The organism is Nonomuraea monospora (assembly GCF_039531895.1).
Taxonomy (GTDB): domain Bacteria; phylum Actinomycetota; class Actinomycetes; order Streptosporangiales; family Streptosporangiaceae; genus Nonomuraea; species Nonomuraea monospora.
In genome coordinates, this window is sequence record NZ_BAAAQX010000001.1 from 410,237 (window position 1) to 525,579 (window position 115,343).

Consider the following 115,343-nt stretch of genomic DNA (forward strand, 5'->3'; position numbering starts at 1 on the left):
GCACGTCGTCACCCGGCATGAGGGGGGCGTCCTGTTCGAGCTGTTTCAGCACGCGGTCCAGGTACTCCAGGGTCGTCGCCCTCCGCAGGGCCCGGGCGAACTTCTCGACGTTCGGAGAGTCGCTCAGCAGGACCGCCAGGAGGTTCGCGACGGGGCTCTCCGGATGGGCGGCCAAGTTCGCGTCGATCTCTGTCACATAGGGATAGAGGTTCGCGAAGAGATGCCCGAGCGTGGTGTCGTCACGAAAGGAGATCTCCCGCATCCAACTCATGCCGGGCGCCCGGAATCTGGCAGGGTTCGTGGCAGGCGCGGGCCAGGTGAAGAAGACCAGGTCGTGGGACTCGAAGACCGGCCTGCGGTCGAAGGCGACCCGGAACACCCTGGTGTCGTCGTCGCGCAGGAAGTGCCGGACGTGCAACGTGTGGATGAGCGCGTCCCACTCGGCCCTGCTGAGCTGGGAGTGCCAGAGGCGGGCGATCCTGCGCCACCGCTCGTTGGCGTGCTCCGGCTGCTCGGTGCGGAACAGCTCCGTGCCCGCCAGCGGCTCGTCCGCCGACAGCACGGCGAGCAGCAGCAGGTTGGCGCTGTGGACGGCGCACTGGGCGGTCAGCTCCGCCCGTACCGGCTGATAGGCGTCATAAGCCGAGCCGGGCCTGGACAGGAGCGAGTCGGAGAACAGCTCGCACAGGTACCTCGTCAGCAGCGGGCGCTCGCCGGGCGGGACGGTGCGGTGCAGGCCGTGCCTGAGGAAGTCCACGGTGGGGGCGCGGACGGTGAGCGCCGCGAACGACAGCAGCGCGCGCAGGTAGGCGTCGTCCGGCCGGGTGGGGCGGCGGCGGGACTCGGCGGACGCCAGCTCCTGCGCCATGTCCGCCAGCTCCCTGACGACCAGGCGGGCGACCAGGTACTCGCCGAACGTGGCGTGCAGGAACTCGTAGGTCTTGAGCCGCTCGTCGTCGCGCAGCGCCCGCGAGGTGTGGACGAAGAAGAAGCCGCCGATGACCCCTTCCGCGCGGCTCACCGGGCGGCGCAGCCCCTGGTGCCGCCGGGTCTCCTGGCCCAGCAGCGTCCGCAGGTCGGCGTCGAGGTCGGGCTCGGCGATCCACTGCAGGCCCCGGTTGAACATCGCGAACGCGGTGATCGACAGGTGCAGCAGCTCGTCCTCCACGGCCCGCTCCAGGTCGGCGTCCGTGAGCCCGGGGCGGGTCTTGCCCACCTCGCGGACGGCGAAGTCGTGCAGCAGCCGCTCGTACAGCTCCGCCTCGTGGGCGTTGTCGGGCAGTTTGCCCAGGGCGTTCGCGTCGGCGTCGTACAGGGCCAGCATGAGCAGGAGCAGGGGTTGCCCGGCGAGCTTCCGCACGGCCAGCACCTTGTCCATGGGCAGTGGCCGCAGGCCGCGTTCCCGGAAATATCCGTCGTTGTCGTGGTTCCAGGTGGTCACCCACTGGCTGATCTGGTCGTCGTCGAAGGGCTCCAGCCGGATCACGAACGTGCCCGCGGGCAGCCGCGCCCGGTCCGCGACCGCCGTCCTGGACGTGACCACGACCGCCAGCGCCCGCCCCTTGTCCGCCTGGTCGCGCTGGAACCGGGCGACCCGCTCCAGGTAGTCGGTCTGGTTGACACCGGTCGCCTGGAGCAGCTCGTCGAAGCCGTCCAGCATGACGACAGGGAGCGCGCCGCCGCCCGCGTGCACGAACTCGGGCCAGGACATCGGCTCGTCCAGCGCCGCCCTGATGCCGTGCTCGATCTGCGCGAGCACGTCGCTGTCGGCGGGCACGTCGCGCAGCTCCACCCTGAGGGGCAGGAACTCGGCGGCGGGCAGCCGGGCCGCCAGCACGCGCGTCAGCACCGACTTGCCCGCGCCCGGCTGGCCGAGCACCAGGAGAGGGTCGGCCGTGGCCTGCGGAAGCGTGAGATGACCGGCCAGGAAGGCGTCCAGGTCGTTGCGGCGGGGCAGCCCGGCCCAGGTCTCCTCCGCCTGGTGCACGCGATACGCGGGATTCACGTAGCCCTGCTCCAGCGTGGGGATGGTCATCCCCCTCGGCGTGCGTGCGGCGCTGACGATCGGACTCCCGAGCGCTGCCCTGTTCGACCGGATCAGCACCGCCAGCCGGTCGGACGGGCTCCTCGTCGGCGGGACCCTGGCCAGGTGTTCCTGGATCCCGGCCAGCCCGCGGCCGAGCTGCCTGATCTCGGCGCGGGTCGCCTGGTGGTCGATGCGGTCGGACCAGCACGCCACCTCGGGGAAGTCGGCGACCAGGCGGCGGAACAACTCCTCGTAGCGGCGGAGCGCACGCGCGGGGATGTCCGTGCTCAGCCGGTCGCGCGTGGTCTCGTCCCAGGTGTCCCAGCGGCGCAGCCCTTTGAGGAACGAGACCAGTTCGGAAGTGTGCATCTGATAGACAGCTTCAAGATCGCTCAGCACCTCCTCGAACGGGTGGGCGGGGCTCGGCAACCAGATGTGGTTCTCTGCCAAGTCGCTCGAATCGGTGATCCTGCGCTGATCCTCGGGAGTGAGGTCGCGCAGCACGTCCACCTCGCGCAGAACGTCCAGAAACGCGGCCACCACGATGACGGAATGCGCCGCCGCCAGCCGCTGCGTCGAGTCGTACCGGCTCAGGCCCTTGACCTTGTCGCGCAGCCCGCGCAGGAACGCGTCCCCCAGTCGCACCGCCTCGGCCCGCGCGTCGAACAGGTCGATCGCGCCCGTTCCGAACAACGCCAGGCACGTCACCTTGTCCAGGACGTCCGTGATCGCGGTGGGCCCGCCGAGCAGCGCCACGGCGTCCCGGTAGCTGATGATCTGCCGCACGCCCCAAGTCTGCCGAAAACCAGTGGGAGCGCGCCGCTCAAACCTGGGACTCGGCGCCGAGTGCGATCGTCTCCGTCACCTCGGCGTGCCGCGACGCCTCCTCGGCCGCGAAGCGCTCCGCGTCGATCCGGTCGGCGATCTCCTCGTCCTGCCGCATCAGCGCGTCCAGCGACTGCCCCGCCATCTCCAGCACCCCCATGTCCGCGTACGCCTGCCGCAGCCGCGGGCTCCACAGCCCGATGTCCTTCACGCACGGCACGATCCGGCTGAACAGCAGCGAGCGGAACGCCCGCAGGTAGTCGGAGCGGTCGGTGGCCTCCATGGCCTCCTCCACCTCGGCCTTCGACAGCCCCAGGTACTCCCACGTCTCCCTGCCGCGCAGCCGGTCGCGCATCAGGTAGCAGCCCTCGATGACGAAGTCCTCGCGCTCGCGCAGCTCGGTCTCCGACAGGCCGCGGTAGTGGTCGCGCAGCGCCATCCGGCCGAAGGCGACGTGCCTGGCCTCGTCCTGCATCACGTACGAGAGGATCTGCTTGGGCAGCGGCTTGGTGGTGATGTCGCGCATCACACCGAACGCCGCCAGCGCCAGCCCCTCAATGAGCACCTGCATCCCGAGGTAGGGCATGTCCCAGCGGGAGTCGCTGAGCGTGCTGTCGAGCAGCGACTTGAGGTGCTCGTTGATCGGGTAGGCCAGGCCCACCTTCTCCTGGAGGAAACGGGCGTAGGTCTCGGCGTGGCGGGCCTCGTCCATGGTCTGGGTGGCGGCGTAGAACTTGGAGTCCAGGTCGGGCACCGACTCCACGATCTTGGCCGAGCAGATCATCGCGCCCTGCTCGCCGTGCAGGAACTGGGAGAACTGCCAGGCCGCGCCGTGCAGCCGCACGTCCTTGCGCATCGCGGGGCTCATCCGCTCCCACAGCGGGGTGCCGTAGATGGCGATCGTCTGGTCGGGGACGCCGAGCACGTCGTACGGGTCCACCTCCAGGTCCCAGTCGATGCGCTTGACCGAGTCCCACTGCTTGTCCTTGCCCTTCTGGTAGAGGGCGAGCATGCGATCCCGGCCGTCGTCGTACTCCCAGGTGAAGCGGCTCGCGCCGGACATCTCGACGTTCCACGTGGAGAGCCCGGCGGGGATGGTGTAGAGCTCGTGGGTCGACATGGGACCTCCGATGGGGGGTCTGCGGGGGGTCCACGTACACCGTACGTGCGTGCTCCGAGCCTGCGCCCGCGCCGCACGCCCGTCAATAGAATGAGCTATGAGCTCCGAGCCCCTCTCCCGGGCACGCATCGTCGCCGCGGCCATCGACCTCATCGAGCGGGAGGGCGCCGACGCGATCTCCATGCGCCGCATCGCGGCCGAGCTGGGTGTGGGCGTCATGTCGCTCTACAACCACGTGCCCGGCAAGGACGCCCTGCTCGACGGGGTGGCCGAGTCGGTGCTGAGCCAGATCGAGTTCACCGACGACCCCGACGCCCACTGGACCGACCGGGTCCGCATGCAGGCCAGGGCGTTCCGGCAGATCGCCCACCACTATCCGCGCTCCACCATGCTCGTGGTCAGCCGGCAGCTGCACTCCGCCGCCGGGCTGCTGCCCGTCGAGCGGGCGCTGGCCACGCTGCGCAGCGCCGGGTTCGACGGGGCCGACGCGGTGCGGATGTTGCGGATGTTCATCGCCTACATCGTCGGCTCGCTGCTGCGCGAGGTCGGGGTGACGCCGACGTTCGCGCCCGTGCAGACCAGGACGATCAGGGCCGACGGGGTGGATCCAGCGCTGTTCCCTGAGGTCAGCTCGCTGTCGGCGCTGCTCGACGAGTGCGATCACGAGGCGGAGTTCGAGTTCGGGCTCGAACTGCTGATCAAGGCGATCGAGGCGTACGCGGGGCGTAGGGAGGGCACCCGGTGAGCCGCCGGGGGTGCCCTCCCGAGCCGGCTAGTACCAGTTGTGCGATTTCCAGTGCCCCCAGGCGCCGCAAGGCCTGCCGTACCTCCCCTTGATGTAGGCCAGACCCCAGCGGATCTGGGTCTCCGGGTTGACCTTCCAGTCACGGCCCGCGCCGCTCATCTTGCCCGCGGGCAGGGCCTGCGGGATGCCGTAGGCGCCGGACGAGTGGTTGAGCGCCCGGTGGTTCCAGTTGCTCTCCCTGGTCCACAGGTTGTCCAGGCAGCGGAACTCGCGGAAGTTCCAGGCCCGCTGCACGACGTGGTCCAGGGCGATCTTCTTGTTCCTGCTGGCGGGCCTGACGGCCGCCATCTTCGGTTGCGCCGACGTGGTCCAGATCCCGGTCCTGATCGGCTGTCTCGAGTCGGGCGTGGCCGCCCATGCGCTGTCGGTGGTGCTGAGTGCGGCGGTCAGTGCGGTGAACGCGGTGACGGAAACGAGCGTGCCGCTGAAAACGCGTTTGCTGTCCAAGGCGATCCTTGCTGTCGGGTCGCGTGCGGACAGGCGCCCTCAACGGGCGCCCCGCCGTCCGCGTCCGTGGCTCGGACGCGGAGAGTCCGCGCGGCCCTCCGGGACGCATCTTGCCTCCGCCCGGTCGTGCTGGGCGGCCCGGAGGGCACCGCGACGTGTCCTCTAGCACGATTCCTATTACGCGCTGTCACGCCGGGTCATACACCAAGACACGCGAAGGACAGGTGTTTGTGTGACCGTTGCGGATAAAGGGGCTGCTCGCAGGGCCGGTTTTGCCCGGTCCGCCGCCTGATTGGGCGGCCCTTGCCGGAAATAGCGAGCAAGCCTGGGGTTTGGCTCAGTACCAACCGTGGGATTGGAAGTGCCCCCAGGCGCGACACGGCGAACCGTAGCGCTGCTTGATGTAGCCGAGGCCCCACTTGATCTGGGTGCGCGGGTTGGTCCGCCAGTCACGTCCTGAGGAGGCCATCTTGTGGCCGGGGAGCGCCTGCGGGATGCCGTAGGCGCCGGAGCCGTTGCCGGCGCGGTGGTTCCATCCGCTCTCTCGGTGCCAGAGTTTCACCAGGCACCTGAACTGGGAGCTGTCCCAGCCACGCGCGGCCACCATGACCTTGGCGATGGCCTTGTTCCTGCCGCTGGTCTGGGAGCTCTGCGCCTGTGCGGCCGAGGCGCCGCCCGCCGCCACCAAGGTGGCGGTCAGGACCAGGACGCCGGTACGGCGGAGCATGGGCATGCGGGATCCCTTTCGAGGGGGTTCGTGGACCGCGCCACCCTGCCCGATCGGTCACCTTTACAGCCACTTGACCAAGGAAACGAAGATCGTCAGTAAAGATCTCGATATATACCTTTTCTTGCGTGTTTGTCTGAAAAATGAGGACTGCGTCACATTTCTGGCCTGACTCGTTCTGTAGGGTCAGAATCATGAGCCTCAGCGACATCCCGCTTCGCACCCTGACGAACGACCCGACCACGCTCGCCGACCTGACGGCGGGCAAGCCCGCCCTCATCGTCAACGTGGCCTCCAGATGCGGGCTCACCCCGCAATACACCGGCCTGGTCAAGCTCCAGGAGGAGTACGGCCCGCGCGGCTTCACCGTCATCGGCATGCCGTGCAACCAGTTCGCCGGACAGGAGCCCGGCACCGCCGCCGAGATCCAGCACTTCTGCGCCACCACCTACGGCGTGGACTTCCCGCTGCTGGAGAAGTCCGAGGTCAACGGGCCCGGACGGCATCCGCTGTACGCCGAGCTGGTGCGGACGGCCGATGAGCAGGGAGAGGCGGGGGACGTGCAGTGGAACTTCGAGAAGTTCCTGGTCGACGGGGAAGGGCGGGTCGTCGCCCGCTTCCGGCCCCGCACCGCTCCTGACGACCCGGCGATCACCTCGGCGATCGAGCAGCTCCTCTAGCGATCCGGCGTCGTCGTCGGTGAGGTGTGGGTGAGGACGGCCTCCGCCAGCTCCTCGTGCACCTCCGGCGGCAGCGTGTGCCCCATGCCCTCGATCATCAGCAGCCGCGCACCCGGAATCAGCTCCGCGATGATCGCCCCGTGCCCGGGCTTGGCCGGCTCGTGCGTGCCCTCGACCACCAGAGTCGGCGCCTTGACCAGGTGCAACACCCCAACCGGCTCGAAGTCGGGACGCGCCGCCGCGGCCAGCCGGTGGTTGGCCACGGCGTCCAGGTCGCGGGCCCGGTCGTAGACGCGCTCCTGAAGGCGGCGGGCGGCGTCCTCGTCGAACGGCAGCGCCGTCCCGTGCAGCACCCGCTGCTCGGCGATCATCACCTCGATCCGCTCCCGCCTCGTCGCCGGCGGCGGGGACGCGATCAGCTCGCGGAAGAACGCCACGAACTCCGGCGCCGGCTCCGGCAGGCTGCCCTCCGGCTGCGGCTGACCCATCAGCGCTCGCATGATCACCGCGCCCTCGCCTCCGCCGAGCGGCGAGGAGCCGATGACGGTGAGCGTCCGCACCCGCTCCGGCTGCTCCACCGCGATGAGCTGGCCCAGCAGGCCGCCCGCCGAATGGGCGACCAGATGAGCGCTCTCCAGCCCGTGCGCGTCCATCACCCGCAGCACGTCGTCCTTGATGTCCTCCCAGGTGTACGGCTCCTTCTCGAAGTCCACGGTGCGGGAGCGGCCCGTGTCGCGGTGGTCGTACCGGATCACCCGGCGGCCCCCGGCGGTCAGCCTGCCCACGAACTCGTCCGGCCACAGGACACCCTGCGACATCGAACCCATGATCAGCAGAATCGGCTCGTCGGTGATGGCGCCGAACTCTTCGCTCCAGATGTCGTCATGCATGTGTCACAGCATGTCCTGTCCGGTTACGGGTGCCTTCCGTAGAACTACCAGTCGCGCGAGTTCAGTACGGGTGCCGATGCCGAGCTTCGGGTAGATCTTGTAGAGGTGGTACTCGACGGTGCGGGGGCTGAGGAAGAGCTGGGCGGCGATCTCCTTGCTGGACAGGCCGTCGGCGACCAGCCCGGCGATGCGCAGCTCCTGCGGCGTCAGCACCTCCAGCGCCGCCCCCTCCACGACCTCACCTCCCGTGCTCGCGACTGCGCCCGTGTCTGGCCCTGCGCCGGTGGTCGTGCCCGCCGCCCGGAGCTCGCCCTGCGCACGCCGCGCCCACGGCCGCGCTCCCGAGCGCTGGAACGTCTCCAACGCCAGCCGCAGGTGTGCACGCGCGTCCCCAGGCCGGTGCGCCCTGCGCAGCCGCTCACCCAGCAGCAGCGCGGTCCTGGCCGCCTCGTACGGGTTCGTGTGCAGCCCCAGCGCCTCCTCGAAGCCCGACAGGCCACCCGCCACCTGAGCCCGGCACCTCGCCAGCAAGGCACGAGCCTCAGGCGTGGCCGCGTTCGCCGACCACCGCTCGTACGCCTCCAGCGCCGCCCCGGCCGCCTCCAGATCGCCCGCCCCGACGGCGGCCTCGATCCGGTCCGGCGTCGAGCGCCACACGATCGTCGGATGCCCGGCGCCAGGCCCGGCCACCGCGATCGCCATGAACCGGTCGTGCGCCGCGGCGAACCGGCCCATCCCCAGGTCCAGCATGGCCAGCGCGTACGCGGCCACGCCCGCGCGCATGCCCACCCGGTGGGGGAGCGCGATGGCCAGCGCCTCCTGGGCCAGGCGGCGGCACTCGTCCTCGTCGCCGCGCAGCGCGGCCAGGACGGCGAGGTTGGCCAGGTGGGCGGCCACCGTGTTGGTGTAGCCGGCCTCCCGTGCCAGCTCCAGGCCCTCCTCCGAGACGGCCTGGCTCTCCGCCAGGCGGCCGGCGATCCGGTCGGCGGTGGCCACGAACTCCAGCACCACGGGGAGCTGGCCCACCATGCCCGACACCCGCGCCACCCGGCCCGCCCGCGCCGCCAGCTCGGCCGACAGGTCGGCCTCGCCCAGGTAACTGGCCGCCGCCGTCGCCCACAGGAACCCGGCCGCGTCGGTCAGCTCCCCGGTTCTGGACAGGGCACGCCTGAGGAGGGTGTGGGCGGTTTCGTGGGGGTGTGCGGGCCCCTGAGTGTCGTGCGCACTGCCGGAGAGGTGTGCGGGCCCTTGAGTGTCGTGCGCACTGCCGGAGAGGTGTGCGGGCACCTGAGGGGCGTGCGCAGTGTCGGGGTGATGTGCTGCAGTGGGGGTGGCGCCTGAGAGGGTCAGGCCGATGCCGGTCAGCACGTCACGCAGGAAGCCCTCCGGGTGGCGAGCCGCACGACGGCCGACCTCGACGATGGCGGCGGTGTCACCCACGTACGAGGCCGCCTCGGCGGCGTCCGCCAGCATGCCCAGGCTGTCGCCCGCGCCCAGGATCCGCACGGCCTCCGCCGCGTTGCCGGAGTTCAGCTCGAACCGGCCGCGCAACTGGGCCAGCTCCATCCCCAGCCCCGCATCCCCGCCCGCGTACTCCCGCGCCTCGGCCAGCAGGGACTCCGCCTGCCCCGGACGGCCGCCCAGCCACGCGGCCACCGCGGCGTCCTTGAGCCGGACGGCCCGCGCCGCCGGGCCGGGGGTCAGCTCGGCGGACCTGACCAGGGCGGTGGCGGCGTCGCCGTAACCGCCTCGGTCGCGGGCCCGCGCGGCGGTGCCGGCGAGGGCGGCGGCGACCGTCTCGTCCTGGCCCAGCGTCGCCGCCGCCAGGTGCCAGGCGCGGCGATCCCCTTCCGCCTCCGCCGCCAGCACGCGGTGGGCCTCGCGGCGGTCCGCCGGGGTGGCGGCCTCGTGCACGGCTGAGCGGATGAGCGGGTGGCGGAAACGTACGGACGTGCCCTCGATGCGGGCCAGGCCGATCGTCTCCAGCTCGTGCAGCGCGTCCCGGCCCGCGCCGACCCGTTCGGCGGCGCGCAGCAGCACGTCGAGGTCGCTCTCGACGGACGCCAGCAGGGCCACCTGCCGGGTGCTCCAGGGCAGGGCCGCCACCTGCTCCCCGAACAGGCGTGTCCCGCCCGGCAGGGGGTCGGGCAGGGGCTCGCGGCCGGTGAGCTGGCCGGGGCTCAGCCTGCGTACGGTCTCGCGCAGGGCCAGGGGGTTGCCGCCGGTCAGCGACACCAGCGCCCGCTTGACGGCAGGCGCGATCGCACCGCCCCGCGCACCGTCCAGGAGTTCGGCCGCCGCTGTTTCACCCAGCCCTCCGACCGCCAGCGACGGCACCCCCTTGACCGCCGGCGCGTCCCCCCGCACCGCCAGCAGCATCGCGATCCGCTCCGTCCGCACCCTCCTGGCCGCGAACAGCAGCGCGTCCGCCGACGCCCGGTCCACCCACTGGAAGTCGTCCACCACGCACACGAGCCCGTCCACCGCCGCAGCCTCGGCCAGCAGTGACAGCACCCCCGCCGCCAGCAGGAACCGATCCCCGCCGGCGCCCCCGCCCAGCCCGAGCGCCCCGCTCACGGCCGCCCGCTGCGGCGCGGGCAGCGCGTCCAGCAGCGCGGTCGCGGGCCGCAGGAGCTGGTGCAGGGCGGCGAAGGCGAGGTCGGACTCGGGCTCGACGCCGGTCGTGCGCAGCACCCGCATGCCGCCGCCCCGGGTCGCGGCCGCGTCCAGCAGGGCCGTCTTGCCCACGCCGGCCTCGCCGCGCAGCACGAGCGCCGCGCCCGCGCCGTCGCGGGCGCGGGAGATCACGTCATCGATGGCGGCGAGCTCCGCCGCTCTTCCGAACAGCACAAACGCCCACTGTAGGGCCGGGACGAATGTCGTACGAAAGGTACACGTCCGGTCACTCTGGGTATCGACTGCCCGTAGAGAGGAGCTGAGGAATGACGATCAATCCGTACGCGGCATCGCCCTTCAGCTATGTCGCCGAGCCGGCCGTGTCCCCGTACTCGATCGTCGAGCTGATGCCCGGCGTGCACAATCTGTGCGAGTACGTCCGGCTCGCGGCGGGCGATCGGGTGCTGCTGATGATGGAGCACACCGTCGACCCGGTCGTGGTGCAGGCGATCGCCGCGGCGGCGGCGTTGCGCGACGCCGACGTGCGGATCCTGTCGGTGCCGTCGTTCAGCGCGGGCGGATGGGACAGGGAGGCGCCGCTGCCGATCGAGACGGCCGCCTTCCACGAGGCGGACGTGGTGATCAGCGGGACGTGGTGGGGCGAGGTGCACACGGCCCCGCTGTTCTTCGACCAGATCAGGGCCCGTTCGGTCCGTTTCCTGTCGCTGCACATGGCGGCCACGGCGGGCGCGCTGCTGACGGGCGCGCGGCTGCCCGCCGAGGTCTTCCACGCGCTGGTGGCCAGGGCGTTGCGGCAGCTCAACGCGGCCTCCTCGATCAGGGTGACGTCGGCGCGCGGCACGGACCTGACGTTCGCGGGACTGACCTTCGAGGATCCCGGTCCTGGCGGGCTGCGTCCGGGCGACTGGCGGCCGTTCCCGTACGGGGGCGTGAACTTCTGGCCGGCGGAGACGGAGGGCGTGCTGGTCGTGGAGGACAGCACGGTCACGGGCGTGCCTGAGGAGCCGCTGCGCGTCACGCTGGAGGGCAACCTGGTCCGCAAGATCGAGGGCGGGGCCGCCGCCGGGCAGTTGCGCCGCTACGCGCCCGGCGGCTTCTACATGCGGCACGCCCTGTTCGGGCTGAACCCGAAGGTGCGCGTCGCGGGCGGCACGCAGTTCGAGCGGGAGAAGCACGCGGGGGCGTTCTACTGCGGCCTGGACGGGCTGACCGACGGCGCGCCGGTCACCTCGGGGCCGGGCTTCGCGCACTGCGACTGCCAGGTGGACCGGCCGACCGTGGTCGTGGACGGCGAGACGTTCGTGGAGCGGGGGCGGCTGCTGCTGCTCGACGAGCCGGAGATCAGGGAGGTGGCGGCGCGGTTCGGGCCGCCGGAGGTGATCCTCGACGACAACCCGGTGATGATCCTGCCGCGCCGCTACACGGGGCTCAGCGGTGGGGGCCGCAGCTTCCCCTGACGATCAGCTCGGTGGGCAGGACGACGGAGCGGGCCCTGCGCCCGCCGGAGCGCAGCACCAGCTCGGCGGCGCGGTAGCCCATGTCGCGGCCCGGCTGCGCGATCACCGTGAGGGGCGGGGAGCACAGCTCGGCCCAGGGCACGTCGTCGTACATCACCAGTGACACGTCGCGCGGCACCCGCAGGTCCAGCTCCCTGGCGGCCAGCACGGCGGCCTCGCCGAGCACGTTCCCGCCGGCGACCACGGCCGACAGGTCGGGGCGGCTCTGGAACAGGCCGGAGGCGGCGGCGTAGGCGGAGTCGCGGCTGCCGGTGCCGAACACGACCAGCTCCTCGTCCACCGGCGAGCCCACCGCCTCCCTGAACGCCGAGGCCCGCCGGTCGTGGCCGGGGCCGCCGAGGAAGGCGATGCGCCGGTGGCCGAGGCCGCGCAGGTAGCGGACCGCGGTGCGGATGCCCGCCCGGTCGTCGGCCAGCACGGCGGGCACCTCGGGCGGGCGGCTGAAGGCGGGCTGGGGGGCGGCGAGTCCGTCCAGGAGCATGAGGTCGCCGACGGCCGCGCCGGCCGGGTCCTCCACCTCGGGGGACGGCGGGGCGGGCAGGCGGTCGGCGAAGACCACCGTCATCCCCGCGCGGACGGCAGGGGCCCAGGTGTCCTCCTCGCCGGAGGGGACGGCGATGAGCCGGTCGACGCTCTGCTCCAGCAGCATGCCGATCAGCTCGGCCTCCTGCTCGGGGTCGCCGGCGGTGGAGCCGAGCACGACGGGCTCGCCGGCCGAGCGGGCACAGGCGAGCACGCCCTCGGCGAGCTGCGCGTAGAAGGTGTCGGTCAGGTCGGGGACGAGCAGGCCCATGCCGCCGGTGCGGCGCTGGCGCAGGTTGCGCCCCAGCGCGCTGGGGCGGTAGTCGAGCTGAGCGGCGACGGCCAGGACGCGCTCCCTGGTCTGCGGGCTGGCCGAGCCGCCCGACAGCACCCGGGAGACGGTGGCGACGCCCACGCCGGCCGCCTCGGCCACATCCTTGATCGTCGCCCGCTTCTCCATGGAAACGATTCCATCATGGTTCCCGGAAAACTGGAAGCCACCTGTGAGTACAACGGCTGGTCACGCCGTAACCCTTGACACCGATGTCCGTTTCGGGTGAGATGCTTGAAAACGTATCCACGCTGAGTGGGGAGATTCACTCCGTGCGAGTGGATCTGACGGGACCATCCGGGCCATCCGCCCTGGAGCGCGAAGGAATGTCATGGCATCCATCGTTCTGACGAACGTCGACAAGATCTACGCCGGTGGCGTGAAGGCCGTGAACGGGCTCAACCTTGAGATCAAGGATGGCGAGTTCATGGTGCTGGTCGGCCCGTCCGGTTGCGGCAAGTCGACCGCGCTCCGGATGATCGCGGGTCTGGAGGACATCAGCGGTGGCGAGATCGCCATCGGCGACAAGGTGGTCAACCACCTGCCGCCGAAGGACCGCGACATCGCGATGGTCTTCCAGAACTACGCGCTGTACCCGCACATGACGGTCGAGGAGAACCTCGCCTTCGGCCTCAAGCTCCGCAAGATGCCCAAGGCGGAGATCCAGAAGCGCGTCAACGAGGCCGCCAAGATGCTCGGCCTCGAGACCTACCTCAAGCGCAAGCCGGCCGCCCTGTCCGGCGGTCAGCGCCAGCGTGTCGCCATGGGCCGCGCCATCGTCCGTGAGCCGCAGGCCTTCCTCATGGACGAGCCGCTGTCCAACCTGGACGCCAAGCTCCGCGTCTCCATGCGCGCCTCGCTCAACCAGATGCACGAGCGCCTCGGCGTCACCACCGTCTATGTCACGCACGACCAGGTCGAGGCCATGACCCTCGGCGACCGCGTCTGCGTCCTGCGCGACGGCCTGCTCCAGCAGGTCGACACCCCGCAGAACCTGTTCGACAAGCCGGTCAACCTGTTCGTCGCCGGCTTCATGGGCTCCCCCTCGATGAACTTCGTCACCGCCGAGCTGGTGCGCGGCGACGGCGGCGCCGCCGTGACCTTCGCCGACATCAGGCTGTCGATCCCCGAGACGACCTTCTCCGAGAAGCCGGGCCTCGACCAGTACATCGGCAAGAAGATCATCCTCGGCATCCGCCCGTCCGACTTCGAGGACTCCGCCTCCGCCGGCAGCCACGCCAACGGCTGGGCCACGCTGCCCGTCAAGGCGGAGGTCACCGAGGAGCTGGGCTCCGAGATCAACGTGCTGTTCCTGATCGACGCCCCGCCGGTCGAGCACAAGGACACCGTCGCCGCCGCCGACGCGGGTGACGAGGAGGACGCCACGCTGCCGCTGTCGGGCGACAAGTCCCTGTGGACCGCCCGCGTCAACGCCCGCAGCCACGTGCGTCCCGGCCAGAGCATCGAGCTGGTCGTCGACACGCACAACCTGCACTTCTTCGACCCGACCTCCGGCCTGTCGATCGGCCACGAGGCCAACCGCTGACATCCGGTTCCCGGTCGCGGGCGTGAGCCCGCGACCGCCTGGGCCCCCACCGCGACCCCCTCCCGCGGCGGGGGCCCGCTTTTTCTCTGGTACGGCGTCAGCGCCCGATGCGTCGCGACACCGTGGCCTGCAAGCCGCGCGGCACCAGCCGCCCGATCGCCACGATGAGCTTGTAACGCAGGTCGGGGACCGACACCCGCTTGCCCAGCGCCAGATCGCGCAGCCCCGCCCGCACCACGTCCTCGGCCTTCAGCCACAGGAACCACGGGATGCCCGAGCTGTCCATCGAGGCCCGCTGGTGGAACTCGGTGCGCACGAAACCGGGGCACAACGCCATGACCCGGATGCCCGAGCCGGCCACCGTGGCGGCGGCCGACTCGCTGAAGTTCACCACCCACGCCTTGGACGCGCTGTAGGTGCTGCGGCTGCCGAAGAACGCCGCCACGGAGGCCACGTTCACGATCGCGCCCCGGCCGCGCTCCCGCATCCCGGGCAGCGCCGCCAGCGTCAGCCGCAGCACGGCCTCGCAGTGCACCTTGAGCATCCGCAGCTCGTTCTCGACCGGCACGTACGGGAAGTGCCCCGCGTTGCCGAAGCCGGCGTTGTTGACCAGCAGGTCGACGCCGTCGCGCAGCCTCGACTCGACCTTGGCCAGGCCCTCCTCGGTCGCCAGGTCGGCGGGCAGCACCTCGACGCGCACGCCGTACCTGAGCTTGAGCTGGTCGGCGGCCTTGGCGAGGCGGAGCTCGTCGCGCGCCACGAGGACGAGCGAGTAGGCGTCGGCGGCCAGGTGGCGCGCGAAGGCGGCGCCGATGCCGGCGGTCGCGCCAGTGATCAGTGCGGTTGGCATGCCTGCACCATAACGGGCGCGGATCGGCGCGGTCGGCCCGCCTGGTCCATGACGGCGGTGGATCGGCGCGGTCGGCCCGCCTCGACCGTGACGGGCGTGGCAGGATGGGTGACGTGCGCATCGTCGTGGCCGGGCTCTTCCTGCTGGCCCTCACCGCCTGCACGCCCGAGCAGCCCGCCGGGTCGGCCACCCGTGCCTCCAGCAGCGCCGCGCCCTCGCCCCGCAGCAGCCCGCCGGAGCCGCAGACCGGCACACCCACGCCCGCGCCCGAGGAGCGCGGCGAGCTGCGTTTCACGCGGATCGCCGAGCTGGAGCAGCCGGTGGCGTTCGCCGTGCGCAAGGGCGACGACCGGCTCTACGTGGCCGAGCAGACGGGCCGGCTGCGCACCACCGACGGCAGGGTCGTGATCGACCTGTCCGGCGAGGTGAGCACGGGCAACGAGCAGGGGCTGCTCGGCGTCGCGTTCCACCCCACCGGCCGCTGGGTCTACCTCGACTGGACCGACGCGCAGGGCCACACCCACGTCACCGAGTGGGCCTACGACGGCGAGCGCGCGACCGGCAGGCGCGACGTGCTCAGGCAGAACCAGCCGTACGCCAACCACAACGGCGGCCAGCTCGCCTTCGGCCCCGACGGCTACCTCTACATCGCCTTCGGCGACGGCGGCAGCGCGGGCGACCCCCAGGGCAACGGCCAGAACCTGAACACGCTGCTCGGCAAGCTGGTGCGCATCGACCCGCGCGGCGACCCGTACAAGATCCCGGACGACAACCCGTTCGCCGGCAGGAGGGGCGCGCGCGGCGAGATCTGGGCCTACGGCCTGCGCAACCCCTGGCGGTTCAGCTTCGACCGCGGCACCGGCGACCTGTGGATCGGCGACGTCGGGCAGAACGCCTGGGAGGAGGTCGACCACCAGCCCGCGAGCAGCAGGGGCGGCGAGAACTACGGCTGGAACCTGCGCGAGGGCAGGGCGCGCTTCCGCGACGGCCAGGCCCGCGGCCTCGTCGAGCCGGTGATCGTCTACCCGCTGGGCGAGGGCGGCAACTGCTCGGTGATCGCCGGGTACGTCTACCGCGGGGAGAAGATCCCCTGGCTGAAGGGGCAGTTCCTGTACGGCGACTTCTGCGCCGGATGGGTCAGGGCCGCGCCCGCGGCCGACGTGAGCGACTCGGCCGAGGTCGGCAGGGTGGACCAGCTCTCGTCGTTCGGGGAGGGCCCCGACGGCGAGCTGTATGCGCTCAGCCTGCAGGGTCCGATCTATCGGATCGAGGCCGCCTGACCCGCTCGATCAGCGACTCCACCTGGTCGTTCAGCTTGGCGCCCCTGGCCCAGCCCGCGTAGTGCGTCAGGAAGACCGCCACCTCCCGCAGCTCGGCCTCGCTCAGCTCGCCGGCGCGCAGCGCGACGTCGAGCTGCGCGTCGGTCATCTCGTGCAGCCCCTGGCCGACGAGCAGCCCCAGCAGGAGCAGCCTGCGCTCCTTGACCGTCAGGACCGACCGGGACCAGAGGTCGGCGAACTGGCGCTCGGCTGTCATGCCGAAGGAGTCGACCGTCTCCATCGCGGGTTCTGTCATTGTCCGCTCCAGGGGTTGTCGATAGGGATCCTCATATCTTTCGCTACTTCCCGGGATGAACCAATGGGGGTTGCATGAACGTTGTAGCGGAGCGCCGCAACCCCTGCACGGAGGGCTTTTGGGTCTGTAACAAGTAAAGCCAAGGCTTGGGCAAGATTTGGTCAAGATTTCTCACCGTGCAGCGAGCTGATTTCCCTCCAAAGCGGGCACAACAACTCCGTTGGTCCGTCATGCGGAGGTAAGCCCTGGTGAAAAAAACACGGGCTTTGATCGCGCTCATGGTCGCGGTCCTGATGCTGTCCGCGTGCGGGCAGCCGGAGTTCACCTACGTCAGCGACAAGAGCGGCACCACGTACTTCAAGGTGCCGGCCTCGTTCACGCAGCTCGACGCCTATCCCATCGAGTTGTACCTGTCCGGCGACCATCCCAACTCGCAAGCTGCGCTGCTGCGGGCGCAGCGGGTCTGGTCGACGGCCTTCGACCAGTCAGCGGATCCGTCGGTCAACCACCTGCTCGGCTCGACGGAGCCGTTCGTCTACGCCACCGTGCACCAGCTCACCGAAGAGCAACGCGACTCGATCTCCCTCAACAGGCTGCGCGACTTCGTCCTCCCGGTGACCGAGGAGATGCGCACGGCCTACCTGCAGCAGGCCATGGCCATGAGCCAGCCGCCGATGTTCAGCCGCTTCGAGCCCATCAGCGACGAGGTGCTGAGCCTCGACAGCGGGGCCAGGGGAGTGCGCGTCCGCTTCAACTACCAGATCGGCAACGACGTCCAGACCTTCGACCACACCGCCATTCTCGACGAGAAGGGCGCCACGGTCTCCGTCATGCTCATCGGCTGCCAGTCCCTCTGTTACGCGAAGCGCGCCGCCGAGTTCGACAAGATCGCGAGTTCTTTCAAGCTGCTCCGGCTGCCCGGATGAGGGAGCTTCATTGACCACGACGATTCACCATGAAGGGCTGCGCGCCCCCGGCAGCGGGCCCAACGATCCCGAATCCGTGACCAGGAAGAAAATGCAGTTCTGGGACCGGAGCAAGTTCCTGATCGCCCTCGTGCTCGCCTACCTCGTCCTGACGTGGAAGGTGATGGCGGACTTCGAGGGCATCATCTCCTTCCCCGAAGCCGCGCGGCGCATCGCGATGGAGTACCAGTGGATCTTCTGGTTGCTCGGCGCGGAGATCGTCAGGCAACTGCACTTCCTCATCAGCGAGCACTGGTCGGGCTACCACCGCTTCTGGAGCCAGAAGGTCTTCGGCGGGTTCGAGCGCTGGACGCACCGCCGCTTCGACGACTGGACCCGTTTCCGGCTCGCCCGCGCTCTGAAGATCGTCTTCTTCATCACGCTGATCGCCCTGGTGCTGGGGGCGGTGCTGGACGTCAGCCCGTTCACCGCGCTGCTGCAGGCGCCGGCGCTGCTCTGGCAGGCGCTGCCGTTCTTCCTGCAGATCGTCTTCCTGTTCTTCTTCGTCATCATCCAGTTCGTCGGCCTGTTCTGGTTCCTGTCCAGGGGCGGAGTCGAGACGTACTTCCCGGACGACATCAAGACCCGCTTCGACGACGTGTGGGGCCAGGACCACGTGGTCGAGCGCGTCCAGGAGAACATCGTCTTCCTGGAGCGGCCCGACGAGATCGAGAAGCGCGGCGGGTACGTCCCCAGCGGCCTGCTGCTGTGGGGCCCTCCGGGCACCGGCAAGACCCTGATGGCCGAGGCCGTGGCCGGTGAGACCGGCAAGCCGTATGTGTTCGTGGATCCGGGCGCGTTCACGAACATGTTCATGGGCATCGGCATCCTCAAGGTCAAGTCGCTGTTCAGGAAGCTGCGCAAGCTGGCGCTGCGGTACGGCGGCGTGATCGTCTTCTTCGACGAGGCCGACTCGCTCGGCAAGCGCGGCCGGCTCGCCCAGCAGGGCCCGCCCGGACAGGGCGGCGGCTTCGCCGGGCACTCGTCCGGCTTCGACGGCTGCCACGGCATGAACTACATGTCCGAGGCCACCCGCCAGATGCTCACCTTCCGCCCCGGCAAGCAGGACGAGCCAGGCGGGCGCAACCGCTTCATGATGGGCGGCGGCATGATGAACAGCGGCGACCCGGGAACCCTCCAGGCGCTGCTCACCGAGCTGTCCGGGCTCAAGAAGCCGCGCGGCTTCTTCAACCGGCTGGTCCGCAGGCTCCTCGGCATGCGGCCCAAGCCGCCGCCCAAGTACCGCATCCTCGTCATGATGGCCACCAACCGGCCCGACGCGCTGGACGAGGCGCTGCTGCGGCCGGGCCGCATCGACCGCATCTACAAGGTCGGCTACCCGTCGAAGGCCGGGCGGGTGCGCACCTACCAGGGCTACTTCGACAAGGTCGAGCACGAGCTGACCCCCGAACAGGTCGACAAGCTCGCCACCATCACCCCGTACGCCACCGGCGCCACCATCAAGGACCTGGTCAACGAGTCGCTCATCACCGCCATCAGGGACGGGCGCGAGATCATCACCTGGTCGGACGTGCTGCGCGCCAAGCGGCTCAAGCAGCTCGGCCCGCCCGAGGACGTCGAGTACATCGAGCGCGAGCGGCACGCCGTGGCCGTGCACGAGGCCTGCCACGCCGTCGTCGCGTACGTGACCCGCTTCCACCTGGAAATCGACATCGCCACCATCGAGAAGGGCGCCGACTACCTGGGCATGGTCGCCTCGATCAAGCCCGAGGACCAGTTCACCCGGTGGAAGTCCGAGCACGAGGCCGACATCATGGTCTCCCTGGCCTCGCTGGCCGGAGAGCGCATGTTCTTCGGCGAGGACAACTCCTCCGGCGTCTCAGGAGACCTGTACTCCGCCACCTACCTCACCGCGATGATGGAGTCGTACTGGGGCATGGGCTCGGGCGTCACCTCGCTGCCCGCGCTCCAGGAGCTGGAGATCATGGGCGGCAAGGCCGTGCGCAAGCCGGGCGGCCCCGGCGGCGCCATCGGCATCACCGACAGGGAGCCGAGCAGACGCCAGCAGGACCTGACGCCCGACGTGCTGGGCGAGCGCATCGAGTTCAACCTGGTGCGGCTGCTGGAGAAGACCGAGGAGCTGCTGCAGGAGCACCGCAGGGAGGTGCTCTGCCTGGCGCACGCGCTGGAGACGCACAAGACGCTCAACGGTGACGACGTGGTCGCCATCATCCGCGGGGAGACCGGGCCGCTGCTGGACGGCAGCATCTACACCTCCGACGAGCTGTACCAGGAGCTGGAGGAGTACCACCGGGACGCGGTCAGGGCGCACAAGGAGCACAGCCGGATCGAGCGGGACCTGCCGGGGCACCAGGAGCCGGTGGAGGTCGTGCCGGGGGCCTTCGGCGGGGTCGCCGGGGTGATGGGCGTGCATCCGGCGCCGCCCGGGACCGCCGCGATGATCCAGTCGCCCGGCTCGCCACCCGTGATGCAGGCGCCTGGTTCACCGCCCGTGATGCAGGCGCCTGGCTCGCCGCCGGTGATCCAGGCGCAGCCCGTGATCCAGGTGGCGCCGCCGCCACCGCCGGGCACGCCGCTTCCCGCGGGCTCGTCCACGGCCCCGTCTCCGGCACCGCCCGTGGGGCCGCCTGTTCCGGGGCCCGCTGTCACCGAGGGGTCGGTTGCCGAGCCGTCCGACAGGCCGGAGTTCGTGCCCTGGGCCGGCACCGCCCAGCCGCCCGCACCGGTGGGCACGCCGGTGCCCGTCGTGGTGAGCACCCCGGCCGCCCCGCCGCCCCCGCAGAAGCGGCCGGTGAGCCGGGTGTGGCTGGTCATCGCCAGCCTGCTCGGCCTCGTGGTGCTGTCCATCATCGCGGCGCTCGCGGTGACGGGCACGCTGGGCGGCGGCGCTGGCACCAGCTCCACGGTGGCCGGGGTGGCCTCGCCCGGGCTGCTGCTCCTGCTGTTCGTCGTGGTCGTCGCGGGGATCGTGGGCGCGGGGCTGGCGTTCGTCGCGATCAAGGGCATCCGTACGGCGCAGGCCAAGGCGGAGCAGGAGCGTGACCAGGCCCACGCCAGGGCCCAGCTCCTGGCCGCGGCGATGGACCCGGACACGGCCATGCGGCTGCTCGGTTACGACGGCAACGGCACCGACCGCCGTACCTGAGCGCGGGACCGCGCGCGGGCCGGGGCGTTCCAGCGAGCGCCTCGGCCCGCTCGTGTCCTCTCTGCGAGCGGCTCGGCCCGCGCGTGTCCTTTCTACGAGCGGTCGTGCTCCTCGTGGACGCGCCGCAGCAGCTCCTTCAGCTCGGCCTCCTGCCGGACGAGCTTCCTGTGCTTGTCCGGCAGCCCCCTGAGCTGCTCCTCCCCGGCCACCAGTTTGCCGTACAGCTCGGTGCGCAGCCCGGGATCGTGCTCCACGTCCAGGTACTCCTGCGCGTGCCTGCGCATCATCGACGCCGTGTTCTGCACCCGTCCCTTCGCGCTGAACAGCGACGCCAGCACTGTGATCACCAGCACCCCGATGATCACCGACAGGGACAGCCCGGTGCTGATCTCCACCACCGGCACCGGCTCGCCGTCGTTGATGAACGGCACGTTGTTCTCGTGCAGCGCGTGCAGGATCAGCTTCACCCCGATGAAGGCGAGGATCACGGCCAGCCCGTACGCGAGATAGATCAGCCGGTCCAGCAGCCCGTCGATGAGGAAGTAGAGCTGCCGCAGCCCCAGCAGGGAGAACGCGGTGGCGGTGAAGACCAGGTAGACGTTCTGGGTGAGGCCGAAGATGGCCGGGATCGAGTCCAGCGCGAACAGGATGTCGGTGCCGCCGATGGCGATCATGACGAGCAGCATCGGCGTCATGACGCGCCTGCCGTCCTGGACGGTGAACAGCTTGTCGCCGTCGTAGGTGTCGCTGGTGTGCAGCAGCCGCCGCGCGACCCGCACCATGAGGTTGTCGGGGGAGTGGCTCTCCTCGCCCTCCGGCTTGAGCAGGTTGCCCGCAGTGAGCAGCAGGATGAGCCCGAACAGGTAGAACACCCAGGCGAACATGTTGATCAGGGCCGCCCCGACCAGGATGAACCCGGACCTGGCGAGCAGCGAGAAGACGATCCCGAACAGCAGCGCCTTCTGCTGGTCGGCGCGCGGCACCTTGAAGCTCGACATGATCACGAGGAAGACGAAGAGGTTGTCGACCGACAGCGCCTTCTCCGTCACGTAACCGGCGAAGTACTCCGCCCCCGGCTCCGAGCCGCCGAACATCCAGACGCCGACGCCGAACAGCAGGGCGATGCCGACGTACAGGGCCGACCAGACCGACGCCTCGCGCAGCGTGGGCACGTGCGACTTGCGGACGTGGAAGAAGAAGTCGAACAGCAGCAGCCCGACGATCCCCAGGATCGTCAGCCACCACACCGTGGCGGAAACGTGCACTCCAAAGCTCCATGTGTGCCGGCCGTCGTGGGGGGAGCGACTTGCGGAAGCGTGTCGTCGCAGGTGCTACCCGGTAGGCGGGAGCCCAAGCCCCGTACGGTAGGAAAGGGATCATGCATGTGATCGTCATCGGCAGCGGGATCGCCGGCGCGAGCGCCGCGTTCGCGCTGGCCCGCAGGGGCGCGCGCGTCACCGTCGTGGACTCGGGGGAGGCGGGGCAGGCCACGGCGGCCAGCGCCGGCATCATCGCGCCGTGGGCCTCCGCCGTGGAGGGCCCCTTCTACGACCTGTACGCGGCCGGCGCCGCCTACTACCCCGAGGTCATCGGGCTGCTGGCCGAGGCGGGCGTGGAGCGTACCGACTATCGCCGCAACGGCGAGCTGATCGTGCACGAGGACCCGGCGCGGCTGGCGGAGGCGCAGGCCCGCGTCGAGGCGCGCGCCCGCGACGCGGGCACGGCGGTCGGTTCAGTGGGCGGCTCGGCGGTCGGCTCGGTGGTCGGTGAGGTGCGGCGCATCGGCAACGACGAGGTGCGCGCCCTCTTCCCGGTGCTGTCGGAGACTCTGGAGGGCGTGTTCGTCTCCGGCGGCGGCCGGGTGGACGGGCGCACCATGCGCGACGCGCTGCTCCAGGGCGCCGCCCACCATGGCGCCCGGCTGGTGCACGGCCGGGCCAGGCTGCGCCCGCAGGGCCCGCCCTGCGTCGAGGTGGGCTCCGGCCTGCTGGAGGGCGACGCCGTGCTGGTGGCCTCCGGAGCGTGGGCCAACGAGCTGCTGGAGCCGCGCGGCCTGCGGCTGGCGGTCGAGCCGCAGCGCGGCCAGATCTCCCACCTGCGCCTCGAAGGGGTGGACACCAGCCGCTGGCCGTCGGTGCACCCGCTGTCGCACCACTACCTGGTGGCCTTCGACGACTCGCGGGTGGCAGTGGGCGCGACCAGGGAGACGGGCAGCGGGTTCGACGCGCGGGTGACGGCGCGCGGGCAGTGGCAGGGGCTGTCGGACGCGTTGCGCATCGCGCCAGGGCTGGCCGACGCGACGCTCATCGAGACGCGGGTCGGGCTGCGTCCGCTGCCGTCGGAGCAGGTGCCGATCGCCGGGCCGCTGCCCGGTGAGGACGGGCTGCACGTGGTGACGGGGTTCGGCGCGGCGGGGCTGACGATGGCGCCGTTCACGGGCGACGCGCTGGCCCGATCGATCCTGGGCGGGGCGACGGTGCCGGAGCTGACCCCGTTCGCGCCCTGAACCTGAGCCGGGCACGCGGTGTCTCAGGAGTGTGCTGGGACGGAAATAAAGCCTCCCGATTAACACGGCGTTCACATTCGGGCAAAAACCGGGAAACGGCCGTCCGTAAGACTCGGCGTGGCTGAGAGAAACCCCGAAAGGACCGCCGTGAGCTACAAGGCTGAGTACATCTGGATCGACGGCACCGAGCCCACGGCTCTGCTCCGCTCGAAGACGAAGATCCTTGCCGACGGAGCCGAGCCTCCGGTCTGGGGCTTCGACGGCTCCAGCACCAACCAGGCCGAGGGCCACTCGTCGGACCGCGTGCTCCGCCCCGTGTTCGTCTGCCCCGACCCGATCCGCGGCGGCGACAACAAGCTCGTCCTGTGCGAGGTCGAGGAGATCAACGGCGACGCGCACGTCAGCAACACGCGCGCGCTGCTCCGCCCGATCGCCGAGCAGTACGCCGCGCAGGAGTCCTGGTTCGGCATCGAGCAGGAGTACACCTTCTTCAAGGGCAGCCGCCCGCTCGGCTTCCCCGAGGGTGGTTTCCCCGCCCCGCAGGGCCACTACTACTGCGGTGTCGGCGCCGAGGCCGTGTTCGGCCGCGAGATCGTCGAGCTGCACCTCGACCGCTGCCTCGCCGCCGGTCTGGCGATCTCCGGCATCAACGCCGAGGTCATGCCCGGCCAGTGGGAGTTCCAGGTCGGCCCGGCGGGCCCCCTTGAGGTCGCCGACCACCTGTGGGTCGCCCGCTACCTGCTCTACCGGACCGCCGAGGAGTACGGCGTCGAGGCCACCCTCGACGCCAAGCCCGCCCGCGGCGACTGGAACGGCGCCGGCGCGCACACCAACTTCTCGACCAAGGCCATGCGCGAGGGCTACGAGGCCATCATCACCGCCTGCGAGGCGCTCGGTGAGGGCGACAAGCCGATGGAGCACGTCCGCCAGTACGGCGCCGACATCGAGAGCCGCCTGACCGGCGCCCACGAGACCGCGCCGTGGAACAAGTACAGCTACGGCGTGTCCGACCGCGGCGCCTCCGTGCGCATCCCGTGGCAGGTCGAGGTGGACAAGAAGGGCTACATCGAGGACCGTCGCCCGAACGCCAACGTCGACCCGTACGTGGTCGCCCGCCTGCTGGTGAACACCTGCTGCGCGGCCCTGGAGAAGGCCGGCCAGGTCTGATCTTCCTGAGAGCGGGGCCCCTTCGCGTGAAGGGGCCCCGCTCTTGTCATGCCAGGCGGAAGTCCAGGTCGGGGACGATCTCCGCGACGTCCATCTGCGCCTTCTGCAGGCGGCCCGAGTGGTCCCAGTTCATCGCCTGCCAGCGGGTGAACTGGTCGAGCACCCACACGCCGGACTGGCGGCTGCCGTTGCCCGACTTGCCGTTGCCGCCGAACGGCAGGTGCGCCTCCGCGCCCGAGGTGGAGTTGTTGACGCTGACCATGCCGGCCGAGATGCCCTCGCGGAAGCGGAAGGCGTGCTGCGGGTCGGTGGTGTAGATGGAGCTGGACAGGCCGTAACCGGGCAGGTTGGCCAGGTCGAGCGCCTCCTGCAGGGTGGCGAACGACGTCACGCCCACGATCGGGCCGAACGTCTCCTCCATGAACAGCCGGTCGCCCGGCCGCACGCCGTCCACCACGACCGGGTGGTAGTAGAGGCCGTCGCCGCCGTCGAAGCCGCCGCGCGGGTTATCCGCGGTGATCCGGCCGGTCGCGCCGGTGACCACCTGGTGGTGCGGCTCGATCCAGGTCAGGTACTCCTCGTACCGGTCGGCGAACTTCGAGTCCAGCAGCGGGCCCGCCAGCACGTCGCCCGCCGGGTCGCCGATGGCGGCGGCGCCGACCGCCCGCGCGAACCGCTCCACGAACGCTTCGTGCACGCTCTCGTGCACGATCACCGTGCCCAGGCTGGTGCAGCGCTGGCCGGCGGTGCCGAAGCCGGAGAACAGCGCGCCCTCGACGGCCAGGTCGAGATCCGCGTCCGGCATGATCACCATCGGGTTCTTGCCGCCCAGCTCCAGGCAGGCCGACTGCAGGTGGCGGCCGGTCAGCTCGCCGATCTTCCTGCCGACCTCGCTGGAGCCCGTGAACCCCACCTTCTGCACGGTGCCCTCGCCGAGAGCCAGCTCCAGGCCCGCGAAGGTGTCGGCGCCGCCGGCGAAGACGATGTTCAGCACGCCGTCGGGCAGGCCCGCCGCCGCGAACAGCTTGAACAGGGCGTGCGCGGAGGCGGCGGCGTACTCGGCGGGCTTCCACACCACGGCGTTGCCGCACAGCAGAGCCGGCACCAGATACCACGACGGGACCGCCACCGGGAAGTTGCCCGCCGTCACGACCGCCGCCACGCCGATCGGGTTGCGGAAGGTGAACAGGTTCTTGTCCGGCATCTCCGACGGGACCGTCTGCCCGTACAGCCTGCGGCCCTCGCCCAGGAAGAAGTCGCAGGTGTCCACGATCTCCCTGACCTCGCCCAGCGCCTCGCCGTACGGCTTGCCGATCTCCTCCGTCACCAGCGCGGCCAGCCGCTCGGTGTTGGCCTCCACCAGCCGCCCGATCGACGCGATCACCCGGCCGCGCACCGGCGCGGGCACCTTCGCCCACTCACGCTGCGCCTCCTTGGCCGTGCGGCAGGCCGCCGCGAACGCCTCCGCGTCGGCCAGGCCGACCCGCGCGACCACCTCGCCCGTGCGGGCGGGATTGATCGACTCGTACGTGCTCGCCGCCTCCCCGTCCTTGCCGCCCACGATGGAAACGATTTGTCGGCTCACCGGTGCCCTCCTCGTAAGTTCTTGCGTAGACGCTAGCTCTCCCGGGCCAGTTTGCGCAGCTCCGGGCCGTGCACCGGATCGGCCAGCGCGGCGGCGAACTGCGCCCGCAAGTAGTTGAGCGGCGAGCCGGTGTCGTACCAGGTGCCGTCGATGACCTGGCCGTACACCGGATTGGCCGTGGCGTGACGGTGCAGGGCGTCGGTGAGGTAGATCTCGCCTTCGGGGTTCTCCTGCCAGCGGCGCGTGGCGGCCTCCAGCTCGGTGACCACGCCCGGGGTGACGACGTAACCGCCGATCGCGGCGTACCGGGAGGGCGCCTCCTCCGGGCGCGGCTTCTCCACCAGGCCCGAGATGCGCAGCCGTCCGCCGCCGAGGTCCTCCTCGACGATCGGCACGCCGTAGCGGGAGGCGTCCTCGACCGCCATCGGCATGAGGGCCAGCACCGGGGCGCCCGTCGCCTCGTAGGCCGACTTGAGCTGCCTGGCGCGCGGCACCTCGGCCACGAACACGTCGTCGGCCCACAGCACCATGAACGGCTCGTCGCCGATGACCCGCGCGGCGTTCAGCACCGGCGTGCCGTTGCCGTACGGGCCGCGCTGGTACAGGTACGTGATGTGGGCCAGCGACGACAGCTCGGCCACCGCGTTGGCCAGGTCGTCCTTACCGGCCACGCGCAGCTCGCGCTCCAGGTCCGCGTCAGGGGCGAAGTGCCGCTGGACGAGGTCCTTGCGGGCCGAGGTGACGATGGTGATGTCGTCGATGCCGGACTCGACCAGCTCGCGAATGGTGTGCTCGATGACCGGCTTGTCGCCGATCGGCAGCATCTCCTTCGGCAACGCCTTCGTCAGGGGCAGCAGCCGGGTGCCCAGCCCGGCCACCGGGATCACGGCCTTGCGGATCATGGGGTCTCTCCTCGTGGGGACGGCGTGACGGATCGTGGGGATGGCGCGACGGACAGGACGCTACCCCAGCCAGTGATCTTCTCTCCTGCCGAGGGTGGGCTCACCAGGAGCGCGTCGGCGCGGGCGATTCCGCGTCAGACTCCGAAATATCGTGACTCGTGATGACGGCCAGGCGCTGCGCCAGATCCGCCAGCGCCCGGGAGGCGGCCAGCTCGTCCCCGATCCGCGGCTGCGACGGGTCGGCCGGGTTGCGCCGGGCCCGGCCGGTCCCGGTGACGCTCTCGCCGTCCCCTGTGGTCAGCGTCGCCCGCGCCGAGGTGTCGTCGCCGTCCTCGGCGAGTGAGATGCGCACGGTCCATTCCTTCGTCTCCATGCCCCGCCCCTTCACTGCCCTGCCGCCTGTAAACCCCCCTCTTCGGAGTCAGCCGCGGCTGCGGACGCCTTCCAGGATGACCGTCAGCAGGTGCCGGGCGCGGCCGTCCCACTCGCCGTCCTCCAGGCGGGTCAGGTAGCCGAGCAGGAGGATGACGTCGCGCGCGTCCACGTCCTGACGGACCGTCCCGTCGGCCTTGCCCGCGTCGAGGAGCGTCGCCAGCGCGTCACCGATGGGCCCCTGGCTGTGGGCGGACAGATCCCGCCGGACGCCCGCCTCTACGGCGGCCAGCACCCCCCGCTTGACCTGCGCGTAGTCGGCCACCCTGGCGAGCCAGCGGGTCAGGGCGGTGAGCGGGTCGTGCTCGGCGAGCAGCTTCGGCGCGGCGGTCACCAGCTCGTCCACGTCCTGCCGGTAGACCTCGGCGAGCAGGTGCTCCCTGGTGGGGAAGTGGCGGTAGAGGGTGCCCTGGCCGACGCCCGCGCGCTTGGCGATCTCGTTCAGCCGCACCTCGTCCGCGCCGGCGACCACCGCCCGGGCGGCCTCGATGATGCGTTCACGATTCTCGGCGGCGTCGGCGCGGCGGCGGGGAGCGGTCATGAGAGTCCTCGGCAGATTAGCTAAACGGACACGTGTCCGCTATGGTTGGTCGTGTCATAAGCGGACACGTGTCCATTCTAGTCAGGAGCCCTTGCGCCATGTCTGTGCCCAGTGACCTCAGTTATAAGGTCGTCGTCATCACCGGGGCGAGCAGCGGGATCGGCGAGGCCACCGCGCGCCTGCTCGCCTCGCGCGGCGCGGCCGTCGTCCTCGGCGCCCGCCGCACGGAACGCCTCGATGCCATCGCCGCCGACATCCGCGCGGCCGGCGGGCGCGCCGTCACCCGCGCCACCGACGTCGCCCGCCGCGAGGACCTCGAACTCCTCGTCGGCCTGGCCGTCGAGCAGTTCGGGCGGCTGGACGTGCTCGTCGGCAACGCCGGCATCGCCAGGACAGGGCCCGTCGCCGACCTCGACGTGGGCGGCTGGTCGGCGATGATCGACGTCAACCTGCGCGGGGTGCTGCACGGCATCGCCGCCGCCCTCCCCGTCTTCCGCCGCCAGGGGCGCGGCCATCTCGTGACCACGGTGTCCACGTCCGGGCTCAAGATCGTGCCCACGCAGGCCGTCTATGCCGCCACCAAGAACGCCGTACGGACCCTCCTGGAGGGGTTGCGGCAGGAGTCGACCGACGGGGTGCTGCGGACGACGGCGGTGTCGCCGGGGTACGTACGGACGGGGCTGGCCGACTGGATCGACAACGCCGAGGTGCGGGAACAGGTCCGCCGTGACATGGAGCGGCTCGCCATCGCCCCGGAGGCCGTCGCCCGGACCATCGCCTTCGCCATCGAGCAGCCGGAGGACGTGGAGATCGGCGAGATCGTCATCCGCCCGACCATCCAGGGCTGACCTCGTGCCCGTACCCAGGCCAGGTGCCGTGATCGATCCAGATGCCGCTCACAAAACGCCCGCGCCCACCCCGCGAACGCCGCATCCACACCAAGCAGCGCCAGCCGCGTCACGGACCGGGACTCTAAGCAGAAAAGTCAGCGAAGTCGAAGCCCGGCGAGACCAGGCAGCTCACCAGCACCTCCACGTCCCCCGCCGGACGCGCCGACTGCCACACCCCACCCGGCACAACCGCCTGCGGCACCTGCCCCCGCTCCACGTCCGGACCCAGCACGACCGTCTCGTCCCCGATCGTCAGATCGAGCGGCCCGCCCCGATGCCACAGCCAGATCTCCGCCGACCTGACCACATGCGGCACGGACTCCTCACCGGGCCGCAGCAGAAAGTAGATGGCGGTCACGCTGGCCCGGGGGCCTGGGTAGCCGTCCGGCGAGAAGGTGACGGGCGAGCGGTAGGTCTCCTTGAACCAGCCGCCCTCGGGATGGGGGAGCAGGTCCAGGGCTTTGGCGATGGGCGGGCGTTCGACGAAGGCGACGGGGGCGCCGGTGACGTCCCTGCGCAGGAAACGGTGGCCGTCGAGGACGAGCTGCCCGTCGAGAGCGCTCTTCAGCGCCTCCTCCTCGTCGGACACCTCGATGGACGGGCCGTCGGGGTAGATCCGCAACTCCACATGCCGAGTTTATGACGACATTCCAGACATCCCCCACCTCCACCCCTACTCACGGCCATCACCCTGACCATGCACCACCACCCGCGACCACCCAGACCCCGCACGGCCCGCGACCACCCTGACCCCGCACGGCCCGCGACCGCCCTCAACCCGCGCCTTCCACGACCCGCCCCGCACCCGAGTGGCCCGCGACCCGCCCCTTTCCCGCGCTGCCCGCGACCGGCCCCGTACCCGTGCCGCCCGCGACCGCCTCTACCTCCGCGCGGCCCGCGACCGCCCCCACCCCCACAACCGGCTCGCGATCACGTTCTCCGCGACTGTCCGGGATCATCCGGACCCCGCGCGGAATGTCGGTCCCCCTGAGTAATCTGCGGCAGGTGACTGAACGGTGGAGCCGCGATCAGGTGCTCGCCCTCGCCCCCGACGCGTCGTCCCAGAAGGCGGCGCAGGGGGTGGCAGCGGCCGGCAAGTGGTCGCTGCGCGGCACGACGGGCACCGTCCTGTTCGGCGAGTGCAAGGGCAGCGGCGCCAAGCCGTACCTCGCCGCCGTCGACCTGAGCGAGCCTGCTTATCGGTGCAGCTGCCCGAGCAGGAAGTTCCCGTGCAAGCACGCGCTCGGCCTACTGCTCCTGTGGTCCGCCGACGGCGTGCCGGTCGTAGGTGAGGCCTTGCCGCAGTGGGTCGCGGAGTGGCTGGACGGCCGCGCCGACCGCGCCGCCAAGTCAGCAGCCCGCCTCGAGGCCGCCCGCGCCAAGGCCGCCGGGGGAGCGGGCGTCGGCGGCGGTGCGGCCGGTGGAGCGGATGCCGATCCGCAGGCGGGCATTGATGTCGGTGCGGGAGGTGGCTCCGGCGCACGCTTGAACGCCTCGGACAGCCCTCCCACAACGGACGCGGACGGCCCGCAGCACGGCACTGAGAGCGCCCCCGAGAGGGCCACGCTCGTGGACGGCGCCGAGATCGGCCCGGAGGGCGCCACGCTCATGGGCGGCCCCGGAAGCAACCCCGAGAGCGCCATGCTTGTGAGCGGCACCGGAAGCGGCCCCGATGGCGGCATGCCGGTGGACGGTGGCGGGGCCGAAACGGGTGTGTCGTCCGGTGGCGCTCCCTCAGGGGCCGTTCAATCGGTGGCCGCTGGTAGCGCACCTGGTCGGGGCGAGTCCGTACGTCATCAGCGGGTCGCCGCCGGGCTGGCCGAGCTGGAGCGATGGCTGGCCGACCAGGTGCGGCAGGGCCTCGCGGGAGCCCAGGAACACGACTGGGACGGCCTCGCCAAGCGCCTCATCGACGCCCAGGCGCCCGGCGTGGCAGGCGTCGTGTCCCGCCTGGCAAGGGTCCGCGCCGAGGAGAACTGGCCGGGGCGGCTCCTGGAGGAGTACGCCCTCATCAACCTGCTCGCCATCGCCTACCGCCGCCGGGCCCACCTGCCGGAACGCCTGGCGCAGACCGTCCTGATCCGCACCGGCTTTCCCGTCACGAGGGAAGAGGTCCTGGCGGGGCCGCCGGTGCGCGATCACTGGGACGTGCTGGGGCGGCGTGACGAGGTCCAGGACCGGCTGACGGCCCGCCGCGTCTGGCTGCGTGGCCGCCACACCGGCCGGCCCGCCCTCATCCTGTCGTTCGCCCCGCAGGGCCAGGCGCTGGACGCCTCCCTGGTCACGGGCACGACCATCGACGCCGACCTCACGTACTACCCGGGCGCCGCACCCCTCCGCGCCCTCGTAGCCACCCGCCACGGCACCGTCTCGCCGACCACCCGACAGGGCTCGCCGACCACGCCACCGGGCTCACCGACCACCTGGCCGGGCTCACCGACCACCTGGCCGGGCTCACCGACCACCTGGCCGGGCTCACCGACCACCCGACCGGGCTCACCGACCACCCGACCGGGCTCGCCGACAACGGCCGCTCCACCGCCGTCCGCAGGCGCGCTGTCGGAGGCCGCTCCCGTTGCGCCCGCACCACCCAACGCACGAGAAACCGGCGCACAGCCGCAGGCACCGCAAGCCGCGCCGCCGCACCCCCCATCGGGGCCGCCGCCGCACGTCGCGTCATCGGACGACACACCGTCGCATGCTGCGCCTTCACGCGTCGCACACCCAGAGCCTTCGGCCGCTGTGCCGCCGTCCGCCACACCAGCCGCAGCACCGCCCACCACACCCCCGGCCGCCACCACGCGGGCGCAGGGCATCCCGCCCGGGATGTCGCCTGACGAGGCGCTGGACGAGGTGGCTCGGGCGCTGGCCGAGGACCCGTGGACCGAATCCTGGCCGCTGGTCCTCACCGACGTGACCCCCGACCGCACCACCATCTCCGGCCTCCCCCTCCACCCCCGCGCCCACGACCCCTGGCGCCTGATGGCCGTCTCAGGCGGTCACCCCCTGACGGTGGCGGCCGAGTGGACCCCGCAGGGCCTGCGCCCCCTGACGGCCTGGGACGAGGACGGAACGGCGGTGATCCTGTGACCGGCCGGCACAACGACACAGACAGAGGGGTGGCGATCCCATGACCGGCTGGGACGACTTGGCTTCGACGGCATTGGTGGGCACCGACCGCAGGCCGTACCCAGGCGACCTGCTGGAGGCGGCGGCCATCGAGGTGGCGCGCCGGCGTGCGGGGAGAAGCGTGGCGGTGGCGGCCACACGGGAAGCGGCGCCCACGGAGGAGTGGGAGGCGGCGCCGACGCAGGAGCGACAGGCGGCGCCAAAAGAGGAGCGGGAGGCGGTGGGCAGGAGGGCGGCCGAGCGGCTGGGCAGGCTGCTCGGCGGCGAGAACGAGCGCCTGATCCCCGAATGGCTGGCCGCCGCCGCGGCGACCGGCCGCAGGGTGCCCGCGTACGTGCTGCCCGAGCTGCTGGAGCGGGGCAGGCGCGACCGTTCGATCAGGGTGCATCTGGGTGTGCTGGCCGGGCAGCGCGGCCGTTGGCTGGCCGGGCTCAACCCCGCCTGGGCGTACCTGCTGGAGGAGCCCACGGGCGAGACGTGGGAGCTGGGCGGCGCCGCCGACCGGCGCGCCCACCTGTGCGCGCTCAGGGCGGCCGACCCCGCGCAGGCCAGGCGGCTGCTGGAGAGCACGTGGGAGCGGGAGACGCCGGACGACCGGGCCGGGTTCGTGGAGGTGCTGGCCGAGGGGTTGAGCATGGCCGACGAGCCGTTCCTGGAGCAGGCGCTGGACGACCGCCGCAGGGAGGTGCGCCAGGCCGCCGCGAACCTGCTGACCCGCCTGCCCGGCTCGCGCCTGGCGCGGCGGATGGCCGAGCGGGTGCGCGCCTGCGTGACGATCACCGGTGACGTGATCGCCGTGGAGGCGCCCACGGCCTGCGACAGGGCGATGGAACGCGACGGCGTGCGTCCGAAGCCGCCGCGCGGCATCGGCGAGCGCGCCTGGTGGCTGCAGCAGATCATCGCGCGGGCCCCTCTGTCCTGCTGGGGACGGCCGAACGAGCTGCTGGCGATGCGCATCCCCGACTGGGACGCCGAGGTCAAGGCGGCCTGGGTACGCGCGGCGGTGCTGCAGCGCGACCCCGAGTGGGCGCGGGCGATGTTCGCCTGGGACCCGATCGCCGACCTGCTCGAATCGCTGCCGCCGGAGGAACAGCAGGAGCTGGCCGCCAGGTTCGTGCGCGCCCACGACCTGGACAGCCAATTGATCATGGTGCTGGGCGGCGTGTCGTCCCACTGGCGCGAGGGCCTGGCCACGGCCGTCCTCAACAAGATCGTGAAGGTGAACACCACGCAGCCGTGGAACCTCGGCGAGCTGGTCAAACTGGCGGGCGAGCACATCGACCCGGCCCTGTTCGAGCTGGCCGAGGACCACTCGCCCGCCGAACCCGTCCAGCAGGTCGCCGCCCTGCTGCGTTTCCGCGCTGACATGTACAAGGAGCTCTCCCGATGACCGTTCTGCGCCCGCACGCGGAAGACCAGTACGCCGAGGAGCTGGCCCTCCTCGCCAAGGACGACGACCGGCCCAGGCCGCCGGGCTGGAAGCTGTCGCCGTGGGCCGTGACCACGTACATCCTGGGCGACGGCGAGCACATCACCCCCAAGTACGTCGGCGCGCGCCGCATCGTCGAGGTGGCCGTGGCGACGCTGGCCACCGACCGCGCGCTGCTGCTGCTCGGCGTGCCGGGCACCGCCAAGACGTGGCTGTCGGAACACCTGGCCGCCGCCATCAGCGGCGACTCGACGCTGCTCGTCCAGGGCACCGCAGGCACCGCGGAAGAAGCCATCCGGTACGGCTGGAACTACGCCAGGCTCCTCGCCGAGGGCCCCTCGTTCGAGGCGCTGACCCCGTCGCCCGTCATGCGCGCCATGGCCGAGGGCAGGGTGGCCAGGGTCGAGGAGCTGACCCGCATGCCGTCCGACGTTCAGGACGCCCTGATCACCGTCCTGTCGGAGAAGACGCTGCCGATCCCCGAGCTGAACCGCGAGGTGCAGGCGCAGCGCGGCTTCAACGTGATCGCCACCGCCAACGACCGCGACCGGGGCGTCAACGAGCTGTCCAGCGCGCTGCGCCGCCGCTTCAACACCGTCGTGCTGCCCGTCCCCGCCACCGCCGAGGAGGAGGTGGACATCGTCGCCCGCCGCGTCGCCCAGCTCGGCCGCAGCCTGGAGCTGCCGGAGACGACGACGGGGCCGGCGGAGATCCGGCGGGTGGTGACCGTGTTCAGGGAGCTGCGCACGGGGGTCACCGAGGACGGCCGCACCAAGGTCAAGTCGCCCAGCGGCACCCTGTCCACGGCGGAGGCCATCTCCGTCCTGACCAGCGGGATCGCTCTGGCGGCGCACTTCGGCGACGGGGTGCTGCGGCCGTCCGACGTGGCCGCCGGGATCGTGGGGGCGGTGGTGCAGGAGCCGGTTTCTGATCGGGTGGTGTGGCGGGAGTACCTGGAGACGGTGGTTCGTGAGCGGGCCGAGTGGCGCGACTTCTACCGTGCCTGTCGCGAGGTTTCATGAGCGGCGTCCTGACGGCTGGCAGGGATCGTGTGAGTGGGGTTCCGTCGGCTGACGATGGTCGTGCGAGCGGCGCTCCGACGACGTGCGGTGGTCGTGTGGGCGGCGTCCCGGTTCGGGTGGAGGTGCGATGAGCGGGGTGTCGGTTCTGGGGGTGCGGCACCACGGTCCCGGTTCCGCGCGGGCCGTGCGGCGGGAGCTCGAACGGCTGCGTCCCGACGCGATCCTCATCGAGGGCCCGCCCGAGGCGGACGCGCTGGTCGCGCTGGCACCCGGCATGGAGCCGCCGGTGGCGCTGCTCGCGCACGTGCCGGGCGCGCCCGCGCGGGCCGCGTTCTGGCCGTTCGCGGTGTTCTCGCCGGAGTGGCAGGCGATCCTGTACGGCACCGCGGCGGGCATCCCGGTGCGCTTCTGCGACCTGCCCGCCGCCCACTCCCTGGCCGACGATCCGCCCGACGACCCGTCCGACGATCCGCCCGACGACCCGTCCAACGACCCGCCCGATGAACCGGCCGTCCTGACCGACCCCATCGGCGCGCTGGCCGCCGCCGCCGGTTACGACGATCCGGAACGCTGGTGGGAGGACGTCGTCGAACACCGCGAAGGCGACACCCCGTTCGAGGTGATCGCCGAGGCGATGGCCGCCGTCCGCGAAGGTCACCAGCCGGACGAGCGGGAGGCCAGGCGCGAGGCGTACATGCGCAAAACCCTGCGCGCGGCCATCAAGCAGGGCTACGGACGGATCGCGGTGATCTGCGGCGCCTGGCACGTGCCCGCGCTGACCGCCCCCCTGCCGTCCGCCGCGGCGGACAACGCGCTGCTGCGCGGCCTGCCGAAGGTGAAGGCGGAGCTGACGTGGGTGCCGTGGACGTACGGGCGGCTGGCCTCGTGGAGCGGCTACGGCGCGGGCATCAACTCGCCGGGCTGGTACCACCACCTGTTCGAGGCGCCCGACCAGCCCGTGGAGCGGTGGCTGACGCGGGCGGCGGGGGTGCTGCGCGAGGAGGGGCTGGCGGTGTCGTCGGCGCACGTCATCGAGTCCGTACGGCTCGCGCACGGCCTGGCCACCCTGCGCGGCAGGCCGCTGGCCGGGCTGGGCGAGGTCACCGAGGCGGCCAGGGCGGTGCTGTGCGAGGGCGACGACCTGGCCGTGGAGCTGATCCAGCGGCGCATGGTCGTCGGCGACCGGCTCGGCCAGGTCAGCGACGGCACCCCGATGGTGCCGCTGCAGCGGGACCTGCGCGAGCAGCAGCGGCGGCTCAAGCTCAAGCCGGAGGCGCTCGACCGGGAGATCGACCTCGACCTGCGCAAACCCCTCGACCTGGACCGCAGTCATCTGCTGCACCGGCTGGGGCTGCTCGGGGTGGGGTGGGGCACGCCGGGGCAGGCGCGCGGCAAGGGCACGTTCAGGGAGACCTGGACGTTACGGTGGCGGCCCGAGCACGACCTGGCGCTCATCGAGCACGCCGCCCTCGGCACCACCGTGGCCGCGGCGGCGGCGCAGCGGGCCAGGGATCTGGCGGGGGAGTCGTCGGCGGCGCTGGCCGACCTGGCGTCGCTGGTGGAGCGGTGCCTGCTGGCGGACCTGCCGCAGGCGCTGCCCGGCGTGCTCGCGGTGCTGTCGGCCAAGGCGGCGCTCGACACGGACGTCACCAGCCTCATGGCGGCGCTGCCCGCGATGGTGCGCGCCCACCGGTACGGCGACGTGCGCGGCACCTCGGCGGAGGGGCTGGCGGTGATCGTGCGCTCGATGCTGGAGCGGATCCGCGCCGGCCTGCCGGTGGCGGTCACGGGCCTGGACGACGGCGCGGCGGCCGACCTGCTCAAACACGTGGACGCGGTCCACTCGGCCGTCGCCCTGCTGTCCGGCGAGGGCGAGGCGGGCGACGGGGCGGGGCCGAGGGAGCGGTGGCTGGGCACGTTGCGGAGCATCAGCGACCGGCAGGACCTGCACGGGCTCATCGAGGGGCGGCTCACCCGGATCCTGCTGGACTCCGGTGAGCTGGACGACGCGGGTGACCGGATGTCCAGGGCCATGTCCCGGGGGCAGGCTCCGGCGCGGGCGGCGGCCTGGGTGGAGGGGTTCCTGGCCGGGGGCGGGCTGCTGCTGGTGCACGATCCGCGGCTGCTGGGGCTGGTGGACGGGTGGCTGAGCGGGCTGTCCGCGGAGCAGTTCACGGACGTGCTGCCGTTGCTGCGGCGGACGTTCGGTGGGTTCGCGGTGCCGGAGCGCAGGGCCATCGGGGAGCGGCTCCGGTCGTCCGGGCGTGCGGAGGGGGCGGGGGAGCAGGACGTGGACGAACGCCGGGCCGCGGCGGCGGTCGCGACCGTGCTGACGATCATCGGGAGGGCTGACGGGTGAGCGCTGAGCCAGAAGGCCGGGCGGAGGCGGGCCGCGGTGGAGAGGGCCGGGTGGACGGTGCGTCGGATGAGCGGTTGCGGCGGTGGCGGCTGGTGCTCGGTGGCGGGCCCGCCGACGGCACCGGTTGCGGCCTCGACGGCGTGGACGCCCGGATGGACGCCGCCCTGGCCGCCGTCTACGACCAGGGCGGCGGCGACGACGCGGACCGGGACCGCAGGCAGGGCGGCCTGGGCGCGTCGGCGCCCCGGGTGGCCAGGTGGCTGGGCGACATCCGCACGTACTTCCCGTCCACGGTCGTCCAGGTCATGCAGCGGGACGCGATCGAGAAGCTGAACCTGACCAGGCTGCTCCTGGAGCCCGAGATGCTGGAGGCGGTGGAGCCGGACGTGCACCTGGTAGGCACCCTGCTCGCGCTCAACAAGGTGATGCCCGACCAGGCCCGCGAGTCGGCGAGGGCGCTGGTGCGGCGGGTGGTGGAGGAGTTGGAGCGCAGGCTGGCGCAGAAGACCAGGGCGGCCGTGTCGGGGGCGCTGGACCGCTCGGCCAGGACGCACCGGCCCAAGCGGGTGGCCGACATCGACTGGGACCGCACGATCAGGGCGAACCTGAAGAACTACCTGCCCGACAGGAACACGGTGGTGCCGTCCCGCCTGATCGGCTACGCGCGGCGGCAGCGGTCGGTGCAGCGGGAGGTGGTGCTGTGCGTCGACCAGAGCGGGTCGATGGCGGCGTCCGTGGTGTATTCGAGCGTGTTCGGGGCGGTGCTGGCGTCGATGCGGTCGCTCAGGACGTCGCTCGTGGTGTTCGACACGGCGGTGGTGGACCTCACCGACCAGCTTCATGATCCGGTGGAGGTGCTGTTCGGGACGCAGCTCGGCGGCGGTACGGACATCAACCGGGCGATCGCCTACTGCCAGGGGCTCGTCACCCGGCCCACCGATTCGATCTTCATTCTGATCAGTGACCTCTACGAGGGCGGGGTCAGGCAGGAGATGCTGCGCAGGGTGGCGGCGATGACGCAGGCCGGGGTGCAGGTGATCGTGCTGCTCGCGCTGTCCGACGAGGGGGCGCCGTTCTACGACCACGAGAACGCCGCCGCGCTCGCCGCGATGGGCGTGCCCGCGTTCGCGTGCACGCCCGACGCCTTCCCCGACCTGATGGCGGCCGCGATCGAACGCCGCGACATCTCCCAGTGGGCCGAACGCCACCTCCGGGGCTGAGGGCGGCGGTCACGCGCCGTGCGGCTGCTGTTCCGGCCGGGCGCGGCGCGGCAGCAGGTACGCCAGCGCGAACGTCAGCACCAGCAGCCCGACCTCCACCCACACCGTCACCTCCATGGAGGCCCCGAACTCCCACCCATCGGCGAGCAGGTCGAAGAAGAGCGTGCCGAGCACGGCCGTCCCGAAGGCGCCGCCGAGTTGCTGCACCCCGGTCAGCGTGCCGGACGCCGAGCCGGTCTCGTGCGGCTCGACCCCGGCCAGCACGATGTCGAAGAACGGCGCCATGGTGAGCCCCATCCCGACGCCGACGAGGGCCAGGCCGGGGGAGAGCTGCCAGGCGCTGACGTCCACCCCGGAGACGTGGATGGTGAGGGCGAGCACGGCGGCGCCCGCCGCCATCACGAGGGCGCCGATCTGCATGAGGCCGCGGCCGAGCTTCTCCTGGAGCCCGGCCATGGCCAGGCCGAAGCCGGCCACGCCGCCGAGGGCCTGGGGCAGGGCGGTCAGGCCGGCCTGGAGCGGGGTGAAGCCGAGCCCGGCCTGGGTGTAGAAGCTGAAGACGACGCCGAAGCCGGTCAGCCCGGAGAAGAAGGCGAGGCCGGCGACGAGGCCGCCGACGAAGGCCCGCTTGCGGAACAGGCTGGGGGTGACCAGGGGGTCGCGGCCGGACCTGGCGCGGCGGGACTCGTACCGGCCGAAGAGGGCGAACATCACGGCGGAGGCGGCCATCGAGACGAACGTCCAGGCGGGCCAGCCGGCCTCGCGGCCCTGGATGAGCGGGAAGATCAGCAGGAACGCGGCGACCGAGACGAGCGCGACGCCGGGCAGGTCGAGGCGGGTGGCGTTGGACAGGCGGTACTCGGGCAGGAAGCGCAGCGCGGCCAGGACGGCGGCCAGCCCGATCGGCAGGTTGATCAGGAAGATCATGCGCCAGCCGGTGCCGAAGAAGTCGGCGTCCACCAGCCAGCCGGCCAGGACGGGCCCGCCGACGGAGGAGATGGTCATGACCGGCCCGAACATGCCGAACGCCTTGCCCATCTCGCGCGGCGGGAACATCTCCCTGATCAGCCCCAGCCCCTGCGGCAGCATCACGGCCCCGAACAGGCCCTGCACGGCGCGGGCGGCGATCAGCATCTCCGGGCCGGTGGCGATGCCGCACAGCAGTGAGGCGACGGTGAAGCCGGCGGCGCCGATGACGAACATGCGCTTCTTGCCGAACAGGTCGCCGAGCCGCCCGCCGGTGATCAGGCCGACGGCCATGGCCAGGGTGTAGCTGGCGCCGAGCCACTGCACGAGGCTTTCCGAGCCGCCCAGCTCCTGCTGGATGGTGGGGGCGGCGATGGCGGTGACGAGCGCGTCGAGCAGGTCCATCACCTCGGCGGCCAGGATCACGAACAAGGCGACCCAGCGCCACCGATAGGGCGCTATGTCGGCCGGGGCCGATGACGCGGTGACTGTCATGACATCTCCTCAAATGAGAAACGGTGTTCCAAGCGACGAACGGCGTTCGTCAACGAACACCGTTTTAGTGACGAACAGCGTTCGTGTCAAGTACAGTGTTCGTATGGTCGGAAGCAAGGACGTGCCGGCGCCCCCGTGGCGCAAACCGCGCCGCCCCCCGCAGGCGAAGCGGCAGCTCAGCCAGGAGCTGATCGTGGAGACGGGGCTGCGCATCCTCGACGCCGAGGGGTTCGACGCGCTGAGCATGAGACGGGTGGCCCAGGAGCTCGACACCGGCCCCGCCTCCCTGTACGCGCACGTCTCGGCCAAGGAGGAGCTGCTCGAGCTGATCTACGACCGGGTGCTCAGCGAGGTCCGGCTGCCGGAGCCCGACCCGTCCCGCTGGAAGGAGCAGCTGCGCGACTACGCCCAGGAGATGCACCGCGTCTTCCGCGACCACGCCGACGTGGCCAGGGCGGCGCTGGCCAACATCCCCACGGGCGAGAACTCGCTGCGCATGGGCGAGTTCACGTACGGGCTGCTGATCGAGGCGGGCATGCCGCCTGGCGAGGCGTCCCTGGCCATGGACCGGCTCACGCTCTACCTGGTGGGCGACGCCTACGAGGGCTCGCTGCACTGGGCGCGGATGCGGGCGTCCGGGATGAGCAGCCCGCAGGAGTACTTCGAGGCGTTCGTCGCGCAGATCGTCGCCTACTACCGGGCGCTGCCGGTCGAGCGGTTCCCGCACCTGCGCGACCACGTGAACGACCTGATCGCCGGCGACGGCGAGGACCGCTTCACCTACGGGCTGGAGCTGCTGCTCGACGGCATCGAGGCGCGGATGCCCAAGACCTAGTCGTACGCGCCATAGGCCGAATTGCCTAGGACCGCCGCCCGATGTGCTGACCAGGGTCTTCGCCATAGTTTGCCGGTATGACAACGACCCTTGAAGGACCCGTGCGGACCCCGGCGAGCGTGGTCTCGCCGCAGTACCGCGCGCTCAGCGTCGGCTTGATCGCGCTGGTCACGTTGCAGGCGTTCGAGGCCATGGCGGTGGCCACCGCGATGCCCGTGGTGGCCCGCGAGCTCGACGGCATGCACCTGTACAACCTGGCCTTCAGCGCCACCCTGGCGGCCAGCGTGATCGCGACGGTGCTGGGCGGCAGGTGGAGCGACGTGCGGGGGCCGCTCCAACCGATCATGGCCGGTGTGGTGACGTTCCTGGCGGGGCTGCTGCTGGCGGGGCTGGCGCCGACCATGGAGGTGTTCGTGGCGGGCCGGTTCGTGCAGGGGCTCGGCACCGGCGCCACCCAGGTGGCGTTGTACGTGCTGGTCGCCAGGGCGTACCCACCGGCGATGCATCCCCGCGTGTTCGCCGCCTTCTCGGCCGCCTGGGTGGTGCCGTCGATGATCGGCCCGGCCATCGCCGGGTTCATCGCGGAGAACTTCGACTGGCGGTGGATCTTCCTGGGCGTCACGGTGATCGTCATCCCGTCGGCGCTGCTGCTCTGGCGCGGCACCGTCGGCAGGTCCGTCCACGAGGGCGCCGCCGAGCCCGCCCCCGGCCTCGGCCGCAAGCTCGTCTTCGCCACGCTGACCGCCGTCGCCGCCGCCCTCATCCAGTACGGCAGCGCGCTGAAGCTGGCCGGCCTGCCCCTGCTCGCCGCCGGCATCGTCCTGCTGGCCGTGTCGCTGCCCAAGCTGCTGCTGCCCGGCTCCATGAGGGCCGCCCGCGGCCTGCCGACCGGCCCGCTGCTGCGCGGCCTGGCCTTCGGCTCGTACACGGCGGCCGAGGTGCTCATCCCCCTCATGCTCAAGTACGAGCGCGGCCTGAGCGTCACCGCCGCCGGCATCGTCCTCACCGTCGGCGCCCTCGGCTGGTCCACCGGCTCGTGGATCAAGGGCCGCGGCATGATCGGCAACATGGCGGCCCTGCGCGGCGGCGCGGTGCTGATCGCGGCCGGCATCTCGCTGGTGACGCTGGTCCTGATCGACCCGGTGCCGCTCGTGCTGGCGCACCTCGGCATGGCCGCCGTCGGGCTCGGCATCGGCGTCCTGCACCCCACCGTGTCGGTGCTGGTGCTGGAGATGTCGAAGGAGGGCGAGGAAGGCAACAACACCGCGGCCGTGGGCGTGGGCGAGTCGGTGTTCACGGTGGTGGCCGTCGCGGTCAGCGGAGCCCTGTTCACCGCCGCCGCGCAGAACTACGCGGTGGGTCTGGCCTTCACCGTCGCGCTGGCGATTCTGGGCGCCGTGCTGGCCCCGCGTTTCGTTCACTCCCGGGCAGCGGGCACTATGGAAGGGACCGCGTCCTAAAGGGGGGTACATGCCGCGAGTGCGGGAGCTCGAGGTCTTCCGGCTGGTCCTGCCGTACGGCAGGAGGGCGGAGACCTTGCTCGTGAAGCTCACCGATCACGGGGGCATGACCGGGTGGGGCGAGGCGACCGCTCCGGAGGCCAAGACCTGGTCGAGGCTGGAGGAGTCGCTAGCGGCGCAGCTCGTCGGCGTCGACTGGGAGCACCCCGACACGGTGGCCCGCGGCGACTCCGCGGTCGACATGGCCTGCTGGGACCTGTGGACCAGGATGCGCGGGGTGCCGCTCGCCGAGGCGATCGGCGGCACCCGCACCTCGCTCATGGCCACCGTGCGGCTGGCGCCCGACCCGTCCGTGGAGAGTCTCGTGGCCCGGGTCAATCAGCAGGTCTGCGCCGGGTACGGGCACGTCACACTGGACGTGCGGCCCGGCTGGGACGTCGAGCCCGTACGCGCGGTGCGCCAGGCGTACCCCGCGCTGACCCTCGCCGTCGACTGCGGCACCGCCTACACCGACCTCGGCCAGCTCGTCGCCCTCGACTCCTACGGCCTGGAGGTCATCGAGCGGCCCTTCGCCACCTCCGACGTCTACGCCCACGCCTCGCTCCAGGACCAGGTGACCGCCTCGGTCGCGGTCGAGGCCGGCTCGTCCGCCGAGCTCGACGACTACCTGACGGTACGGGCGGCGCGGGTGCTGCTGCTGCGGCCGGCCGCGTTCGCGTCGCTGTCGGAGGTCAGGCGCGCGCACGACAGGGCCGCCGCGGCGGGCTGGGACATCCAGTGCACGGGCGGCCAGGGGGCGGGCCTGGCCAGGGCGGCCACGGTGGCGGTGGCCAGCCTGCCGGGCTGCACGCTGCCGTGCGACGTCACGCAGCCGCCCCGCCAGAACCAGATCGTCACCCCGATCGTGGACGCGAACGCCGGGGTCATCGCCGTTCCGCTGACCCAGTCGGGGCTCGGGCACGATATCGACGAGACGCGGGTGCGGCGCCTGTCCAAGGAGTCGTTCCGGGTCTGAGGGTCAGAGCGTGAGCTGGTGGTGCCAGTTGATGCCGCCGAGGATGTCGGACAGGCGGTAGAAGTGCTGGCCCGCCCCCATGAGCGCGTGACGGACGCTCTGCGTGCCGCGGATCAGCCCGGGAGGCGTGGGGCGCTCGGTGACGACGACCGGGGCGAGTGCGGCGGCCAGGGCGGCGGTGGCCAGCAGTAGGTGGGCGCGGTGGCGCATGTCGGGACCTTCCTGAGTGACGGGACTCCGCCCAGGAGACCACGAGCCGTCAGGGGCCCGCCGGGTACGCCACAGGAGCGAGGCGCGTTCTTTACGCTCCGGTGGGCCGAGGGCCGCGTGCGTGCCGGGGGCGGCGGCTCAGCCTGACTCCGCGTCCATGCGTGCCTCCAGCAGGCGGACGATCTCGGCGTGGCCGGTGCCCAGCGCGGTCTCCGAGCGCAGCCGTCCCGCGCCGTCACGCACCTCCGCCACGACCCGCACGCCGCCGCCCTCCGCCTCCTCCCGCCGCACGCTGATCCGCGCGTCCCGCGGCGCGTGCCGCCCGGCCCGCGCACGTACCTCGGCCTCGATGTCGAGCCCGGCGTGGCGCCGCGCGTGATCGAACGCCCGCGCGTCAGGGACGGCCCCGTGGCCGAGCAGCACTCTCACCACGGCCGTGGCGCCGCGCTCGGCGGCGCGGGAGAGCGCGGTGTTGCCGGCGCCGTCGGGCAGAGAGGGGTCGGCGCCCCGGCCGAGCAGGGCGCGCGCGACGGCCAGGTGGTCGCCCGCCGCCGCCCAGTGCAGGGCCGTCATGGCGCTCCCTGCGGCGTCCTCCCGCACGTCGGGGTCGGCGCCCCCGTCGAGCAGCGCGTTCACGGCGTCGAGGTGCCCCCAGCACGCGGCGGCGCACAGCGGCAGCCCCTCGCCGTCGCCGCCGCTCTCCAGATCGGGGTCGGCGCCGATGGCCAGCAACGCCCGGACGATGTCGGCGTCCCCGTGCACGGCGGCCTGGTAGAGCGCCTGCGGCAGGCCCGCCGGAGCGCCTGCCGCTAGCAGTCGCGCGACCTCCTCGCGCCGCCCGAGCATCGCGGCCGTCAGTAGCTCCTCATAGCTCATGCGCCCAGTCTGTACGCCCCCCGCGCCCGTCTCCACCGGTTAACCGGCTCATATCGAGGTTCCACGAAATGTCGGGCTATACTCGGCGCCGATGGCTCAGGACGACACTTCCGCGCACCTCGTCGAGGTGTTCAAGGCGCTGGCCAACCCCGTGCGACTCCAGGTCCTCCAGTGGCTGCGCGACCCGGAGGCGCACTTCCCGGTGGAGACAGGCATCGCCGACCCGCACGAGGTCGGCGTCTGCGTGAGCCACATCCAGGCCAAGCTCGGCCTCGCCCAGTCCACCGTCTCGGCCTACATGGCCGCGCTGGAGCGCGCCGGGCTGGTGCGCTCCACGCGCGTGGGCAAGTGGACGCACTACAAGCGGGACGAGGAGCGCATCTCCCGCCTCGTGGACGTGCTCGGCCGCTCGCTCTGACGACCGGGGTCACCGGCACCTGCCTTCAGCGTGTAGTGTCATATCGAAAATATGCGATATGTCGATGGAGGAGACATGGGCGCGATCGAAGGCCTGGAGCTGGGCCGCTTCGGGGTCTGGACGTTCGACTTCGACAATCTGCCGGCGAGCGCGATGCGCGAGTCCGTCCAGGAGCTGGAGGAGCTGGGCTGGCAGGCGATCTGGGTCCCCGAGCTGCAGGGGCGCGAGGCCATGACGCACGCCGGTTTCCTGCTGTCCAGCACCGAGCGGATCAAGGTCGTCAACGGCATCGCGCAGATCTGGTCCCGCGAGCCCCGGTGGACGCAGAGCGCCGCGACCCTGCTGGCCGACGCCTACCCCGGCCGCCACCTCCTCGGCCTGGGCTTCGGCGGCGAGCAGCGGCCGGGCGTCAAGCCGCTGCGGGCGATGGGCGACTACCTGGACGCCATGGACGCGGCGGCCGGCGCCGTTCCCGTGCCACGGGGCCGGATGCGGCGGGTGCTGGCGGCGTACGGGCCGAAGATACTGGAGCTGGCGCGCGACCGGGCCGACGGCGCGCACACCTACCACGTGACGGTGCGGCACACGGAGCAGGCGCGGCAGACCCTCGGGGAGGGGCCGTTCCTCGGCGTCGAGCAGGCGGTGCTCTTCGAGAGCGACCCCGGCAGGGCGCGGGAGGTGGCGCGCGAGCACCTGCACCCGTACTTCACGACGCCGTACAACATCGCCAAGTTCCTCCGCCTCGGCTACACCGAGGCGGACATCGACGGCGGGCGCGGCAGCGACCGGCTGGTGGACGACCTGGTGGTGTGGGGCGACCTCGACACGATCGCCCGCAAGCTGCACGACCACCTCGACGCGGGCGCCGACCACGTCGGCGTCCAGGTGCTGGAGCCCGGCGCGTCCGCGATGCCGCACTGGCGGCGGCTGGCCGGGGCGCTGTTGTGATCTACAACGTAAAGGGCGGGGTCAGCCCTTGGCGGACGAGCTGCCACACCCTTCGGTGAGCCCCTTCGTGGGGTCGTCGCCGGTCTCCTTCGCGGGCTTCTTGCTCTTCTTCGGCGAAGGGGAGACCGAGGACGAAGGGGCGGAGGAGGGGGAGGCCGAGGCGGCGACGGCAGCGCCCGTGCGGGACGAGTCGCGCACCGCCTTGGCCGCGATCTCGCGGATCCTCTCCCAGTCGGGGTAGCCGGTGCTGATCAGCGGCGGCACGAACTGCACGCTCGTGACCTCGGCGTTCTTCACCTTCAGCGCCAGCGGCACCAGGTGCTGGAGCCACGTCTGGGGGATGTCGGTCCTGATCAGCTCCTTGGTGGCCAGCGCGATCCGGTTGAACCTGGTGAGCACCGTCGCCGGGTCGGCCTGGTTCAGGATGGCGCCGAGCACGCACCGCTGGCGGCGCATGCGGGTGTAGTCGTCGCTGTAGGTGCGCGAGCGGGCGTACCACATGGCGTCGGCGCCCTTGAGCCTGCGCGTGCCGGCCTTGACCAGGCCCTCGTTGTACTTGCCGAAGACGACGTCCTGCTCGACGGTGATGGTGACGCCGCCGATGGCGTCGATGAGGCGGGCGAAGCCCCACATGTTGACCAGGGCGTACCAGTCGACGTCGAGGCCGAGGGTGTAGCCGATCGTGTCCATGAGGACCTTGGGGCCCTGGTGCTGCTTGCCGCCGAAGATCTCGGGGTGGGCGTCGGCGTACTCCCAGACGCTGTTGAGCAGGTCGCTGGAGCCGCCGTTGGCGTCCTTGGGCAGGTCGAAGCCGTTGGGGAAGCGGCGGGCCATCGCGGTGCCTGGGCGGAAGCGCACGTCTTCCAGGTTGCGGGGGAGGCTGAACAGGACGGTGTTGCCGGTTTTCACGTCGATGCTGGCCAGGTTCATGCTGTCGGTGCGGACGCCGATCCTGTTGTCGTCGGCGTCGCCGCCGAGCAGCAGGATGTTGACGCGGTCGCGGCCTGACCAGGGGTCTTCCGGCTTGGGGTCGGGGGCGGGGCTCTCGCCCTCGTTCTCGGGGGTCTGGAAGATGGCGCCGATCGCCTCGCGCGAGGTCTGGGCGAACTGGGCGGCGTAGCCGAACGGTACGATCACGACGACGGCGAGCAGCCCGGCGACGGTGCCGGTGAGTATCTGCCCCGACTGGGCGAGCCTGCCGGGCCGCAGCACCACGAACGAGTGCACGATGAGGGCGAACCAGGCCAGCCCGAGCACGATCGCGCCGACCATGATGGCGATGAGCGAGGAGTTCTGGGTGGCGGAGCCCGCCAGGGTGCCGATGTCGACGGTGAGGGCCACCGCGAGCACGGCCAGGAGGAGTGCTGCGTAGACGGAGATGAGGGTGAGGCCGGTCCTGCGCCAACCGGCACGCAGATGGGCGGCCCCGGGTGCGAGTGCCGCGAGCACCAGCCACCCGAGGACCGCTCCGGCGCTCAGTGGTTCCTTAGCCTGCCGCACGCCTTCCCCGTTTCCCCGCGAACTCCACCATAGGCGCAAACTCGGAAACCTGCGGTGAACCGCCTGGGTGCGGTCGCCTCAGGCTCCCATAGAGGCGGCAGCCTATGCATCAGATACGAAATATGTCTTTATCGGAGGGTGAACATCAGTAACCGAATAAGATTCGGGGCATGGCCTTCACGGAGATCGAGTACGGGGTGACCGATCGCATCGCCACCGTCACATTGAAGCGTCCCGAGCGGCTCAACGCGTTCACCTTTACGATGCGCGGGGAGTTGATCGAGGCTTTCGATCTCGCCGACGCCGACGACGAGGTGCGCGCGGTGGTCGTCACAGGGGCGGGCCGGGCGTTCTGCGCCGGCGCCGACCTCGGCGGCGGAGGCGGCACATTCGGGCACCGGGGCGAGGGCGAGACGGTCGATGGCGCCCCGCGCGACGGCGGCGGAACGGTCGCGCTGCGCATCGCCCGATCGCTCAAGCCGGTCATCGGCGCGATCAACGGACCGGCCGTGGGGGTCGGGGTCACGATGACGCTGCCCATGGACGTGCGGCTGGCGTCGGAGACGGCCCGCTTCGGGTTCGTGTTCGCCCGGCGGGGCATCGTGACCGAGGCGGCGTCGAGCTGGTTCCTGCCCAGGATCGTGGGCATCGCCCAGGCCATGGAGTGGGCGGCCACCGGCCGGGTCTTCCCCGCCTCGGAGGCGCTCGAAGGGCGGCTGGTCTCGCGCGTCCATCCGCCTGACGAGCTGCTGCCGGCGGCGTACGCGCTGGCCCGCGAGATCGCCGACAACACCTCGGGCGTCTCCGTGGCCGCCATCCGCAGGCTGATGTGGTCGGGCCTGTCGGCGTCCTCGCCCTGGGAGGCGCACGCCGCCGACTCGCGGCTCATGGCCGAGCTGGGCGGCGCGGCCGACTCGGTGGAGGGCGTGACGGCGTTCCTGGACAAGCGGCAGGCCGAGTTCCCGATGAAAGTCAGCCAGGATCTGCCGCCCGGTGTGCCGTCGTGGCCCGACGATCCCTATCGTGTCTAGCATGTACGAGATCACCGTGCTGCCCATGCCCGACGACTTCGAGGGCCAGGTCGTGGCGACGCTGGTGAGCAGGAGGGCCGAGGCCGCGTCGCGCCGCGCCGCGCTCTACCTGCACGGGTTCACCGACTACTTCTTCCAGGACCACCTGGCCGACCACTACGTGCAGCGCGGCATCGACTTCTACGCGCTCGACCTGCGCAAGTACGGCCGCTCGCTGCTGCCGCACCAGACCAGGGGCCTGGTCAGGAGCGTCACCGACTACTTCCCCGAGATCGACGAGGCGGTGCGGCTCATCCGCCGCGACCACGACGAGGTGACGATCAACGCCCACTCCACGGGCGGCCTGATCGCGCCGCTGTGGGCCGACCGGGTCCGTGGCCGGGGGCTGGTGCAGGGGCTCGTGCTCAACAGCCCGTTCTTCGACCTCAACGTGCCCGCCCCGCTGCGGCTGGCGGCCGACCTGCTGAGGACGCCGCTGTCGTACACGCGGCGGGCGCTGCCGCTCGGCTCCAGCACCGTCTACGGGCAGACGCTGCACCGCAGCGAGCAGGGCGAATGGGACTACGACCTGGAGCTCAAGCCGCTCGGCGGCTTCTCGGTGCACGCCATGTGGCTGGCCGCGATCCGGCGGGCGCAGCGGCGGCTGCACCAGGGCCTGGCGGTGGACGTGCCGGTGCTGGTGCTGGCCTCCTCCACCGGGCTGCGGGTACGCGACTTCGTGCCGGAGGCGCGTTCGGCCGACATCGTGCTCGACCCCGCGCACATCGCCCGCTGGTCCACCTCGCTCGGGCCGCACGTGACGTGCGTGCGGATCCCCGACGGCCTGCACGACCTGGTGCTGTCGGCCGAGCCCGCGCGCAAGCAGGTCTTCGCCGAGCTGGACCGCTGGATGAACGCCTTCGTCTACCAGGGGAACGAGAACAAGCCGTAGTAGGCCGCCGCCACCAGCAGCAGGCCGGTGCCGCCCAGGACGCCGCCGACCGTCACGTGCTGCCACCGGCTCGGCTGCAGGCCCTCGCGCAGCGCCGACACGTACGCCGCCACCGCCGTGACCTCCTGGATCAGCATCAGCACGGCCAGCAGCCGGACGACCAGCCAGCCCGCCAGCACGGCGGGCCAGGCGCCCGCCTGGTTGACCGAGAACATCACCAGCAGCGTGATGAACGCCACCACCGAGGCGAGCAGCCCGAGCGCCGTCCATGCCATCCGGCTCAGCCGGCGCCTGATCGGCGGCCACAGCCTGGCGTTCGTCTCGGCGGGGGTGTGGTTGCGGTGCCGCAGGCGGACGAGGACGGCGGCGACGGGGCCGGCCACGTAGCCGACGGCGGCCAGGCAGATCGTCAGGCCGAGCATCGTGCCGCCCGCGTACCAGGGGGCGGCGGGCACGTCGCTGGCCTCGAACCGCTGGACGGGGGTGGCGCCCGCCATGTGCACGGCGGGGCGGGCCGTGCCGGGCAGGCCCTTGATCCAGTTGGCGAGGGTCTCCAGGTATCCCTTGGTGAAGGGGCCGCCCTTGACGCGCATGGCGTGGTCGCCGTTGGCCATGAAGCGGATCGTGTAGTCGTCGTTGCCCGCCTTGTGCATGGCGGTGATGAGGGCCTTGGTGGACTCCACGAAGGGGATCGACGGGTCGGTGGTGCCGTAGAACGCCAGAACCGGCTGCCTGACCTGGCTTAACGCGGGCATCGCGTCGTAGCGCAGGAAGTCGAAGCCGACCCCGCCCATCGCCCTGGTCAGCAGGTCGCGGGCGCCGATGGGGGCGCGCAGCCGCAGGAGCTGCTCGTTCAGCGCCCAGGCGACCTGGCGCAGCGGGGAGACGTTCGGCGAGGACACCAGCACCATGAACCCGACCGCCGAGCTCTTGGCCGCCGCGATCGGCGCCACCCAGCCGCCCTCCGAGACGGCCCAGATGCCGACGCGCGCCGGGTCCACCTCCGGGCGCGTGCGCAGGTACTCCACCATGCGCAGCGCGTCGTCGGCGAGCAGCCCGAAGTCGCGGTCGCGGAAGTTGTAGCCGATCGTGCGCTTGTCGAACGCGATCGTCGCCACGCCCGCCTTCGCCAGGAACTCCGCCTGCGGCGTGAACTCGGTGCGCGAGCCGTTGCCCGAGCCCGACACGAACACCATCGCCGGATGCCGCCCAGGGGTGACCGGCAGCCGGAGCGTGCCCTCCAGCCGCTGAGCCTCCGCCGGGATCGAGATCTCCTCGCTGCGGACGGGACCGGCCGCCACCACAGGCTTCAGCTCGCCGCCCGGCTGCGCCGGGATCGACTGGAAGGCTGGATCGGCTTTGAGCGGCGGTGGGTCGAACGCGGGTGGCAGTACGTATCCGACCGAAGCGAGAGCCACCAGCACCAGACCGGCGGCGACGCTCAACGTGCCACGGCCAGTGCGCATTGGCCTCCCCATGTGCGTTGGTTTGCCCGCTGATCTTCCAGCCTACTCCCGGCGTGTGGGACTGGAGGTACCTCATTTGTCGGTGAGACATGTTAGCTTCCTGCGACATGCGGATCCTGCACACCTCCGACTGGCACCTCGGCCGCTCCTTCCATCGGGAGAGCCTGCTCGCGGCGCAGGCGGCGTTCGTCGATCACCTGGTGGAGACGGTGCGGGCCGAGCAGGTCGACGTGGTGGCGGTCGCCGGCGACGTCTACGACCGCGCCCTGCCGCCGGTCGATGCCGTCGCCCTGCTCGACGACGCGCTCGGGCGGCTGCGCGGCGCCGGTGCGCGGGTGGTGCTGATCAGCGGCAACCACGACTCGGCGCTGCGGCTGCGGTTCGGCTCGGAGCTGTTCGAGGCGGCCGGGGTGCACGTGCGCACCTGGCCCGACCGGTCGTGGGAGCCGGTGCTGATCGACGGCGTCGCCTTCTACGGCATCCCCTACCTGGAGCCCGAGCTGGTGCGGGCCGCGTGGGAGCTGCCCGACCGCAGCCACACGGCCGCCGTCTCGCACGCGATGACGCGCATCAGGGCCGACGCCGTACGGCACCGGGCGTCGGTGGTGCTGTCCCACTGCTTCGTGACGGGCGGGCAGGCCAGCGACAGCGAACGCGACATCAGCGTCGGCGGGGTGGCGCACGTGCCGCTGCAGGCCTTCGACGGGGTCGACTACGTGGCGCTCGGCCACCTGCACGGGCGGCAGCGCATGTCGGACACCGTGCGCTACTCGGGCTCGCCGCTGGCCTACTCCTTCTCCGAGGTGGGCCACCTCAAGGGGTCGTGGCTGGTCACGCTGGGGGAGGGGGCGGAGTTCGTCCCCGCTCCCGTGCCCCGCCCGGTCGGCCGGCTGCGCGGCGAGCTGGAAGACCTGCTGACCCTGCCCGCCTACACGGCCTACGAGGACCACTGGCTGCAGGTCGTCCTCACCGACGCCGTCCGCCCGAAATCCGCCATGGACCGGCTGCGCGCCCGCTTCCCCCACACCCTCGCCCTCTCCTTCGACCCGGCCGGCGGCGCCCCCGCCGCCCAGCCCGTCCGCCTGAACGGGCGGCCCGAGGCGGAGGTCGCGCTCGACTTCGTTCGGGAGGTACGCGGCGAGCCTGCCGCACCCGAGGAGGAAGACCTGCTAAGACAGGCCATCGAGGCGTCCAGGGTGAAGGAGACGATGGCGTAGATGCGGCCGCACAGGCTCACGCTCACGGCGTTCGGGTCCTTCCCCGGCACCGAGACGGTCGACTTCGACGCCCTCTCGGCGGCCGGGCTCTTCCTCGTCCACGGGCCGACCGGCGCGGGCAAGACCACCATCCTCGACGCCCTGTGCTTCGCCCTCTACGGGCAGGTGCCGGGGCAGCGCAACAGCGCCCGCAGCCTGCGCTGCGACCACGCCCCGCCCACCGTGGGGCCCTCGGTCACGCTGGAGGTGACCCTCCGGGGGCGTTTACTGCGCATCCAGCGCTCCCCGGCGTGGCTGCGCCCCAAGCTGCGCGGGTCGGGGGTCACCGAGGAGAAGTCCAAGGTCGTGCTGTCGGAGTGGCAGGGGGGCGACTGGCAGGGGCTGACCACGCGGCTCGACGAGGCCGGTGATCTGGTGGGCGGGCTGCTCGGGATGAACGCCGACCAGTTCTGCCAGGTGGCCATGCTGCCTCAGGGGGATTTCGCGCGGTTTCTGCGGGCTGATGGGGATGAGCGGTCGAAACTGCTGGAGCGGTTGTTCAGCGTGAAGGTGTTCACGGCTGCTGAGTCTTGGCTGGCGGAGCATCGGAAGCTGGCTTGGCGGGAGGCGCAGGAGCTTCGGCAGGAGGTGGACTTCGCGGTCAAGCGCGTTGAGGAGGTGGCCGGCGACGACCTCCCCACCCTCCTGACCACCACCCCACCCACCACCCCACCCACCACCCCACCCACCACCCCACCCACCACCCCACCCACCACCCCACCCACCACCTCGCCCGCCGCGTCGGCCGCCGCGTCCCCTGCCGCCTCGGCCGCAGCCTCGCCTGCTGTCGTGGCCGCTGCCGGGGAGCCGGCGGCCCTCTTCGACGTGTCTGCTGCGGTGCAGGCGAGCCCGTCCGGTGCCTCTCAAGACGGCGGCGGGGCGGACGACGAGGTGCCGACGCCGGACACCGACCCCCTGCGCTGGGCGGGAGCCCTGCTGGACGCCGCACGTGCCGTCGTGCAGCGAGCCGACGAGGAGCACGCGGCGGCAGGCGAGGAGCTGCGGGCGGCGCGGACGCGCTTCGAGCGGGCCGCCGCGCTGGCCGACCGCCAGCGCCGCCACGCCGAGGCGCTCACCCTGCGCCGCACCCTCGACGAGCGCGCGGACGAACGGGCCGACCTGCAAGCGATCCTCGACGACGCCGCCAGAGCGGACCGCGTGGTCCCGCTCGTCACGGCCGCCCGCCAGCGCGCAGAGGCGGCCACCAAGGCCCGCACCCTGGCCGCCGACGCCCTCGCCCGCGCCCGCCTCCTCCTCCTCCCCACCACCCGCCCGACCTCGAACCAGAACCCCGGCGACCCGTCCGGGACCGACCTGTCCAGGACCGACCCGTCCGGGACCGACCCGTCCGGGACCGACCCGTCCGGGACCGACCCGTCCGGGACCGACCCGTCCGGGACCGACCCGTCCGGGACCGACCCGTCCGGGATGAGGCCGTCCGGGACCGGGACGTCCGCGATGAGGCCGTCCGGGACTGGGCCGTCCGTGATTGGGCCGGGCGCGGGGGAGCCGTCCGTGGCCGAGCTGGCCGCCCTGGAGCGGCGCAGGCAGGACGAGATCGCCCGCCTGTCCGAACTCCTCACCGAGGAGGCCAGGCTGTCGGTGGTACGGCGGGACCTGCTGCGGGTGGAGCAGGAACTGGCTGACCTGGTACGCGCCGACGAAACGATGGCCGCCCGCCTGGCCGTGCTCCCCGGCCTCATCGAGCAGGCGGAGGCCAGGCTCGCCGAAACACGGGTGGACGCCGCCAGGATCCCGGCCGCACGGGCCGTCCGCGACGCCGCCGCCCACCTGATCGAGATCGACGTCGAGCTGACCAGGCTGGCCGTGGAGCTGGACGCGCTGGCGCAGCGCGAGGCCGAGGTGGCCGCCGCCGACGCCGAGCTGCCCGCACGGCTCGCGGACGCCGGCGCCGCCCTGGCCGAGGTACGCGCCCAGGCGGCGGCCATCCCCGCCGCGACCGCGAGCCTCGACGCCGCCAGAGCCGCCCTGGACGCCGCCCACCGGCGGGAAGCGCTGGCCGCCGAGTTGGAGGCGGCCGTCGCCGCGCACCAGGTGCTCGTGGATCAGGCGCAGGCGTTGCGCGAACGCTGGCTCGACCTGCGGCAGGCTCGCATCGACGGCATGGCGGCCGAGCTGGCGCGCGACCTGTCCGACGGGCGGCCGTGCGCGGTCTGCGGCTCCGAGCACCACCCGCATCCGGCCGCGCCCGCCGAGAGCGCGCCGTCCGCCGATGACGAGAGCGAGGCCGAGGGCGCGCATGAGGCGGCGCTGGCCGAGCGTGAGGCCGCCGAGCGGACGCTGGCGTCGCTGGAGTCGCGGCACGCCGACGCGGTGGAGGCCACCGGTGGGCTTGACGTGGTGGCGGCGGAGGAGCGGGTGGAGGCGGCCTCGCAGGAGGTGTTCCGGCTGCAGGGGGTGGCGGATCGGGAGCCTGGGCTGGTGGCCGCGGTTGAGCGGGTCGAGGGCGAGCGTGAACGCGTTCGCGACCAGGCCAGGGAGATCGCCGAGACCCTCGCCGCCGCCCGTGCGCACCAGCGGCACCTGGAGTCTGAACGTACGCGCGTCCGGCGGCAGCTCACGGAGTCGGGCACGCTGGGAGCGGCGACGGGCGTCGAGCGGGACGGCGCGCTGGGAGCGGCGGCCGGTGCCGGGCAGGCGGGCACGCCCGAAGCTGTGGCGGGCGTCGAGCAGGCAGGCACGCCCGAAGCGGTGGCGGGCGTCGGTGGCGGGCTGATGGCAGCGGCGACCGGCGGGGCGGCGGAACGGCTGGACGCCGTGGAACCCGCCCCCGAAGCTGCGGCGAACAGGTCAGGCGCCCCGGCTGGCGTGGCGAGCGGGCCAGGGGCCCAGGCGGGTGCGGCGAGCGGGCCAGGGGCCCAGGCCGGTGCGGAGGGCCGGGCGGGGCTCGGCGAGGGGGAGGGGGCTGCTGGTCGCTGGTCCGGTGAGGTGGACGGGGAGCGGGTGCTGGCCGCTGCCGAGCGTGAGCTGCGGCGCCTGGAGTCGTCCGCGGGCAGGGAACGGACGCTGGCCGGCGAGGCGTCGGCCCTGCAGCGGGAACGCCAGGAGCTGGAGGAACGAAGCCGGAGGGTGACGGCGAGGCTGGCCGCGGGACGTACCAGGCATGAGGAGCTGAGCGGCGACGCGGGCAGGCTGACGGCGCGGCTGGATGCGGCGCGGGGCGGCGACGCCACCCTGACCGCCCGCCTGTCGAGGCTGAACGACGAGGCGGAGCTGCTGCGGGAGGCGCTGGAGGCGACGCAGGCGGCGGTTGCGGCAAGGGAGGAGCTGGAGCGGGCGAAGCGGGCGGCCGAGGAGGCGGCGGACGAGGCCGGGTTCGGCGACGTGCGGGAGGCGGAGGCGGCGTTCAGGAGCGTGGCCGAGCGGGAGAGCAAGGCCGAGCTGCTGCGCAGGCTGGACGACGAGCACGCCGCCGTGATGAGCGTGCTGGCCGACCCCGAGCTGATCGCGGCGGCGGCCGAGCCGGCGCCGGACCTGGCGGGGATCGGGGCCGAGCGTGACGGGCTGGAGCAGGCGTACACGAGGCTGGCCAGCGCGCGTGACCGGGCGCGGGCGCGGGCGCGGCGGCTGGAGGAGCTGCACGGCGAGCTGTCGGCCCGGATCGAGGGCTGGCTGCCCGCCGCCGAGCGGCACCGGCTGGCGGAGCGCATGGCGGCGCTGGCCAGCGGCACCTCGGGCGACAACCAGTGGAGCATGAGCCTGTCGTCGTTCGTGCTGGGGGAGCGGCTGCGGCAGGTGGTGGCGGCGGCCAACGAGCGGCTCGACCACATGTCGGGCGGCCGGTATCTGCTGCGGCACGACCTGCGCAAGACGGCGGGTTCGCGGGCCAGGGCCGGTGGCGGGCTCGGGCTGCGGGTGGCCGACGGGTGGACGGGCGTGGACCGCGATCCTGCCACGCTGTCCGGCGGGGAGAGCTTCATCACCTCGCTGGCGCTGGCGCTGGGGCTGGCCGACGTCGTCACGGCGGAGGCGGGCGGCGCGGAGCTGGGCACGCTGTTCGTGGACGAGGGGTTCGGCACACTCGACGAGGACACGCTCGACGGCGTGCTCGACATCCTCGACGGGCTGCGCGACGGCGGCCGGGCCGTGGGCATCGTGAGCCACGTGGCGGAGCTGCGGTCGCGGATCACGGCGCAGCTCAAGGTGACCAAGACCCGTACGGGCTCCACACTCAGAGCCGTGGGAGTCTGACAACAACAACCCCCGAGGAGCCATCGATGCGCGTCGTCGTCACCGGAGCCCATGGCAAGGTCGGCAGGGCGGCCGTCAGCGCCCTGGTCGCGGCGGGTCACGAGGTGACCGCCACCGATCTGACGCGCCCGGTCTGGGAGCGGCACGAGCCGGACGAGCCGCGTTACGTGCAGGCGGACCTGACGGACGCGGGCCAGGCTTTCGCCGTCGTCCGTGAGGCGGAGGCGGTGGTGCACGCGGCGGCCATCCCCGATCCGACGGCGAACGCGCCGCAGGTGGTGTTCCAGAACAACCTGATGGCGACGTTCAACATGATCGAGGCGGCGGTGCGGTTCGGCGTCGCGCGGTTCGTGAACATCTCCAGCGAGACGGTGCCCGGGTTCTTCTTCGCCGAGCGGCCGTTCCTGCCCGACTACGCGCCGGTGGACGAGGAGCACCCGATCCGGCCGCAGGACCCGTACGCGCTGGCCAAGCACTTCGGCGAGCAGCTCATGGACGCGGCGGTGCGCCGCTCGGACATCCGGTGCGTCTCGCTGCGGCCGAGCTGGGTGCAGCACGAGGGCAACTACGAGCGCAACCTCGGCCCGCAGGTGCGCGACAGCTCCGTGGTCGGCGCGGGCCTGTGGAGCTACATCGACGTGTACGACCTGGCGGACGCGATCGTGCTGGCCGCCGAGTCGGACCTGCCGGGGCACGAGGTGTTCTACATCGCCTCGCCGGACAACGCGGGCGGGCACGACTTCGCCGCCGAGCTGCGCCGGCACTTCGGCGACCGGATCGAGCTGCGGCCGCTGGCCCGTCCTGACGCGTCGGGCATCTCCTGCGCCAAGGCGCACCGCCTGCTGGGCTGGGCGCCGAAGCGGTCGTGGCGCGACTACCTGGACGAGGACGGCCGCAGCCGCGCCCCTCAGGGGTGATGGCGCGGCGCGGCCGGTCAGGGGTGGTGGCGCGGCGCAGCCAGTCAGGGTGCTGGTGCAGCGCGGCCGGTCAGGGGTGGTAGCGCAGCCAGACGAGGCCGTCCGGCAGGCTCTGAGCGGTGATGAGGGTGAGGGGCGCGGCGGCGGGGCGGTCGCCGTACCAGAAGCGGGTGGCGTGCTCGCCGGCCAGGAACGGGTGGACGAGCAGGCTGACCTCGTCCACCAGCCCGGCGGCCAGCAGCGCGCCGATGAGCCTGCCGCCGCTGTCCACCCGGACGACGCCCACCCCGTCGTCGCGGACCAGGAGGTGCAGCGCGTCGGCGAGGTCCACCTGGCCGGCGCCCGTGACCAGCTCGCGCACCGGCCGGTCGGCCGGGCGCGCGGGGGTGTCGCGGCAGTGCAGGGCCACGACGTCGCACCAGTGTCCGGACGTGCGCAGCGCCTCCCACTGGCTGACCCGGCCGCGCCCGTCCACCACGGCCAGCAGCGGGCCGTCGGGGGCCGGGCCCGGGTGGTCGGCGGCGGTCAGCGCCTGCTCCTGGGCGAGGACGGTGTCGGCCCCCGCGAGGGTGAGGTCTTCCTTCCAGGTCTGGGCGAGCTGGTAGAACCTGGTGACGTCAGGCTGGAATCCCGTGGTAGCCCCGTCAACGGACACAGCGACGTGGGCCACCACGTAGGGACGTTGCGTACCTGAAGGCATGGCCTCACGGTACGTGGCGCGGCGGCCTGTGCCGAGCGGCGCGCGTCAGCGGACGGTGGCGATCAGGCCGGGCGGCGCGCGTCAGTGGCAGGCGGCGATCAGGCCGGGGCGGGGCGGGTCAGTCGAGGGCGGCGATCAGGTCGGGCAGCTTGGCCGGGTCGTGGAAGAGCGTCGCGCCCAGGCCCGTCAGGCGGGAGGCGGGGGTGAGGCCGCCGGCGAAGGCCAGGCAGCGCATGCCCGCCCGCATCGCGGCCGTGACGCCGAACGGGCTGTCCTCCACGACCACGCAGCGTCCGGGCTCGGCCCCCATGGTGGCGGCGGCGTGCAGGAACAGGTCGGGCTCAGGCTTGCCCTTGGCGACGTCCTCGGCGCTGAACACCCGCCCGTCGAACAGGTGCGACAGCCCGGTCAGCTCCAGGCTGCGGCGGATGGTGCGGTGGCGGCCGTTGGAGGCCACGCAGAAGGGGATGGACAGCTGCTCCAGCGCCGTCTCGATGCCCTGGACCGTGCACAGCTCGGCGGTGACGGCGGCGACGTAGTCGGCGTTGACCTGCTCGCGCCAGCCGGGCGGGGTCTGGCCGATCTGCTCGGCCCAGTACTCGTTCGTGCAGCCCACGAAGCGTTCGGCGTACTCGGTCTCGTCGATGTCCCAGCCGAGCCGCCGCAGCGCGGCGGTGCCGACGCGTACGGAGATGGGCTCGCTGTCGACCAGCACCCCGTCACAGTCGAAGATCACGAGATCGACGGCCACTTTTGCGTCCTCCTGCAAGGTGATACGTGACATTGCGCAGGTGGTAGCGTCTGTGTATCGCTTCACAAGACGCTCGTCCGCATAGTGAGACAAACACCATGACGACTTCCCCCCAGGCCACGGCGCCCAGCCGCTCGCGGGTCGCGGCGGCCAGCCTCATCGGCACCGCGATCGAATTCTATGATTTCTACATTTACGGCACCGCCGCGGCCCTGGTCCTGAACACCGCGTTCTTCCCCAAGATGGACTCCGTGGCGGGCACGCTCGCGTCCTTCTCGACGTTCGCCGTGGCGTTCCTGTCGCGGCCGCTCGGCTCGGCCGTGTTCGGGCACTGGGGAGACCGGGTCGGCCGCAAGTCCATGCTGGTCGTCTCGCTGCTGGTGATGGGGCTGTCGACCGTCCTGATCGGCCTGCTGCCCGGTTACGCCTCGATCGGCGTGCTCGCGCCCGTCCTGCTGGTGCTGCTGCGCTTCACGCAGGGCATCGGCCTCGGCGGCGAGTGGGGCGGCGCGGCGCTGCTGGCCACCGAGCACGCCCCGCCCGGCAAGCGCGGCCTGTACGCGATGTTCCCGCAGCTCGGCCCGTCGGCCGGGTTCATCGTGGCCAACGGGCTGTTCCTGATCCTCGGCGCGACGCTGAGCGACGGGCAGTTCGAGAGCTGGGGCTGGCGGCTGCCGTTCGTGGCGAGCCTGCTGCTGGTGATCGTCGGCCTGTACGTGCGGCTCAAGATCTCCGAGACCCCCGTCTTCCAGCAGGCCATGGACCAGCGCCGCATCGCCAAGGTGCCGTTCGCCGGCCTCATGCGCCACCAGTGGCGGCGCGTCCTGCTCGGCGCCGGCGCCATGACCATCGCCTACACGCTCTTCTACACCGCCACCACCTACTGCCTGGCCTACGGCACCGACACCCTGCAGATCCCGCGCACCACGATGCTCGCGCTGACCATGGTCGGCGTCGTGTTCATGGCCGCCGGGACCGTCGCCTCGGCCCTGGTGTCCGACCGGCTGGGCCGCCGCCGCACCCTCATCTGGGGCACGGTCGCGGCGATCGTGTGGGGGCTGGTGATGTTCCCGCTGATGGAGACCCGCTCGATCGTGCTGGTCGGGCTGGCGCTGGCCGGGGCGCTCGCGCTCATGGGTCTCATCTTCGGGCCGATGGGGGCGTACCTGCCGGAGCTGTTCAGGACCGAGTACCGCTACAGCGGCGCGTCCGTCGCCTACAGCCTCGGCGGCGTGCTCGGCGGCGCCGTGCCGCCGCTCGTGGCCACCGGCATGCAGGCCGGCGGGCTGGGTGTGATGGCGATCGGCGGGTACGTCTCCGCGATGGCGGTGCTGAGCCTGCTGTGCGTCCTCGCCCTGCCGGAGACCGGCGACCGCGAACTCTAACTTTTCGCCGGAACGTGTCACGAACGGCGGCGCTGTCCCGTCCATGGGGTGAAGAACCCGAAAGGAGACGGGGCAATGGGGAAGCAGATCCTGATCGTCGGTGGCGGATATGTCGGCATGTACGTGGCCATGGGGCTACGCAAGCTCGTCCGTTCAGGCGAGGCGGCCGTCACCGTGGTGGACCCGCGCGGCTACATGACCTACATGCCGTTCCTCGCCGAGGCGGTCGGCGGCTCGATCGAGCCGCGCCACGTGGCCGCCCCGCTCGGGCAGGTGCTCAAGGGCATGCGGGTGCTGACCGGCCGCGTCACCCGAGTCGACCACGAGGCGCGCAGCGCCGAGTTCCAGCCGGTCCAGGGCCCGGCCAGGACGATCGCGTACGACATCCTCGTCATGGCGGCCGGCTCGATCACCCGCGCGCTGCCCATCCCCGGCCTGGCCGAGCACGCCGTCGGCTTCAAGAGCATCGGCGAGGCCGTGCACCTGCGCAACCGGGTGCTCGCTCAGCTCGCCGCCGCCGCCTCGACCGACGACGAGCGGATCCGCCGCAGGGCGCTGACGTTCGTGGTCGTCGGAGGCGGGTTCTCCGGCGTGGAGGCGCTGGCCGAGATGCAGGGCCTGGCCGACGAGGCCGTCCGCTACCATGACGGCATCGAGCCCGCCGACCTGCGCTGGACCCTCGTCGAGGCCAACGACCACATCCTGCCCGAACTGCACGCCGACCTCGGCCGCTGGACCGTCGGCGCGCTGCGCGAGCGCGCCGTGGACGTGCGGCTCGGCACCCGCCTCACCTCGCTCGCCGGCGGGGTGGCCGTGCTCTCGGACGGGACCGAGATCGACGCAGGCACCCTCGTGTGGGCGGCGGGCGGCCGGCCCAGCCCCCTCGCCGCCGCCAGCGGCCTGCCGGTGGACCGCACCGGGCGGCTCCTCGCCACCGAGTACCTGACGGTCCAGGGCGTCGAGGACGCGTTCACCGCCGGTGACGGCGCCGCCGTGCCCGACCTGACCCGGCCCGGCGAGTACACCGCCCCCAACGCCCAGCACGCGGTGCGGCAGGGCAAGCTGCTCGGGCGGAACCTGGTCGCGTACGTGCGGGGGCGGCGGCTCAAGCCGTACCGGCACGCCTACCTCGGCTCGGTCGCCGGGCTCGGCCACCACCAGGGGGTGGCGCAGGTGTACCGGATCAGGCTCACCGGGGTGCTGGGGTGGCTGGCGCACCGGGCCTACCACCTGGGGTGGGTGCCGACCGCCCGGCACAAGGCCGCGGTGCTGGCCGACTGGCTGCTGGCGGGGGTGTTCCGGCGGGAGACGGTGCGGCTGGAGGCCATCGAGCACGCGGACGAGGACTTCCGCCAGGCGGTGGCCGACTCGGCCATCCGCCCGGCCGGTTCGGACGCTCGTCAGGCCCCGGCCGCGTGAGAGTCACTCATAACCAGGGAACATCAGCGACAACTCCCGCGGGTAGGCCGCGATCAGGCGCAACTCGTCGTCCGTGAGCGGCCTGCCCGTCATCGCGTTGCAGAGCTGCACCAGCCGGAACGAAGCCTCCTCATCGGCCACCTCCACCCCCAGCCCCTCCATCACGTGCCGGAACCCGGCCTTCCCGCCGTACTCGCCGGTCAGCACCACCCGCCCCGGCCGCGCGTGCCAGTCCTCAGGGAACGGGCCCAGCGTCGCCTCGTCGTACAGCTCGTAGTTGCCATGATCCTTCAGCGCACCGTCGGCGTGGATCCCCGACTCGTGCGCGAACGCGTTCCGCCCCACCCCCACCTGGTTGTACGGCAGCGGCTGCCCCAGCGCATAACTCGCCCACAACCCGAACCGGCGAGCCCACTCCAGGTTCAGCGCGTCCCCGATCTGCGCGGACTCCAGCCCGAACCCGTGCCGGAAGGCCAGGATCGTGGACAGCAGGTCGGCGTTGCCGGAACGCTCGCCGACGCCGTTCACGCAGGTGTTGATCCACGCGTCCTGCCCGGCGTCGAGGTCGCCGAGCGCGCCCGACACCGAGTTGGCCACGGCCATGCCGAGGTCGTTGTGGCAGTGGGTCTCGACCGGCATGGCGGTGGCGGCGGCCAGCTTGGCGAAGCGCTCGCGGATCCGGTCGGGGGTGTCGCCGCCGATGGTGTCGCAGTAACGTACGCGGTCGGCGCCCGCCTGCTTGGCCGCCAGCGCGAACTCCAGCAGGAACCCGTCATCCGTACGTGAGCCGTCCTCGGCGTTCACCCCGACGGTCAGCGCCCCCGCGCCCTTGGCCACCCGTACCGCCGCCGTCATCTCCCTGATGATCGCGTCCCTGTCCAGCCGGCCGCGGAACTTGTTCTGGATCATGTAGTCGGACGTCGAGATGGACAGGTTGTAGTGCTTCAGCCCGAGCGGCGCCGCCTTCTCCACGTCCTGCGCCACCCCCCGGCACCACCCGGACAGCCTCAGCTCCCCGAACGCCCCGGCCTCCGCCAGCGCCACCTGCGCCCGGACGTACGGAACCTCGTGGAAGAGGAACGGGAAGCCGATCTCGGACTGCGCCACCCCGAGCTTGGCCAGATAGAAGTTGACCATGGTCTTGCCGAACTTCGACAGGCCGGTGCGCGCGGTCTGCACGCCGTCCCGGTTGGTGACGTCGAGGAAGTGAACTTTTGGCATGTCCTCACGTTGACACGCTCGTTCAACGTGGATCAATATTGATTTTCGTCAACCATGGCTTCGGAAGGGCTGGGCGGCGGTGGAGTGGATCGACGCGGCCACGGCGGCGGAACGGCTGGGCGTCAAGCCCGCCACGCTGTACGCGTACGTGAGCCGGGGGGTGCTGCGGCGGCGGCACGGTGAGGACGGGCGGCGCAGCCTCTTCTCGGCCGAGGAGATCGAACGCCTCGCCCGCCGCGGCCGGCCCCGCAGCCAGCCGCCGGAGCTGGTCATCGAGTCGGCCGTCACGGCGCTTGGCGTGGATCGGCCCTATTACCGGGGGGTCGATGTCCTGACGCTGGCGGGGACGGCCTCGTTCGAGACGGTCGCGGAGTGGCTGTGGACCGGCGACCCGGCCGTCTGGCACGCAGGCGGGGCCCTGGGCGCGACGACGTCTGCAGGGCGCGCCGACGACCCGGATGCGCACACGCGCGCCAACTCAGACGCGGCGCGGGGCGGCGACTCAGGGACGGAGCCGAGCGTGACGCTGCGTGCCTCCTCCACCAACGAGCCGGCCGTGACGACGCCCGCAGGCCACACCAGCACGCCCAGCGCAACGAAGCGCACGGAGCGGGGCGGCGAGCCGAGCACGAAGACGCAGCGAGAAGGCGGCAGCGAGCCGAGCACGATCACGCAGCGAGAAGGAGACAGCGAGCCGAGCACGGCCACGCACCGAGAACGGGGCAGCGTGCCGAGCACGACCACGCACCGAGAACGGGGCAGCGTGCCGAGCACGACCACGCGCCGAGAACGGGGTGGCGAGCCGTGGCGCTGCGAGCCCGACGAGGGATTGCGCGCCGCCATCACCGCCCAGCGCGGCCTACCGGACGACCTCCTCCCCCTCGACCGCCTCCAGGTCATCACCACAGTCCTGGGCGCCTCCGACACCCTCCGCTTCCAACTCGACCCGGCCTCGGTCACCGCCACCGCCCGCCGCCTGATCTCCGGCCTGGTGGACGCCCTGCCCCCGCTGACCGACCCCCAGGGCGACTCGATCGCCGAACGCCTGTGGTCCCGCCTGTGCCCGCACCCGCCCACCCCGCCCCTGCTCACCGCCCTGGAAGCCGCCCTGGTACTGCTCGCCGACCATGAGCTGGCCGCCTCGACGCTGGCCGCCAGGGTGGCCGCCTCGGCCAAGGCCGACCCGTACGCGGTCGTGCTGACCGGCCTCGGCGTCCTGGGCGGCCCCCTGCACGGCGGAGCGTCGTACGGCGCGGAACGCCTGCTCGCCGAGATCGCCGAGCCGCGCCACGCCGCCCGCGCCGTCGCCGAACGGGTGCGGCGCGGCGAACGCATCCCCGGCTTCGGCCACAGCGTCTACAAGAACGGCGACGGGCGCGGCGCCGTCCTGCACGACCTGGTCAAGCGGGCCGCACCGGGGCACGGGCGCATCGCCGCCGGTGAGGCCGTGCTGGCGGAGATGCGCCGCCGCCGGCTGCCCGACCGGAACATCGACTTCGCCCTGGCCACCCTCTCCGCCGTCAGCGGCATGGTGCCGGGCGCCGGGGAGGCGATCTTCGCGGTGGCGAGGGTGGCGGGGTGGCTGGCGCACGCCATGGAGGAGTACGAACGCGGCGCCCTCCTCCGCCTCCGCGCCTCCTACACCGGCCCCCCGATCAAGTAAGACCGCACGCGCCCGCCGCGCTTCGGCACGCCTGTAGGAGTACGGCCGTGCCGAGACGCAGGCGTGCCCAGGATCGAGGCGCGGAGGCGTGACCGGCCTGAGATCCAGGCATGCCTTAGATGCGGGGGTGCCTGAGCTGCGGGCGTGCGGAGGCGCGAGCGTGCCTGAGAGGCGCCCCGCACGCCCGCTCACACGACCGCCGGCGCAGGCGCGGGCGTGCCCCGATCCACGTACGCCGCCAACGCCCGAACCCTCTCAGCATGCTGATCATGCCCCACGATCACCGGCGGATCGTTGTACGGCATCGCGTCCGACGACCGCCGCAGCTTGATGTACTGCCCGCAGGCGTCGATCGCGTACGGCTCCATGTCGTCCTGCAACGCCCCGATCACCGTGATCCCGTACGTCTCCCCGATCCTCCTGAACAGCGCCACCGCCTCCCGCCGATGCTCCTTGCCCAGGTTGCGCCCCAGCTCGTCGAGCACGAGGCACAGGTGCCCGCCGCCGGACGACGCGATGGCCGCCGCGCACACCAGCTTGACGGCCTTCTCGTCCATGAGCGCCGTGTTGGCCCGACGGTTGTACGGCACGAACCCCTGCCCCTCGCCGCGCCGCCACTTCGGCGTCACCCGCCACTGCCAGCGCTGCTCCGGGTCGGCGGGCGCCGGCGGCACGGGGAACTCGAGGGTCGCGCCGTAACCGCCGTAGGAGGTGTCGAGCTTGTCGAACTCCTCGGCCACCCGCGTCAGCCGCGCCTTGATGGCCGCCGTCAGCGCCGCCCGGTGCACGGCCGTCGACTGGGCCGCCTCCTCCGCGCCCCTGGCCGCCGCCGACAGGTCCCGCTGGCGGGAGACGATCTGCGCCTCGATCTGCCGCCGCTGGTGCCGCTCGTACTCCTCCTGCCCCCGCAGGTACGACGCCAGCGACCCGCACACCGCCGAGAACGTCGCCTGCTCCCGCGCCGTGCTGCCCTCCCGCTCGCTCAGCAGGAACCGCAGCTCCTCCGGCACCTCCGACTCGTCCTCCGACGGGAACGTGTCGCGCAACGCCTGGTCGAGGTGGCGTTCGGCGACCCGCCACCACTCCTCGGCCGCCCTGGGCCGCTCCTCCTCCGGCAGCGCCTCCAGCCACTCGCGGGCGGTCTCCACCGTGCCGCCCCAGTCGGCGGCCAAGGCGTCGAGCTTGAGCGCCTCCCGCTCCGTCCCGACCTTCGCCTCCTGCTCGCGGGCCTGGGCCCGCTCCGACTCGTGCCGGTGCCGGCGTCCCTCCAGCCGTTCGATCTCCATGTCCCTGGTACGCGCGCGAAAGTCCAGCGCCCCCGCCTGCCGCTCGGCCTCCGCGACCTTCGGTGTCAGCTCCTCGATGGCGGCGTTCAGCTCGCCCAGCCTGGCCCGCCGCTCGCCGAGCTTCGCCTCCACCTCGGCCAGCCGCACCCCGGCCCTGGCCCCTTCCAGCCGCCGCTGCGCCTGCGCGACCGCCTCTTCTCCGTCGTGTACGGCCTGCGCCGCGCTCTCCTGAACGTCCTTGGCCCGGTTGAGGCGCTGCTCGGCGGCCTTGATCCGGGCCTCCCGGCCGGTCGCCACCCCGTCGAACGCTCCCACGACGCTCACGCCCGCCGCGCTGACCAGCACGGACCCGGGCAGCTCCGCCAGGGCGGCGGCGGCCTCGTCCAGGTGGGCGGCGTCCACGATCACGGCATGCTCGTTCGGCCACCCGCGCAGCTTCCCCAACGCCAGCCCGCCACCCAGCCGCACGCTGCCGGACCCCGCGCTGGACGCCGCGCTGGACGCCACCTCGGACGCCACCTCGGGCGCGGTGCCGGACCCCTTGCCGTAGCGCGCCTTGAGCGCCGCACCCAGCGCCTGCCCATCACCCGCACCGGCGCCAGCGCCTGCGACGGCATCGGCACCGACGCCCGCACCGGCACCAGCGCCTGCGACGGCATCGGCACCGACGCCCGCACCGGCACCAGCGCCCGCGGCGGTATCAGCACCGACGCCTGCACCGGCATCAGTGCCAGCGCCTGCACCGGCGCCCCCAGCGGCACCGACGCCCGTTCCGGCGCTGGCGCTCGCACTGGCATCGTCGCTCGCACTGGCGCCGCCACCAGCACCCGCAGCGGCGCGGGCCGCCGTACCGACACCCGCAGCGGCGCGGGCCGCCGTACCGACACCCGCACGGGAACCGCCGCCCAGGCGTGCGCCCGCACCGGACAGCCGGGAGCCCGGGGACGTGTGGGCGGCGTCGCGGGCCTGTTCGGCCACGTCCAACGCATCCAGCAGCCCGGTGGCCCCGATCCCCGCCGCCGCCAGCGCGTTGAGCTGGGCCGCCGCAGGCCCGCCCTCGGCATCGTCCAGGGCGGCCTGCGCGGAGGCCACCTCCTGGTCGGCCACGCCCAGCGCCTTGAGTGCCTCGTTGAGCCGCAGCCGCACCTCGCCCAGCTCCCGCTCGGCCCCAGGCACGTCCCGCCCGTCCGCGAACCGCCGGGACTCCTCCAGCGCGGGAATCAGCCCGCGCAGCTCGTCGGCGGAGTTCTCGGCGACGGCGCGGTCGGCGTCGAGCTTGGCGGCGCGCGCCTGCATGGCCGAGAGGTCCTTGCGGGCCTGTGAGACCTGGCGGTCGAGGGTGTCCTCGCGCAGGGTGGCGATCTCGGCCTTGACCAGGGCGATCGCCTCGGAGGCGGCCTCGCCGGAGGCGCGGTGGCGTTCGAGGTCGGCGGCCAGCGCGTCGTCCTTGCTCGCGGCGTCCGCCAGCTTGCGCGCCTGCCGCCCGCGCCAGCAGCGCAGCGCGTCGGCGAGCCGGATGCGCGCCTGGTCCCGCCGGTCGAACGTGGTGAGCAGCGCCTTCGACTCGGCCTCGAACTCGGCCAGCCGGTCCGCCGCCTGGGCGGCCCGCACCCGTTTGGCGTGCTCGTCGCGGCGGGCCTCGCGTTCCTGCTCCAGCTCGGCGTCCAGGCCGGTGAGCGCGGCGATGGCCTCGAAGACGCGCTCGGGGGAGATCTCGTTGAGCGGCTGGGAGAGCAGGTTGGTGGCGACCTTGCTGCGCACGGAGGTGGACAGGAACGACACGCACCTGACCTTGTCGCCGTAGAGGACCTTGGTCAGGTCGCGGGCCACGACGTCGCGGCGCCCGGCCGACCTGGGCAGTGACGCCCAGATCTCGTCGGCTCGCGCCACCCGCTCGGCCTCGGACGGGGACGCCGCCAGGTGCACGCCCTCCCGCCAGCGGATCTCCAGGTGCGGCGCCTCCTGGTTGACCTTCAGCCAGACGGTGAGCGCGCCGCCCGAGGTGTCGGGCACCTCGAACAACTCCTCACCGTCCGCCACCACTTCCTCCGAAGGGGCCGGTTCGAAGCCGTTCATGCCCGGCGGCCCGAACACCCCCACGATGTACCCGTGATCGGCGCTGGCCCACTGCCGCGCCCCCGCCCCGCTCGCCAGCTCGGCGTTGAACAGCAGCTCGGACACCGCCTTCGCCCCCGACGCGAAACGCCACTGCTCGTCACCGAGCAGCGCCGTGATGGAGGCGATGAAGGAAGACTTGCCCGCCCCGTTGGAGTCCTTGGGCCCCGCACCGGCCACGACGATGAGCGTGCCGGGGACGGTGGGCACCGGATGGGTCGAGAGCCGTGAGATGTTGACCGCCTGCATGGCGATCAGCACCCGGTCTCCGACGACGTTCTCCACCTGCGACACCTAAACCCCCGTAACCCTTCCGTCCAGCACGAACCTGAGCCTCATCGGGCCGATCTCCTGGCGAGCACCGCCGCCGCGAGCGGGGTGTTGGGCCCCGCCGCCAGGATCAGCTCCTCCTGCAACCGCCGCCGCGCCGCCGGCGTGAGCCGGTGGAACTGCGGCCCCGGCACGTAGCCGCCGGCCTCCTCGCCCGCCTTCACCTGGCCGAGCAGCCCCGCGTGCCGCAGCGTACGGAACGCGGACTCCAGCTCGCCGATCGGGAGCTGGGTGTGCCGGCGCAGCTCCTCGACCGGCGTGGGGTGCGGCGACAGCCACGAGTCCTCCGGCAGCAGCCCCTCGGCGCGCGGGATGGCCACGGAGTGCACGAGGACGAGCGTCAGCACTGCCCGCTCGGCGACGCCGAGCGGCTCGCGCGCCAGGCCGGGCGTGCCGGCGGCGTCGAGGGTGGCGATGGCGCCGGCGACGGCGTCGTCGTAGCCGGAGGTCCAGCGGTCGCGGTGCTGGATGAGCGTACGGCCGCGCCTGGCCAGCATCTCGCCCAGCGTGTGCCGCAGCGCCGGGTCGCGCAGCGCGGCGAAGCGCGCCTCCTGCACCGGCTCGGCCGCGTGCTCGACCACCATGAACGCCGCCACCAGCTCCGCCCGCCGCCGCTCGTCGTAGCCGCCCAGCAGGTCGTCGAACTCGGCCGCCCCGCCTTCGACCCGCCCTCCGGCCACCGGATCGGCCGGGACCTCCGCCGGCCGCGTCGCCGCGACGATCTCGGCGTCGCCCACCACGGTCAGCGCCGCCCGTTCGGGCTCGGGCAGCCGCCGCACCAGCTCCTGGAGCTGCGCGTGCGCCTCCACCGGCCACAGCGCGCACCTCGGCCCGAGCAGCACCACCCCGTCGTCCATCACGATCCAGGCGGAGTCGTGCAGCCGCCGCAGCGCGCCCCTGGCCCAGTTGCGCATGAGGTCGTCGGTACGTCCGATCAGCTCCCGGTAGGTGTCGAGCACCAGCTCGACCGGCGCGGGGTCGCCGGGCCACGGATCGACCGACAGGTCGGTCCAGCAGCACTTGAGCACCGCCGCCAGCACCCGCCGCGTCTCGCCGGACCGCTCCACGGCCACGGGCGCCACCTGGTGCTCCTCCAGCAGGGACGGCGTCACCCCGTCGGGCCACACCGGCAGGGCGTCGCCGGTGGAGTCGGGCCTGGTCAGCCGGATCATGCCGGGGGCGGCGAGCACCCCGGCGCCGAGCCGGGCGGGCCCGTGGGCGCGCACCAGCGCGTGGGAGACGGCCGCTTGTCGCTGGTCCATCAGCTGCGCTCCAGGTAGCCGTGCGAGAGCCAGGCGGGCTCGCGGTCGGGGTCGACGCTCAGCCCGTCGCACCAGGTGAGCCGGTAGGGCAGCTCGGGCCGCAGGTCGACGGTGGTCAGGTCGGCCAGGACGCGCCGGGCCGCGACCCAGTCGGCGGAGCCGAGCACGTCGCCGAGCGCCACCCGCGAGGCGTCGCCCAGCAGCGACTCGGCCATCTGCGTGAGCCGCTCGATCGCGGCGCCCGGCGTGGAGTCGAGCGAGGACTCGGGGCCAGGGTCGGGCAGCGTGGAGCGCGGGGGAGTGGGCTGGGCGGGCGCGGGCCGCGGCGCCTCGTCCACGGCGCGCGCGATGGCGGCGGGGTCGTGCCAGGGCGCGGGCGCGTCGAAGACGAACCCGTCGAGGACGGCCGCGAGGCGCTCCTTGGACGCGGTCTGCGTGAACGTCCGCCACGTCTCGGTGGGCAGCAGCGTCAGGTTGCGGGTGGTGCCCGCCGAGTCGGCCAGGCGGCCGGCGGCGCGGCGGGAGGCGTCGCTGTAGGCGTAGATGGCGGCCCGCAGGTCGGTGCAGACCCGGTCGAGCTCGGGCCAGCGGGTCAGGATCGTGCCGTGCAGGCCCTGCGCGCGCCGCGCGATCTCCTCGGTGCCCCACAGCTTGGGCGCCTGCTCGCGCAGCTCCTCGATGGTGCCGGTGGTGAGCGTGATCAGCTCCAGCGCCCACAGCCGGAACGCCCGCGCCAGGTTGAGCGCGCTCTGCCTGGCCTCCTCCATCGTGGTGCGCGGGTCGGCGACGTTGAGGTCTTCGAGGGCGAGCAGCCGGTGCATCTCGGACTGGCCGCCGTCGTCCATCATCCTTCTGATGAACATCAGCCCCACCACACTGGTGAACGAGGCGCGGTAGCGGAGCTGGTTGGGCTTGGGGAACACCTCGCGGATCGCGCCGAGCCCCTTGAGCACGCGCAGCCGGTTGTCGAACTGGTCGGTGGGGTAGGCGCGGCAGGCGAAGCGCATCTGCTCGTGCGTCAGCCACTCCTCACCCGCCTCCGCGAACGCCGCGAACAGCGTCTCGGCGATGTCGACCAGGGCCGGATCGTCGACCACCGCCCCGCTGTCGCGGGCCAGCGCGGCGAACATGCGGCGGTAGGTGGACAGGACCGCCTCGTCGGTGAGGACGGAGTCGAGGGTCAGGGGCTGTTCGGACACGGGCTCTAAGGTACGGCTTCGCACCGACACTCTTGGAACTCGCGCACCGGCGCTCCCATGGCTACCAGCCAGTACATACACGTAACGGACGTCCGGGCGCTAGGGTGATCCCCGGTATTCCGGGGCGCAACGCTCCCTAGTCGTACAAACCGGGTGGGTAGGCAAGTGAGCGTGCTCCGAGGCGACCGCGCCACGGCGGTGATCGCCGGGGTGGCGGCCGTGATCCTGGTCGCCGCGGCGGCGTGGTTCGGCGTGGGCGTCTCCAGCGCCAACCCCAAGCTGGCCGACGTCGGCGCGTGGCTGTGGACCAAGGCCCGCGGCAAGATCGTGCACGTCAACGGCCTGTCCGGCGAGGTCGACGGCTACCTCGACGACAAGGCGGGCAGGCAGCTGCGCGTCGTTCAGGACGGCGGCAACGTCCTGCTGGTGGACGACCGCACCGGCTACGTCAGCCGCGTCGAGCCCAGCCAGCTCACCGTCACCGAGACCCGCGACTTCGGCGCGGCCGGGATGCAGCTCGCCATGGCGGGCGACACCGCGTACGCCGTGGACCCGGCCACCGGCAAGGTCCAGCAGATCGACCCCGCCACCCTCGACACCCGCGGCGCCGCACTCACCCTGCCCGCGCCGCTCGGCGCGGCCCGCATCGACGGCGGGGGCCGCCTGTGGGTGCCCGTGACGGCGCGGGGCCAGGTCGTCCCCGTCACGAACGGCACGGCGGCGAGCCCGGTCAAGGTCGGCGAGCCCGGCGAGGAGCTGTCGATCACCATCGCCGGCGGCCTGCCCGTCGTCGTCAACACCAGGGCCGCCACCGCCACGATCATCGGCTCGGACGGCGGCGTCGGCGAGATCACCCTGCCCAAGGGCGTCGCCCAGGCCGCCAGGGGAGGCGCGCTCACCCCCGCGACCACCGAGGGCCCCCTGGTGCCGATACTCGCGCCCGGCGACTCCGGCCTGCTCGTCGTGATCGACACGGGCTCCAACTCCGTGCTCAGCACCAAGTTCACCGCCGCCGACCCGGCCAAGCTGGGCGTGCCGCAGGTGCTCGGCACCAAGGTGTACGTGCCCGACCAGGGCAGCGGCTCGCTGATCGTCTGGGACAGCGCGGCGGGCGGCCGTCCCACGACGCTCCAGGTGGCGCAGCGGCCCGGCCCGGTGGACGTGTTCGTCAAGGACGGGCTGCTCTGGGCGAACGACGAGAACGGCGACAAGGCCGTCGTCATCGACCCCGAGGGCCGCAAACACGACGTGGACAAGGACGACTCCGACGTACCGGGACCGTCCAACACCCCCAAGCCCAGGCCCACCCCGCGCACCGAGCCCACCCGCACCGACACCCCTCCCGACCAGGAGCCCGATCCGGACCCGGTCCCCGACCCCGTCAAAACCTCAGAACGGCCCAGCGCCACCCCCACCAGGGAGGCGCCCAGCAAGAGCCCCAGCCCCACGCCGTCCGCCACCGCGCCGTCCGCGCCCGGAGCCGTGACCGCCAGGTCAGGCCCCGGCAAGGTGACCGTGACCTTCAGCCCGTCGAACGGCGGCGAGGTCGAGCGGTACACGCTGCGGACCTCCGGCGACGGCAGATCCACCCCGCAGTCGGCGGACGCGGACGGGCCGTTCCAGTTCGAGTTCACGGGCGGCGACTGCGCGAACGAGTACACGTTCACCGTCGTCGCGCACTGGCCGGGCGGCGAGGTCGAGTCGGAGCCCAGCGCGGGGGTACGGCCGTGCGTCGCGCCCGGCTCGCCCACCGGGTTCGCGGCCAAGGCCAGGAACCGGGGCGCCGAGCTGACCTGGACCGCCCCCGAGGGCGCCGACGACGCCACCACGTACGAGCTGACCGGCGCCGCCACCAACAGCGCCATCAAGGGCACGTCGTTCACCGTGGACGGGCTCAAGAACAACCAGAAGCACACCTTCAAGCTCAAGGCCAGGAACGCCGCCGGGGAGAGCCCCGACGTGGCCACGGCCGAGGCCGACCTGGCCTACCCGCGCCAGCAGTACCAGAACGCCAGCAACAACGACACCAACACGCTGATCCGGCCGGGGCCGTCGGCCAGCGGCGAGGCGGGCAAGATCCCGCAGGGGCAGTACATCACCCTGACCGTGATCTGCCAGGTCAAGGGCACGTCGTACACCGACTCCTCGACCGGCAAGAGCAGCGACATCTGGAACCGGATCGAGAGCCAGTACGGCAACGGCTACCTGAACGACACCCTGGTGGCGACTCCGGACGGCGGCTTCCCCGAGGGGCCGCTCTTCGAGTGCACCGACTGAGAAGGGGACTCAGTTGACCCAGTACAACTATCAGGACCACTTCGAGCAGCCAGCGCCTGCCTATGACCAGCAGCAGTACCACCACCAGCCTGCGCCCGTCTACGAGCAGCAGCCATCCCAGCAGCAGCTCGCGCCTGTCTACGAGCAGCAGCCGCAACCCCAGCAGCAGCTTGCCGGACAGTTCGCGCAGCGCTTCCAGCTCCTGGCAGGCAACATCGAACGCATCATCCGCGGCAAGCACGACGCCATCGAACTGGCCCTGATCTGCCTGTTCGCCGAAGGACACCTGCTGGTCGAGGACGTCCCAGGCACCGGCAAGACCACGCTCGCCCGGTCGCTGGCCGCCAGCGTGGACGCGGAGTGGCGGCGCATCCAGTTCACCCCCGACCTGCTGCCCAGCGACATCACCGGCGTGTCGATCTTCAACCAGGCGCACCAGAAGTTCGAGTTCCACCAGGGGCCGGTCTTCGCCAACATCGTGCTCGCCGACGAGATCAACCGCGCCTCCCCGAAGACGCAGGCCGCGCTGCTGGAGGTGATGGAGGAACGCCGCGTCACGGTGGACGCGGAGCCGCACCCGGTGCCCAGGCCGTTCCTGGTCGTCGCCACGCAGAACCCGGTCGACATGGACGGCACGTACCCGCTGCCCGAGGCCCAGCTCGACCGCTTCCTGATGAAGATCTCCGTCGGGTACCCGGACCACGCCTCGGAGGTCGAGGTGCTCAAGGGCATGCCGACGGGGCCGCAGGTCGAACGGCTGCCCGTGGTGGCCCGGTCGTCCGACGTGGCCGGCATGATCGACTTCGCCTCGCGCATCCACGTGGCCGACCCGGTCTACGACTACATCGTGGCGCTGTGCGGCGCCACCCGCACCAGCCCCCACCTGCGGCTCGGCGCCAGCCCCCGGGGCAGCCTCGCCCTGCTGCGCGCCGCCCGCGTCAAGGCCGCGGCGGCGGGGCGGCACTACGTGGTGCCCGAGGACGTCAAGGCGCTGGCCGTGCCGGTGCTCGCGCACCGCCTGATCCTCACCCCGGAGGCCGAGCTGCGCGAGGTCACCCCGGCCGCCGCCCTCGGCGAGATCCTCGCCGGGATGCCGGTGCCGCAGGCGGCCTAAGTGCACCCCCCACCCCCGGACCCGCGCCCGGCGCCCTCACCCCCACGCGCCCAGTCCCCGGACCCACGCGCGCAGTCCACGGACCCGCGCCCGGCGCCCTCGCCACCGCGCCCAAGCGCGCGATCCCCTCACTCGCGTCCGGACGCGCGCCCGCCGTCCCCGTCCGCGGGCCCGCTTCCGCAGCTCTCGCCGTCGGACTCGCGCGCGCGGCCCGGCGCGGGCGCGCGGCTGACCGCCGTGCTGACGCCGCTGGGGTGGGGGACGCTGGCGGGAGCCGTCGTCCTGTACGCCGTCGGCTTCGCGCTCGGCTACCCCGAGCCGGTCGTGCTCGCCACAGGCGCGCTGCTGGCGCTGGCCGCCGCGGTGGCGTGGACCGCTCCGAAGCCCCGGCTGGAGGTGCGCAGGGAGGTCACCCCGCTCAAGGTGCCGCGCGGCGACGCCGCCGTGGCCGTACTGACCGTCACCAACCTGGGCAGCCGAGGCCTGTCCGGCCTGCGCGCCCAGGACCGCATCGGCACCTCCGAGCACACCGTGGACCTGCCCAGGCTGCCCAGGAACGCGGCCCGCACGGTCTCGTACCCGCTGCCCACCGAAACCCGCGGAGACATCCCGGTCGGCCCGCTGGTGCTGGTGCGCGCCGACCCGTTCGGGCTGACGCGCCGGGTCCGCGAGTACGGCCGTCCCGTCACCCTCCTGGTACGCCCGCGCACGGTCCCCCTCCCCGTCCCGCCGTCCGGCAAGGCCCACCACCTGGAGGGCCCGACCAGCGACAACGCCCCGGCGGGCACGGTCACCTTCCACACCCTGCGCGAGTACGTCGTCGGCGACGACCTGCGCCACGTGCACTGGCGGTCCAGCGCCCGCACCGGCACCCTGATGGTCCGCCAGCTCATCGACGCCAGCCTGCCGACCACCACGGTCCTGCTCGACACGCGGGCGCTGACGGAGCTGGCCGTGGACGCCGCCGCCTCGGCCGCCGTCGCCGCCGCCCGCGCGGGCTTTCCCGTACGGGTCCTGACCGGCGACGGGCCGCTGCCCGACCAGAAGACGGACGCCGAGACCGTGCTGGACCGGCTCGCCCTGGTACGCCCCGGCCCGGCCGGGGTCACGGAGGCGCTGCGGACGGCTCGGGGCGGGGGGTCGCTGGTGCTGGTGACGGGGGATCCGTCGGAGGTGGGGCGGGTGGCGGGGGTACGGCGCCGCTTCGATCGCGTCATCTGCGTGTACGTCGGGACGGCTCCGGCTCCGGCTGGCCCGGCCGGGGTGACGGTCGTGCCGGTGGCGTCTTTGGACGAGTTGCCGATGGCCTGGAGGTCCCGATGACCCACGGCACCTCGCACGGCACGCAGCCAGGCGCGCCCATGACCTCCCACGGCACCCAGCCGGACGTCCCCCGCACCCCCGGACGCGCCTCCGGCAGGCGGGCGGCCAAGCAGCGCGGCGCCGAGCCCGCCACGGCCACCCCACCCCCGGGCCCGCTGTGGCGGCGCTTGGCGGCTCTGGCCGTCCTGGCAGCGCTGGCCGCCACCGCAGGCTGGGCCTTCCACCGCGTCTTTCCCGGCCCGGACCTCCTCCTGGCAATCATCCCCGCAGCCACGGCCCCCGCAGTCGTGGCAGCCCTGACCCGCACCCGCCCCCTCTGGCTGCCCCTGACCCTGGACCTGATCCTCTGGCTGGCCACCACCATCCCCCTGTACGGCACCCTTTCCCCCACCGCCCCCGCCGACGTGGCGAACGCCTGGCACGCCCTGCTGACCACCCTCCTCCCCGCCCAGCCCGACCCGGAGCTGCTGGTCCTCGTCCACACCCTGGTCTGGGCGGCGGCCACGATCGGCGCGGAGACCCTGTCCCGCACCACGACGAGGATCGCGGCAGCCTTGCCCGCCCTGGCCGTCTTCGGGGTGGCGCTGCTGCTGGGCGTGGACGGCGAGGGCTCGAACCTGCCGGTCACGGCGGCGCTGTTCGTGCTGATCGCCGCCCTGGCCCTGATCCGGGACGACCGCTCCCCGGGCCGGCTGCCGGCGGGGATCCCGGTGGCCGCCGCGCTGGCCGCGCTGGCGCTGGTGGCGGGCCCGCTGCTGCCCATCGCCGCCGAGCCGTACAACCCGCGCGAGAACGTCGACCTCCCCCCGCCCGCCCGCGTGGACAGCGTCAGCCCTCTCGACCGCGTCTCGGCGTGGCTGCAGATCCCCGACCGCGAGCTGTTCACGGTCAGGGCGGACGAGCCGCAGAACTGGCGGCTGGCCGTGCTGGACCGCTACGACGGCGTCCGCTGGACGTCGGGTGCCCGCTTCCAGCCCACGGGCGGACGCGTCCCCGAGGGGGAGTGGACGGGGGAGGCGGACGTGGTGCGCCAGCGGGTCACGTTCGACGGCCTGCCCGGCACGTGGCTGCCCGCCGCAGAACGCCCCGAGAACGTCACGGGCGTCAGCGGCCTGGCCGTGGACCCCGCCAGCGGGTCGCTGCTGGCCAGGACCAAGCCGACCAAGGGCTTCAGCTACGAGGTGACCTCCCGCGTGCCGAAGCCCACCAGGGAGGACCTGCTGGCCGCCGCCCCCGTACGCGACCCGGCCCTGACCGCCTTCCCCGACGGCCCCCAGGAGCAGCTCTTCCGCAGGCTCGCCCAGCAGGCCGTCAAGGGCACCGACGAGCCGATCAAGCAGGCGTACCGGCTGCAGAGCTACCTGCGCACGAGCGCCGCCTACGACGTCACCGCGCCGCCCGGCCACTCGCTCAAGGGCCTGGAGTTCTTCCTGCAGACCACGCACCGGGGGACGTCGGAGCAGTTCGCGGCCACGTTCGCGCTGATGGCCAGGACGCTGGGGCTGCCGTCGCGGGTGGTCGTGGGGTTCAGGCCAGGACAGGAGTCCGGCGGTATTTATCATGTCAAGTCGGGGCATGTCATGGCGTGGGCGGAGATCAAGTTCGAGGGGCTGGGGTGGCGGCCGTTCTATCCGACGCCGGGACGCAGCGGGGCCAAGGACGACCACGAGGTGGCCTCGTCGGCGATCGAGGAGAGCGAGAAGCTGGAGGGCGAGTTCGCCAAGGGCGGCAGCGACCGGCCCAAGACCACGCAGCCGCAGGCCGCCGACCAGGGCGAGCAGGCGGGCGGTCTCGATCCGTGGCTGCTCGCGGCGGTGGCGGCGGGTGGCCTGCTGGTGGCGTACGCGGGCGTGGTGGTGATCGTGCCGTGGCGGCGCAGGCACGGCCGCCGCAGCGCCGGCGAGCCAGGGGCGCGGGTGCTGGGGGCGTGGCGGCAGGCGTGCGACGACCTCGGGCTCGGTGGCGAGCACGCCCTGACGGCGGGTGACGTGGTGTCCCGCCAGCCGGGCGACATCTCCGTACATCTCCACCCGTTGGCCGAAATTTCCAATTTCGTGCGGTACGCCCCCGAGGGCGTCACCGACGCCACCGCGTCCGAGGCCTGGCAGCGCAGCGACGCCATCCGCGGAGCCGTACGCGCCCGCACCCCCCTCCTCACCCGCCTGCGCGCCCGCCTCCTCCTGAAATGATCGGAGACATGCGTAGCGTCACGGCCCAGCTCCTGCACCGCCCGCCCGGCCTGACGCCAGGCGAGATCGTCAGGCGGCTGGCGGCCGTGCAGGCCCAGGACGTCCCCTCGGCCCTGCTCGCCTTCCGCGCCCGCTCCGCCACCCTCACCCCGGCGGACGTCGAGGCGGCCTGGCAGTCCCGCGAGCTGGTCAGGACGTGGGGCCCGCGCGGCACCCTCCACTTCGCGCACGCCGACGACCTGCCCTGGATCCACGCACTCACCGGTAACGCCACCGGCACCCTGCGCCGCCTGACCGAGGAGGGCGTCACCGGCGACGACCTGCTGCCGCTCATCACCCGGGCCCTCGAAGGCCAGGGCCCCCTCACCAAGGCCGACCTGGAGGAACGCCTCGCAGGACGGGCCCGCGGCCAGGGCGTCGTGCACCTGGTGGCGCTGGCCGCCCGCCACGGCCTGGCCGTCCTGGGCCCGCAACGCGCGGGCAAGCCCACGTACGTGCACGCCGCCGACTGGCTCGGCGCCCCCGTCGTCCCCGAGCCCGACCGCGAACGCGCGCTCAAGGAGCTGGCCACCCGCTACCGCCGCGCCCACCACCCCGCCACCCCCGAGGACCTGGCCGCCTGGTCGGGCCTGCCCCTCGGACAGGCCCGCACCGCCTGGACCCTGAGCACCGCACCCCCGCCGCCTGAGGACGCCCCGCTGGTGCGTCTCGTGCCCGCCTTCGACGAGTACGTGCTGGGCTGGCGCAGCAGGGACCCCGTCCTGGCCCCCGAGCACGCGCGGAAGGTGTTCCCGGGAGGCGGCATCCTGCGCCCGGCCGTCCTGGTGAACGGCCTGATCAAGGGCGTGTGGGGGAGGAGGGGCACCGAGGTGAGCGTGCAGGCGTTCGACGAGCTGCCCGACCTGGACGACGAGATCGCGGACGTGCGGCGCTTCCTCTCACCGCCGTGAAAGCGATCCGGTGTATCGGGTGATACCAGATGAACACTGATACATCGGAAGGTTGCCCATGACGGGGGAGACGATCGCGGCCACGGCGCCGCCCTGGACGGCCCGCGCCCCGGGGACGGCGCACGGCCACTCGGACGACGCCGACGTGTCCGCCGCGGCGCACGACACGCTGGACGGCGCTGACGCGTTCGCCGCCGTGTTCGACGCCTACTTCGGCGAGATCCACGGCTACGTCGCCCAGCGGCTCGGCCCCGACATCGCCGAGGACATCGTGGCCGAGACGTTCCTGACCGCGTTCCGCAAGCGCGACCGCTACGACTCGTCCCGCGCGGGGGTGCGGGCCTGGCTGTACGGCATCGCCACGAACCTCATCGGCAAGCACCGCCGCCTGGAGGCCCGCACGCTGCGCGCCCTCGGCCGCTGCCGCCCCGACACGGACGCGCCCGGCCACGAGGAGTCGGTGGCCGTACGCGTCAGCGCCCAGAGCCTGCGCCCCGAGCTGGCCGCCGCCCTGGCCGAGCTGGACCGGCGCGACCGCGACGTGCTGCTGCTGGTCGCGCTGGCGGGGCTGAGCCACGACGAGATCGCCACCGCGCTCGGCATCCCGTACGGCACGGTCGGCTCCCGCCTGAGCCGCGCCAGGAAGAAGCTGCGCGGCCGGCTGGTAGAGGAGGCGCGGGGCGATGGATGAGCTGATCCGCGAGCTGTACGGCAGGCCGGAGCCGGCCCCGCACGCGCAGACCCGGGTGTGGCGGCGCATCACGGTCCGCCGCCGGCGCCGCCGCCTGTCCTGGCTGGCGATGATCCCCGCGACCGCCGCGGCCCTCGCGCTGTTCCTCCTGATCCCCCGCGAGCAGCCCGTGGACACGGGCAGGGAGATCCTCCTGACGGCCGCCACCTCGGCCGCGTCCGCCACGTCGCGGGGCACGTACTGGCACGTCAAGAAGGTGTACGACGGCGTCAGGGAGACCGACCTGTGGGTCACGCGGCAGGGCGGGGCGTGGACCGCGGAGCAGGGCCGCGTCACCCGCGTCACCGGCCGCTCGCCGTTCAGCATGGCCGGGCGGGACCTGAGCTTCGACCAGATCCAGGCACTCCCCTCGGACCCCGCCGAGCTGCGCGAGCGGGTCGCCGCGATGCTGCCCGCGGGCTCGCGGGGGCTGCTCGCCGACGCGCTCGGCGGCCTGCTGTGGACCAAGCCGTCCCCGCCCGGCGTGCGCGCCGCCGCTTACCGCGCGCTCGCCGACCTGCCCGAGGTCCGCTACCTGGGCACGGCCACGGACGACCGGGGACGCGACGGTGAGGCGTTCTCCTTCGCCCTGCCCACCGGCGTCCGCCGCACCCTGATCATCGACCCGGCCACCTCGCAGGTGCTGTCCAGCGAGGACGGCACCCGCTCCGAGCTCGTCCTCACCGCCGGCTGGACCGACCAAGGCCCCCGCTGACCCCGCAGGCGCCGCGCGTGGGTTCCGCGCGCCCTCGAACAGGAGCAACGACGTGTTCTGGCGTGCCCGCACGACCTCAGGCAAGGCCATCTGCCTGAGCGACCAGTTCCCCGCGATCAAGGTGGAGGAGGTGATGGACGGCCTGGTGACGTTCGTGAAACTGCCGCCCGTGCGGCTCACCACCCCCGTCGACTGGACCGCGAACCCGCACGGCAACCGCTCCTGGGCGCTGCACCTGCACACGCTGCGCTGGATGGGCCGCCTGGTGTCCGCCTACGAACGCACCGGCGACCAGGCGTGCCTGGACCGCGCCCGCGCCGTCACCGACGACTGGATCGACGCCAACCCCCGCCACGGCGCCGGCGTCAGCCCGTGGGCGTGGGCCGAGCACGCGGTCGCGCTGCGCGCCCCGGCGCTGGTGTGCCTGAGCGAGCACGTCCACACCCCCCGCCTGTGGGACAGCCTGGCCGAGCACGGCGAGGTCCTCGCCGACCCGTCCCTCTACCGCGAAGGCCACAACCACGGCCTCGACCAGGACATCGCGCTGCTCGTCGTCGGCTGCCGCCTGGGCCGGGCGCGCTGGCGCGACCTCGCCGTACGCCGGATGACCGCCTCGGCCGAACTGGCCGTGGACGCGCAGGGCGTCCTGCACGAGCAGGCCCCGCGCTACGGCCTGTACGTGCACCGCCGCCTCGGCGTCGCCCTGCGCGCCATCCGCGAGAGCGGCGCCGAGGTGCCAGAACGGCTGGTGGCCAGGCGGCGGGCGCTGGAGTCGTACGTGGCCCACGCCACCCAGCCGGACGGCACCCTCGTCCCCATCGGCGACAGCCCGGCCGACGCCCGCGCCGACGGGTTCGCGCACGAGGGGCCGCTGGTGCGGGTCTTCGACGGGGGATACGTGTTCGGCAGGAGCGCCTGGGACGACCCCTCGGCCGCGTACTACTCGATCAGGTTCGGCCCCGGACGGCGGCTGCACGGCCACGAGGACCACCTCGGCCTCACCTACTCCGCCCAGGGCCGCCGCATCCTCGTGGAGAGCGGCTTCCACTCCTACGAACGCACCGGCTACACCGACTGGACCCGCTCCCCGCAAGCCCACAACGTCCCCATCCCGACCACAGGAACGTTCCGCCCAGGCACGCCCACCCACCTCCTCCACTCCTCCATCGGCCCGTCCAGCCAGACGTACGAACTGGCCGACGACGCCTACGGCCCGCTCCGCACCCGCCGCGTCACGGTCAACCACGACCCCGACACGGTGGCCGTGTTCGACACCGTCGCCTCAGGAACCCTGCGCAGCCTGTGGCACTTCGACCCGGCCTTCGAGGTGGCCTCCCGGCGCGACGGAGCCGTGGTGCTGCGCGACCCCGGCGGCTTCCACGTCACGGTGCTGCAGTTCCCCGGCGAGGGCCTCGCCGTGCGGCCCGCCCTCGTCTCCACCGGCTACCTCCGCACCGCCGAAGCCGTCACCGTCCTGTCCCCCGAGGCGCCGAGCGTTCTGACGGTCATCGTGCCGGGGCGGTACTAGCATCCTGCTGTGAAGAACAGGCCCCCGTACGCCCTGGGCTCGGTGGACAACGCGCTGCTCGTCCTGCACATGCTCCGCGACCGCGGCCGCGTCCAGGTCACCGACGTGGCCGGCGAGCTGGGCATCGCCCGCTCCACCGCGCACCGGCTGCTGTCGATGCTGGTCTACCGCGACTTCGCCGTACGGGACGAGGACCACACCTACCTCCCCGGCCCCTTCCTCGCCTCCGCCCCCGCCATCCCCGGCGGCTCCGCCCTGCGCGACCTACGCGCCCGCGCCCGCCCCGCCATGGAATCCCTCTGCGCCCGCGTCCAGGAAACCGTCAACCTCATGGTCAGAGTGGGCACCGAGGTGCGCTTCCTGGACAGCGTCGAATGCCCGCGCCTGCGCCACGTCACCGACCGCCGCGGCACCATCCTCCCCGCCCGCCTCGCCTCCGGCGGCAAAGCCCTCCTCGCCGCCCTGCCCCCGGACGAGGTCCTGGCCCTCTACCCCGACCTCACCCCCCGGGATCGCGCGGCCCTGACCCGCGAACTCGACGAGATCAGACTCAGCGGGCTCGCCCTCAACATCGAGGGGACCGAACGGGGGGTGTCGGCCGTGGGGGCCGCGGTGCGTAACGGGGGCGGGGTGGCGGTGGCGGCCCTGTCGATCTCCATTCCGTCGGATCGGTTCGCGCCTGAGGAGCTGGGGACTTATGTGGAGGAGCTGCGGCATGCCGTCAGCGAGGCTGAGCGGGCTTTGGCCGGGTTTCCTGGGTGAGGTTGGGCAGCAGGTGTGGTTTGAGCTGGCGGAAGAATTCGGTGGCGTCCGCCAGGGGGTCTCGGCCTGGGGCGTTCTGGATGATGCTGATGGTGAGCAGGCGCCGGTAGTCGGGCGTCCATCCGTAGACGAAGGCGATGGTCCGGTCCTGCGCGTTCTTCCGTCGCGCTGCGAACCCCGGCCCCAAGCTGTCGGGTAGGTCGTGCCCGTGGTTGACCTTCTTGGTGTTCTCCAAGCCTTCACGGCTTGCGGGAGGAGGCTCGAAAACCTCGATCATGAGCCCGCTCTCATCCCTCTGACCGGAACGCGCGCTCACCGTGCATGACTCGAAATCCCGGCCCATGTCAGTCTTCGTGCCGAACGCCTTGTAGGAGGTGAGGCCCGTCGCCATCCTGATCGCATCCGCCGAGATCAGATCGCATTCTTGTGGAGACGCGGTCACATCACCCAGCGGCCGGCTGTCCGGCGGCGGAGCGGGAGACGTGCACGCGGCCGTCAGGAGAAGGATGCCGAGTATCGACGGTCTGATTTTCATGAGCCGCTCTGGGAGTAGTACTTCTCGGCACTTTCGAAACCGATCTCGATGGCTTCGCCCGGTGGGCCGAAGACACGGCCGGTCTCATTCAGCGACAGCCATTCGTCGTAGGACCTGCGCTCCTCGGCAGTCATCTCTGCCCATGGCTTGATCCTGCCATCGACCAGGAAGTGGCCGTCCGAGCCTGGGGAGAAGTCCTTGTGCTTGTACGGGTGTGTCGCGGCCGGTACGGAACCGTCGCCGAACAAGTCGTGACGCATCATCGTGGCCGCCGTGAGATCGGCGAACATGTGCTTGGCCAATCCCGTCGCGCTGTCCGCGTCCGTACGGGCTGTTTCTTCGTGGTTGGACTTCATCGTGCCGAAGATCAGGCTTTTCGCCTCGTCCACCAGAAGTCCGAAGAACTTGCCCTGTGGCCCTGGAGCCAGCCCCGCGACCTTCTCGGTCATGGCCTTGAAAGTCGCGAAGCGCGCGTCGGTCGCCTTTGCCGCTGCGATGTCGGAAATGTTCGCGGCATCGGTGATCAGCCAGGTCGTCCTGCTCAGATCACGCGTCGCCCGGGTGAACTCGGAGCCGCCGCCGCGGCTCATGCACTCCTCGAGGAGGTCCTGCCGTGCGGCGTCGAGTTGCTCTGGTGTGGCCCCCGGATGCGACTTCCGCCATTCCGCGAAGTCGGCCCGCACCTCGATCGCGATCTTGCCGGCGACTTCGTCCAGCATTCTGCCGGCGTACATGCCGTGCGCCGCGACCACGGTCCGGAACGCTCCCTCGTCTTCGAATGCCCAGGTCATCGCCCTTTTGACGCCGTTGGCGTCGAACAGCGCGCCGTACGGCTCCGCGCCTCGCAGGTTCTTGTCGGCGTCCTGATCCGCCATCACGCCCGCCATCTCCTCGCTGAAGGCCCGCGTGGTGCGGTGCACGTCCCCTGTGTACTGGGCCAGGACGTTGCCGAGGTTGGCGCGGGTGTTCGGGAGATTCGCCTGAACCTTGGCGCCACTCCAGAACCGGACCGCCCAGGAGGCGATCAACGCCGACTTGTACCCCCGCGACCCACCCACCGGCACCTCATGATCCCGAATCTCCGTAGCGGCAACCTCAATGGCCCACCCAAGATCCCCATCGGCCTCCCCCTCCCAAACATGCCGCCGCATCAAATAATCCAACGGCCGACGCTCCGGATCGGTGAGGAAGTCCTGCGCCACGGCAGGATGATGGGCCAGCGCGACCAGGGCCGCCCCCATGGGGCTGAGGTCGCCGGGAAGGGCGTCCCGGGCGCCGGGCATGGTCCAGGCGTCCCGTGGCAGGCTGAGGTCGGGTGGATGGGCGAGGTCGGCGTCGTACAACCGCCGGACCACCGCGAGGAGGAACGAAGGCTCGAACTCCCCGTCCATCAGCAGCCGCTTCACGGCGAACGCCTGCCGCCGATCCTCCACCCCCTCGACCAGCCGAGCCGCGTAGTCGTCCCCCGGCCGCGTCCGGCCGACTCCGCGTGAGGCCGTTCCCAGCAGGGTGCTGAGCATGGTGAGGAGCCGGTCGGGGGTGGCGGCGTCCCGCTGGAGCGGTCGCTCCGAAGGCGGGAGGTCCGAGCCGTACGCCTGGTTGATCAGGAGCTTCAGCTCGGCGGGCGGGATCTGGCCGAAGAAGGCCAAGGCGAAGTAGGGGTCGTTCTTGTGGAGTTCGAGCTGGGCCACGGTCTCGGCGTCGAGCGCGTGGTCCGGGATCTCGGCGCGGAGGAGGCGGGCGAGGCGGGCGGCGGTGGCGGCGCCCTCGTCGGGCGACTTGGACAGCCAGGCTGATTCGTCCGCCCAGAGGAGGCCGTCGGAGCCGGGTCGGCGGTCGGGTTCGGCGAGGATGAGGTCGAGCCGGCCCTGGAGTGCGGGGATGCGGGCGTTCATCTCCCGCGCGATGGCGGGCAGCGCGGACGGGCCCCACACCCGGAGGCCCAGGGACGTCAGCGCCCGCTCCACCTGGAGGTCGAGCTCCGGGATCAGGCCGCTGACCCGGCGCAGGCCGTTGATCAGCCGCGTCATCAGCGCGGGGTCGATGCCGACCATGGGGCTCATCGGGAGGACGCCCCCTCGCCGGGTTCGAGTGCGTCCAGGAGGGACAGGGCGCGGGTGAAGCGGTCCTTGAGGCCCTGGTCCCAGGCGCGCAGGTCGGCGGCGAGCCGGTCGCCGGCCGCGCCTCGCAGCGCGCCGGCGTCGACCAGCCGCGCCAGCGCGACCACCTCGTTCGCGTGGTGGTCGCGCAGACGTTCGATGAGCCGCCTGGCCTCATCGAGGTGTTCCTGTGTCGCCATCGCCGCCCTGATCTCGCCCGATCGCTGAAGCCGATCTCGTTGAGGGGAGAGACGCCGGACCGAACGGCATCGTAAGCGCAGGCGGGGGCGGCCCGGCGGGGATTGCGGGAAACGCTATGGGATCAGAGCCAGTTACGTCGTTTGAAGATCGTGTAGAGCGCCACGCAGACCGCGCCCATGAGGAAGATGGCGAACGGGTAGCCGAAGGCCCAGTGCGTCTCGGGCATGAAGTCGAAGTTCATCCCGTAGACGGTGCCGACGAGGGTGGGGGCGAAGAGGATGGCGGCCCAGGCGGAGATCTTCTTGACCTCCTCGCCCTGCTGGATGCTGGCCTCGGTCATGCGGGCCATCTCGGCGTTCTGGGCCTGGGTGACGAGGGTGGAGTTGACGACGAGGATGTTCTGCAGCATCTGGCGGAAGGACGAGATCCGCTCCGTGACGGTGATGGCGTGGTCGGCGGCGTCGCGCAGGTAGCTCTGCAGCTCCTCGGTCACGCCGTACTTGCGCGCCCCCGCAATGAAGCCGTGGATCATGCCGACGAGCGGCGCCGTGGCCCGCTGGAACTCGATCACCTCGCCGGACAGCTCGTACACGCGCCGCGACACCGACGGGTCGCCGCCGAAGACCTGGACCTCGATCTCCTCGATGTCCTTCTGCAGCCCGGCCACCACCGGCGCGTACCCGTCGACGACGGCGTCGAGGATCGCGTACAGGACGGCCTGCGGGCCCTGCCGCAGCAGCTCGGGGTCCGATTCCATGCGCTTGCGGACGGCCTGGAGGTCGGGGGCCTCGGCGTGCCGTACGGTGATCACGAAGTTGGGCCCGACGAAGACGTGCACCTCGCCGAACGCGACCTCCTCCACCTCGTCCAGGTAGCGGGCGGCGCGCAGCACCACGAACAGCGTGTCGCCGTAGCGGTCGGCCTTGGGGCGCTGGGAGCCGACGATGGCGTCCTCCAGCGCCAGCTCGTGCAGCTCGAACTCCTCGCCGAGCTTGACCAGCTCCCACTCCTTCGGCCGGTACAGCCCGATCCAGGCCATGGCGTCCGGCATCTGCTTGAGGCGTTCGAAGGCGTCGGCGAGCGAGCCGGGGTTGTCGACCCGCTCGCCGTCCTGGTAGATGGCGTTGTCGATGACGGTGGGCCGGTAGGGGCGCTCCTCGGCCGCGCGCGGGTCCATCGAGTGTTCTGGCGCCTCCTCGCGTACGTCACCGCTGCGCCTGAACCCCTTGACCCTGGCCATTCGCCCCTCCTTCACCGCCCTACGACGGGCTCATCTCGTCGAGTTGCTGTGTCGCGCGATCTCTGATGGTCTTGCGCCACATCGGTGTCCATCCGAACAAAAGCCCATGTGGCCTGCCAAGTGCCATTTTCGACCATCGACGGAAATCGAATTCGTCGTGGTGGCGAACAATGAGGCCGTCCTCGAACCTGAACAGCGAGTCGATCTCGTTGACGACCTCGCGGCCCGTGCTGTGGAAGGTGTAGCGGGAGGTCCAGTGAGCGGTCGCGGTGAAGTCGTCGGCCGTCACGTCGCGGTAGTCCGACTTCAACCCGTCACGCACGCCGAGCTGCAGCCGCCACATTCTCATCACCCTGTCGCGGCCCTCTACCTCCTGGTAGATGGGGTCGCCGAAGCTGACCTCGGAGTGGTAACAGCGCTCCATGGCCGCGAAGTCCGCCCGGCCGAGAGCGTCGTAGAAGGCGCTGATGAGCGCCACGTGCCGATCGTTCACGTCCCCTATCGAATCATGGCCGCGCCGTTGTGCCAGCACACGGCCCGCAACCAGGCGTCCCCCAGATCGAGGCGGGCCAGGGCGTCGAGCTGGTGGGCGTACGCGTACGGGATGGCCGGGAAGTCCGACCCCAGCACCACCTTCCCCGCCAGGCCCAGGTCGAGCAGCGCGGGCCGCAGCCGGGCCGGGAACGGCATGCCCTGCTCGGAGAAGTCGGTGAAGGCCATCGTGGTGTCCAGGGCCACCCGCTCGTAGCGGGCGGCCAGCTCGAAGAACGGGTCGTACTCCGGCATGCCCAGATGCGCGATCACCAGCCGCAGCGCGGGATGCCGGCGCAGCACCGCCCCGACCGGGCCCGCCCCGACGAAGCCGCCTGGCACCGGAACCGAGCTGGCGTGCACCACGACCGGCACCCCGGCCTCCGCCAGCAGCCCCCACACCTGCGTCAGCTCCGCCGCGCGCGGGTCGAACCCGCCCACCTGCAGGTGCACCTTGAAGATCCGGGCCCCGTCGTCGAGCGCCCGCCGCACGTACACGGCGACGTCCGGCTCGGGGTAGAAGGTCGCGGACGGCAGGCAGCCCGGGGTGCGGCGGGCGAAGTTCAGGGTCCAGGCGTTGAGGTCGGCGGCCATGTCCGGCCGGTGCGCGTACGCGAGCGCCGGGAACGTGCGCACGCCCAGCTCGCGCAGCCGGGCGACCCGCCGCTCCACCGGCCACTCGTAGGTGATCGGCCACCCGCCGCCCATCAGCGGCCCGCCGTGGCGGAAGTGGTGCCAGACCCGCCGCTCCATCCGTTCGGGCAGGAAGTGCACGTGCAGGTCGATCAGCCCGGGCAGCCCGAGCCGCGCCCACCAGGCCGGTACGTCCGCGTCAGTCGTCACCACGCCGCCCAGGCAGTCCAAGTTCCATGCTGACACTCGATTCAGGAGAGGTACCCCGGTGATTATCTCCAGGACGCAACCCGTCCCAGACAGGATGCCGACCGGTTAGGGTTTCTCCTCGATGGACACGTTCTGGGCCCACCTGATCAAGGTTCAGCCTGACCCCGACCCCTGGGTCGTGGTGGTCTCGGCTCTCGTCGCGCTGGTGATCGTCGGCTTCCGGATGCCCTGGCAGGTGTCCAGAGGGCTGATCACGATCGCCCACGAAGGCGGCCACGCGCTGATGGCGCTGCTCACGCGCCGCAAGCTCGAAGGCATCCGCCTGCACTCCGACACCTCCGGCGTGACCCTGACCAGGGGCAGGCCCACCGGGCCCGGCATGGTCCTGACCGCGCTCGCCGGCTACCTGGCGCCCCCGCTGCTCGGGCTGGGCGCCGCCTGGCTGACCGAGCAGGGCCGCATCACGTTGCTGATCTGGGGCGTGCTGCTGCTCCTGGTCTGCATGCTGCTGCTGATCCGCAACCTGTACGGCGCGCTGATCCTCCTGGTCACGGGAGGCGCCGTGTTCGCCCTCATCATGTACGCGCCGGCCGACATCCAGCAGGTCGTGGCCCTGGTCGCGGTGTGGTTCCTGCTGTTCGGCGGGATCCGGCCGATCTTCGAGCTGCAGTACAAGCGGCGTCGCAGGCAGGCCAGGGACTCCGACGCCGACCAGCTCGCCCGGCTGACGTTCCTGCCCGGCGGGTTCTACGTGTTCTTCTTCCTGCTCGTGTCGCTGACGTCCGTGGTGTTCGGCGCGTACCTGATGAACCCGCTCTAGTCCCGATATTTCGCACTAAACTCCTCAGCAACAGGGGGAGAGTGGAGTGCTGCCAGTCGAGGACGCGCCCGGCTACCGGGTACTCGATCAGGCGGGCCAGGGCGGGTTCGCCGTCGTGTACCGCGCCTACCAGGAACGCCTCGACCGCGTCGTGGCGCTCAAGGTCCTGTCCGTGGACCGGGTGGACCAGCGCACGATGCGCAGGTTCCAGCGCGAACTCCAGCTCACCGGCCGCCTCACCGGCCACCCCAACGTCGTGACCGTCTTCGACACCGGCGTGACCCGCTCCGGCAAGCCGTACATCGCGATGGACTTCTTCGAGAACGGCTCCCTGCGCGACAAGATCCGCAAGGAGGGGCCGCTCCCGCTGCCCGACCTGCTGCGGGCGGGCGTCAAGCTCGCCGGCGCGCTCGCCGCCGTCCACGACGCCGGCGTCCTGCACGGCGACATCAAACCGCAGAACATCCTCATCTCCCGGTACGGCGAGCCCGCGATCGCCGACTTCGGCGTGGCCCGGGTCGTCGACTCCGCCGAGATCTCGGCCACCTCCCAGGCGTTCACCCCGCTGCACGCCGCCCCCGAGGTCCTCACCGGCCAGCCCCACTCGGCCTCGACCGACATCTACTCGCTCGGCTCGACCCTCTACCATCTGCTGGCCGGGCAGCCCGCCTTCCACAACCCGTCCGACCCGTCGATCGCGCCGCTGATGTACCGGGTGCTCAGCCTGGAGCCGCCGCCGATCAACCGGCCCGACGTGCCGGGGGCGGTGTTCGAGACGATCATGCGGGCGATGTCCAAGCAGCCGGAGACGCGGTACGGGTCGGCGCGCGAGCTCGCCCGGCACCTCCAGGGCCTGCAGGCGCAGCTCGGCCTGCCGGTCACGGACCTGGTCGGCCAGGACGCCGCCCCAGCGCCGGCCCCGCCCGCGCACACCCCGTTCCCGAGCACCGGCCACCACCTGCCCCCGGCCGCCGGCCACCTCCCTGGACCCCAGCCCTCTCCCGCCACGGGTCAGCCCTTCCCCGGCACCCACGTACCCGCCCCGCCCACCCCCACCATCCCCCCGGCCCCCGGCCCTTCCCGCACCGGCAAGCTCATCCTGATCGGCGGCGCCACCGCGGCCGTGGTGCTCGCGGGCACGGCCGCAGCCGTCTACCTCTCGATGCGACCTTCCACCCAGACCACCGCCCAGCCGCAGACCACCACCACGCAACAGCAGCCCATCGGCAAGGAGCAGGTGGCAGCCCTCGCCCCCCGCCAGGTCAAGGTGACCGCCGACCAGGGCGCCTTGGTGGAGCTGCGCTGGTCACTCCCGGCGGGCGCCCGCGACTACCCTGTGGTCGTCCAGCACTCCCCGGTCAAGAAGGGCGAACAGGCCATCACCCCCCTGTCCCAGGGCACCACCTCGACCCGCGTCACCGGCCTGGACCCCGGCACCGGCTACTGCTTCCTGGTAGGAGTCCCGCTGCGCATCTCGGAGAGCTCCACGGTCGCCTGGTCGAAACCGGCCTGCATCAGGGGCGCCGTGGCCAGGTCAACCCAGTAGCTTGCGGGCCGCCTGCTCGATCTCCTCCTCCGACAGCAGCACGTGATCGGCCGCCTTGCCGAGAGGGATGAAGCTGTCGGACGAGGTGACCCGCCCGATCTTCCCGGTGAACCCGGCGTCGAGCAGCTCGGCCACGACCCCCTCCGAGACGGCGCCGCTGTGCCGGGTCTCGTCGGCGACGAGCACGTTCCCGGTCAGCTCGGCCGACCGCAGCAGGTCGTCGATCGGCAGGGGCGCCAGCCAGCGCAGGTCGAGGACGCGGCACCCGTACCCCTCCTGGGTGAGCCGCACCGCCGCCCGCAGGCTCATCCGCACCCCGTTGCCGAACGTCACGATCGTCAGGTCGCGCCCGTCGCCGTAGGAGCGCGCCCGCCCGATCGGCACGTGCGTCTCCGCCCAGCGGGCGGGCGGCGCGTACGGCGCCAGCCACCCTCCGTCGCCCGCGTCGAACAGGTCGCGCGTGTGGTAGAGCGCGATCGGCTCCAGGAACACGCAGACGGACCCCGAGGTCCGCGCCGCCGCCAGGCAGGTGCGCAGCATCGACGAGGCGTCGTCGGGACGCGCGGGCGAGGCGATGACCAGCCCGGGGATGTCGCGCAGCGCCGCCACCGCGTTGTCGTTGTGGAAGTGCCCGCCGAACCCCTTCTGGTAGGCGTAGGCGGCCACCCGCACCACCATCGGGTTGGTGTACGCGCCGCGCGAGAAGTACGACAGCGTGGCCGCCTCCCCGCGGATCTGGTCGAGCGCGTTGTGCAGGTAGGCCAGGTACTGGATCTCGGGCACCGGCAGCAGCTTCGACACGCCCGCCCCGAGCGCCAGCCCCAGGACGGCCTGCTCGTCGAGCAGCGTGTCGAACACCCGCCCCGCCCCGAACCGCTTCTGCAGCCCGCGCGTCACGCCGTACACGCCGCCCTTCTTGGCGACGTCCTCGCCGAACACCGTCATCTCCGGGTAGACGGCCAGCGCGTCGGCGAGCGTGCGGTTGATGGCCTGGGACAGCGTCATCGGCTTGTCGTCCTCGGGCAGCGCCCCGGCGAACGCCTTCTCCCTGACCGCCGCCGTGGCCGCCATCGGGCTGATCTTGGCGATCAGGTCCGGCTTGCGGGGCGCGATCGGCTCCATGATCTCCTTGGCGGAGCTCAGCCGCGGGCTGCGCGCCGCCTCCTCGGCGATCTTCAGGACGTGCTCGCGCGCCGACTCGTACGTCTTGAGCAGCTCACCGGGCGTGATCAGCCCGGCCTCCACCAGCAGGGCCGCCGTGCGCACCAGCGGGTCGCGCTCCAGGTCGGCCCTGATCTCGCGCTGCGTGCGGTACGCCGACTCGACGTCGGACCCGGCGTGCCCCATCAGCCGCACCGTCGACAGGTGCAGGAAGACCGGCGCACGCCGCTCCCGTACGTGCCGGACCGCCTCGACGGCGGCGTCGTACGCGGCGGCCAGGTCGCAGCCGTCGGCGGCGATGTACTCGATGCCGGGCCGCCGCGCGGCCGCCTCCACCCAGCCCTTGGGGGTGCGCACGCTGATGCCGATGCCGTTGTCCTCGCACACGAACAGCAGCGGCAGCGGCTGCCCCTGGAAGGTGGCGTAGGCGGCGGTGTTGAGCCCGGACAGGGCGCTGGCGTGGTTGATCGAGGCGTCGCCGAAGCTGCACACCGCCATCGCGTCGTCCGGCCACGCGCCGGACACGCCCAGCGCGCGGGCCCGCTCGATGGCGAACGCCACGCCGACGGCCCTCGGCAGGTGGCTGGCGATCGTGGAGGTCTGCGGGATGACGGCCAGGTCGGGATGGCCGAACACCTTGTGCCTGCCGCCCGCGATGGGCTCGTCGGCGGCGGCGCTCAGGCCCTTCAGCACGTCGCGGATGCCCTGCTCCGGCACCCGGCCCGCCTGCTCGGACCTGGTCAGGTAGAACGCGCCCGAACGGTAGTGCAGCAGCGCCGGGTCGGTGGGCCGCAGGGCGGCGGCGACGGCCGCGTTCCCCTCGTGACCGGCGGAGCCGATCGTGTAGTAGCCCTCGTCGCGCTCGCGCAGCCAGCGGGCCGCGATGTCGAGCAGCCTGCTGTCGAGCTGGCGCCAGAACAGCGAGCGGCACTGTTCCCCGGTCAGGGACGTGCCCTCGCGGACCGGGGACCCCGGATCTCGCGGGGGGCCCGCCTCGATCGTCGAAACCGTCTCGGTGAAATGAGTCTCAACTGTGTCGCGCGCCACAGCATCGATTATGTCTTTGATCGGCCCTGACGTCTGCCGGACGCCGGTGACATGTTGTGGACCGGTCCTCTTGACCCTGATCGATAACTGTTTGTCAGAAATCACAACTTCATCGGCGGCATGCACGTCTACTTGTAGTGCACACGTGGCACCCTCAATGCCGCGTTGAACCACTGGGGTCTCCAGAAAGGAACCCGCATGTTACAACGCATCCGTGTCGCCGCCCTCGCCTTCGTGCTCGGCATCTCCGGGGCGATCGCCCTGGGCACGCCCGCAGCGTCGGCGGCCCCCACCCCCACCATCACCAAGGTCGAGCTCAGCCCGGCCGCGCCCGTCGTCTTCGACAGCGATGTCAGCGTCACGTTCACCTTCACCACCACGAACGCGACCAAGGCGAGCCTCAAGCTCAACGGTGACACCGTCAACGTCGCGTCCACGCAGGTCACCGGTGGCCTGAAGTGGACGGGCAGCAAGTCCTTCGGCCCGGGCGCCGTCGGCAAGTGGAACTACGCCGCCACCGCCTCGGGCGACGGCGGGGAGGTCACCCAGTCCGGCTCGTTCGAGGTCGTCAGGGCACTCACCACCAAGTTCGGCGACTTCGACGCCAGCCCGGACCTCGTCGACAAGGGCGACACCATCCGGGTCAACGGCCGCCTCCTCGCCGACGGCAAGGGCTACGACGGCCAGAGCGTCTCCATCACCTTCCGCGCGCGAGGAACGGACGACTACCGCCAGGTCGCCAAGGTGACCACCGGCCGCGGCGGCTGGTTCGGCGCCCGCGTCCAGGCCAACGCCACCGGCTGGTGGCGCGCCGAGTTCGCGGCCACCGCCACCGCCAGGGGCTCCGTCAGCGACGCCGACAGGGTGGACGTCAAGCGCGCCAACCTCGCCAGCCGCATCGCCGGCTTCGACGCCTCCCCCGAGCCGGTCGACAAGGGCGACACGCTCTCCTTCTCCGGCGCCCTGCGCGTCGAGGACCGCGGCGGCCTCGCCGGCCAGCGGGTGTCGATCTTCTTCAAGGCGGACGGCTCGGACCGCTGGGAGTACGTCACCAGCGACATCACCGGCCGCCACGGCCGCTTCAGCGCCTCCGCCGCCGCCGTCACCTCCGGCTGGTGGCGCGCCGAGTACCGCGGCACGCGCGGCGTCAACGGCACCGTCAGCCGGGCCGACTGGGTGAAGGTCGACCAGCCCGCCCCGCCTCCTACGGAGGAGAAGGCCGACACGCGGCTGATCAAGTTCAACGCCTACCCTGAGCCGGTCAAGCGCGGCAAGTACCTGAAGTTCAGGGGCCTGCTGCAGATCGATGACGAAGGCTCGTGGGAGGGGTACTCGGGCAAGGTCGCGCTGTTCTTCAAGCCGCTGGGGTCCAAGAAGTGGCAGTTCGTGAAGACGACCTCGTCGGGGGACAGCGGGCGGCTCTACACCAAGGCCAAGGCCTGGAAGTCGGGGCACTGGAAGTTCGTGTTCCGCGGGGACGCGGACACCTATGGTGATCACAGTCGTACGGACTATGTGCGTGTGAAGCGCTGATCGTCCGAGTGACGGAACCAGGCCCGGGGGGCACCTCCCCGGGCCTTGTTCTTTGTGGAGGTTCTTTAGGCGGGTTGGTCGTCGGGGAGTTTGGCGTCGATGCGGACGAGGAGTGCCTCGATCCTGTCGAGCCCCTTCTCCACCTTGTCGATCCGTAGGTCGCGGCGGCTGCTGTCCTTGAGGATCTTCGCTATGCCGTCGCTCGACTCGTAGGTGCTCGTCCTGAGCAGGTCGATCTGGCTGCCGAGCAGCGAGACGCGATGGTCGACCTCATCCAGCCGATCGCCGACCTGCTGCGTCAGCTCGCCTACCTGCTCGCCGAGCTTGTCGATGCGCACAGTAGCCCCTTCGAGGGCTTCGACCCTGGCTTCCAGGTCAAGGTACTTCTCTTGGAGATCCAACATCGGATGCTCTCCTATGCTCGGAGGGAGAAGGGGGCGAGCCGCGCGGCACATCGGGAAAGCTACCCTCCGTACAAGATCGACCGCAGGTGGATACGTAAACGGAACCTAGACCTACTCGGCCTTCCTGAACTGAAGCACGGCCACCCCCAGCAGAACCGCCCCCAACCCCGCCACGATCCCCAGCTCAAGCACCACAGGCACCCGGAAGTCCCCGAACCACCGCACCCCCGGATTCAGCACCGCCTCAGCCACCGCCGGCACGTCCAGGTAGGCGAACACGGCCTGCCGCATCGGATCCACCGCGTACGTCATCGGGTTGACCACCGTGAGCACGTGCAGCCACGAAGGCAGGTTGGCGAGCGGGAACATCGCCCCCGACAGGAACATCATCGGCATGATCGCCATCTGCATGAGCCCGAAGAACGTCTGCATGTTCTTCATCCGGGCGGCCAGCGTCACCCCGAAGGCGGTGATGGTGAACGCCGCCAGGAACATCTCCAGCAGCAGCGTGACGATCAGGCCGGGCGCGTACGGCACCCCCACCAGCCCGGCCATGGCCACGATGACGACGCCCTGCCCAACGGCCACGACGGCGCCGCCGAGGCATTTGCCGACCACGATGGCGCTGCGGGAGACGGGGGCGACGAGCATCTCGCGCAGGAAGCCGAACTCGCGGTCCCACACGATGGACCCGGCCGAGAACATGGCCGTCATGATGACGGTCATGGAGATCATGCCCGGGTACATGAAGGTCCGGTAGTCGACGCCGGGGATGGAGCCGCGGACCAGCGACCCCAGCCCCGTCCCCATGACGAACAGCCAGAGCACGGGCTGGACGAGCATGGACAGCATGCGGGTGCGGTCGTTGACGAACCGCAGCATCTCGCGGTGCAGCACGATCTTGACGGCCCGGAGGTCGTGCCCGGCGCTGCGGGCCGGGACCCGGACGCTGATGGCCTCTGTGGCCATGGCTATCGCCTCGCCATCGCTCTCATCCACGTCGTCATGTTGTCGGCGCCCGCCTCGGCGTCGCGGATCGTGGAGCCGGTGTAGGACATGAACACGTCGTCGAGGGACGGCCGCGAGACGCTGACGGAGGTGATCGGCATGCCGAGCTCGGCGAACAGGCGGGGCACGAACTCCTCGCCGGAGGCGACGGCGAACGTCACCGCGCCCTCGTGCACGGCCGCCTCCAGCCCGAACCGCTCCCGCAGGGCCTTGATGGCGGCGGTGTCGTCGGCGGTCTGGATCTGTACGCGGTCCTTGCCGACGCTGGCCTTGAGCGCCTCGGGGGAGTCGATGACGACGAGCTCGCCGTGGTCGATGATGGCGATCCGGTCGCAGTACTCGGCCTCGTCCATGTAGTGGGTGGTCATGAAGATGGTGATGTCCTCGACCAGGCGGAGCTGGTTGATGTAGCCCCAGATGGCCGAGCGGGTCTGCGGGTCGAGGCCGACGGTGGGCTCGTCCAGGAAGAGCACGCGCGGCGAGTGCAGCAGGCCGCGCGCGATCTCCAGCCGCCGTTTCATGCCGCCGGAGAACGTGTTCACCTTGGCGTCCTTGCGGTCCCACAGCGCGACCATCTCCATGACCTTGCGGATGCGGTCGGCGACCGCGGCCTTGGGTACGCCGTACAGCTCGGCGTGGAAGCGCAGGTTCTGCTCGGCGCTGAGGTAGCCGTCGAGGGTGGGGTCCTGGAAGACGAGGCCGATGTTCCTGCGCACCTCGTCGCGCGCCTTGACGACGTCGTGCCCGGCCACCGTGGCGCTGCCGCCTGTGGGGTTGACCAGGGTGCAGAGCATGCTGATGGTGGTGGTCTTGCCGGCGCCGTTCGGGCCGAGGAATCCGAAGACCTCGCCGGGGCGCACCTCGAAGTCGACGCCCTTGACGGCCTCGACCTTCCCGTACGCCTTCCGTAACCCGCGTACGGTCACCGCCGCGTCCGCGGCCATCTAGTCCTCCGCGAGGATCTGGAAGACGGACTTGCGGGTCTGCTTGATCAGCTTCTTGGCCTCGGCGAGCTGCCGTTCGCCGCCGGTGCGGACCAGGTGGCCGAAGGCCTCGTTGAGCTGGGCCCACAGCAGCCGCAGCTCGTGGTGGTCGTCGGGGACGGTGCGGGCCACCTCGTCCCATGGCGCCTCCCGCGCGTGCCTGGCGGCGTGGGCGCGGCCCTGCTCGGTCAGCCGGTACGTACGGCTCCCGCCCGCCTCGTCCCCGGTGACGAGCCCTTCGTCCTCCAGTTGCTGCAGCGCGGGATAGACCGATCCGGGGCTGGGCCGCCACACGCCGCGGCTGCGTTCCTCGATGCCCTGGATCATCTGGTAGCCGTTCTGCGGCCCCTCGTGGAGGAGGGCCAGCAGGGCCGCTCTGACGTCGCCGCGGCGGATGCGGGGCGTGGCCTGCTCCCAGTGGACGACGTGGTGGGGCAGGGGTGGCGCTCCCGGCGGGAAAGGGCCGGGGAAGGGGGGCGGCGGCGGGGACAGGGGGGCGTCCCAGTAGTCGGGATGGTCGTGCATGATCGCCTCCAACTATCGAGATATTGTGACGATATATCTAGATAGTTGAGCCAACAAGGCGAACGCTGGAAGTTAATAAGCCTTAACGGGCGCAGGCGGCAATGGCCGCGCGGGCCATCGTGTGCAGCATCGGGCGCATGTCCTGCGCGGGCAGCTCGCCCGCGCTGTGCGGGGTCGAGTTCAGCAGGCCGAACACCGCGTGCGTGGCCGCGCGCAGCCGCGCCGCCGGGCAGGCGGGGTGCAGCTCGGCCAGCACCGTCACCCACTCCTCGACGTAGAGCCGCTGCAGCCGCCTGATCTGCCGGCGGGCGGGCTCCGGCACGTTGCCCAGCTCCCTGTCGTGCACGGTGATCAGCGCCGGGTGGTCCGTCGCGAACGTGATCTGCACGTCGAGCAGGGCGTCCAGGGTCTCCTCCGGGCCCGCCGAGCGGGTCACGACGGCGACGGCCGACTCGCGCAGCCGGGAGCTGACGTCGAGCAGCATCTCCGACAGCAGCGCGTCCTTGCCGTCGAAGTGGCGGTACAGGGCCGGGCCCGAGACGCCGACCGCGGCGCCGATGTCCTCGATCGAGACGCCGTGGAAACCGCGCGCCGCGAACAGCCGGGCGGCCGCCTCCAGGATCTCCGCGCGCCTGTTGCGCCGGCTGCGGGTAGGGGTGTCAGAGGCGGTGGTCACGTCTCACATGCTAGACGATGACGTTAATGGTGACTAACATCTGGTGTCATGAGGAGCGACTGGCCGGTGCTGAAGACGGCTGCGGAGCCCGCGAGCGAGGCGTACAAGAGCAACGCCGAGCTCAACGAACGGCTGTCCGCGGAGCTGCTCGAACGCCTCGCGACCGCCGCGCTCGGCGGCCCGGAGCGGTCGCGGCAGCGGCACGTCGAGCGCGGCAAGCTGCTGCCGCGCGACCGCGTCGACGGCCTGCTCGACCCAGGCTCCCGCTTCCTGGAGCTGTCGCCGCTGGCCGCGAACGGCCTCTACGACGACCAGGCCCCCGCCGCCGGCATCATCACCGGCGTCGGCCGCGTCTCCGGGCGTGAATGCGTGATCGTGGCCAACGACGCCACCGTCAAGGGCGGCACGTACTACCCGATCACCGTCAAGAAGCACCTGCGCGCGCAGGAGGTGGCGCTGCACAACCGCCTGCCCTGCGTCTACCTCGTCGACTCCGGTGGAGCGTTCCTGCCCCGCCAGGACGAGGTGTTCCCCGACCGCGAGCACTTCGGGCGCATCTTCTACAACCAGGCCACGATGTCGGCGCGCGGCATCCCGCAGATCGCCGCCGTGCTCGGCTCGTGCACGGCCGGCGGCGCGTACGTGCCCGCGATGAGCGACGAGGCGGTCATCGTCCGCGGCCAGGGCACGATCTTCCTGGGCGGCCCGCCCCTGGTGAAGGCGGCCACCGGCGAGGAGGTCAGCGCCGAGGAGCTGGGCGGCGGCGACCTGCACGCCCGCGTCAGCGGCGTCACCGACCACCTGGCCGAGGACGACGCGCACGCCCTGGCCATCGTCCGCGACATCGTCTCCACGCTGGCCCCGCGCGCCGGACGCCCGTGGGAGACGATCGCGCCCGAGCCGCCCCGTCACGACCCCCGCGACCTGTACGGCCTCGTGCCCGCCGACACCAGGCAGCCGTACGACGTGCGCGAGGTGATCGCCAGGCTCGTCGACGGCTCCCGCTTCCTGGAGTTCAAGGCCGAGTACGGCTCGACGCTCGTCACCGGCTTCGCCCACGTCCACGGCCACCCGGTGGGCGTCGTGGCCAACAACGGCATCCTGTTCAGTGAATCGGCGATGAAGGGCGCGCACTTCATCGAGCTGTGCGACCAGCGCCGCATCCCGCTGCTGTTCCTGCAGAACATCAGCGGCTTCATGGTCGGCAAGGCCTACGAGGCGGGCGGCATCGCCAAGCACGGCGCCAAGATGGTGACGGCGGTGTCGTGCGCCCGCGTGCCGAAGTTCACGGTGGTGATCGGCGGGTCGTTCGGCGCGGGCAACTACGCGATGGCCGGGCGGGCGTACTCGCCCCGGTTCCTGTGGATGTGGCCGAACGCGCGCATCTCCGTCATGGGCGGCGAGCAGGCCGCGAACGTCCTCACCACGGTCGGCGACGCCGACCCCGACGCGATCCGCGCCCAGTACGAGCACCAGGGCAACCCCTACTACTCCACGGCCAGGCTCTGGGACGACGGTGTGATCGACCCGCTCGACACCCGCACGGTCCTCGGCCTGGCGCTGTCCGCGGCGGCCAACGCGCCGCTCGAGCCCGCCGGTTACGGCGTCTTCCGGATGTGACGCATGCTGTTCGACCGTGTTCTGATCGCCAACAGGGGCGAGATCGCCGTACGGATCGCGCGCACCCTGCGCAGGCTCGGCATCACGTCCGTGGCCGTGCACACGCCGTCCGACGCGGACGCCAGGCACGTCCGCGAGGCCGACCTCGCCCTTGAGGTGCCGCGCTACCTGGACGCCGAGGCCATGGCCGGCGCGGCGCTGGCCTCGGGGGCCAAGGCCGTGCACCCCGGTTACGGCTTCCTCGCCGAGAACGCCGCGTTCGCCCGGCTCTGCGCCGAGGCGGGCGTGGTGTTCGTCGGGCCGCCCGCCGGCGCCATCGACGCGATGGGCGACAAGATCCGCGCCAAGGCCACCGTGTCCGCCGCCGGGGTGCCCGTCGTGCCGGGCGCGGCCGAGCCGGGCCTGGAGGGCTGGCGCGACTTCCCCGCCCTGATCAAGCCGTCGGCGGGCGGCGGGGGCAAGGGCATGGTGCTGGTACGGTCGGCGGCCGAGCTGCCCGACGCCCTGGAGTCGGCGCGGCGCACGGCGCGGGCCGCGTTCGGCGACGGGACGCTGCTGATCGAGCGGTACGTCGAGAACCCCCGCCACATCGAGATCCAGGTCCTGGCCGACACCCACGGCAACGTCGTGCACCTGGGCGAGCGCGAGTGCAGCCTCCAGCGCAGGCACCAGAAGATCATCGAGGAGGCGCCGTCGCCGTTCGTCCCGGCCGGGATGCGGGCCCGCATGGGCGCGGCGGCGGTGGAGGCCGCCCGCTCGGTCGGGTACGTGGGGGCGGGCACGGTCGAGTTCATCGTGGACGGCGCCAGCGGGGCCTACCACTTCATGGAGATGAACACCCGGCTGCAGGTCGAGCACCCGGTCACCGAGCTGGTGACGGGGCTGGACCTGGTGGAGCTGCAACTGCGGGTCGCGGCGGGCGAGGCGCTGCCGTTCGGGCAGGAGGACGTGCGGCTCGACGGGCACGCCGTGGAGGCGCGGGTGTACGCCGAGGACCCGGCGCGCGGCTTCCTGCCGACGGGCGGCCGGGTGCTGGCGCTGCGGGAGCCCGCCCGTGACGGCGTGCGGGTGGACTCCGGGCTGGTGGAGGGCGGCGTCGTCGGCAGCGAGTTCGACCCCATGCTGTCCAAGGTGATCGCCTGGGCGCCCGACCGGCGGACGGCGCTCGCGACGCTGGACAGGGCGCTGGCGGAGACGGCCGTCCTCGGCGTCGTGACCAACATCCCGTTCCTGCGCGCCCTGGCCGCCCACCCGTCCGTCGTGGCGGGCGAGCTGGACACCGGCCTGGTCGAACGCGCCTCGCCCGGCCTGGTGCCGGACGAGACGCCACCCGCGGAGGTCCTGGCCGCGGCGGCGCTCGTCTTCCACGCCAGGCCGCGGGGCGCCGACCCGTGGGAGGTCACCGACGGGTGGCGGATCGGGGAGCGGGCCTGGACGACGTGGCGGCTGGAGTCCAGGGACGGCGTGCACCCGATCCAGGTCCGCGGCCTGCCGGAGGAGTCCGCCGACGTCCTGATCGACGGCGCGGCGGTGCCCGCGCGCATCAGGCCGGGCGCCGACCTGGCCGTCACGCTCGGCGGGCGCACCGCCCGCTACCTGTGCGTACGCGACGGCGACACCCTCTGGCTCGGACGGGACGGCGCGTCCTGGACGTTCACCCGCCACCTCATCGGCGACCCGGGCGACCGCGCCGGAGCGGCCACGGCGGCCGACGGCGTGGTCAGAAGCCCCATGCCAGGCACCGTCCTGGTGGTCAAGGCGCAGCAGGGCGAACGGGTGAGCCAGGGCCAGCCGCTGCTCATCGTGGAGGCCATGAAGATGGAGCACACGGTCACGGCCCCGCACGACGGCGTCGTCTCCGAGCTGCCCGTGCGGGCCGGCCAGCCGGTCGACATGGACGCCGTCCTGGCCGTCGTAACGAGCGAGGAGGCGTGATGCCGTACCCGATGGAAGGTCTTCCGCACCAGGTCACGATCTACGAGGTCGGCCCGCGCGACGGCCTGCAGAACGAGTCCGCGGTCATCCCCGTCGAGGTGAAGGCCGCGTTCATCGAACGGCTCGCCGACGCGGGGCACAAGGTGATCGAGGCGACCAGCTTCGTGCACCCGAAGTGGGTGCCGCAGCTCGCCGACGCCGACCAGCTCCTGACCAGGCTGCACAGGAAGCCAGGCGTGCGCTACCCCGTGCTCGTGCCGAACCTGCGCGGCCTCGACCGCGCCCTCGGCCTGGGCGTGGACGAGATCGCCATCTTCGCCAGCGCCACCGAGACGTTCGCCGCCAAGAACCTGAACCGCAGCCTGGAGAGCCAGTTCGAGATGTTCGAGCCGGTCGTGGCCAGGGCGCTGGACAACGGGGTCAAGGTGCGCGCGTACGTGTCCATGTGCTTCGGCGACCCCTGGGAGGGGCCCACGCCGATCGGGCAGGTCGTCCAGGTCGGCGAGCGGCTGCTCGGGCTGGGCTGCTACGAGCTGTCGCTCGGCGACACCATCGGCGTCGGCACCCCCGGCCACGTCACCGCGCTGATCGAGGCCTTCCGCACGCCGGAGCGGCTGGCCGTGCACTTCCACGACACCTACGGACAGGCGCTGTCCAACACCCTGGCAGCGCTGAGATCGGGCGTCACCACCATCGACGCCTCCACGGGCGGCATCGGCGGCTGCCCGTACGCCGACTCCGCCACCGGCAACCTGGCCACCGAGGACCTGGTCTGGATGCTGCGCGGGCTCGGCATCGAGACCGGCCTCGACCTGGGCAAGCTCGTGTCCACCAGCGCCTGGCTGGCGGAGCTGCTCGGCAGGCCCAGCCCGTCCCGCGTCGTACAGGCGCTTTCGAAAGGCTGAGACATGCTCAACGACGAGTACGAAGAGCTGCGCAAGACGGTCGAGGCGTTCGCCCGCGACGTGGTCGCCCCGGTGATCGGCGACTTCTACGAGCGGGAGGAGTTCCCGTACGACGTCGTGCGGCAGATGGGCGGCATGGGGCTGTTCGGCCTGCCGTTCCCCGAGGAGTACGGCGGGATGGGCGGCGACTACTTCGCCCTCTGCCTGGCCCTGGAGGAGCTGGCCAGGGTCGACTCCAGCGTGGCGGTCACCCTGGAGGCGGCGGTGTCGCTGGGCGCGATGCCGATCTTCCGTTTCGGCACCGAGGAGCAGCGCAGGCACTGGCTGCCCGGCCTGGCGGCGGGGGAGCGGCTGGGCGCGTTCGGGCTCACGGAGCCGGGCGGCGGCTCCGACGTGCCGGGCGGGATGCGCACCACGGCCGTGCTGGACGGCCACGAATGGGTGCTCAACGGGACCAAGGCGTTCATCACGAACTCCGGCACGGACATCACCGGCGTCGTCGGCGTGGCCGCCCTCACCGGCGAGCGGGAGATCTCCACCATCCTGGTGCCGAGCGGCACGCCCGGGTTCGCCGTGTCGAAGAAGTACTCCAAGGTCGGCTGGAACGCCTCCGACACCCGGGAGCTGTCGTTCACCGACTGCCGCGTCCCCGCCGCGAACCTGCTGGGCGAGCGCGGCCGAGGCTACGCCCAGTTCCTGCAGACCCTCGACGAGGGACGGATCGCGATCGGCGCGATCGGCGTCGGGCTCGCGCAGGGCTGCGTGGACGAGTGCCTGCGCTACGTCAGGGACCGCAAGGCGTTCGGCCACCCCATCGGCCACTACCAGGCCATCCAGTTCAAGATCGCCGACATGGAGGCCCGCGCCCACACCGCCCGCCTGGCCTACTACCACGCGGCCGAGAAGATGCTGGCCGGGGTGCCGTTCAAGAAGGAAGCGGCGATCGCCAAGCTGGTCTCCTCGAACGCGGCCATGGACAACTCCAGGGACGCGACGCAGATCTTCGGCGGCTACGGGTTCATGAACGAGTTCCCCGTCGGCCGTTTCTACCGCGACGCCAAGATCCTGGAGATCGGCGAGGGCACCAGCGAGGTGCAGCGGATGCTCATCGCCAGGCAACTCGGGCTGGGCGACCTGTGAACAGGTGTTTGCGTGATGCGCACACGACGATCTAGGGTCGTTGGTCATGACGGCTGACGATCTTCTCATCAGGAGGGCGGAGAAGTCGGACGCGGACGAGGTGTTCGCGCTGGCCCGCGAGTTCGGCCTGACCTTCAGGCCCGAGCGCGACGCCTTCGACGCCGCGCTGCCCGCGCTGCTGGCCAACGACGACGCCCTGCTGCTCACCGCCGTCGTGAACGGGCGGGTCCACGGGTACCTGCTCGGGTTCGTGCACCTGACGCTCTTCGCCAACGGGCCCGTCGCCTGGGTCGAGGAGGCCATGGTCGGGTCCGGGTCGCGGCGGCAGGGGATCGGGCGGGCGCTGCTGGAGGAGTTCGAGCGGTGGGCCCGGTCGCGCGAGGCGGGGTACGTGGCGATGGCGACGCGGCGGGCGCCGGAGTTCTACCACGCGCTGGGGTACGAGGCTTCTGCCACGTTCTTCCGCAAGGTCCTGCGCTGAGCGTGTAGTTCTGTGTGGTTCTGCGCTGTGGTTCTGCGCTGAGCGCGAAGGGGCGGCCTCGGGAACGTTTCTGTCGTGCACGGATGGCATCCTTAGGGCGTGAGTATCCACGCCGTGAGCCCCCTGTTCGTCGGGCGTGCCCGCGAGCTAGCCGCTCTCGGTGACGCCCTGGTCAGATCGCGCGCCGGGGCGTCGTCCACCGTGCTGGTGGGCGGCGAGGCCGGGGTCGGCAAGACCCGGCTGATCAAAGAGTTCGTCGAGCACCGGGCCGACGGCGCGCTGGTGCTCGTCGGCGGCTGCCTGGAGCTGGGCACGGAGGGCCTGCCGTTCGCGCCGTTCACCGCCGTGCTGCGCGGGCTGGTGCGCGAGCTGGGCCGCGACGCGGTGGCCGCGCTCGTGCCCGGCGGCAACGCGCGCGGGCTGGCGCGGCTGCTGCCCGAGTTCGGCGAGCCGGGCAAGGACGGGCCCGAGGCCAGGGCGCGGCTGTTCGAGCAGGTGCTCGGGCTGCTGGAGCGGCTGGCCGAGGAACGCCCCGTGGTGCTGATCGTGGAGGACGCGCACTGGGCCGACCGCTCCACCCGCGACCTGCTGACGTTCCTCGTGCGCTATCAGCGTACGGCGGCCCGCCTGCTCCTCGTGGTCACCTACCGCACCGACGAATTGCACCGCAACCACCCGCTGCGGCCGCTGCTCGCCGAGCTGGGCCGGGTCGAGTGGGTGACCAGGTCCGAGCTGCGCCGGCTCACCCGCAAGGAGGCCGTCGCCCTGGCGGCCGGGATCCTGGAGCGCGAGCCGTCCACCGTCGACATGGACCTGATCTACGCGCGCAGCGAGGGCAACCCGCTGTTCGTCGAGGCGCTGCTCAACGAGTGCGGCGGCGGCGAGGCGCTGCCCGAGTCGCTGCGCGACCTGCTGCTGGCCAGCGTCGAGCGGCTGCCGGAGGAGACGCAGGAGCTGCTGCGGGTCGCCAGCGCCGGCGGCCAGCGCATCGAGCACGCCCTGCTCAGCGCCGTCGCCGGGCTCGACGAGAACGCGCTGTCACGCGCGCTGCGGCCCGCCGTCGCCGGCAACGTGCTCGTCGTCGACGGCGAGGGCTACAGCTTCCGCCACGCGCTCATCCGCGAGGCGCTCCACGACGACCTGCTGCCCGGCGAGCACGTCCGCCTGCACACCCGCTACGCCGAGGCGCTGGAGCGCGACCTGTCGATCCTGCCCGCCCCGCGCGGCGCGATCGAGCTGGCCCACCACTGGCACTCCGCCCACGACTCCACCTGGGCGCTCATCAGCGCCTGGCGCGCCGCCGCCGCCGCCCGCAAGTCCACCGCCTACGACGAGCAGCTCCGCATGCTCTCCCGCGTGCTGGAGCTGTGGGACCAGGTGCCCGACGCGGCCGAACGCATCGGCGGCGACCGCATCGACGTGCTCAGGCAGACCGCCACCGTCGCTCACCTGTCCGGCGAGTACGAGCGGAGCATCGCCATGGCGACCGCCGCGCTCGAAGAGCTCGACCACTGCGTCGAGCCGATCAGGGCCGCCATGCTGCTGCGCCAGCGCGGCCTCACCCGCTACGACCTGAGCCGCCCCGGCCACGTCGAAGACCTGCGCCAGGCCGCCGCCCTCGTCCCCGCCGACCAGCTCAAGCTGCGCGGCCAGGTGCTGGAGAGCCTGTCGCGCATGCTGCACCTGCAGAAGGACCGGCCGGAGCGGCAGGCCACCGCCCGGCTCGCGATGGAGATCGGCCACGAGGTGGGCGACACCAACGTCGAGGCCCACGCGCTGATCAGCCTCACCTGGGGGCATTCCTGCTACGCCGACATGGACGCCCAGCTCACCGCGTTCGCGGAGGCCCGCCGCATCGCCCGGCGCGGCGAGGCGTACAACGCGCTGATGCGGTGCGCCATCTCCGAGTCCGACGCGCTGGAAGGCGCCGGCCTGCACGAGCGGGCCGCCCAGGTCGCCCGCGAGGGCGTCGAGGAGGCCCGCCAGTACGGCCTGGCCCGCACGTCGGGCACCTTCCTGTCGATCAACCTGGCCGAGCCGCTGGTGTCGCTCGGGCGCTGGGACGAGGCGCTCGAAGTCGTCGAGCACGCGCTGGAGCTCGCCCCGCCCGCCCCCTACCGCGCCAGCCTCCAGGGCTTCGCCGCCGACATCGCGCTGGCCCGCGGGCAGTACGACCGGGCGGAGAAGCTGCTGGACGCCTCGCGCAGCGTGCTGTCGCGGGGCAGCTACCGGGATCAGACCACCCTGCCGCATCTGTGCAGGGAGATCCGGCTGCTGCAGGCCCGGGGGCAGCTCGACCAGGCGGTGGAGGCGGCGGTGCGGGCGCTGGAGGAGCGCGATCTGGTGAGCAGCCCGCGGTACTCGTGGCCGGTGCTGGTGGCTGTGGCGCAGCTCGTGTGGGCGGTGGTGCCGACGGCCCGCCTCATGGGGGCCGCCGTGGGCTCCGGCGGGGCGGGCGTCGCGTCGGGCTCCGGCGGGGCGGGCGTCGTGTCGGGTTCCGGCGGGGCGGGTGTCGCGTCAGGCTCCGGCGGGGCGGGCTCCGGTGAAGGGGCCTCTTCGGTGGGCTCTGGTGCGGCGGGCGCCCCTCCGGGCTCCAGCGAGGCGGATATCCATTCGCGCTCCGGCGGGGCGGGCTTCCCGGTGGAGGTCGCGTCGCTCGGCCCTGTCGCGCGGCTCGCGCTGTCGCTGGTGCCGCGGCTCCGGGCGCTCGGCGGGACGCTGCTGGTCGAGGGCGATCTGCAGCAGGCGCACCAGCTCACATTCGACGCCCTGACCGGGCCGGAGACGCCGCTGGAGAACGCCGCAGAGGTGATCGCCTGGCGGCTCAAGGCGTGGGACCTGGCGGTGGGTGCGTGGGAGGCGCTGCGGGAGCCGTACGCCGAGGCGCTCTGTCTCGTGGCGGCGGCGCAGGCGGCGCTCGCGGCGGGCGACCGGCAGGGGGCGGCGGCCCGGCTGACCCGCTCCCGCGACCTGGCACGCGAGCTGGGGGCGACGCCGCTGCTGGAACAGCTCGACGTGTTCGGACGGCGAGCCAGGATCGGCGGCGTCGGCGGCGGCCCCGGTGGCGGCCCCGGCGGGGAGGAGGCTGGCGGCGGGCAGCCGCTCGGGCTCACGGCTCGCGAGCTGGAGGTGCTGCGGGAGGTGACGAACGGGCGCAGCAACCGGGAGATCGCCGAGGTGCTGGTCATCTCGATCAAGACGGTGAGTGTGCACGTGTCCAACATCCTGGCCAAGCTGGGAGTGGCCACCCGCGGCGAGGCCGCAGCCACGGCCCACCGCCTGCGCCTGTTCGACTGAGGCGGGTCGCCCCCGCTGATTCTGAGGGCCATGCGCCCGCATGGTTGCGGAGAGTATAGAGAAAGTTACAGAAAGTTATTGTGCTGGTGTGTCGAGGCGGGTCAAGCTGGACTTATGTCTCGATCCACAATGGCGGCCGAGGTTCCGGGGCGATCCGCACGCTGGCCCGGCTGGGATGAGGGGTTTCCCGCCAGGGTTCGCCGGGTGATGGCCGAGAGCGGCGCCCGCCCGCCCACGGACGGGGTTCCCGCCGCGTCCCCGCTGTGCGTCAGATCCGGCAGGCGAGAGCCCTTGGAGCGGCTGGTGGCCGCCTACCACCGGCTCATCGAGACGGTCGTGGCCGTCTACCCCCAGGACGAGCGGCTGCGCGAGGTGCTGGCCTGGCCGGCGGCGCTGCGGCCGGAGGAGTTCGCCGGGGAGGCTATCGCGGCCGGGCGCGTGCACGTGATGCGGCTGGACACCATGCCACAGCCGGACGGCGGGCTGAAGGTGCTGGAGACCAACGCCAACTGCCCGGGCGGCATGGGGGTGGGCGGCCTGGCCGCGCGGTGGCGCCCGCTGCTGACCACGGGCGGTCTGCGGCTGCCGCCGCCGTTGCCGGGAGAGGCCCCGCACTGGGTCGGCCGCTGGCTCGTGGAGGCGGCCGAGCAGGAGACCGGGCGGCGTCCGGACGTCGTGGCGTTGCTGCGTCCCGAGGGCGGGCACCGCACCGAGTTCAGCCGCTACCTCGCCGCGCTGGCCGGGCTGGGGGTGCGCGTGGTCGAGGCGGATCCTCGCGAGGTGCGGCTGGCCGGCGACCGGGTGCTCGTCCGGGGCGAAGCGGTGCGGTGCGCGTACGCCAAGATCGGGATGCGGGACTTCGCACGGCTGCGGCCAGAGCTGGAGCCCTACGTGCGGGCGGTCCGCTCCGGCGCGCTGTTCGTGCAGAACGGCCTGCACGGGCGTCTCATCGGCGACAACAAGCTGTGCCTGGCCGTGCTGTCCGACCCGCGCTACGCCGACCTGTTCGACCCGGCCGATCTCGCGCTGGTGCGCGGCAGCATCCCCTGGTCGCGAAACCTCGCCGCCTGCGACGCCGCCACGGTGCGCCTGATCCGTGCCCGGCCCGGTGACTACGTGCTCAAACGCCCGCTGGACACGCGCGGCCGCGGCGTGGTCGTGGGCCTGGAGTCGCGCGACTGGGCGACCGCGGTAGACGCGGGGCTGGCCGGACGCTGGCTGGTGCAGAGCTACTGCCCCGCGCCCGTCATGCGGTCTCCGGACGGTGCCCTGCTGCGTCACGACCTCGTGCTCGCGGCCGTCAACGGCCGCCTGGCGGTGGCGGCGTCGCGCGCGGCCGGCGGTGAACGGCTCAACATCGCCCGTGGCGGCCTGGCCCATCCGGTGTACCTGTGAACGGGCTGAGTGAGGTGTTCGCGGCGGTGCGCCCGCGCCCGGAGGTCGCCGCGCGGTACCGGGCGCAGGGCTGGTGGCGCGACCGTACCCCGCTGGACGATCTGCGGGACGCGGCGGCCACCGTTCCCGGCAGGGTCGCGCTGATCAACTGGCGGCACGCGGAGCGGCGGGTCTGCCGCCTCACCTTCGCCGAGCTGGCCGGACACGTCGAGCGGCACGCCGCCGGGCTGAGCCGCCTGGGCATCGCCCGGGGCGACGTGGTCGCCGTCCAGCTCCCCAGCTGGTGGGAGCTGGCGGTGCTCGCCCTGGCCTGCGCCCACCGGGGCGCGGTCTTCATGCCCATGCACGTGGACACCGGCGCGCGGGAGGCCGAACGCATGCTGGCCGCCACGGCGGCGGGCGTCCTGGTCACCGTGGACCGGTGGGGGAACAGCGAGCCGGCGCGGGCGCTGGCCGATCGGGCCGGGCGGCTGCCCGCGCTGCGCCATCTCGTGGTGATCGGCGACGACCTGCCGGCCGGAGCGCTCGACTACGGCGCCTGCCTGCGCGACGCGCCGGGAACCTGCGAGCCCACGCCCCTGGGGCCCGACGAGGTGGCGTTGCTGCACGCCAGCTCCGGCACCACCGGCCACCCCACGTGGGCGCTGCACAGCTTCAACACCACGCACGCCGCCCTGGCTCGCGGACAGCGCGCCGGTGAGGCGAGCACCGCGCCGGCGGCGTCCGCACGCGCGGTGCTCGCCTCACCGGCCTACGCCCGCGGTTACCGGCAGGTGATCGCCGCGACGGTGCTGTCGCGCGGGCCCGCCGTGTTCGCCGACTGCCATGACCCGCGCGCTGTGCTCGACCTCATCGCCACCTACGAGGTCGCCCGGCTGCCCAGCACCCCCATCGGCCTGGAACGGCTGGCCCAGGCCCAGCTCGCCGAGCCGCGTCCGCTGACCGGCCTGCGGCTCGCGATCAGCTTCGGCTCCTCGCTGTACGCCCACCAGGCCCGGCTGATCCGCCAGGCGTTCGGCGTCCCGCTGCTCAACGCGTGGGGCAGCACCGAGGCCAGCGCCTGCACGAGCACCACGCAGGGCGACCCGCCCGACTGGGCCGAGCACAGCATCGGACGCCCACGCCCCGGCGTGGAGCTCCGCCTGGAGCCGCCGGGTCAGGCTGGGACGGGGCAATCCGGGATGCGCGAGGACGGGATGCGCGAGGACGGGATGCGCGAGGACGGGATGCGCGAGGACGGGATGCGCGAGGACGGGGCGGGAGAGGACGGGGTCGGTGAGATCGCGGTGCGCAGCGCCTCGGTGTGCCTGGGCACCGTCGATCGCGACGGCTCCGGCCTGGCCTGGCGGCCGGACGACACCGGCGGCTGGTACCACAGCGGCGACCTGGCCCGCGACGACGGCCGCGGCGGGTTGCGCCACGTGGGCCGGGTGGCCGAGCGCATCTCGTGCCAGAACCGCCTCGTGCCGGTGTTCAGCGTGGAGGAGGCCCTGCACGCCCATCCGGACATCAGGGAGGTGGCCGTCGTCGGGTACCACGATCCGCGGGCCGGCCAGCGGGCGGCGGCCGTCATCGTGCCGGCGCCAGGGGCCGGGCCGCCCGAAGTGGCGGAGCTGCGGCGCTTCCTGACCGACTGCGGAATGACGTCCTGGTACCACCCCACCCGGGTGCGTGCCGTGCCGGCCCTCCCGCGCACCGCCATGGGCAAGGTCCGCAAGGACCTGCTCAGGCGGCAGCTCGAAGACGCCGGTGACATGGGAACGGAGACGACATGATCGAGGTCATCGGAGCCGGGTTCGGGCGGACGGGCAGTTATTCGCTGCGGGTCGCGCTGCAGCGCCTCGGCTACGACCCCTGCCACCACATGGCGTCCCTGGCCGAGGACCCGGAGATGGTGACCGGCTGGGAGACGGCCGTCCACGGTGGGCAGGTGCGCTGGGAGCGGTTCCTGGCCTCCTACCGCGCCGCGGTCGACTGGCCCGCCTGCGCCTTCTGGCGCGAGCTGATCGCCGCCTTTCCACAAGCCAAGGTCGTGCTCACGGTACGCGACCCGGCCCGCTGGTACGCCAGCGCCCACCAGACCATCTACCGCTACATGGCCCCCCGGCGCGGCCCGGCCGGGCTGGTGATGCGGCTGGAGAACTCGCTCCATCCGCCACTGGGGCGGCGCAGGGCGGTCTGCCGCCGGTTGATCTGGGAGGACACCTTCGGCGGCAGGTTCCTCGACCGTGCCCATGCCATGGAGGTGTTCGAGCGGCACAACGCCGAGGTCGTGGCGGGCGTGCCGGCCGATCGGCTGCTCGTCTTCGACGTGCGTCAGGGGTGGGAGCCGTTGTGCGGCTTCCTCGGCGTGGCGGTGCCGTCCGAGCCCTTCCCTCATCTGAACGAGGCCGCGGCGTTCCGGCGGATGGCGGCCGAGCGGCGGTGGCGGACGCTGCTGCGGCGCAGGACGCGGATCACCCAGGATACGGCGATCAGGTGAGCGGCCCGCGACGCACGTGCCACGGCCCGCGGCAGGGGCTGCCGGGTCACGTCACTGCGGGCTTGTAGCGGGAGAAGACCTCCCGCACCTCCTCGGGCGAGCAGGCGACCGCCACCTCGTCCGGATCGGCCCCCGTAACCCGGGGCAGGTGTACGACGACGTCGAAGGCGTCCATCGCGCTGATGGGCGCGTAGTGCTCACCGAGCCCCGTCCGATACACGGTGGCGGCGCGCACGGCGTCGGCGTCGGCGGGCGGCAACCGGCGTAGGTCGGCGGCGAAGGGCCCGGCGTGGCTGGCGTGCATGAGGGCGTCCAGGCTGCCGGGACGGGGGGCTTCCATGGGCGCGAAGAGGGTGCCGGACTGGAAGGCGGCGGCGTCGGAGTTGAGGATGTGGCCGGTTCCCGCGGTGGTGCCGATGGCGAGGTAGTCGTCGCCCAGCCGGTCGGCCAGGTGCAGGCCGAGCGGTGTCATGGGACCCATGCCGGGCAGCTCGCCAGGCCACCGCTGCAGGTGCCCGTTGTGGGCGGCCAGGACGACGCGGTCCTGCCGGCGGAGGATCCATTCGACGGTGTCGGCCATCTCGGCGTCGCGGTTGTACATGGCGCTCTGGACGTCGCCGCCGGCCATGGCGCGGATGGCCGACTCCAGGGTGATGAGCTGGCTGGCGATGCGCAGGGCGTCCTCGTACTGCTGGGGCGTGGAGTGGCGGACGTGGTCCAGGCGGCGGCCCTTGAGGCGGGCGGCGAGGGCGGCCAGGCCCGCCGTGAGGGCGTTCTGCTGCTCGGGCGGGAGCTGGACGTAGGCGGCCAGGGCGGCGGGGGCGGTGAAGGCGGAGGTGGCGGCGAAGGACGCGGCGGTGTCCCGGAGGGCCGGGTCGGGCTGGAAGCCGGGGTCGGCGTGCGCGAGGTAGGCGAGGACGGCGTCCAGGGCGGGGAGCAGGGAGGCGTTCTGGCCGCCCAGGTCCACGCCGTAGAAGCGGACGGGGCGGGCGGCGGTGGCGTTGTGCCGGCGCATCCACTCCAGGTGGGCGCCGAGCTGCCGCCACAGCCCCATCAGCGAGGTGAGGCCGTGCGCCATGACCTCGCCGAGGTGGTCCTCGCCGCCCAGGACCCAGGCGTCGGCCCGCCGGCCCTCGGTGAAGCCGGTCTCCATCACGTACGCGCTGAACCCGTGCCGTTCGGCGAGGTAGCGCAGGAGGCGGTGGCGCAGCTCGTGGAACTCGCGGTTGTAGTGGGCGCTCTCGCCGATCGCCACCACCCGCGCGTCGCCGATGGCCTCGTCCAGCCAGGTGAGATCGTCGAGCGGGGCGGCGGGATCCAGGGTGCTCAGGGGTGTCACCGCCGCTTGGCTGAGGCCGGCGGGTGTGTTCGTGGTCACTTGGGTTCCCTTCTATTACCAACTTTGGGAACAGTACCAGATGTGGGAATATTGGAGACATGGACAGCCTTGAGTTGATCTTGCATCCCGTCCGGTTGCGCATCATGTGGGCCCTGTCGGGTGAGCGCGTCCGCACCACGTCCGAGCTGTGTGAGCTCCTGCCCGACGTGCCCAAGACCACCCTCTACCGGCACGTCGGCCTGCTGGCCGACGGCGGGCTGCTGGAAGTGGCGGGCGAGCAGCGGGTGCGGGGGATGGTGGAGCGGCACTACCGGCTGCGCCGGGACGCCATGAACATCGACCTCGACACGGCCAGGTCGATGTCGCTGGACGATCACCGGCACGGGTTCGCGGCGGCCATGGCGGCGCTGCTCGCCGAGTTCAACGCCTATCTGGAGCGGCCGGGGGCCGACCCGGCCGCCGACCGCGTGGGCTACCGGCAGGGGACGTTGTGGCTCAGGCCCGAGGAGATGGAGGAGGTCGCGCTGGAGCTGCGGGACGTGCTCAGGGCGCGGGCGCGGAACGGGCCGGGGGAGGAGCGCAGGCCGTACCTGATGAGCGCGATCTTCTTCCCGACGGAGGACCGGGGCGGCCCCGACGACGGCAGGGGTGGTGCCGACGAGGGCGGGGGTGGCCCCGACGAGGGCCGGGGCGGCGCAGGCGAGGGCCGGGGCGGCGCAGGCGTCACGCCGTGAGCTGGGCCTCCAGGCGGTAGCCGTCCACCGTGACGTACACCTGGTCGCCCGGCCGGGCGTTCAGGCGCATGAGGACGGGCTGCAGCGAGTCGAAGACCGGCTGGTGACCCTGCCAGACCAGGACGATCGCGTTGTCGCCCGGCCCCGTCACCGACAGCAGGGTGCCGGGACGCATGCCGAGCTGCGCCGCGTACCCCTCGGGCACCGCCACAGGCCCGCCCCGCAGGTGCTCGGGCGTGACCTCGATGCGCTGCCAGCGGCGCGGGTCCGACGACGGGCTCGGGAGCGGCGGGGGCGGCGTGGACGGGGCGCCCGCCAGGCCGCCCGTGGGCAGCATCGGCGAGCGGCCACCCGACAGCGCCGACAGCGTCGCCAGCGCGGCGGACGGGTCGATGGACCCCGCCGTCGCGGCCGGCACGGGCTGGCCGCCGCGATGATGGTGGCCGTTGGCGCCGGGCGTGCGCCGGGGAAGAGGCTGTGCGGGGGACGAGGCCGCGGCCGCCTGAGCGGAGGCCGACTCGGTGGGCAGGGCGTCGAACCAGGCCTTCGCCGAATGGGCGCGGATGCCCAGCTCGCCCATCAGCTCCACGACGTCGGCGTCCGGGGGGCTGGCGGCCAGGAGCTGCCTCGTACGGGCCTGCAAACCGTGGAGGTCGCCCACGACGAGCCAGCCGTCCTGGAGGCGGCGGTCGGGCATGAGCGTCACCAGCACCCGCCACAGCGGCGTGCGCAGCGACGGCACCATGACCGGGTGCGCCGGGTCGGCGCCGATGAGCTGCTCCTCGGTGGCCGCCGCGCCCAGCCACTCCGTCAGGCGGAACATGTGGCCGGTGACCGGCGCGGACTCGGAGGAGCGCAACCACTGCAGCACGCGTTCCTCGGCGGTGCGCTGGGCCTGGGAGAGCGACTCCCGTTCGACCAGCATCTTGTGGGCGAGGGTGCGCAGGCTGACCGGGTCCTCGGCGAACAGGCGGTGCACGGCGACGGCCAGCTCCAGCTTGTCCAGGCTGCGGAAGAGGCTGTCCACGACCCGGACCATCGCGTGGTCGGTGTCCGAGGGGGCGGGGGTGGCGTAGGCGGGGCTCTTGGCGGGGTCGGCGGCGCCGGGGATGGGCGGGATCGAGCCGGTGTGCGGGCCGCCGGAGGCCGGGGCGGGCGCGCCGGGGACTGGGGAGCCGGTGGGACGCGAGCCGGGTGCGCCGGTGTTCGAGCCGGGGGTGGCCGGTGTGCCGGGGCGGGTGGGGAGGGCGCCGGTGTCCTGGCGGCCGGATTGCGGGCCTGCGGGGCGTTGCGGGAGGCGTTCCTGCTGGCCGGGGGCCGCCGGGCGTTGGGGCAGGCCGCCCTGGGGTTGTGCCGGGAACGAGCCCGTCTGACGTTCAGGAGGCACGGCCGGGAAGGAGCCGGTCTGCCGGTCGCCGGGGAAGGATCCCGCCGGGCGGTCACCGGACACGGCGGGGAAGGACCCCGTCTGGCGGTCGCCGGGTACGGCGGGGAAGGAGCCGGTCTGCCGGTCGCCGGGGAAAGAGCCCGTCTGGCGGTCACCGGGAACGGCCGGGAACGAGCCCGTCTGGCGGTCACCCGGCTGCGGCGCCCCGGGGAACGGGCCGGTCTGGCGCGCTCCGGGCGTCGCGTCGGCGGCGGGCGCGACAGGGAAGGGACCGCTCTGACGCTCTGCGGGCGCGACGGGCCGATCAGCGGCGGCGATGGGCCGATCAGCGGGCGAGACGGGCCGATCGGCGGCCGGGGCGGGGCGGTCCGCGGGGGAAGCGGGACGTTCGGGCGAGACGGCGGGGAACGACCCGGTCTGGCGGGCCACAGGAGCGGGAAACGCCCCCGTACCGGCAGGAGACTGCCCGACCTGGAGCGGCCGGGTCACCTCAGGATGACCCCCCTGCACACCGGCGGGCGCCTCACGCTGCGCCGGGATGCGGCCGAGTATCTCGCGGAAGACCGACCCCATCACGACCTCGGGCGTGGCCGAAGGAGTCGTCAGGTCGCTGGGCGACAGGCGGCGCAGCCGCTGCCAGCCGCCGAGCCCGGCGACGGCCGTGCGGGTGGCCTCGGGCCAGCCGGGCAGCGAGGGGTCGATGTGGTGAACCGTCAGCGCGGGCAGCAGGTCGGCGAGCGGAAGGTGGTCCCAGCGGGAGGAGGCCAGCCGGGCCAGGCGTTCGCAGATCCAGTCGAGCCCCGCCGTGCCCAGCGCCCTGGACAGGGCGACGGAGGACCACCACCCCGCGGGCAGGCGCGGATCACCCAGCGCCTCGGCCACCTGCTGCGGGCGGCTCCAACGCAGCGCAGGGACTAGGTCGCTCAGGCAGATCGATGACTCGACTTCCATCGGCGGACCTTATCCTCCCCAGTGAGCCGCGTGGTGCTGCCCGTGACGCATGTGGCTAATGGTGCAAAGCCTACGCGGCAAGCTATCAATCAGTGTGAATAGGGTAAAGACGGTTCAGATCCAAACCGTACCGTGGACGGCCGCCCACCTGGGCCACACATTCGGCACCAGCACGGCAACCCGCCTGCAAAGCGGCCTGTTCGCCGGCGCCGAGCAGTTTCGCGGCGAGGAACCCGGCGGCGAACGCGTCGCCCGCCCCCGTGGAGTCGACGACCTCGGCGGAGACCCCCTCAGCGGTCGCCACCACCTCGCCCTCCACGGCGGCCAGCGCGCCGCGCGCGCCCAGCTTCACCACCGCTGTGCCATATCTCTCACTCAAGTGTACGGCCGCCTGCTCCGCCGTCCCCGCACCGGTGAGGAGGAGGGCCTCGTCGAGATTGGGGATGATCAGGCCGGCCTGCGCCGTCTCGCGGGTGAAACGTTCAACGCCGAAGTCGCGCAGCGGGCCCGTGGAGGCCGGGTCGATGCTGATCGCGACGCCCGCCGCCGCCGCGTCCGCCATGGCCCGCCTGGCCAGGCCCAGCCCGGCCTCGGCGAACAGGACGTAGCCCGACAGGTGCAGCCTGGCCACGCCGTCGAGCAGGGCGGGGTCCCAGTCGGCCTCGGAGATCAGGCCGCCCGCGCCGCGGTTGGTGAGCATGGAACGCTCGCCGCTCCTGTCCACCATCGCGATGACGACCGCCGTGGGACGGTCGGGATCCACCACCACGTGCGGGCGCACGCCCGTCTTGACCAGCTCGGTGGTGTGCCACTCGCTGCTGTCGTAGCCGAGCCTGGCCAGCAGATGGACCTCGGCGCCCAGGCTGGCCGCCCAGGCCGCGGTGTTGGCGCCCGAGCCGCCGGGACGCAGCACGATGTCGGCGGCCGTGTCGGTGCCGGACCGCACCGGGGAGCCGTGCAACGCCACCACGTCGGTGACGACGTCCCCGACGATCAGCAGGGCGCCGTCGGTCACGATCGTGCCCAAGAGACGGCGATGCGGGCCGCCAGGGCCGTGTTGCCGCGCACGGCGGCCAGGTTCGCCTCCAGGGAGGCGCCGGCGGTGCCGTTCACCAGGTAGCCGAGCAGGAACGGGGTGATCGCCTGCCCCTTGACGCCCTCCCGCTCGGCGGCGGCCAGCGCCTCACCGAGCACGCGGTCGTGCAGCTCGGGGTCGAGCTGCTGGTCCACGGGGACGGGGTTGGCGACGATCAGCGCGGTCTCGGGGCCGCCCAGGGCGTCCTGGCCGCGCATGATGG

At 72.3% G+C, this 115,343-nt stretch carries 91 protein-coding genes and 1 pseudogene (1 of these 92 cut by a window edge); 50 read left to right on the plus strand and 42 right to left on the minus strand.

Annotated elements, in window-relative coordinates:
• Positions 1-2,227: 2,227 nt before the first annotated feature.
• Both ABD331_RS60870 and ABD331_RS01955 read right to left on the minus strand, forming a co-directional pair.
• Positions 2,228-2,812 (minus strand): annotated as a pseudogene (locus ABD331_RS60870) (NACHT N-terminal helical domain 7-containing protein); the annotation flags it as partial.
• A gap of 37 nt (positions 2,813-2,849) precedes the next feature.
• Positions 2,850-3,971, minus strand: coding sequence for a ferritin-like domain-containing protein (locus ABD331_RS01955; RefSeq protein WP_344470412.1), 1,122 nt, complete (start codon positions 3,969-3,971; stop codon positions 2,850-2,852).
• Between the two features lie 97 nt (positions 3,972-4,068).
• Here ABD331_RS01955 and ABD331_RS01960 point away from each other — a divergent pair, with 97 nt between their 5' ends.
• Positions 4,069-4,716 carry a TetR/AcrR family transcriptional regulator C-terminal domain-containing protein gene (locus ABD331_RS01960; protein ID WP_344470414.1) on the plus strand — a complete coding sequence of 216 codons (648 nt, stop codon included), beginning with the start codon at positions 4,069-4,071 and terminating at the stop codon, positions 4,714-4,716.
• Between the two features lie 27 nt (positions 4,717-4,743).
• Here ABD331_RS01960 and ABD331_RS01965 read toward each other — a convergent pair whose 3' ends face one another.
• A complete protein-coding gene (locus ABD331_RS01965) occupies positions 4,744-5,223 on the minus strand; it encodes an aggregation-promoting factor C-terminal-like domain-containing protein (RefSeq protein ID WP_262379406.1) in 480 nt (159 codons plus the stop codon).
• A gap of 337 nt (positions 5,224-5,560) precedes the next feature.
• Positions 5,561-5,956: an aggregation-promoting factor C-terminal-like domain-containing protein gene (locus ABD331_RS01970; RefSeq protein ID WP_344470417.1), complete on the minus strand. Its 396-nt coding sequence runs from the start codon at positions 5,954-5,956 to the stop codon at positions 5,561-5,563.
• Positions 5,957-6,144: 188 nt separating this feature from the next.
• Between ABD331_RS01970 and ABD331_RS01975 the strand changes: the two genes are divergently transcribed.
• The gene (locus ABD331_RS01975; protein WP_344470419.1) at positions 6,145-6,630 is read left to right on the plus strand and encodes a glutathione peroxidase; all 486 of its coding nucleotides are present in this window, start codon (positions 6,145-6,147) and stop codon (positions 6,628-6,630) included.
• Here ABD331_RS01975 and ABD331_RS01980 read toward each other — a convergent pair.
• Together ABD331_RS01980 and ABD331_RS01985 are read right to left on the minus strand one after the other, a co-directional pair.
• Positions 6,627-7,520: an alpha/beta fold hydrolase gene (locus tag ABD331_RS01980; protein WP_344470421.1), complete on the minus strand. Its 894-nt coding sequence runs from the start codon at positions 7,518-7,520 to the stop codon at positions 6,627-6,629. The two genes, ABD331_RS01975 and ABD331_RS01980, sit on opposite strands and share 4 nt — an antisense overlap.
• A 3-nt stretch (positions 7,521-7,523) precedes the next feature.
• On the minus strand, positions 7,524-10,370 hold the full coding sequence (locus ABD331_RS01985; protein WP_344470423.1) for a helix-turn-helix transcriptional regulator: 2,847 nt from the start codon (positions 10,368-10,370) through the stop codon (positions 7,524-7,526).
• A 92-nt stretch (positions 10,371-10,462) separates the two neighbouring features.
• On the opposite strand from ABD331_RS01985, the gene ABD331_RS01990 reads away from it, so the two are divergent.
• A complete protein-coding gene (locus ABD331_RS01990) occupies positions 10,463-11,614 on the plus strand; it encodes a 2,5-dihydroxypyridine 5,6-dioxygenase NicX family protein (RefSeq protein ID WP_344470425.1) in 1,152 nt (383 codons plus the stop codon).
• Here ABD331_RS01990 and ABD331_RS01995 read toward each other — a convergent pair.
• Positions 11,586-12,656 carry a LacI family DNA-binding transcriptional regulator gene (locus tag ABD331_RS01995; RefSeq protein ID WP_344470427.1) on the minus strand — a complete coding sequence of 357 codons (1,071 nt, stop codon included), beginning with the start codon at positions 12,654-12,656 and terminating at the stop codon, positions 11,586-11,588. The two genes, ABD331_RS01990 and ABD331_RS01995, sit on opposite strands and share 29 nt — an antisense overlap.
• 202 nt (positions 12,657-12,858) lie before the next feature.
• Here ABD331_RS01995 and ABD331_RS02000 point away from each other — a divergent pair, with 202 nt between their 5' ends.
• The gene (locus tag ABD331_RS02000; protein ID WP_344470429.1) at positions 12,859-14,073 is read left to right on the plus strand and encodes an ABC transporter ATP-binding protein; all 1,215 of its coding nucleotides are present in this window, start codon (positions 12,859-12,861) and stop codon (positions 14,071-14,073) included.
• Positions 14,074-14,170: 97 nt separating this feature from the next.
• Here the strand turns inward: ABD331_RS02000 and ABD331_RS02005 are convergent, their stop codons facing one another.
• Positions 14,171-14,923, minus strand: coding sequence for an SDR family NAD(P)-dependent oxidoreductase (locus ABD331_RS02005; RefSeq protein WP_344470430.1), 753 nt, complete (start codon positions 14,921-14,923; stop codon positions 14,171-14,173).
• 113 nt (positions 14,924-15,036) lie between these two features.
• On the opposite strand from ABD331_RS02005, the gene ABD331_RS02010 reads away from it, so the two are divergent.
• Positions 15,037-16,203: a PQQ-dependent sugar dehydrogenase gene (locus ABD331_RS02010; RefSeq protein WP_344470431.1), complete on the plus strand. Its 1,167-nt coding sequence runs from the start codon at positions 15,037-15,039 to the stop codon at positions 16,201-16,203.
• Here ABD331_RS02010 and ABD331_RS02015 read toward each other — a convergent pair.
• A complete protein-coding gene (locus ABD331_RS02015; protein ID WP_344470432.1) occupies positions 16,163-16,498 on the minus strand; it encodes a carboxymuconolactone decarboxylase family protein in 336 nt (111 codons plus the stop codon). The two genes, ABD331_RS02010 and ABD331_RS02015, sit on opposite strands and share 41 nt — an antisense overlap.
• 278 nt (positions 16,499-16,776) lie before the next feature.
• Between ABD331_RS02015 and ABD331_RS02020 the strand changes: the two genes are divergently transcribed.
• Positions 16,777-17,424, plus strand: a complete 648-nt coding sequence (locus tag ABD331_RS02020) for a hypothetical protein (RefSeq protein WP_344470434.1) — start codon at positions 16,777-16,779, stop codon at positions 17,422-17,424.
• Between the two features lie 10 nt (positions 17,425-17,434).
• Complete coding sequence (locus ABD331_RS02025) at positions 17,435-20,590, plus strand: AAA family ATPase (protein ID WP_344470435.1); 3,156 nt, start codon at positions 17,435-17,437, stop codon at positions 20,588-20,590.
• A gap of 92 nt (positions 20,591-20,682) precedes the next feature.
• On the opposite strand, the gene ABD331_RS02030 is transcribed toward ABD331_RS02025, so the two are convergent.
• On the minus strand, positions 20,683-21,855 hold the full coding sequence (locus ABD331_RS02030; RefSeq protein WP_344470436.1) for a TerC family protein: 1,173 nt from the start codon (positions 21,853-21,855) through the stop codon (positions 20,683-20,685).
• Positions 21,856-21,968: 113 nt separating this feature from the next.
• Between ABD331_RS02030 and ABD331_RS02035 the strand changes: the two genes are divergently transcribed.
• Positions 21,969-23,096 carry an NAD(P)/FAD-dependent oxidoreductase gene (locus ABD331_RS02035; RefSeq protein ID WP_344470437.1) on the plus strand — a complete coding sequence of 376 codons (1,128 nt, stop codon included), beginning with the start codon at positions 21,969-21,971 and terminating at the stop codon, positions 23,094-23,096.
• 147 nt (positions 23,097-23,243) lie between these two features.
• Entirely contained in the window at positions 23,244-24,263 is a 1,020-nt protein-coding gene (gene glnII, locus ABD331_RS02040; RefSeq protein ID WP_344470438.1) for a glutamine synthetase, read from the plus strand.
• A 46-nt stretch (positions 24,264-24,309) separates the two neighbouring features.
• Here glnII and ABD331_RS02045 read toward each other — a convergent pair whose 3' ends face one another.
• The 4 genes from ABD331_RS02045 to ABD331_RS02060 all read right to left on the minus strand — a co-directional run bounded on the left by ABD331_RS02045 (position 24,310) and on the right by ABD331_RS02060 (position 27,723).
• Complete coding sequence (locus ABD331_RS02045; protein WP_344470439.1) at positions 24,310-25,848, minus strand: aldehyde dehydrogenase family protein; 1,539 nt, start codon at positions 25,846-25,848, stop codon at positions 24,310-24,312.
• Positions 25,849-25,880: 32 nt separating this feature from the next.
• Positions 25,881-26,750 carry a UTP--glucose-1-phosphate uridylyltransferase gene (locus tag ABD331_RS02050; RefSeq protein ID WP_344470440.1) on the minus strand — a complete coding sequence of 290 codons (870 nt, stop codon included), beginning with the start codon at positions 26,748-26,750 and terminating at the stop codon, positions 25,881-25,883.
• 100 nt (positions 26,751-26,850) lie between these two features.
• Positions 26,851-27,123, minus strand: coding sequence for a DUF1876 domain-containing protein (locus tag ABD331_RS02055; protein ID WP_344470441.1), 273 nt, complete (start codon positions 27,121-27,123; stop codon positions 26,851-26,853).
• Between the two features lie 48 nt (positions 27,124-27,171).
• Positions 27,172-27,723, minus strand: a complete 552-nt coding sequence (locus ABD331_RS02060) for a TetR/AcrR family transcriptional regulator (RefSeq protein ID WP_344470442.1) — start codon at positions 27,721-27,723, stop codon at positions 27,172-27,174.
• Positions 27,724-27,821: 98 nt separating this feature from the next.
• On the opposite strand from ABD331_RS02060, the gene ABD331_RS02065 reads away from it, so the two are divergent.
• On the plus strand, positions 27,822-28,571 hold the full coding sequence (locus tag ABD331_RS02065; RefSeq protein ID WP_344470443.1) for an SDR family oxidoreductase: 750 nt from the start codon (positions 27,822-27,824) through the stop codon (positions 28,569-28,571).
• A gap of 124 nt (positions 28,572-28,695) precedes the next feature.
• Here the strand turns inward: ABD331_RS02065 and ABD331_RS02070 are convergent, their stop codons facing one another.
• Positions 28,696-29,241 (minus strand): cupin domain-containing protein, encoded by a 546-nt coding sequence (locus ABD331_RS02070; protein WP_344470444.1) that lies wholly within the window; start codon positions 29,239-29,241, stop codon positions 28,696-28,698.
• Positions 29,242-29,618: 377 nt separating this feature from the next.
• Between ABD331_RS02070 and ABD331_RS02075 the strand changes: the two genes are divergently transcribed.
• The 5 genes from ABD331_RS02075 to ABD331_RS02095 all read left to right on the plus strand — a co-directional run bounded on the left by ABD331_RS02075 (position 29,619) and on the right by ABD331_RS02095 (position 37,772).
• Positions 29,619-31,703: an SWIM zinc finger family protein gene (locus tag ABD331_RS02075; RefSeq protein WP_344470445.1), complete on the plus strand. Its 2,085-nt coding sequence runs from the start codon at positions 29,619-29,621 to the stop codon at positions 31,701-31,703.
• A gap of 40 nt (positions 31,704-31,743) precedes the next feature.
• Positions 31,744-33,132 carry a DUF5691 domain-containing protein gene (locus ABD331_RS02080; RefSeq protein WP_344470446.1) on the plus strand — a complete coding sequence of 463 codons (1,389 nt, stop codon included), beginning with the start codon at positions 31,744-31,746 and terminating at the stop codon, positions 33,130-33,132.
• Complete coding sequence (locus ABD331_RS02085; RefSeq protein WP_344470447.1) at positions 33,129-34,193, plus strand: AAA family ATPase; 1,065 nt, start codon at positions 33,129-33,131, stop codon at positions 34,191-34,193. The genes ABD331_RS02080 and ABD331_RS02085 overlap by 4 nt, the downstream gene beginning before the upstream one ends.
• Positions 34,194-34,320: 127 nt before the next feature.
• Positions 34,321-36,552, plus strand: a complete 2,232-nt coding sequence (locus tag ABD331_RS02090) for a DUF5682 family protein (RefSeq protein WP_344470448.1) — start codon at positions 34,321-34,323, stop codon at positions 36,550-36,552.
• 50 nt (positions 36,553-36,602) lie between these two features.
• Positions 36,603-37,772: a VWA domain-containing protein gene (locus ABD331_RS02095; RefSeq protein WP_344470449.1), complete on the plus strand. Its 1,170-nt coding sequence runs from the start codon at positions 36,603-36,605 to the stop codon at positions 37,770-37,772.
• A 9-nt stretch (positions 37,773-37,781) separates the two neighbouring features.
• Here the strand turns inward: ABD331_RS02095 and ABD331_RS02100 are convergent, their stop codons facing one another.
• Positions 37,782-39,233 carry a DHA2 family efflux MFS transporter permease subunit gene (locus ABD331_RS02100; RefSeq protein ID WP_344470450.1) on the minus strand — a complete coding sequence of 484 codons (1,452 nt, stop codon included), beginning with the start codon at positions 39,231-39,233 and terminating at the stop codon, positions 37,782-37,784.
• A gap of 103 nt (positions 39,234-39,336) precedes the next feature.
• Here ABD331_RS02100 and ABD331_RS02105 point away from each other — a divergent pair, with 103 nt between their 5' ends.
• The 3 genes from ABD331_RS02105 to ABD331_RS02115 all read left to right on the plus strand — a co-directional run bounded on the left by ABD331_RS02105 (position 39,337) and on the right by ABD331_RS02115 (position 42,543).
• Entirely contained in the window at positions 39,337-40,068 is a 732-nt protein-coding gene (locus tag ABD331_RS02105; RefSeq protein ID WP_344470451.1) for a TetR/AcrR family transcriptional regulator, read from the plus strand.
• 77 nt (positions 40,069-40,145) lie between these two features.
• Positions 40,146-41,528: an MFS transporter gene (locus ABD331_RS02110; RefSeq protein ID WP_344470452.1), complete on the plus strand. Its 1,383-nt coding sequence runs from the start codon at positions 40,146-40,148 to the stop codon at positions 41,526-41,528.
• A gap of 10 nt (positions 41,529-41,538) precedes the next feature.
• Complete coding sequence (locus tag ABD331_RS02115) at positions 41,539-42,543, plus strand: enolase C-terminal domain-like protein (RefSeq protein WP_344470453.1); 1,005 nt, start codon at positions 41,539-41,541, stop codon at positions 42,541-42,543.
• A gap of 3 nt (positions 42,544-42,546) precedes the next feature.
• On the opposite strand, the gene ABD331_RS02120 is transcribed toward ABD331_RS02115, so the two are convergent.
• Both ABD331_RS02120 and ABD331_RS02125 read right to left on the minus strand, forming a co-directional pair.
• Complete coding sequence (locus tag ABD331_RS02120) at positions 42,547-42,753, minus strand: hypothetical protein (protein ID WP_344470454.1); 207 nt, start codon at positions 42,751-42,753, stop codon at positions 42,547-42,549.
• Positions 42,754-42,891: 138 nt separating this feature from the next.
• Positions 42,892-43,629: an ankyrin repeat domain-containing protein gene (locus tag ABD331_RS02125; RefSeq protein ID WP_344470455.1), complete on the minus strand. Its 738-nt coding sequence runs from the start codon at positions 43,627-43,629 to the stop codon at positions 42,892-42,894.
• Positions 43,630-43,720: 91 nt separating this feature from the next.
• Between ABD331_RS02125 and ABD331_RS02130 the strand changes: the two genes are divergently transcribed.
• Complete coding sequence (locus ABD331_RS02130; RefSeq protein WP_344470456.1) at positions 43,721-44,047, plus strand: ArsR/SmtB family transcription factor; 327 nt, start codon at positions 43,721-43,723, stop codon at positions 44,045-44,047.
• A gap of 75 nt (positions 44,048-44,122) precedes the next feature.
• Positions 44,123-44,995 carry a TIGR03620 family F420-dependent LLM class oxidoreductase gene (locus ABD331_RS02135; RefSeq protein ID WP_344470457.1) on the plus strand — a complete coding sequence of 291 codons (873 nt, stop codon included), beginning with the start codon at positions 44,123-44,125 and terminating at the stop codon, positions 44,993-44,995.
• A gap of 21 nt (positions 44,996-45,016) precedes the next feature.
• Here the strand turns inward: ABD331_RS02135 and ABD331_RS02140 are convergent, their stop codons facing one another.
• Positions 45,017-46,495 (minus strand): LCP family protein, encoded by a 1,479-nt coding sequence (locus tag ABD331_RS02140; RefSeq protein ID WP_344470458.1) that lies wholly within the window; start codon positions 46,493-46,495, stop codon positions 45,017-45,019.
• A 170-nt stretch (positions 46,496-46,665) separates the two neighbouring features.
• On the opposite strand from ABD331_RS02140, the gene ABD331_RS02145 reads away from it, so the two are divergent.
• Both ABD331_RS02145 and ABD331_RS02150 read left to right on the plus strand, forming a co-directional pair.
• On the plus strand, positions 46,666-47,526 hold the full coding sequence (locus ABD331_RS02145) for a crotonase/enoyl-CoA hydratase family protein (RefSeq protein ID WP_344470459.1): 861 nt from the start codon (positions 46,666-46,668) through the stop codon (positions 47,524-47,526).
• Position 47,527: 1 nt separating this feature from the next.
• Positions 47,528-48,457: an alpha/beta hydrolase gene (locus tag ABD331_RS02150; protein ID WP_344470460.1), complete on the plus strand. Its 930-nt coding sequence runs from the start codon at positions 47,528-47,530 to the stop codon at positions 48,455-48,457.
• On the opposite strand, the gene ABD331_RS02155 is transcribed toward ABD331_RS02150, so the two are convergent.
• Positions 48,430-49,923: an alpha/beta hydrolase family protein gene (locus ABD331_RS02155; protein WP_344470461.1), complete on the minus strand. Its 1,494-nt coding sequence runs from the start codon at positions 49,921-49,923 to the stop codon at positions 48,430-48,432. The two genes, ABD331_RS02150 and ABD331_RS02155, sit on opposite strands and share 28 nt — an antisense overlap.
• A 107-nt stretch (positions 49,924-50,030) precedes the next feature.
• Here ABD331_RS02155 and ABD331_RS02160 point away from each other — a divergent pair, with 107 nt between their 5' ends.
• From ABD331_RS02160 to ABD331_RS02170, 3 genes are read left to right on the plus strand one after another with little or no spacing between them, the layout of a single operon-like run.
• Positions 50,031-51,140, plus strand: a complete 1,110-nt coding sequence (locus ABD331_RS02160) for an exonuclease SbcCD subunit D (RefSeq protein ID WP_344470462.1) — start codon at positions 50,031-50,033, stop codon at positions 51,138-51,140.
• Entirely contained in the window at positions 51,141-55,391 is a 4,251-nt protein-coding gene (locus tag ABD331_RS02165) for an AAA family ATPase (protein WP_344470463.1), read from the plus strand.
• 26 nt (positions 55,392-55,417) lie between these two features.
• Positions 55,418-56,308, plus strand: a complete 891-nt coding sequence (locus ABD331_RS02170; RefSeq protein ID WP_344470464.1) for an NAD-dependent epimerase/dehydratase family protein — start codon at positions 55,418-55,420, stop codon at positions 56,306-56,308.
• A 70-nt stretch (positions 56,309-56,378) separates the two neighbouring features.
• Here ABD331_RS02170 and ABD331_RS02175 read toward each other — a convergent pair whose 3' ends face one another.
• Both ABD331_RS02175 and ABD331_RS02180 read right to left on the minus strand, forming a co-directional pair.
• Positions 56,379-57,008 (minus strand): RibD family protein, encoded by a 630-nt coding sequence (locus ABD331_RS02175; RefSeq protein ID WP_344470465.1) that lies wholly within the window; start codon positions 57,006-57,008, stop codon positions 56,379-56,381.
• 118 nt (positions 57,009-57,126) lie between these two features.
• Positions 57,127-57,792, minus strand: a complete 666-nt coding sequence (locus ABD331_RS02180) for an HAD family hydrolase (protein ID WP_344470466.1) — start codon at positions 57,790-57,792, stop codon at positions 57,127-57,129.
• A gap of 65 nt (positions 57,793-57,857) precedes the next feature.
• Between ABD331_RS02180 and ABD331_RS02185 the strand changes: the two genes are divergently transcribed.
• Both ABD331_RS02185 and ABD331_RS02190 read left to right on the plus strand, forming a co-directional pair.
• On the plus strand, positions 57,858-59,144 hold the full coding sequence (locus ABD331_RS02185) for an MFS transporter (RefSeq protein ID WP_344470467.1): 1,287 nt from the start codon (positions 57,858-57,860) through the stop codon (positions 59,142-59,144).
• 75 nt (positions 59,145-59,219) lie between these two features.
• Entirely contained in the window at positions 59,220-60,563 is a 1,344-nt protein-coding gene (locus ABD331_RS02190; protein ID WP_344470469.1) for an NAD(P)/FAD-dependent oxidoreductase, read from the plus strand.
• Positions 60,564-60,566: 3 nt separating this feature from the next.
• On the opposite strand, the gene ABD331_RS02195 is transcribed toward ABD331_RS02190, so the two are convergent.
• The gene (locus ABD331_RS02195; RefSeq protein WP_344470470.1) at positions 60,567-61,784 is read right to left on the minus strand and encodes a LeuA family protein; all 1,218 of its coding nucleotides are present in this window, start codon (positions 61,782-61,784) and stop codon (positions 60,567-60,569) included.
• Positions 61,785-61,863: 79 nt separating this feature from the next.
• On the opposite strand from ABD331_RS02195, the gene ABD331_RS02200 reads away from it, so the two are divergent.
• Positions 61,864-63,447 carry a citrate synthase gene (locus ABD331_RS02200; protein WP_344470471.1) on the plus strand — a complete coding sequence of 528 codons (1,584 nt, stop codon included), beginning with the start codon at positions 61,864-61,866 and terminating at the stop codon, positions 63,445-63,447.
• Between the two features lie 188 nt (positions 63,448-63,635).
• On the opposite strand, the gene ABD331_RS02205 is transcribed toward ABD331_RS02200, so the two are convergent.
• From ABD331_RS02205 to ABD331_RS02215, 3 genes are read right to left on the minus strand one after another with little or no spacing between them, the layout of a single operon-like run.
• On the minus strand, positions 63,636-67,142 hold the full coding sequence (locus tag ABD331_RS02205) for a coiled-coil domain-containing protein (RefSeq protein WP_425565911.1): 3,507 nt from the start codon (positions 67,140-67,142) through the stop codon (positions 63,636-63,638).
• 41 nt (positions 67,143-67,183) lie between these two features.
• Positions 67,184-68,440, minus strand: a complete 1,257-nt coding sequence (locus ABD331_RS02210; protein WP_344470473.1) for a hypothetical protein — start codon at positions 68,438-68,440, stop codon at positions 67,184-67,186.
• Positions 68,440-69,639, minus strand: coding sequence for a hypothetical protein (locus ABD331_RS02215; protein WP_344470474.1), 1,200 nt, complete (start codon positions 69,637-69,639; stop codon positions 68,440-68,442). The genes ABD331_RS02210 and ABD331_RS02215 overlap by 1 nt, the downstream gene beginning before the upstream one ends.
• A 165-nt stretch (positions 69,640-69,804) precedes the next feature.
• Here ABD331_RS02215 and ABD331_RS02220 point away from each other — a divergent pair, with 165 nt between their 5' ends.
• From ABD331_RS02220 to ABD331_RS02260, 9 genes are all read left to right on the plus strand, one after another.
• The gene (locus ABD331_RS02220) at positions 69,805-71,916 is read left to right on the plus strand and encodes a fibronectin type III domain-containing protein (protein ID WP_344470475.1); all 2,112 of its coding nucleotides are present in this window, start codon (positions 69,805-69,807) and stop codon (positions 71,914-71,916) included.
• Between the two features lie 13 nt (positions 71,917-71,929).
• On the plus strand, positions 71,930-73,030 hold the full coding sequence (locus ABD331_RS02225; protein ID WP_344470476.1) for an AAA family ATPase: 1,101 nt from the start codon (positions 71,930-71,932) through the stop codon (positions 73,028-73,030).
• A 237-nt stretch (positions 73,031-73,267) separates the two neighbouring features.
• Positions 73,268-74,353 carry a DUF58 domain-containing protein gene (locus tag ABD331_RS02230; RefSeq protein ID WP_344470477.1) on the plus strand — a complete coding sequence of 362 codons (1,086 nt, stop codon included), beginning with the start codon at positions 73,268-73,270 and terminating at the stop codon, positions 74,351-74,353.
• The gene (locus ABD331_RS02235) at positions 74,350-76,542 is read left to right on the plus strand and encodes a transglutaminase TgpA family protein (RefSeq protein WP_344470478.1); all 2,193 of its coding nucleotides are present in this window, start codon (positions 74,350-74,352) and stop codon (positions 76,540-76,542) included. The genes ABD331_RS02230 and ABD331_RS02235 overlap by 4 nt, the downstream gene beginning before the upstream one ends.
• 8 nt (positions 76,543-76,550) lie before the next feature.
• Positions 76,551-77,492 (plus strand): winged helix DNA-binding domain-containing protein, encoded by a 942-nt coding sequence (locus tag ABD331_RS02240; RefSeq protein ID WP_344470479.1) that lies wholly within the window; start codon positions 76,551-76,553, stop codon positions 77,490-77,492.
• A 58-nt stretch (positions 77,493-77,550) separates the two neighbouring features.
• Positions 77,551-78,183, plus strand: a complete 633-nt coding sequence (locus ABD331_RS02245; protein WP_344470480.1) for an RNA polymerase sigma factor — start codon at positions 77,551-77,553, stop codon at positions 78,181-78,183.
• Complete coding sequence (locus ABD331_RS02250) at positions 78,176-78,937, plus strand: hypothetical protein (RefSeq protein WP_344470481.1); 762 nt, start codon at positions 78,176-78,178, stop codon at positions 78,935-78,937. Before ABD331_RS02245 ends, ABD331_RS02250 begins: the two co-directional genes overlap by 8 nt.
• Before the next feature lie 52 nt (positions 78,938-78,989).
• Positions 78,990-80,465, plus strand: coding sequence for a heparinase II/III domain-containing protein (locus ABD331_RS02255; RefSeq protein WP_344470482.1), 1,476 nt, complete (start codon positions 78,990-78,992; stop codon positions 80,463-80,465).
• A gap of 9 nt (positions 80,466-80,474) precedes the next feature.
• On the plus strand, positions 80,475-81,227 hold the full coding sequence (locus ABD331_RS02260) for an IclR family transcriptional regulator (protein WP_344470483.1): 753 nt from the start codon (positions 80,475-80,477) through the stop codon (positions 81,225-81,227).
• Here the strand turns inward: ABD331_RS02260 and ABD331_RS02265 are convergent.
• The 6 genes from ABD331_RS02265 to ABD331_RS02290 form a co-directional block, all read right to left on the minus strand.
• Positions 81,187-81,762, minus strand: a complete 576-nt coding sequence (locus ABD331_RS02265) for a hypothetical protein (protein ID WP_344470484.1) — start codon at positions 81,760-81,762, stop codon at positions 81,187-81,189. The two genes, ABD331_RS02260 and ABD331_RS02265, sit on opposite strands and share 41 nt — an antisense overlap.
• Positions 81,759-83,825, minus strand: coding sequence for a hypothetical protein (locus ABD331_RS02270; protein WP_344470485.1), 2,067 nt, complete (start codon positions 83,823-83,825; stop codon positions 81,759-81,761). The genes ABD331_RS02265 and ABD331_RS02270 overlap by 4 nt, the downstream gene beginning before the upstream one ends.
• The gene (locus ABD331_RS02275; RefSeq protein ID WP_344470486.1) at positions 83,822-84,061 is read right to left on the minus strand and encodes a hypothetical protein; all 240 of its coding nucleotides are present in this window, start codon (positions 84,059-84,061) and stop codon (positions 83,822-83,824) included. Before ABD331_RS02275 ends, ABD331_RS02270 begins: the two co-directional genes overlap by 4 nt.
• A 122-nt stretch (positions 84,062-84,183) precedes the next feature.
• The gene (locus tag ABD331_RS02280) at positions 84,184-85,302 is read right to left on the minus strand and encodes a magnesium and cobalt transport protein CorA (protein WP_344470487.1); all 1,119 of its coding nucleotides are present in this window, start codon (positions 85,300-85,302) and stop codon (positions 84,184-84,186) included.
• Between the two features lie 19 nt (positions 85,303-85,321).
• Positions 85,322-85,795 carry a nuclear transport factor 2 family protein gene (locus ABD331_RS02285; protein WP_344470488.1) on the minus strand — a complete coding sequence of 158 codons (474 nt, stop codon included), beginning with the start codon at positions 85,793-85,795 and terminating at the stop codon, positions 85,322-85,324.
• Between the two features lie 5 nt (positions 85,796-85,800).
• The gene (locus tag ABD331_RS02290; RefSeq protein WP_344470489.1) at positions 85,801-86,679 is read right to left on the minus strand and encodes an amidohydrolase family protein; all 879 of its coding nucleotides are present in this window, start codon (positions 86,677-86,679) and stop codon (positions 85,801-85,803) included.
• Between the two features lie 118 nt (positions 86,680-86,797).
• Between ABD331_RS02290 and ABD331_RS02295 the strand changes: the two genes are divergently transcribed.
• Together ABD331_RS02295 and ABD331_RS02300 are read left to right on the plus strand one after the other, a co-directional pair.
• A complete protein-coding gene (locus ABD331_RS02295) occupies positions 86,798-87,496 on the plus strand; it encodes a M50 family metallopeptidase (RefSeq protein ID WP_344470490.1) in 699 nt (232 codons plus the stop codon).
• 46 nt (positions 87,497-87,542) lie between these two features.
• On the plus strand, positions 87,543-89,042 hold the full coding sequence (locus ABD331_RS02300) for a serine/threonine-protein kinase (protein ID WP_344470491.1): 1,500 nt from the start codon (positions 87,543-87,545) through the stop codon (positions 89,040-89,042).
• Here ABD331_RS02300 and ABD331_RS02305 read toward each other — a convergent pair.
• A complete protein-coding gene (locus ABD331_RS02305; RefSeq protein ID WP_344470492.1) occupies positions 89,031-91,250 on the minus strand; it encodes a thiamine pyrophosphate-dependent enzyme in 2,220 nt (739 codons plus the stop codon). The two genes, ABD331_RS02300 and ABD331_RS02305, sit on opposite strands and share 12 nt — an antisense overlap.
• Before the next feature lie 198 nt (positions 91,251-91,448).
• On the opposite strand from ABD331_RS02305, the gene ABD331_RS02310 reads away from it, so the two are divergent.
• Complete coding sequence (locus tag ABD331_RS02310) at positions 91,449-92,783, plus strand: hypothetical protein (RefSeq protein WP_344470493.1); 1,335 nt, start codon at positions 91,449-91,451, stop codon at positions 92,781-92,783.
• Positions 92,784-92,848: 65 nt separating this feature from the next.
• Here the strand turns inward: ABD331_RS02310 and ABD331_RS02315 are convergent, their stop codons facing one another.
• The 5 genes from ABD331_RS02315 to ABD331_RS02335 form a co-directional block, all read right to left on the minus strand.
• Entirely contained in the window at positions 92,849-93,187 is a 339-nt protein-coding gene (locus ABD331_RS02315) for a hypothetical protein (RefSeq protein ID WP_344470494.1), read from the minus strand.
• A 111-nt stretch (positions 93,188-93,298) separates the two neighbouring features.
• Positions 93,299-94,186: an ABC transporter permease gene (locus tag ABD331_RS02320; protein ID WP_344470495.1), complete on the minus strand. Its 888-nt coding sequence runs from the start codon at positions 94,184-94,186 to the stop codon at positions 93,299-93,301.
• Entirely contained in the window at positions 94,159-95,139 is a 981-nt protein-coding gene (locus tag ABD331_RS02325) for an ATP-binding cassette domain-containing protein (protein ID WP_344470496.1), read from the minus strand. The genes ABD331_RS02320 and ABD331_RS02325 overlap by 28 nt, the downstream gene beginning before the upstream one ends.
• Entirely contained in the window at positions 95,140-95,703 is a 564-nt protein-coding gene (locus ABD331_RS02330) for a PadR family transcriptional regulator (RefSeq protein WP_344470497.1), read from the minus strand.
• A gap of 82 nt (positions 95,704-95,785) precedes the next feature.
• Positions 95,786-96,379, minus strand: a complete 594-nt coding sequence (locus tag ABD331_RS02335; protein ID WP_344470498.1) for an SACE_7040 family transcriptional regulator — start codon at positions 96,377-96,379, stop codon at positions 95,786-95,788.
• A 66-nt stretch (positions 96,380-96,445) separates the two neighbouring features.
• On the opposite strand from ABD331_RS02335, the gene ABD331_RS02340 reads away from it, so the two are divergent.
• The 9 genes from ABD331_RS02340 (at position 96,446) to ABD331_RS02380 (ending at position 109,634) form a co-directional block, all read left to right on the plus strand.
• Positions 96,446-97,999, plus strand: coding sequence for a carboxyl transferase domain-containing protein (locus ABD331_RS02340; RefSeq protein WP_425565930.1), 1,554 nt, complete (start codon positions 96,446-96,448; stop codon positions 97,997-97,999).
• 3 nt (positions 98,000-98,002) lie between these two features.
• Positions 98,003-99,934 carry an acetyl/propionyl/methylcrotonyl-CoA carboxylase subunit alpha gene (locus ABD331_RS02345; protein WP_344470500.1) on the plus strand — a complete coding sequence of 644 codons (1,932 nt, stop codon included), beginning with the start codon at positions 98,003-98,005 and terminating at the stop codon, positions 99,932-99,934.
• Complete coding sequence (locus ABD331_RS02350) at positions 99,934-100,839, plus strand: hydroxymethylglutaryl-CoA lyase (protein WP_344470502.1); 906 nt, start codon at positions 99,934-99,936, stop codon at positions 100,837-100,839. Before ABD331_RS02345 ends, ABD331_RS02350 begins: the two co-directional genes overlap by 1 nt.
• Positions 100,840-100,842: 3 nt before the next feature.
• Complete coding sequence (locus tag ABD331_RS02355) at positions 100,843-101,979, plus strand: acyl-CoA dehydrogenase family protein (RefSeq protein ID WP_344470503.1); 1,137 nt, start codon at positions 100,843-100,845, stop codon at positions 101,977-101,979.
• Positions 101,980-102,025: 46 nt separating this feature from the next.
• On the plus strand, positions 102,026-102,460 hold the full coding sequence (locus ABD331_RS02360) for a GNAT family N-acetyltransferase (RefSeq protein WP_148433995.1): 435 nt from the start codon (positions 102,026-102,028) through the stop codon (positions 102,458-102,460).
• Positions 102,461-102,559: 99 nt separating this feature from the next.
• Positions 102,560-105,757 carry a helix-turn-helix transcriptional regulator gene (locus ABD331_RS02365; protein WP_344470504.1) on the plus strand — a complete coding sequence of 1,066 codons (3,198 nt, stop codon included), beginning with the start codon at positions 102,560-102,562 and terminating at the stop codon, positions 105,755-105,757.
• 204 nt (positions 105,758-105,961) lie between these two features.
• On the plus strand, positions 105,962-107,152 hold the full coding sequence (locus tag ABD331_RS02370) for a hypothetical protein (protein ID WP_344470505.1): 1,191 nt from the start codon (positions 105,962-105,964) through the stop codon (positions 107,150-107,152).
• The gene (locus tag ABD331_RS02375) at positions 107,149-108,927 is read left to right on the plus strand and encodes an AMP-binding protein (RefSeq protein ID WP_344470506.1); all 1,779 of its coding nucleotides are present in this window, start codon (positions 107,149-107,151) and stop codon (positions 108,925-108,927) included. Before ABD331_RS02370 ends, ABD331_RS02375 begins: the two co-directional genes overlap by 4 nt.
• Positions 108,924-109,634: a sulfotransferase family protein gene (locus ABD331_RS02380; protein WP_344470507.1), complete on the plus strand. Its 711-nt coding sequence runs from the start codon at positions 108,924-108,926 to the stop codon at positions 109,632-109,634. The genes ABD331_RS02375 and ABD331_RS02380 overlap by 4 nt, the downstream gene beginning before the upstream one ends.
• Before the next feature lie 46 nt (positions 109,635-109,680).
• On the opposite strand, the gene ABD331_RS02385 is transcribed toward ABD331_RS02380, so the two are convergent.
• Positions 109,681-111,012: an erythromycin esterase family protein gene (locus ABD331_RS02385; protein ID WP_344470508.1), complete on the minus strand. Its 1,332-nt coding sequence runs from the start codon at positions 111,010-111,012 to the stop codon at positions 109,681-109,683.
• A 59-nt stretch (positions 111,013-111,071) separates the two neighbouring features.
• Here ABD331_RS02385 and ABD331_RS02390 point away from each other — a divergent pair, with 59 nt between their 5' ends.
• Entirely contained in the window at positions 111,072-111,707 is a 636-nt protein-coding gene (locus ABD331_RS02390) for a helix-turn-helix domain-containing protein (RefSeq protein WP_344470509.1), read from the plus strand.
• On the opposite strand, the gene ABD331_RS02395 is transcribed toward ABD331_RS02390, so the two are convergent.
• The 3 genes from ABD331_RS02395 to ABD331_RS02405 all read right to left on the minus strand — a co-directional run.
• Positions 111,697-114,045, minus strand: coding sequence for a hypothetical protein (locus ABD331_RS02395; protein WP_344470511.1), 2,349 nt, complete (start codon positions 114,043-114,045; stop codon positions 111,697-111,699). The genes ABD331_RS02390 and ABD331_RS02395 overlap by 11 nt on opposite strands.
• A gap of 85 nt (positions 114,046-114,130) precedes the next feature.
• Entirely contained in the window at positions 114,131-115,072 is a 942-nt protein-coding gene (locus ABD331_RS02400; RefSeq protein ID WP_344470512.1) for a carbohydrate kinase family protein, read from the minus strand.
• Positions 115,057-115,343: the final stretch of a pseudouridine-5'-phosphate glycosidase gene (locus ABD331_RS02405; RefSeq protein WP_344470513.1), read on the minus strand. 640 nt of this gene lie beyond the right edge of the window; the window shows 287 of its 927 coding nt (coding positions 641-927); the start codon falls outside the window, past its right edge — the gene reads right to left on this strand; its stop codon occupies positions 115,057-115,059. The genes ABD331_RS02400 and ABD331_RS02405 overlap by 16 nt, the downstream gene beginning before the upstream one ends.

Excerpts from the sequence above, each read along its gene's own strand:
- ABD331_RS01955 (WP_344470412.1), bottom strand. The coding sequence starts at position 3,971 with ATGTCGACCCACGAGCTCTACACCATCCCCGCCGGGCTCTCCACGTGG.
- ABD331_RS01960 (WP_344470414.1), top strand. The coding sequence starts at position 4,069 with ATGAGCTCCGAGCCCCTCTCCCGGGCACGCATCGTCGCCGCGGCCATC.
- ABD331_RS01970 (WP_344470417.1), bottom strand. The coding sequence starts at position 5,956 with ATGCCCATGCTCCGCCGTACCGGCGTCCTGGTCCTGACCGCCACCTTG.
- ABD331_RS01975 (WP_344470419.1), top strand. The coding sequence starts at position 6,145 with ATGAGCCTCAGCGACATCCCGCTTCGCACCCTGACGAACGACCCGACC.
- ABD331_RS01980 (WP_344470421.1), bottom strand. The coding sequence starts at position 7,520 with ATGCATGACGACATCTGGAGCGAAGAGTTCGGCGCCATCACCGACGAG.
- ABD331_RS01990 (WP_344470425.1), top strand. The coding sequence starts at position 10,463 with ATGACGATCAATCCGTACGCGGCATCGCCCTTCAGCTATGTCGCCGAG.
- ABD331_RS01995 (WP_344470427.1), bottom strand. The coding sequence starts at position 12,656 with ATGGAGAAGCGGGCGACGATCAAGGATGTGGCCGAGGCGGCCGGCGTG.
- ABD331_RS02000 (WP_344470429.1), top strand. The coding sequence starts at position 12,859 with ATGGCATCCATCGTTCTGACGAACGTCGACAAGATCTACGCCGGTGGC.
- ABD331_RS02005 (WP_344470430.1), bottom strand. The coding sequence starts at position 14,923 with ATGCCAACCGCACTGATCACTGGCGCGACCGCCGGCATCGGCGCCGCC.
- ABD331_RS02015 (WP_344470432.1), bottom strand. The coding sequence starts at position 16,498 with ATGACAGAACCCGCGATGGAGACGGTCGACTCCTTCGGCATGACAGCC.
- ABD331_RS02020 (WP_344470434.1), top strand. The coding sequence starts at position 16,777 with ATGGTCGCGGTCCTGATGCTGTCCGCGTGCGGGCAGCCGGAGTTCACC.
- ABD331_RS02035 (WP_344470437.1), top strand. The coding sequence starts at position 21,969 with ATGCATGTGATCGTCATCGGCAGCGGGATCGCCGGCGCGAGCGCCGCG.
- ABD331_RS02050 (WP_344470440.1), bottom strand. The coding sequence starts at position 26,750 with ATGATCCGCAAGGCCGTGATCCCGGTGGCCGGGCTGGGCACCCGGCTG.
- ABD331_RS02055 (WP_344470441.1), bottom strand. The coding sequence starts at position 27,123 with ATGGAGACGAAGGAATGGACCGTGCGCATCTCACTCGCCGAGGACGGC.
- ABD331_RS02060 (WP_344470442.1), bottom strand. The coding sequence starts at position 27,723 with ATGACCGCTCCCCGCCGCCGCGCCGACGCCGCCGAGAATCGTGAACGC.
- ABD331_RS02065 (WP_344470443.1), top strand. The coding sequence starts at position 27,822 with ATGTCTGTGCCCAGTGACCTCAGTTATAAGGTCGTCGTCATCACCGGG.
- ABD331_RS02080 (WP_344470446.1), top strand. The coding sequence starts at position 31,744 with ATGACCGGCTGGGACGACTTGGCTTCGACGGCATTGGTGGGCACCGAC.
- ABD331_RS02085 (WP_344470447.1), top strand. The coding sequence starts at position 33,129 with ATGACCGTTCTGCGCCCGCACGCGGAAGACCAGTACGCCGAGGAGCTG.
- ABD331_RS02090 (WP_344470448.1), top strand. The coding sequence starts at position 34,321 with ATGAGCGGGGTGTCGGTTCTGGGGGTGCGGCACCACGGTCCCGGTTCC.
- ABD331_RS02100 (WP_344470450.1), bottom strand. The coding sequence starts at position 39,233 with ATGACAGTCACCGCGTCATCGGCCCCGGCCGACATAGCGCCCTATCGG.
- ABD331_RS02105 (WP_344470451.1), top strand. The coding sequence starts at position 39,337 with ATGGTCGGAAGCAAGGACGTGCCGGCGCCCCCGTGGCGCAAACCGCGC.
- ABD331_RS02110 (WP_344470452.1), top strand. The coding sequence starts at position 40,146 with ATGACAACGACCCTTGAAGGACCCGTGCGGACCCCGGCGAGCGTGGTC.
- ABD331_RS02115 (WP_344470453.1), top strand. The coding sequence starts at position 41,539 with ATGCCGCGAGTGCGGGAGCTCGAGGTCTTCCGGCTGGTCCTGCCGTAC.
- ABD331_RS02120 (WP_344470454.1), bottom strand. The coding sequence starts at position 42,753 with ATGCGCCACCGCGCCCACCTACTGCTGGCCACCGCCGCCCTGGCCGCC.
- ABD331_RS02125 (WP_344470455.1), bottom strand. The coding sequence starts at position 43,629 with ATGAGCTATGAGGAGCTACTGACGGCCGCGATGCTCGGGCGGCGCGAG.
- ABD331_RS02130 (WP_344470456.1), top strand. The coding sequence starts at position 43,721 with ATGGCTCAGGACGACACTTCCGCGCACCTCGTCGAGGTGTTCAAGGCG.
- ABD331_RS02135 (WP_344470457.1), top strand. The coding sequence starts at position 44,123 with ATGGGCGCGATCGAAGGCCTGGAGCTGGGCCGCTTCGGGGTCTGGACG.
- ABD331_RS02145 (WP_344470459.1), top strand. The coding sequence starts at position 46,666 with ATGGCCTTCACGGAGATCGAGTACGGGGTGACCGATCGCATCGCCACC.
- ABD331_RS02150 (WP_344470460.1), top strand. The coding sequence starts at position 47,528 with ATGTACGAGATCACCGTGCTGCCCATGCCCGACGACTTCGAGGGCCAG.
- ABD331_RS02155 (WP_344470461.1), bottom strand. The coding sequence starts at position 49,923 with ATGCGCACTGGCCGTGGCACGTTGAGCGTCGCCGCCGGTCTGGTGCTG.
- ABD331_RS02160 (WP_344470462.1), top strand. The coding sequence starts at position 50,031 with ATGCGGATCCTGCACACCTCCGACTGGCACCTCGGCCGCTCCTTCCAT.
- ABD331_RS02165 (WP_344470463.1), top strand. The coding sequence starts at position 51,141 with ATGCGGCCGCACAGGCTCACGCTCACGGCGTTCGGGTCCTTCCCCGGC.
- ABD331_RS02170 (WP_344470464.1), top strand. The coding sequence starts at position 55,418 with ATGCGCGTCGTCGTCACCGGAGCCCATGGCAAGGTCGGCAGGGCGGCC.
- ABD331_RS02175 (WP_344470465.1), bottom strand. The coding sequence starts at position 57,008 with ATGCCTTCAGGTACGCAACGTCCCTACGTGGTGGCCCACGTCGCTGTG.
- ABD331_RS02180 (WP_344470466.1), bottom strand. The coding sequence starts at position 57,792 with ATGTCACGTATCACCTTGCAGGAGGACGCAAAAGTGGCCGTCGATCTC.
- ABD331_RS02185 (WP_344470467.1), top strand. The coding sequence starts at position 57,858 with ATGACGACTTCCCCCCAGGCCACGGCGCCCAGCCGCTCGCGGGTCGCG.
- ABD331_RS02190 (WP_344470469.1), top strand. The coding sequence starts at position 59,220 with ATGGGGAAGCAGATCCTGATCGTCGGTGGCGGATATGTCGGCATGTAC.
- ABD331_RS02195 (WP_344470470.1), bottom strand. The coding sequence starts at position 61,784 with ATGCCAAAAGTTCACTTCCTCGACGTCACCAACCGGGACGGCGTGCAG.
- ABD331_RS02210 (WP_344470473.1), bottom strand. The coding sequence starts at position 68,440 with ATGGACCAGCGACAAGCGGCCGTCTCCCACGCGCTGGTGCGCGCCCAC.
- ABD331_RS02235 (WP_344470478.1), top strand. The coding sequence starts at position 74,350 with ATGACCCACGGCACCTCGCACGGCACGCAGCCAGGCGCGCCCATGACC.
- ABD331_RS02240 (WP_344470479.1), top strand. The coding sequence starts at position 76,551 with ATGCGTAGCGTCACGGCCCAGCTCCTGCACCGCCCGCCCGGCCTGACG.
- ABD331_RS02245 (WP_344470480.1), top strand. The coding sequence starts at position 77,551 with ATGACGGGGGAGACGATCGCGGCCACGGCGCCGCCCTGGACGGCCCGC.
- ABD331_RS02250 (WP_344470481.1), top strand. The coding sequence starts at position 78,176 with ATGGATGAGCTGATCCGCGAGCTGTACGGCAGGCCGGAGCCGGCCCCG.
- ABD331_RS02265 (WP_344470484.1), bottom strand. The coding sequence starts at position 81,762 with ATGAAAATCAGACCGTCGATACTCGGCATCCTTCTCCTGACGGCCGCG.
- ABD331_RS02270 (WP_344470485.1), bottom strand. The coding sequence starts at position 83,825 with ATGAGCCCCATGGTCGGCATCGACCCCGCGCTGATGACGCGGCTGATC.
- ABD331_RS02275 (WP_344470486.1), bottom strand. The coding sequence starts at position 84,061 with ATGGCGACACAGGAACACCTCGATGAGGCCAGGCGGCTCATCGAACGT.
- ABD331_RS02280 (WP_344470487.1), bottom strand. The coding sequence starts at position 85,302 with ATGGCCAGGGTCAAGGGGTTCAGGCGCAGCGGTGACGTACGCGAGGAG.
- ABD331_RS02295 (WP_344470490.1), top strand. The coding sequence starts at position 86,798 with ATGGACACGTTCTGGGCCCACCTGATCAAGGTTCAGCCTGACCCCGAC.
- ABD331_RS02310 (WP_344470493.1), top strand. The coding sequence starts at position 91,449 with ATGTTACAACGCATCCGTGTCGCCGCCCTCGCCTTCGTGCTCGGCATC.
- ABD331_RS02315 (WP_344470494.1), bottom strand. The coding sequence starts at position 93,187 with ATGTTGGATCTCCAAGAGAAGTACCTTGACCTGGAAGCCAGGGTCGAA.
- ABD331_RS02325 (WP_344470496.1), bottom strand. The coding sequence starts at position 95,139 with ATGGCCGCGGACGCGGCGGTGACCGTACGCGGGTTACGGAAGGCGTAC.
- ABD331_RS02330 (WP_344470497.1), bottom strand. The coding sequence starts at position 95,703 with ATGCACGACCATCCCGACTACTGGGACGCCCCCCTGTCCCCGCCGCCG.
- ABD331_RS02345 (WP_344470500.1), top strand. The coding sequence starts at position 98,003 with ATGCTGTTCGACCGTGTTCTGATCGCCAACAGGGGCGAGATCGCCGTA.
- ABD331_RS02350 (WP_344470502.1), top strand. The coding sequence starts at position 99,934 with ATGCCGTACCCGATGGAAGGTCTTCCGCACCAGGTCACGATCTACGAG.
- ABD331_RS02355 (WP_344470503.1), top strand. The coding sequence starts at position 100,843 with ATGCTCAACGACGAGTACGAAGAGCTGCGCAAGACGGTCGAGGCGTTC.
- ABD331_RS02360 (WP_148433995.1), top strand. The coding sequence starts at position 102,026 with ATGACGGCTGACGATCTTCTCATCAGGAGGGCGGAGAAGTCGGACGCG.
- ABD331_RS02380 (WP_344470507.1), top strand. The coding sequence starts at position 108,924 with ATGATCGAGGTCATCGGAGCCGGGTTCGGGCGGACGGGCAGTTATTCG.
- ABD331_RS02390 (WP_344470509.1), top strand. The coding sequence starts at position 111,072 with ATGGACAGCCTTGAGTTGATCTTGCATCCCGTCCGGTTGCGCATCATG.
- ABD331_RS02395 (WP_344470511.1), bottom strand. The coding sequence starts at position 114,045 with ATGGAAGTCGAGTCATCGATCTGCCTGAGCGACCTAGTCCCTGCGCTG.